Raw genomic sequence first — 110,249 nt, 5'->3', positions numbered from 1 at the left:
CGTTGGTCGGCTCGTCGAGGAGGAGGACGTTGGCGCCCGACTTCAGCATCTTGGCCAGATGCACCCGGTTGCGCTGGCCGCCGGAGAGCGAGCCCACCTTCTGCTGCTGGTCGCCGCCCTTGAAGTTGAACGACGAGCAATAGGCCCGGCTGTTCACGTCCTTCTTGCCGAGGGTGATGACGTCGAGCCCGCCGGAGATCTCCTCCCACACGGTCTTGTTCGGGTCGAGCGAGTCGCGGCTCTGGTCCACGTAGCCGAGCTGCACCGTCTCGCCGAGGCGGAAGGCGCCGGCGTCGGGCGTCTCCTGGCCGGTGATCATGCGGAAGAGCGTGGTCTTGCCCGCGCCGTTCGGCCCGATGATGCCGACGATGCCGCCGGGCGGCAGCTTGAACGAGAGATCGTCGATGAGGAGCCGGTCGCCATAGCCCTTGGAGAGGTGCTCCACCTCCAGCACCACGTCGCCGAGACGCGGACCGGGCGGCACGATGATCTGCGCGGTGCCGAGGGTCTGGCGCTCCTCGTTGCGCTTCAGAAGCTCGTCGTAGGACTTGATGCGCGCCTTGGACTTGGCCTGCCGGGCCTTGGGGCTCGCCCCGATCCACTCGCGCTCGCGCTCCAGCGCCCGCTGGCGGGCGGCCTCCTCGCGGCCCTCCTGGGCGAGGCGCTTGGCCTTCTTCTCCAGATAGGCCGAGTAGTTGCCCTCGTAGGGAATCCCGCGGCCGCGGTCGAGCTCGAGGATCCAGCCGGTGACGTTGTCGAGGAAGTAGCGATCGTGGGTGATGATCAGCACGGCGCCGGGAAACTCGCGCAGATGCTTCTCCAGCCAGGCGACCGATTCCGCGTCCAGATGGTTGGTCGGCTCGTCGAGGAGGATGAGGTCGGGCGCCTCCAGGAGCAGCTTGCAGAGCGCCACCCGGCGCTTCTCGCCGCCGGAGAGCAGGTTGACGTCCGCGTCGCCCGGCGGGCAGCGGAGGGCGTCCATGGCCATCTCGACCTTGCTGTCCAGGTCCCAGAGGTTCTTGGAGTCGATGATGTCCTGCAGCTTGGCGGCCTTCTCGGCGTTCTCGTCCGAGTAGTCCATCATCAGCTCATTGTACTGGTCGATCAGCGCCTTGTCCTTGGCGACGCCGAGCATGACGTTGTCGAGGACGTTCTTTGACGGATCGAGCTGCGGCTCCTGCGGCAGGTAGCCCACCGTCGCGCCCTTGGCGAGCCAGGCCTCGCCGGTGAACTCCTTGTCCATCCCGGCCATGATGCGCAGCAGCGTCGACTTGCCCGAGCCGTTCGGGCCGAGCACGCCGATCTTGGCGTCCGGGTAGAACTGCAGGTGGATGGTGTCGAGCACCTTCTTGCCACCACCGTAGGACTTGGTGAGGCCGTGCATGTAGTAGATGAATTCGCGCGCCATGGTGGGTCCGTCGGCCGGGTCTGATCAGGGGAAAGGTGTGGCGGGCTTTCTATCCCGCGCGCGGGCTCGATGAAAGGGAAAAGGCTGCGCAGCCACGCCGGCGGCGTCCGGTGCGACCGCCGCCAAGCACCGTCCGGACAGTGGGGATGGGGTGACGCCCCGGCCTTCGGATCACGCCGCGGCGAGTTCGGCGACGAAGGCTTTCAGGCTGTCCTCCAGGGTGCGGGCGTGCGCGGAGAGGTCGGCGGAGAGGGCGGTGACGGTGGTGGCGGCGAGGACCGTGTCGTCAGAGCCGGTGCTGACCTTGGCGAGCGTCGACGACACGTGGTCGGTGTTGCGGGCAGCGGCCTGGACGCTGGTGGCGATCTCGCGGGTGGCGGCGCCCTGCTCCTCCACGGCGGCGGCAATGGCGGCGCCGATGGTCTGGATGTCGTCGATGGTGCGCGAGATGGCGGCGATGTCGCCCACGGACTGGCGGGTCGCCTCCTGGATGGCGGAGATCTGGCTGGTGATGTCGGAGGTGGCGCGGGTGGTCTGGGATGCGAGCGTCTTCACCTCGGCGGCGACCACCGCGAAGCCCCGCCCCGCCTCCCCGGCCCTGGCCGCCTCGATGGTGGCGTTGAGGGCAAGGAGGTTGGTCTGGTCAGCGATCTCGGAGATGAGCTGGATCACCGAGCCGATCCGCTCGGCGGCGGCGGTGAGCCGGGTGACGGATTCGTGCGTGCGGCGGGCGCCCGCCACGGCGTCGTCGGCGACCGCGCGGCTGGTCTCGGCCTGACGGCCGATCTCCCCGATGGAGGCGTGCAGTTCCTCCGTGGCCGAGGCGGAGGTGGTGATCCCCCGGGCGGTCTCCTGCTGCAGCCGGGTCATTCCGGCCACCTGCTCGGTGGTGGAGGCCGCCTGCCGGCTCATCCGCACGGCGGTCTCCTCCAGGCGGCGGCTCGCCTCGCCGAGGGAGGCCGCCATGGCGTGAGCGCTGGCGTTGAAGGTCTTGACGGCGGCATCGACCCGCACCTGACGATTGCGGACCTGGGTGATCAGCGCGTCCTGGTAGACCGAGATCGCGATATCCATGTCGAGCATCAGCGCCCGGGTCACCGCGGCGGTGCGGCGGGCGGCGATCGGGCCGTTCCATCGCGTCTTCCGGCCGAGCACGAGCGTCAGTTCGCAGAGCACCTCGTTGTAGCCGGCAATGTACCAGTGCGGCTCCAGGCCCATCCGCACGTGCGCGGCGCCGACTTTGCGGACGCTGTCCCGGTAGGCGGCGTCGAAGCGGGCCGAGAACAGATGCTCCCAGTGGCGCATCTGCGCCGCCATCAGGTGGTCGCGGCGACCCTCGATCATGGGGGCGAGCCGCGGCACCTGCAGCCACTTGTCATAGAAGCCCTTGAGGATGCGCGGCAGATCCGGCTTCACCAACTGCCAGGCGGCCACGACATCCGCACGCGCCTCGGCGGTCAGCCCGTAGGCGGCCGGATAGGCCGAGAAATCCGTCTCTTCCATGCTCCACCCCATCCGCGCGCTGACGGTTCGATATGGGCGGATCTTGGGACGGGCTGCGTTAACGAGCCCTTCAAATGACAGCGCCGCGGCATTCAGAAATGTAATTTTTATGCCCGAAATTACATACGTAAAGCGTGCCTTCCACCCGCGCTATTTTCCGGCCCGTGGTGCAGAGGGTGAGAGCCTAAAACCGGCTGAAAATATTCGCGCGTGAATTGCACCGCAGCACAGCGGCGCAGACAACGGAACCTGCCGCGCTCAAGCTCGTGTCTGGCGGAATCGGTGCCCAGACGGCCCGCAATAAACAGCTTTCTCCCGTAACCATTCCCACAATGGGCGGCAAGTCCTGTTGCGATGCAATCTTCCACGCGACCAGGACATCATCTGTTCTGGCTAAGTTTTGTCGCAATGCGATAAAGTTGCCGTTCGTGGTCACCCTAGTCACGGGGGTTCAAATACGGATAAAAATCGTCTCGAATGCCATCATGCCGCACCTTGCAGCGGTGACAGCATAGAAAGTCTTCTCCATAGTCACGGCGTCACGGGTCGGTTTCGAAGGGTAAAGACCGGGGGGTCTCGGCGCCACCGTGGACTGCGGAGCATCGGCCCGCAGCTGTCGGCGCCGGCCGGGCATCAACCTCCCGTGGCATCTTGAGGGAGGAAAAATCATGAATCTTGTGCTTGCTCTGGCGGTGGTCATCGGTGCTCTGGGCGCCGTGGCGACTTATCTGTTCCTCAGCCCGCTCGGCCCGTTCGGCCTGTTGATCTGGGCGGCCTTCGTGGCCTGGGCCGCCTTCTTCCACTCCGGTGGCGGCGAAGGCGCGCTGAAGAGCAACATCCCGGCCCACATCTGGGGCGCGCTGATGGCGACGATCGCCTTCCTGCTGATCACCAACGTGGCGATCGGCGACCTCGCCATGACGGCGGCGATCTGGGTGGGCGTCACCGTGGCCATCATGATCGCGGCCGCCCAGGTTCCGCTGCTCGGCCAGATCCCGTCGGCGGTCTACGGGTACGCCTGCACCGCCGCCTACTGCATCCATCGCGGCGTCGACCTGCAGGACGGCCTCGGCTCCCTGGCCGCCGGCGGCCTCGGCGTCAATCCGTTCCTGACGGTGTCGGCCTCGATGATCATCGGCGCGCTGTTCGGTTACGTCTCCGGCAAGATCGCCGGTGCCCTCGCCAAGGGCTGAGCCCACCCTCCGGCCGGCCGCTGCACCTGCTGGCGGCCGGTTCGGCACTCGCCTGCGTGAGCCGTAGGCAATTCGCGTCGAAGCTGCCTAAATCGTAGGCTTTCGGAGGGACTTTTTCCCGATCGGAGTTTTGTGCGCCGCACAAAACTCTTGCGCTCTCCATCACCCGCCTGATGGAGAAAAAACCGCGTAAAACCGTTTAAGTCGGCACACCCCCGACGGTTGGCCCTTCTTGTGCATCGCGACATCCGGTCCGACGCCAAGGAGCGCTGCCATGATCGAACTGGTTCTCACCGTCTGCCTGATGTCTTCGCCGGAGGAATGCCGCCAGGAGCGCATGCCGTTCGAAGGTCCGATGATGGCCTGCGCGCTCCAGGGTCAGTTCGCGGCTGTGGAGTGGCTGGCCACCCATCCCAAGTGGCTGCTGTCCCGCTGGAAGTGCGGCACCCCGGAACTCCCGACCTGATCGACGCCTCTGCCGCCTCGCGGATGGGCGGACCTTGTGCCCGGTGCTGGGCGCCGTAGCGGAGATATGCCCTCTTTTCCTCCGCGCCGCCGGGGCGTGGCCGACCGGCCATCGGCTCTCGATAAGACGTCTCGACGCGTATCCGCTCCGCTTTCTGCGCCAGACCCAAGCCTGCGGTTCGGTCGCTGCTCACATCATATTTGACCTGCGAGCCCCCTGCTGCACCGCATCGATGCTTGACTCCGGAGAGAGCACGGCGCATATGCGAATGAACGTTCGCTCCACGCCGGAGCCTCTCCTGGATCGAGACTGCCATGCCCGATGCCTCCCGACCGCGCGCTGTTGCGGATGATCCGGCCGACGTCGTCCCGCCGGTCACCCTGCAGGACGAACGCCGCGCGCAAATCCTCGAAGCTGCCCGGACCTGCTTCAGTCGGTCCGGTTTCCATGGGGCCAGCATGGGCCAGATCTGCGCGGAGGCCCGCATGAGCCCCGGCGCGGTCTACCGCTACTTCCCGTCCAAGGACGCCATCATCGAGGCGATTGCCGAAGACCAGCGGGAGATGGCCAAGGCCACCATGTCGGGCTTCTTCGAGGGCGGTAGCCTGATCGATCGGATCACCCGTGTCGGTATGGCCTATCTGCGGTCCAGCAAGATCAGCCACTGTGGCGCACTCATGGTGGAGGTCTGCTCGGAGACCATCCGCAACTCCTCCGTCGCAAGTCGCTTCCATCAGATCGAGGAGGAGGTGCGCACCACCTTCATCGGCGCGTTGAAAGAGAGCCAGGCGACCGGCGAGATCGACCCGGATCTCGACCCCGAGTACGCCACCCTGGCGCTCTTTGCCATCGGCGACGGTCTGATGCTCCGGCTCGAGCTCGAGCCCGGAACGGACATCGAGCGGCTCGAACCCTACCTCCGACGCCTCGTGGAGGGCCTGCTGCTGGCACGGCCCGACAGGAGCACCCTCTAGACAACCAGAAGAACCGTACCGGACCACGTCCAAGGCGTGACCTTGTCCGTAGATCCGCCACATCGAACAGCATCACCCGGCGCTCACCGCGTCCCATCCGATCGAAAGCCTCACGCCATGCGCGTCCCGCTCTTCCTGGCGCTTCTCACCACCACGGTCCTGGCCGCCGCGCCGCCGCCGGCCGCCGCCGCGGACCCCGTACCGGCCGCCGCCGCAACCACACCCGCCGCGCCCGCCATCTCGGTCGTCGCAGCCGTCCGCCGCGAGATCGCGGCCGAGACCGTCGTCACCGGCACGCTGATCGCCCGCGAGGAGGTCCGCGTCGGCGTCGACCTCGACGGGCTGCGCATCGAATCCGTGCTGGTCGACGAAGGCGACACGGTCGCGGCCGGCGACGTGGTCGCCCGCCTCGCCACGGACACCATCGAAATCCAGCTCGCCCAGAACACCTCGCAGATCGCCCGCGCCGAGGCGGCCATCGCCCAGGCGCGCAGCCAAATCGCGGAGGCGGAGGCTGCGGCCGACGAGGCGGCGACCGCGCTCACCCGCGCCCGCGCCCTCAACGAGAAGGGCTTCACCAGCACCGAGGTGCTGGACCAGCGGCAGGCCGCCGCCACCAGCGCCGCCGCCCGCCTGAACAGCGCCCGGCAGGGCCTGGCCGTCGCCGAGGCGGATCTGGCGCTCGTCCGCGCCCAGCGGTCGGAACTGGAACTTCGCCAGTCCAAGTCGGACATCAAGGCCCCGGCCGCCGGCCTCGTCCTCACCCGCGAGGCGCGCGTGGGCGCGATCGCGTCGCCGGGCGGCGGGCCGCTCTTCACCATCGCGCGCGACGGCCTGATCGAGCTCGACGCCGAGGTCTCCGAGACGGCGCTCGGCCGGCTTTCCGTCGGCCTCGTCACCCGAGTGACGCCGGCGGGCTACACCGAGCCGGTCGCGGGCCGGATCCGGCTCATCTCGCCGGTGGTCGACCAGATGTCCCGGCTCGGCCGGGTGCGCATCGAACTGCCGATGGATCCGGGGCTGCGCAGCGGCGCCTTCGCGCGCGGCGTGGTGGAGATCGCCAAATCCACGGGCGTCGTGGTGCCGGTGTCGGCCGTGCTGATCGACAACGACGGCACCGCCACCATCCAGGTGGTGAAGGACGGCAAGATCGAGACCCGGACCGTGACCCTCGGGCTCACCGGCACGGGCGTGCTTGAAATCCGTGACGGCGTCGCGGAAGGCGAGAGCGTCGTCGCCCGCGCCGGGACATTCGTGCGCGACGGCGATCTCGTCACGCCGGTGGTGGCGACCAGCGAAGGGGCGAAGGGATGAACTGGAACATTTCCGCCTGGGCGATCCGCAATCCGGTCTTCCCGATCCTGATGTTCGTGGTCCTGATGGCGCTCGGCTACGTGTCCTTCATGGGCCTGCCGATCACCCGCTTCCCGAACATCGACGTGCCCGTGGTGGCCGTCACCATCACGGACAACGGCTCGGCTCCGGCCGAGCTGGAAACGCAGATCACCAAGCGCGTCGAGGACACGGTTGCCGGCATCACCGGCGTCAAGAACGTGACCTCCACCATCACCGACGGCCAGTCCACCACGGCGATCGAGTTCCGCCTGGAGGTCGACACGGACCGGGCGGTCAACGACGTGAAGGACGCCATCGCCAAGGTCCGGGGCGACCTGCCGCGCACCATCGACGAGCCCATCATCCAGCGGATCGACGTGGAGAACCAGGCGATCGTCACCTACGGCGTCGCCTCTCCGGGCAAGACCCTGGAGGAGCTGTCCTGGTACGTGGACGACACGGCGGTGCGGGCCATCCAGGGCCTGAAGGGCGTCGGGCGCGTGGAGCGCATCGGCGGCGTAGAACGCGAGATCCACGTGTCGCTCGATCCGGACCGGCTGATGGCGCTCGGCATCACCGCCGCCGCCGTCAACGAACAGCTGCGCGCCACCAACGTGGACCTCTCCGGCGGTCGCGGCGAGGTGGGCGGCCAGGAGCAGGCCATCCGCACGCTCGCGGGTGCCCGCTCGGTGGCGGATCTCGCCGACACCCGCATCACCCTGCCGGGCGGCCGGGAGGTGCGGCTCCATGAACTCGGCACCGTCAGCGACGCCTGGGAGGAGCCACGCTCGTTCGCCCGCCTCAACGGCGAGCCGGTGGTGTCCTTCTCGGTTTATCGGGCCAAGGGCGCCAGCGACGCCACCGTGGCGGACCTCGTCGCCGCCAAGGTCGCCGAACTCGGCGCGGCCGATCCGAACGTCGACTTCAGCCTGATCGACAACTCGGTCGCCTACACCTACGGCAACTACGAAAGCGCCATGCACACCCTCATCGAGGGTGCGCTTCTCGCCGTCATCGTGGTGTTCATCTTCCTGCGCGATTTCCGGGCCACCATCATCGCGGCGGTCGCCATGCCGCTGGCCGCCATCCCCACCTTCTGGGCGATGAGCATGATGGGCTTCTCGCTGAACCTCGTCAGCCTTCTCGCCATCACGCTCGTCACCGGCATCCTGGTGGACGACGCGATCGTGGAGATCGAGAACATCGTCCGCCACATCCGCATGGGCAAGAAGCCCTACAAGGCGGCCATCGAGGCGGCGGACGAGATCGGCCTCGCGGTCATCGCCATCACGCTCACCATCATGGCGGTGTTCGCGCCGGTGAGCTTCATGGGCGGCGTCGCCGGCCAGTACTTCAAGCAGTTCGGCCTCACCGTGGCGGTGGCGGTCTTCTTCTCGCTCCTCGTCGCACGCCTCATCACACCGATGATGGCCGCCTACTTCCTGCGCGACCACGGCCACGCGGAGGAGAAAGACGGGCTCATCATGCGCGGCTACACCGGGTTCCTGCGCGGCACCTTGCGGTTCCGCTGGATCACCCTGGTGGCCGGCATCGGGCTCTTCGCCACCTCCATCTGGAGCATGCAGTTCCTGCCCACCGGCTTCATTCCGGCGGAGGATGCCTCGCGCATCGTCGCCTCGGTGGAACTGCCGCCGGGCGCCAGTCTGGACGACACGGTGAAGACCACCGACGACATCAAGGCGACGATCGCCGACCTGCCGGAGGTGGCGAGCGTGTTCGTGATGGGCGGCACCTCGCCGACCGGCACGCTGGAGGTGCGCCGCGCCGCCGTGATCATCAACCTCACCCGCAAGGGCGAGCGCGAACGCAGCCAGCAGGTGATGGAGGACGTGATCGCGGCGCGCTTTGCCGCCATCCCGGACATCCGCTGGTCCTACGTCAACGACCGCGGCGAACGGGAACTCTCCGTCGGCCTGATGAGCCGCGACGGCGAGGCGCTCTCCGACGCGGTGGCGGCGCTGGAATCCGACATGCGGCGCGATCCGATGTTCTCCAACCCGTCCGCCGCCGCCGCCCTCGACCGGCCGGAGATCCGCGTGATCCCCGACCTCGACAAGGCGGCCGACCTCGGCGTTTCGCCGGAGGCCATCTCGCAGACCGTCTCGGTCGCTACCGTGGGCGCCCAGGGCTCCAGCCTCGCCAAGTTCACTGTCGGCGACCGTCAGATCCCGATCCGGGTGGAACTGGAACGCATGCACCGGGCCGACCTCGCGGTGATCGAGAACCTGCGCGTGCCGACCGACCGGGGCACCACGGTGCCGCTCGCCTCGGTGGCCGAGGTGCGGTTCGGCCAGGGACCGTCGTCCATCAACCGCTTCAACCGGGAACGCCGGGTGGTGGTCGGCTCCGACATGGCGCCGGGCTTCGAGATCGGCCAGGGCCTGGAGCGCATCAAGGAACTGCCGGCGGCCGTGAACCTGCCGGCGGGGGTGCGGATCCAGGAGGCCGGCGACGCGGAGATCATGGGCGAGGTGTTCGCCGGTTTCGCGGCCGCCATGGGCGCCGGCATCATGATGGTGCTGGTGGTGCTGATCCTGCTGTTCGCCAGCGTGTTCCAGCCGCTCACCATCCTGGCGTCCCTGCCCCTCTCGGTCGGCGGCGTGGTGGTGGCTCTCCTCGTCACGCAGAACGCGGTGTCCATGCCGGTGGTCATCGGCATCCTGATGCTGATGGGCATCGTGACGAAGAACGCCATCATGCTCGTCGACTTCGCGGTCGAGGAGGAGCGCAAGGGCGTGCCCCAGTTCGACGCCATCGTGGACGCGGGGCGCAAGCGCGCCCGGCCGATCATCATGACCACGCTCGCCATGACGGCCGGCATGGTGCCGGCGGCGCTCGCCACCGGCGAGGGCGGCGAGTTCCGCGCGCCGATGGCGATCGCGGTGATCGGCGGCCTTCTGGTCTCCACGGTGCTGTCGCTGATCTTCATCCCGACCGTCTACACCCTGATGGACGACCTCGGGCGGCTGGTGGCGCGCATCTTCGCCTGGGCCTTCCGGCCGAACGCCCCGGAGGAGGAGGAGCCGGTGACCGCCTCGGTCCACGGCGGCGCGGTGGCGGTGCACGACCCGCGCGTCACCCATCTGCCGGTCCGCCCGGCCGTGGTGACGCCGCCGGCCCCGATGCGGGAGGCGGCAGAATAGGCGCGGCTGAAAGCATCCGAAACACGAGACACGGGGGCGGCGACGCCCCCGTTTTCGTTTGACCGTCTCGGCTGGTCGACGGGCTCAGAACCCGGCCGTCGGCCGCAGACCCGCTCCGGCAAGCGGTTCGGCGGGTTGCGCGGACGGCTGGGCCTTCGCCGCCGGCGCGGATGCTCCCGGCGCCGGACCCTTGGCCGGAGCGGAAGGCTTTGCCGGAACGCTGGGCGGCGACGGGGCGGCGGGCTGAACGGCCGGTGGGGCCGTCGCCGCTGGCTGCGTGGCGGCACCCTCAGGGATCGAACCGGTCGCGACAGCGTCGGCCGCAACCGGAACGGTGCGGCCTGGGCGGAAGCGTTGGGCGTAGGTGATGCAGTCGTCGATCACCGGCGTGCAGAGGGAGTCTCGCCCGCGCGGCCCGTCGTTGTCGCCCGCATAGGCCACCCGGTCGACGCGGCCGTCCTTGAAGCGGACCTGCACGCGGCAAGAACCGCCGGACGACATGTTGACCGCCGTGTTGGCGGCCCCGAACAGCACGGGCGTGGAGACCGTGAGGCCATTGCCTTTGGTCTCCTGCTCGTAGCTCCACACGGTGACCCCGTCCTCGGTGGACGTACGGTCCGGGAACCCGGCGCACATGCGCACGTCCTGGCCGGAGAGGCCGACCATGGCGGTGCGGGCCACTTCCACGGTGCTGAAGTCGTAGCGGGCGGTACATCCGGTGATGGGCAGGAGCGCCCCCAGAAGGAGGGCGCCGAGAGCGAGCCCCCCGGGGGCGGTCGGTCGAGCCATGAAAAGCGGTCCGTCTCGTCGTCCGGTCACGGTCCCGTCGGGATCGGCGACCGTTTGGCACGGGCGGCCGGCTGTCGGCCGACCGCGCAGGGCGAACCGATGGCCATGACGTCGAAACGCCGGTCAGGCGGTGCGGAAGCCGCCTTCGACGAGACGGTACGCCCCGAACAGGACCATCGGGATCAGGGCCACCAGAGCCATGCTCTGATGAAGGGTCAGAAAGACCGGGGCCGACGTGGCGGCATAGGCGGCAAGCACCGTGAGGCTTCCCACGACAACCATTGCGATCCACCACAGCATAAGTGTGGCGACAGCAAGGGCGCCGCGAATGGCCACCGGCACGACCGCGTCCTTGACGGTGTCGATCATGGTGTCCTCGAAAAGAGCATTGGGTCGCGTTCACGCCACAGCGATTGTGCAGCGCATCCAAGCCTTGAAAACGCATCGGACCGCATCCGGTTCCGTGGCGGATTTCGGCGGAAATGCGGCTTCTTCAAGCCTCCTCGCCTTCCTTTGCCTCAAGCGGAACCGAGCCCCTTCAACCTCGTTACCGGACCGGGCGGGCGGCGAACGATGGAGGCAACCACATGCGTCGCCTGGAAGCGCTTGATGGCCTCAGAGGCTACTTTCTCGTCTTCATGGTGCTCAACCATCTGGTGTTCACCGGCGGCTATCTGCTCGTCAAGGTGAACCACCAGGAACTCGGCTTCGTGCAGGACGCGCAAGGCTTCGTCTTCCTGTCCGGCCTGCTCGTCGGCATGGTCTACGCCGGCCAGATGAAGAAGCGCGGCTATGAGGTCGGCGCCGCCAAGGTGCGCGGCCGGGCGCGCGAACTCTACGGATGGGAGCTGTTCTGCCTCGTCGCCATCCTGGGTCTCGGCCTCCTGATGGCCGAGAGCAGCACCTTCTGGGAGCCGTGGCTCTGGCAGCTCGCCGACAACAACCTGTCGTTCGTGCTCGCCACCGCGACCCTCCTCTACCAGCCCACCTACATGGACATCCTGCCCCAGTACATCGTCTACATGATGGTGGCGCCGCCGCTGGTCTGGCTCTGCGTCACCGGTCGCTGGCATGTGGTGGCGGTCGGCTCCTTCCTCTCCTGGATGGCCGTGCAGTTCGGTGCCCACCTGCCGCTCGCCGACGCGGTGGACCGGGGCATGAAGATGATCGATCCGGACCTTGCGCTCCGCGCCCACTTCAACGTGTTCGCCTGGCAGGCGGTGTTCATGAGCGGCCTCGTGCTCGGCGCCCTCACCACCACCCGCCAGATCGACTGGGACAAGGTGATGAACCCGCGGGCCACCGGCCTCCTCTGGTGCGCCGTCGGCATCGTGGTGTTCTTCATGGCCTGGCGCCTCGGCCGCAGCTTCGACGTGCTGCCGCAGAGCGTGGTGGAGCGCATCGCCGCCACCGAGATCCGCGGCGAGTTCAGCCTCCTCTTCCTCCTCAACTTCGCCGGCGCCGCCTACCTGGTCGGCTGGCTGATGATCGCCGGACCGCGTTCGGAGCACCCGGCGACGCGATGGATCGGCGAGGCGCTGCACTGGCTCTTCACGCTCTCCTTCCTCCGCCTGATCGGCCGCCATTCGCTGCACGTCTACGTCTTCCACGTGATCCTGATCTATCTCCTGAAGGGCTTCGACCACCACTACGGCGCCTTCAACGAAGCGACCAAGACCCTGATCGCCCTCCTCGCGGTCGCCTCGCTCGCGCTGCCGGCGCTCTGGCGGGAATGGCGGACGAACCGGGATCGCACCGCCGTCGCCGGTCAGGCCCGCACCGCCTGACGGACCCGGCGCCCCGGCCATCCTTGGCCGGGCGCCTCACCTCATCTCGGAGATGATGACGTCCAGGCCCGCGGCCCCCGCCGCGGGCCGCATGCGTTCGTGACCGATCCGGCTTTCCTTTCGGTTCAGACGCTTAGCCTCAGCTGCCCATCAGAACCACCTGTGGACGACGCGACTTTCGCCTAAATCGAGTTATGTTTCGCTTGACGTTCGTTTTGTTTCGCTTAGTCTCCCGCTCAAGCAGCCAACAGAAACCAAGATGCTGCACTGCAACAGGGGGCCGGCGGCGATGGCCGACGTGGACGTTCTCATCATCGGTGGCGGCATCAACGGCTGCGGCATCGCCCGCGACGCGGTGGGCCGGGGCTATTCGGTGATGCTGGCCGAGAAGGACGATCTGGCGTCCGGCACGTCCTCGTGGTCGACCAAGCTCATCCACGGCGGGCTGCGATACCTGGAGCACTATGAGTTCCGCCTCGTGCGGGAGGCGCTGCAGGAGCGCGAGGTGCTGTGGCGCATGGCGCCGCACATCATCTGGCCGCTCCGCTTCGTGCTGCCGCACGCCAAGGGCCTGCGCCCGGCCTGGCTTCTGCGCACCGGCCTCTTCCTCTACGACCACCTGGGCGGCCGCAAGCTGCTGCCGCCGACGCGCACCCTCAATCTCGCCACCGACCGCACCGGCGCCCCGCTGAAGGGCGGCTTCCGCCGGGGGTTCGAGTATTCGGACTGCTGGGTAGAGGACAGCCGCCTCGTCGCCCTCAACGCCCGCGACGCTGCCGACCGCGGCGCGACCGTGCTGACCCGCACCCGCGTCACCGGCCTCGCCCGCACCGGGGACGGTTGGCGCGCGACGCTCCAGAGCCCGGAGGGGATCCGCACCGTGACGGCGCGCCTCGTCGTCAACGCGGCCGGGCCGTGGGTGGACGACGTGCTGCGCACCGCGGCCGGCCGGAACGACACCCGCAACGTGCGCCTCGTCCAGGGCTCGCACATCGTCGTGCGCAAGGTGTTCGACCACGACCGGGCCTACATCTTCCAGAACGCCGACGGGCGCATCATCTTCGCCATCCCGTACGAGACCGACTTCACCCTGATCGGCACAACCGACCGGGACTACACGGGCGATCCTGGCAAGGTGGCCATCACCGAGGAGGAGACGGCCTATCTCCTCGCCGCCGCGAGCGAGTATTTCGTCAAGGAGATCCGCCGCGAGGACATCGTCTGGACCTATTCGGGCGTGCGCCCGCTCTATGACGACGGCGCCTCCAAGGCCCAGGAGGCGACCCGCGACTATGTGCTGAAGCTCGACGGGGGCGAGAGCGAGGCCAAGCTCGTCAACATCTTCGGCGGCAAGATCACCACCTATCGCCGGCTCGCCGAAAGCGTCCTTGAGAAGATCGAGGGCATTCTGGGTGCCAAGGGCAAGCCCTGGACCGGCTCCGTTCCGCTGCCGGGCGGCGACTTTCCGGTGGAGGGGTTCGAAGGGCTCGTGGCCGCGCTCCAGGCATCCCATCCGGGCGTGACGCCCGCCGTGGTGCGGCGGCTCGCCCGCGCCTACGGGACGAAGGCCCGCGACATCCTCGGCACCGCCCGCACCGACGCCGACCTCGGCCGCCCGTTCGGCGCCGGGTTGAGCGAGGCGGAGGTGCGCTATCTGGTCGACCGCGAGTTCGCGACGTCGGCCGACGATATCCTGTGGCGGCGGTCGAAGCTTGGTCTGAGGTTTGATCGAAGCGGGCTGGAGGCCCTGGAGAGCTACCTGTCCGGACGGGCAACGGGTCACGCGGCGCACGCCGCCCAGTAGAGAACCGGGCGCGGCTCCGGATCCCGGATCCCCGCGCCCAACGCATGCAGTTCATGTATCTTCGGGGCAACGATCCCCGAGGATCGAAGAACAAGACCGGACCCGCGCCTCGAGGAGGAGGCCGATGTCCGGACAAGGGGAGGACAATGCTGGAACTCGTCGACGTCACCAAGGTGGTGGGCGCTGACACCCATATCGAGGGCGTCTCCATGACGCTGTCGAAGGGGTCGATCAACGTGCTGCTCGGCCCGACGCTGTCGGGCAAGACGAGCCTCATGCGGCTGATTGCCGGGCTCGACCGGCCGACGCGCGGCGACATCCGGATCGACGGGGCGTCGGTGGTGGGCGTGCCGGTGCAGAAGCGCAACGTCGCCATGGTGTACCAGCAGTTCATCAACTACCCGACCCTCAGCGTCTACGAGAACATCGCCTCCCCGATGCGGGTGAAGGGCGCCGACAAGGCGACGGTGGACCGGGAGGTGCGCAAGGCCGCCGAACTCCTGCGGCTCACCGACCACCTGAAGAAGACGCCGCTGGAGCTTTCCGGCGGGCAGCAGCAGCGCACCGCGCTCGCCCGCGCCATCGTCAAGGGCGCCGGCCTCGTGCTCCTCGACGAGCCGCTCGCCAACCTCGACTACAAGCTCCGCGAAGAATTGCGCGCCGAACTGCCGAAGATCTTCGCCGCCACCGGGGCGATCTTCGTCTACGCCACTACCGAACCGACCGAGGCCCTCCTCCTCGGCGGCAACACGGCAACCCTGTCGCTCGGCCGCGTCACCCAGTTCGGCCGCACCATCGACGTGTTCAACCGGCCGGTGGACCTCATCACCGCCGAGACCTTCTCCGACCCGCCGCTGAACACCCTGGCGGTGGAAAAGCGCGGCGCCCTGTTCGGCCATGCGCACGGGCTCACCGTCCCGGTGCCGGCGGACGACCTCGGCCTGCCGGACGGGCGCTACACCATCGGCTTCCGGCCGCACCACCTCTTCCTCGACGCGCCGGGCGGGGCGGCGGTCAGCCTGCCCGCCCGGGTGGCGGTGACCGAGATCACCGGCTCGGAGAGCTTCGTCCATGTGGACGTCGCCGACGCCCGCTGGGTGGCGCTCGCCCACGGGGTGCGCAACTTCGACGTGGATGACCGCATCACCGTGCACGTGGACCCGGACCGCCTGTTCGTGTTCGACGCCGCCGGCCGGCTTGCCGCCGCGCCGCGCGCCCTCCAGGCCGCGTGAGGTTCTGAAAAAGCCATGGCCCGCATCGACCTCGACCACATCGCCCACGCCTACCGGCCGAACCCGACCAAGCCGTCGGACTTCGCCCTGAAGGAGGTGCACCACACCTGGGACGACGGCGGCGCCTACGCGCTGCTCGGCCCTTCCGGTTGCGGCAAGACAACCCTTCTCAACGTGATCTCAGGACTTCTGGTGCCGTCCAAGGGCCGCATCCTGTTCGGCGGCACGGACGTGACGCGGATGCCGACCGAGGCGCGCAACATCGCCCAGGTGTTCCAGTTCCCGGTCATCTACGACACCATGACCGTCTACGACAATCTCGCCTTCCCGCTCCGCAACCGCCATGTTCCGGAGGCGCGGGTGGACGCGGCGGTGCGCGAGACGGCCGAGATGATCGGCCTTACCGACAAGCTGACCCAGCGCGCCCGCGGCCTCACCGCCGACCAGAAGCAGAAGATCTCGCTCGGCCGCGGCCTCGTCCGCCAGGACGTCAACGCCATCCTCTTCGACGAGCCGCTGACGGTGATCGACCCGCACATGAAGTGGCAGCTGCGTTCGCAGCTGAAGCTGCTGCACAAGCGGTTCGGCTTCACCATGATCTACGTGACCCACGACCAGACCGAGGCGCTGACCTTCGCCGACAAGGTGGTGGTGATGTACGACGGCGAGGTGGTGCAGATCGGCACGCCGGGCGAGCTGTTCGAGCGGCCGCGCCACACCTTCGTCGGCTATTTTATCGGATCGCCGGGCATGAACGTGCTGCCGGCCGAGGTGGCCGGCCGCGAGGCCCGGGTCGGCGGCCACGCGGTGCCGCTGCCGCGCGCCTACCGCCGCCCCGCCGGCAAGGTGGAGCTCGGCGTCCGGCCGGAGTTCGTGCGCCTCGTCGACGGCCGGGAGGGCGTGCCCATCGTCGTCACTGGCATCGAGGACGTCGGCCGCTACCGCATCGTCCGGGCGCAGCTCGGCGACCTGGAGCTCAACGCCGTCGTCAAGGAGGGCGTCGCCATTCCGAGCGCGCCCCGGGCGGTGTTCGAGCCCGCCGGCGTCAACATCTACGCCGACAGCCACATCGTCGAGCCGGAGGCCTGAGCCATGGACAAGACCTGGAACAACAAGGCCTGGTTCATGGTGCTGCCGGTTCTGGTGCTGGTCGCCTTCTCGGCGGTCATCCCGCTGATGACCGTGGTCAACTATTCGGTGCAGGACACGTTCGGCAACAACGAGTTCTTCTGGGCCGGCACCGAGTGGTTCAAGGAGACCCTGACCTCCGACCGCTTCCACCAGGCGCTCTGGCGCAACCTGATGTTCTCGGCCATCATCCTGGCCATCGAGATCCCGCTCGGCATCGCCATCGCGCTCACCATGCCCAAGAAGGGCATCGGCGTGCCGGTCTGCCTCGTCCTGATGGCGCTGCCGCTGCTCATTCCGTGGAACGTGGTCGGCACCATCTGGCAGGTGTTCGGCCGGGTGGACATCGGTCTCCTCGGCCGCTCGGTCACCGCGCTCGGGATCGACTACAACTACACCCAGGACCCGATCGACGCCTGGGTGACCGTGATCCTGATGGACGTCTGGCACTGGACGAGCCTCGTCGTGCTCCTCTGCTATGCCGGCCTCGTCTCCATCCCGGACGCCTACTATCAGGCGGCGCGCATCGACGGCGCGTCCAAGTGGTCGGTGTTCCGCCACATCCAGCTGCCGAAGATGCAGCGGGTACTGCTGATCGCCGTGCTCCTGCGCTTCATGGACAGCTTCATGATCTACACCGAGCCCTTCGTGGTCACCGGTGGCGGTCCGGGCAATTCCACGACCTTCCTCTCCATCGATCTCGTCAAGATGGCGGTCGGCCAGTTCGACCTCGGACCCGCGGCCGCCATGTCGATCATCTACTTCCTGATCATCCTCCTCCTCTCCTGGGTCTTCTACACCGTGATGACCCAGGCGGGCGAAGAGCGGCGCTGAGGGCCACCTCCATGACCACCGACGCCTCCACCCTGCCGCGCACCGGCGCCGAGACGAAGACCCGCCCGGTCACCATCGGGGCGGTCCGCAGCAGCCAGCGCAGCCGCTATACCTGGCTGGTGCCGACGCTCTACATCATCTTCCTGCTGTTGCCGATCTACTGGCTCGTCAACATGAGCTTCAAGACCACGCAGGAGATCCTGTCGGTCTTCTCGCTCTGGCCGCAGAACTTCACCGTCCAGAACTATGTCGTGATCCTGACGGATCCGTCCTGGTACAACGGCTACATCAACTCCATGACCTACGTGGCGCTGAACACGGTGATATCCGTGTCGGTGGCGCTGCCGGCCGCCTACGCCTTCTCGCGCTATCGCTTCCTCGGCGACAAGCACCTGTTCTTCTGGCTGCTCACCAACCGTATGGCGCCGCCGGCGGTGTTCGTGCTGCCTTTCTTCCAGCTCTACTCGGGCTTCGGCCTGATCGACACCCACATCGCCGTCGCCATCGCGCACTGCCTCTTCAACGTGCCGCTCGCGGTGTGGATCCTGGAAGGCTTCATGTCCGGCGTGCCGAAGGAGATCGACGAGACCGCCTACATCGACGGCTATTCCTTCCCGAAGTTCTTCGTGAAGATCTTCATGCCGCTGATCGCCTCCGGCATCGGTGTCGCCGCCTTCTTCTGCTTCATGTTCTCGTGGGTCGAGCTCCTCATCGCCCGCACGCTCACCACCACCGACGCCAAGCCCATCGCCGCCACCATGACCCGCACCGTCTCCGCCTCCGGCCTCGACTGGGGCGTGCTCGCGGCGGCCGGCGTGCTCACCATCATCCCCGGCGCGCTCGTGATCTGGTTCGTCCGCAACTACATCGCCAAGGGCTTTGCCCTGGGGAGGGTGTGATGGCGGGCGGGGATTGCGCCGAAGGGCGGAGATTCGCTTTTCTTCTGGGGAGGAGGTTCACCCCTCTCCCCAACCCTCTCCCTCAAGGGGAGAGGGAGTCGGTTGGCGGCAAGCGTAGCGCGGGTGTCCGCGATTGCACCCGAACCTTTGCGGTGCCCCCTCTCCCCTTGAGGGAGAGGGTTGGGGTGAGGGGTGGAACCGCCAGCGCCCACCGACACCTCACCGCCCCCACCCCACTCCACCCAACCGGAGCACGATGATGGACCTCTCCTGGATGGCCTGGACTTGGCCGACCGCGCTCTTCTTCATCGCCATCTTCACGATGATCGCCGGCATGGGCGTGTGGGAATACGCGGTGCCGGGCGGCAGCCCGCGGGTGGGCGTCCTGCGCTTCGAGACAACGCGCGGCGACCGGCTGTTCATCTCGCTGCTCGGCGCCGCCTTCATCCATCTCGCCTGGCTCGGCTTCACCGACATGGAGCTCTGGTGGGCGACGGTGATCTCGGTCGTCTACGCGGTCGCGGTGTTCCGGTTCGTCTGAGCCGGGGCCGCCGATCGCAGGATTTTCGCCGGATTTCAATCCGGCCAGACATTTCAGGCCGCCGCGGCGGCCGTCCGGCGGGAGGTGCCGGTCACGACGCGGCGCTTGGGACATGCGGGACCGGATCCTTCAACGGAACGCGCCCCGCGGTGTGGAAGGCCCGAGATCAATCGGGCACAACTGGGAGGACAGTGCATGCGCAACTTTCTCATGACCACGGCAGCCGCCGCGGTCGTCATGTCTTTCGCGTCCCCCGCCTTTGCGGACGTGGAAGCGGCCAAGCGGTGGATCGACAGCGAGTTCCAGCCCTCCGCCCTCTCCAAGGAGGAGCAGCTGGCCGAGATGGAGTGGTTCATCAAGGCCGCCGAGCCCTTCAAGGGCATGGACATCAAGGTGGTGTCGGAGACGATCACCACCCACGAGTACGAGGCCAAGACCCTCGCCAAGGCTTTCGCCGAGATCACCGGGATCAACATCACCCATGATCTCATCGGCGAAGGCGACGTCGTGGAGAAGCTGCAGACGCAGATGCAGTCGGGCGAGAACGTCTACGACGCCTACATCAACGACTCGGACCTGATCGGCACCCACTGGCGCTACCAGCAGGCCCGCAACCTGACCGACTGGATGGCGGGCGAAGGCGCCGACGTCACCAATCCGGGCCTCGACATCGACGACTTCGTCGGCAAGTCCTTCACCACCGCGCCGGACGGCAAGCTCTACCAGCTGCCCGACCAGCAGTTCGCGAACCTCTACTGGTTCCGGTATGACTGGTTCAACGACGAGAAGAACAAGGCGGACTTCAAGGCCAAGTATGGCTACGACCTCGGCGTGCCGGTGAACTGGTCGGCCTACGAGGACATCGCCGAGTTCTTCACCGGCCGCGAGATCGACGGCAAGAAGGTCTACGGCCATATGGACTATGGCAAGAAGGACCCGTCGCTCGGCTGGCGCTTCACCGACGCCTGGCTCTCCATGGCGGGCAACGGCGACAAGGGCCTGCCGAACGGCCTGCCGGTCGACGAGTGGGGCATCCGCGTCAACGAGAAGTCCCAGCCGGTCGGCTCGTGCGTCGCCCGCGGCGGCGACACCAACGGCCCGGCGGCCGTCTACTCGATCACCAAGTACCTGGACTGGCTCGGCAAGTATGCCCCGCCGGAAGCCCAGGGCATGACCTTCTCCGAATCCGGCCCGGTGCCGGCGCAGGGGGCGGTGGCCCAGCAGATGTTCTGGTACACGGCCTTCACCGCCGACATGGTCAAGGAAGGCCTGCCGGTGATGAACGACGACGGCACGCCGCGCTGGCGCATGGCTCCCTCGCCGAAGGGCGCCTACTGGCAGGACGGCATGAAGCTCGGCTATCAGGACGCCGGCTCCTGGACGCTCCTGAAGTCGACCCCGGCCGATCGGGCCAAGGCCGCCTGGCTTTACGCCCAGTTCGTGACGTCGAAGACAGTGGACGTGAAGAAGAGCCACGTCGGCCTCACCTTCATCCGCGAGTCGACCATCCGCCACGAGAGCTTCACCGAGCGCGCGCCGAAGCTCGGCGGCCTCGTGGAGTTCTACCGCTCGCCGGCCCGCGTGCAGTGGTCGCCGACCGGCACCAACGTGCCGGACTACCCGAAGCTCGCGCAGCTGTGGTGGCAGGCGATCGGTGACGCGTCCTCGGGCGCCAAGTCCGCCCAGGAAGCCATGGACAGCCTCTGCGAGGAGCAGGAGAAGGTGCTCGCCCGTCTGGAACGCGCTGGCGTCCAGGGCGACATCGGCCCCAAGCTCAACGAAGAGCAGAGCCTGGAGTACTGGGTCGAGCAGGCCAAGGCGAACGGCACCCTGGCGCCGCAGCCCAAGCTGGAGAACGAGAAGCCCCAGCCGATGACCGTCAACTACGACGAGCTCGTCAAGAGCTGGGCCGACGCGAAGTCCAACTGACCTGACGGTCCGTTCGAACCCTTGACTGAGGACGGCCGGCTTCGAAAGAAGCCGGCCGTTTCGCATTTCCGCGGCGCGGTCGAGCCGCCCCCTCCGCCACGACCGCGCAGCCCCCAACCTCCACCGTCCACCCACCAACTGTCATCCCGGCGAACGCCGGGATCCAACCGTCCGGCGCGTCATCCTCGCCGGTGCGGGAGATATCACCGTCGGCTGGACCCCGGCGTTCGCCGGGGTGACGGTTCGCGAGCGAGCGTGAAGGCAATCGGCCACGTTTCCGAGCGGCGAACAATCAAGCCAGCCGAGATGTCGCCCCTCCGCCAACACCCCCCGCCGGAACATCGCCTCCCCGGATCCGTTCACCCACCAAGCCGCCGCGGCGGCACGGGAGCGGGAGGACGTCATGGAAATGCTGGCGCGCGGGGGCTATGCGGCCCGGGGCGTGGTCTACGCCATCGTGGGCTATTTCGCCGTGCTGGCCGCCATCGGCAGCGGCGCGACCAAAGACACGGACGACGCGCTTTCGGTCGTGTTCGGCGGTCCGTTCGGCACCATCCTCATCGGCGTGCTGGCGCTCGGCCTGATCGGCTACGCCATCTGGCGCTTCATCCAGGCGACCGCCGATCCGGATCACTTCGGCACCGGCGCGAAGGGCCTCGCCATCCGGGCGGGCTTCCTCGTCACCGCCGTCACCTACACCGGTCTGGCGCTCACTGCCGCAGGCGCCGCACTCGGCATGGCGTTGGCCGGCGGTGGCGGTGGGGACGGCGGAACCGCGGCGGACCTGCAGCGGCAGGCGGTCGGCTTCCTCGGCGGCCGGGTCGTGGCCGGGCTGCTCGCCGCAGTCTTCATCGGCGTCGCCGTCGCGCATGGGGTGAAGGCGGTCCGCTGCACCTACGAGCGCTACCTGAAGGCCGACGCGGACACGCGCGACCGGATCCGGCCGATCGCCCGGGCAGGCCTTATCGCGCGCGGCGTCGTCTTCTTCATCATCGGCGGGCTGATGGCGATCCGGGCTTGGACGGCGAGCGACACAGGCGAGCAGCCGCCCACCCTGAAGGAGGTGCTGGACATCGTGCGCACCATGCCGGCCGGCACCTGGATCCTCCTCGTGATCGGCCTCGGCCTGATCGCCTTCGCGGTCTACAGCTTCATCGAGGCGGCGTACCGGCGGATCGACGTGGATACGCAGGACATCCCCGGCGCCACGCGCCTGAAGAATGCCGCCCGCATAGGCTGACCGCAGATCTCTCAACCTCAGCCAAGCTCGAACGTGGTGATGCCGTAGATGCGGGAGAGGTCGAGAGATGGCGGCGGTCCCTTGTACATGCGCGCCGTCTCGAACACCGGCTGAAGGCCGAGCCCCGCCGCGAGCGCCAGAGCCGCGGCGTTCGGCTCCGGCGGATCCAGGAAGACCGGCCCGCCGGCCGCGACCCCGGCGAGACCAGAGGCGAGCGCCGCCGCAATGGCGGGCGTGTCGGCGAAGAGCGGCCCGATCTTGGCGCCCTCCCGGCACGAGCGGATCACCCCGTAGCCCCTGACCGCGCCACCCTCCACATAGGCGAGCGCCCGCCGCGACGGGCCGGCCACCCAACTGCGCACGAACTCCGCCCGCGGGCCAGGAAAGAGCGCCGCGTCATAGGCCACCACCGCGTCGACGAGCGCGCCTTCCGGCGCCATCACGGCCGGATGGCGCGGACCGGCGACCGGCAGCGGCCCCCCGAACCGCACATTGCGGTGGGCAAAGACGAAGCCGGAGCGGCGGTAGGCGTCCTGCTGGGCGACGACCCCGTCGAGGCCGACGGTGCGCTCACCGAGGTGCGCCATGCCGGCCTGCCAGAGCCGCCAGCCGTAGCCGCGGCCCCGAAGGTCCGGCCGCACGATGTAGAAGCCGAGGAAGCCGAACCGGTCGCCGTAGCGCACCACCGAGATCGAGGCGGCGAGGCTGTCGTCCGGCAGGAACACTCCGAGGAAACCGTCCGGGTCCGCGGCCCGGAAGACCGGCGCGTCGGCAAGGCCGGGGTTCCACCCCTCCGCCGCCGCCCACGCGACCGCCTGGTCCAGGTCGTCCGCCGTTAGCGGGCGGATCAGGGCATCCGGCATGGCAGGTCTCCGGTTCAGCCCGGCGCGAAGCCGGCGAGCAGCCCTTGATAGACCTTTGGCGGCGGCGGCGCATAGGTGCCGGTCTTCGATGTGGTGAGGCCGAGGCCGATGAGCGCCTCCGCCTGCTTCACGGCGGCCGCCACCCCGTCCACCACCGGCAGGCCGTAGTGGCGCGTGAGGTCGCGGGCAAGATCCGCCATGCCGGCGCAGCCGAGCACGATCGCCTCCGCCCGGTCCTCCGCGATGGCCCGTTCGATCTCGGCGGTGAGCTTGGCTCTCGCACCCGAGGCCGGATCGTCGAGCGCGAGCACCGGCACGTCGGACGCCCGCACGCGCACGCGGGCCGCGTAGCCGTATCGACTGACGAGATCCTCGATCGGCACGATGGAGCGCGACAGCGTGGTGACGATGCTGATCCGCTTGGCGATCTGGCCGGCGACGAGCAGCGCCGCCTCGCAGATGCCCACCACCGGGATGGTGGCGAAGGCCCGGGCGGCGTCGAGGCCGGTGTCGTCGAAGCAGGCCACGATGGCGGCGTCGGCGCCCTCCGCCTCCCCTGTCCGGATGGCGGCGATCAGGCCGGGCACCGCGAACGCCTCGTCATAATAGCCCTCCACGGACGCCGGGCCGTGGGCAGCGGTCACCGGCACGATGACGGTGCCGGCGGCGGCGACCGAGCGCGCGGCGCCGGCCGCCGTCTCGGTCATGGCGGCGGTCGTGTTCGGATTGACGACGAGGATCTTCATGGGGATTCCGATGCGCAAGCGCTTCCCGTCAGTGGCCGGACGCCAGGGGTCAGGCGCCGGAGGCCGTGAGCCGGCGACGGTTGATGATCGTGATGGCGATCAGCGCCGTCAGGATGATGGCGAAGGAGAAAGCCGTGGTGACGGTGCCGAGGGCGTAGAGCACCGGCGTCGTCACATTGGTGGTCATGCCGTAGATCTCCAGCGGCAGAGTGTTGAAGCTGCCGGAGGTCATCAGCGTGCGGGCGAACTCGTCATAGGAGAGCGTGAAGCCGAAGAGGCCGACGCCGACCAGCGGCGGCGTGATCATCGGCAGCACCACGTGGGCGAAGGTCTGCCAGGGCGTCGCGCCGAGGTCGCGCGCCGCCTCCTCGTAGGCGGGCGAGAAACGGTTGAACACGGCGAACATGATGAGGAGGCCGAACGGCAGCGTCCAGGTGAGGTGGGCGCCGAAGCCGGACGAGTACCAGGCCGGCCGGAAGCCCGTGACCTGGAAGAGGAGGCCGATGCCGAGCGACACCAGGATGGACGGCACCACGAGGCTCGCGATCGTCACGTAGAAGAGCACCGTGGAGCCGACGAAGCGCCGCCGGAAGGCGAGCCCGCCGAGGAGCGAGACCACCACGGTCGTCGCCATCACCATCAGGCCGAGCAGGAAGGAGCGGGTGAAGGAGCCGCCGAAGTCGCCGACCGCCTGGGTCTCGAAGAGGTTCGCGAACCAGCGGGTGGAGACCCCGTTCATCGGGAAGGTCAGCCCGCCGTCCGGCCCTTGGAAGGAGAGGATCAGGATGGTGGAGAGCGGCCCGTAGAGGAAGAGCACGAAGAGGACGAAGAAGGCCGCCAGCACGTAGAAGCCGAAGCCGCGGGTTTCGGAGGGCATGGGCGTCAGAGCTCCTTGCGGATGTCGACGACGCGCACGATGGCGGCGACGATCATCAGGACGACGACGAGCAGAACCACCGCGTTCGCCGCCGCGGCCGGGTATTGCAGCAGCGAGATCTGGTTGGCCATCATCAGCCCGACCGAGGCCGACTGGCCGCCGGACATGAAGCGCACGGTGATGAAGTCGCCCATCACGAGGGTCACCACGAAGATGGACCCGATGGCGATGCCCGGCTTGGCGAGCGGCAGGATGACGTTGGTGAGGATCTGGAAGCCGCTGGCGCCCGCGTCCCGCGCCGCCTCGATCAGGGCGCGGTCGATGCGCATCAGCGTGTTGAAGATCGGCGTCACCATGAAGAGCGTGTAGAGGTGCACCATGGCGAGCACCACGGCGAACTCGGAAAAGAGCAGGAATTCCAACGGCGCCGGCACGATCCCGGCATCCACCAGGGCGGTGTTGAGGAGCCCGTTGCGACCGAGGAACGGGATCCAGGAGATCATGCGGATGATGTTGGAGGTGAGGAAAGGCACGGTGCAGACGAGGAAGAGCACCGTCTGCATGGTGGCCGTCCGCACATGGAAGGCGAGGAAATAGGCCACCCAGAACCCGACGAACAGCGTGATCGCCCACACGATGAAGGTGAACTTCAAGGTGTTGAGATAGGTCTTCCAGGTGACGAAGGAGAACAGCGTCTCCTCGTAGTTGAACGTCACGAAGTCCGGGTAGATGCGGATGGAATCATAGTCCCAGAAGGACACCATGACGATCACGGCGATCGGCACCACTAGGAAGACGCCGAGGATCAGCGTCAGCGGCAGGGCCTGCAGGTAGGGCGCGACGCGGTGGGCGAAGGTCATGGGGCGGGAGTCCGGGCTGGGGCTTGGGTGTGGGCGGAGGGTCACCCCCACCCCGGCCCTCCCCCTCGAGGGGGGAGGGAGTCTCGCAAGCTTGGACGGGGCAGCGCCTGAACCGCCGGCCGTCCCCTCCCCCCTTGAGGGGGAGGGTCAGGGTGGGGGGAGGAACCGCCACGATCGACGACCGCCCCCCACCGCCATCACGCCGCGATGAACTCGTTCCACTTGCGGACCATGTAGCGGTCCTCGTCCATCACCGAGTTCCAGCAGGCGACCTTGCCCATGCGCTCGTAGAACGAGCCGCCGTCGCGCACGGAGCCGGCCTTCTCCATCACCTTGCCCTCCGGCGAGAGGATGTCCTTCTCGGCCGGCTTGCCTTCCATCCAGAAGGCCCACTCGTAAGGCTCCATGAAGGCTTTGGCGGTGTCGAGGCAGGCCGAATAGTAGCCCTGGCGGTTGAGGTAGGCGCCGACCCAGCCGGACATGTACCAGTTGATGTACTCGTAGGCGGCATCAAGTTCGAGGCCCGACAGGCCCTTGGCGATGCCGAGACCGCCGCCCCACGAACGGTAGCCTTCCTCGAGCGGCTGGTAGACGCACGGGATGCCCTTGGAGCGCACGGCGGCGACGGCCGGCGACCACATGGACTGGATGATGACCTCGCCGGAGGCCATCAGGTTCACGCTCTCGTCGAAGGACTTCCAGAAGGCGCGGAACTGGCCCGCCTTCTTGGTCTCGATCAGGAAGTTGATCGTGGTGTCGATCTCTTCCTTGGTCATGTTGCCCTTGTCGGCATACTTGGCGATCCCGGCGCTCTCGCAGATCATCGCGGCATCCATGATGCCGATCGACGGAATGTTGAGGATCGAGGTCTTGCCCTTGAAGGCCGGGTCGAGGATGTCGGCCCACTTGGTGATCGGCCGGCCGACGAGGTCCGGGCGGATACCGAGGGTGTCGGCGTTGTAGATGGTCGGGATCATGGTGAGCCAGTTGGTCGGCTCCTTGGCGAACTCCACCGAGTCCTGACCCGTCACGAAGCCCACCGTGTGCGGGGCCGTGCCCTGGGCGATGGCGCTCTCCGGCGTCAGCTTGCCGGTGACGAACAGCGGCACGAGCTTGTCGAAATACTTCATCTTGGAGACGTCGAGCGGCTGCATCACGCCGGCCGGGAAGACCTTCTTGCAGATCCAGTACTCGATGTCGGCGATGTCGTAGCTGTCCGGCTGCGTCACGGCGCGCTGGGTGACGGCGTCGCTGTCGAGCGCCGTCATCTGCAAGGTGAAGCCGAGGTCTTCCTTGCACTTCTCCGCGATGGCGTTGATGTTCGACACGCCGGTGCCCATCTGGCGCAGCGTCACGTCCTTGATGTTCTGCGCCCAGATGGTCGGGAAGCCCGTGATCGCGCCCGAACCGGCGGCGAGGCCGACGGCGGCGGCGCCGCCCTTCAGCAGGCTGCGGCGGGAGACGCCCGCGGCGGTGTCAGTCTTGATGCTCTCGGTCATTTCTGTCCCCAATTCTCATTGAACCCGGTCACGCGCCCGGTCGGGCGACAGACCCCCTCACCACGTCCGTCGGGGCAGGAGACCCGCGCCGGACAGTCCCACGGCGGCCGAGCGGCCACCGCCACGCTTCACGCATGTCCGAGCACGTGCACGTGCTCCGGCGCCCAGACCAGCGGCACGGCATCGCCAAGGGCGAGCGGCGCGCGGTAGAAGTCCGCCTCGTCGAGGGAGACGGCGAAGTCGTCGATGCCCGGCACGGCGAAGGCCACCTGCACGGTGGATCCGCGATACTCCACGTTGGAGACGAGGCCGGTGAAGCCGAGCCCGTCCGGCGCGGCGCCGAGGCGGATCTTGTCCGTCCGCACGGCGACGGCGATCGGCGCGCCCGCCTCCGTGCCGGCGATCGCCGGGGCCGTGAGCGTCGGGCCGCCCGGCACCTCGAAGCGCACCAGGCCGTCCGCGACCGCGGCCACCCGGCCCTCGATCACGTTGTGGTCGCCGAGGAAGCGCGCCACGAAGGGCGTCGCCGGCCGATTGAAGAGGTCGCGCGGGTGGGCGGCCTGCTCGATGCGCCCGCCGTTCATCACCACGGCGAGGTCGGCAAGCGCCATCGCCTCCTCCTGGCTGTGGGTGACGTGGATGAAGGTGATGCCGAGACTCGCCTGCAGCCGCTTCAACTCGGCCCGCATGCGGATCTTCAGGAAGGGATCGAGCGCCGACAGCGGTTCGTCGAGGAGCAGCGCCTGCGGGTCGGTGATGAGCGCGCGGGCGAGCGCCACCCGCTGCTGCTGCCCGCCGGAAAGCTGCGCCGGCCGGCGCGAAGCGTAGGGCGTCATCTCCATCAAACCCAGCATGGCGAGCGCCTTCTCGCGCCGCTCCTCGCGCGCCACGCCCTTCATCTTCAGCGAGAAGGCCACGTTGTCGACGAGGTCGAGGTGCGGGAAGAGCGCGTAGGACTGGAACATCATGGCTGTGCCGCGCCGGGCGGGCGGCAGGTCGTTCACCACCGTGTCGCCAAGCCGGATGTCGCCGTCCGACACGGTCTCGTGGCCGGCGATCATCCGCAGGGTCGAGGTCTTGCCGCAGCCGGAGGGACCGAGCAGGCAACAATAGGTGCCGGCCTTGATCTTCAGGCTGATCCGGTCGACCGCGACCGAGGTCCCATAGCGCTTGGTGACGGCGGCAAGTTCGACGGCGGCGGCCTTGGACATGGGCGATCCTCGTTGCTGCTCCCCGTTCAGCAACCGCCGTGCCAAATCCCCCGTCCTCGAAGATCGGCCGGTTTCGCGGCGTTTTCCGTGTGGCGTGCGGCCACCTCCCAAAGGGGCTACCAACCAGGGCGCCTTAATTTTCAGCTAACCGAGTTCAATTTGACGCCAGATTGTATACAAACAGCGGCCGCATGGTGCCTTTGGAATGGGCTTGGCCCTTGCCCGGCCCCGCGCTATCCATGAAAGGATGCGGTGGCGGGGGCGCCTGGCGTGGCGATGGACGATATCCAGGACGACGGAGTGTCTCAGAAGGTCGGCGACCGCGCGGCCGTCATTCGCGAAGCGCTGCACGACGCCATCGTGGACCACCGTCTCGCCCCCGGCACCAAGCTGGTGGAGGACGAGGTCGGCACTCTCTTCAAGGCGAGCCGGACCGTGGTGCGCGCGGCCCTCCAGGGCCTTGCCTTCGACGGCGTGGTTACGCTGGAGCGCAACCGCGGCGCCTACGTGTCCCGGCCGACGCCCGAGGAAGCCCGGCAGGTGTTCCACGCACGCCGCCTGGTGGAGCCCGGCCTTGCCGCCGCCGCCGCCACCCGGGCGACCGCCGCCGACCTCGCGCTCCTCGACGCGCACCTTCGCGACGAGGCGACGCTGGGCGCGGCGCGCGGGCCGAGTGCCCGGCGGGCCGAGATCCGCGCGTCGGGCGATCTCCACCTGAAGATCGCCACGGTCGCCGGCAACGACCTCCTCACCCGCTTCCTGAAGGAACTGATCTCCCGGTCGTCGCTGGTGATCGCCCTTTATGGCCGCACCACCGTGTCGAGTTGCGGGCGCGACGAGCACCGCTCCATCGTCGACGCCCTCCGCCGCCGCGACGGCGTCACCGCCGCCGACCTGATGCACCATCACATCGACCACATCGAGGCGGACCTCGACTACCGGGCCGGCGAGGAAGCGAGCCTCAAGGACATCGTGTTCGACACCGACGGCTGATCGCGACGTCCGGCCCCCGACCGACTTTCACGGGAACGCGTGCAGGCTCCCGCTCATTTCCTTCCAAGGGATGGGGTGAGCCAAGGAGACACGCGCATGACGACACCTCTTCTCGTTCCGGCATTGCTGGCCCTCGGCCTTCTGTCGTCCGCCGGCGTGGCTGCCGCCCAGACGCCGGACGCGGCGCCTCCGGCTCTCGACGACCCCAACACCATCCCGGCTCCGCCCGAACAGGCGTGCGCCGACGAGGCCACCGGCGAGCCGCAGACGTGCGACACCCTCAGCGAACAGTTGGGTGCCACCGGCGGCGTGATCAGCCCGCCGACCGGCATCGATCCCGACATCACGGCACCCGCTCCGGATCCGACGCCTGGCACCACGCCGGTGATCCCGCCGTCCGCCGTGCCGCAAGATCCCCAGGCTGAACCGCCGGTGATCGAGCAGTAATCGATATCATCGAGGATATTCGGCAAGGGGAATACTTGTATTGGTGTTTCCACCTTGATTCATGCCAAAGCTGACAGATATAAGTATGGCATAACGGCTCGCTTATGACGGTCCTCCCCGGAGAACCGTGGGCGGAGGACAGAGCCATGAACATCACGCGGGACGACATCGTCGGGTTCTCCGACCTCACCGAGGAAGAGATCGCCGCGATCGCCGAGCATGAGAATGCCACCGAGATCGCCGCCGCGGTACTTGGCCAGTACCTGCTCGACGAGGCGAACGGCTACGAGGCGATCCGCACCATGATTAAGGACGACATCCGCGCCGCCCTTGATGCGGGTGACCGCGAACACGTGGCGAAGTTGTTCTTGGCGCTTCATCATTTCGTTGCCGTCCACCACACGGCACCGAGGTGATGGCACGCCGGTCCGGTCCCCGACCGGGCCGGCGTGTCTTCAATCCGCAGCGGGCGTCTTGCGCAGATGGCGCAGCAGCAACCGCGCGAGCGGCACCACGAGGTGCGGCAGCACGCTGTCGAGCGCCTCCTGGACAGAACCGGCGGGCCGCTGGCGGAACAGCCGCACGCTGTCCGCCAATCCGCCCACGTCGGCCATCAGGGCGCGCGCGTCGGCCTCCACTTTGGCAAGCGCCGCGTCGCGCATCTCTGTCGCCAGCATCTCGCCCTCCGGAGGCCGGGAGCGTGCCGCCATCCCGGCGAGGAGCGCCGAGACGGCGAGCGTCGCCGCGCCGACCGCCGCCGCAGCCCCATCGGCTCCGAGAACCGGGGCGAGGCGCAGATAAGCCGCCATCAGCATGAGGCCGCATCCGGCGACGCCGGCTATCGCCGCCGCTCCGGCCAGCATCAGACGCCGCCCGGAGCGCCGCAGTTGCACGGCCGCGACGACGGACTCGGCCCGGGCAAGAAGCCGCAGGCTGGCGACCAGATCTTCCCTCATCAGACCCTCCCTGGAATGCATCTTCCAATCTTCATGGGTTGAGCGCCGACCGCCTTGTGCTGGATCAAGCAAAGGTCGCGCTAACGCTGTCCAGCCCGCTCTTTTCTCTGCCCGGCACCCAGCCACGGCCGCGCTCTTGAAAGGCTCGGCACCGGCGCCGATTTATAGTGCGGGGATGTCGCGAAAGCGCCATGGGGCACCGGAGAGCGCGCGCGGCGGTCACCGGACGTATCTGCCGCGCACGGTGGAAGCCGCTCCAAGACGTGATGACAGTCCAGATCGCCTCTTCGATTCGACATGAGCCCGCCTATGCCCTGCCGCCGCGCCTTCGCAAGGCCGACGGCACCCCGCGCCGCGTGGGCGTCGAGGTGGAGTTCGGCCGCCTGTCGGCTGCCGCCGCGGCTGACGCCCTGGTGGCCGCGCTCGGTGGCACGGTGACCGCGGAGGATCCGCACGCCTTCCACATTGTCGGGAGCGACATCGGCGACCTTGTCGTGGAGCTCGACCTGAGGCTTTCCCATCCTGCCCGGCATCCCGGCACCCCGCAGGGGCGGCTCTCGCCCGGAATCGGCGCGCTCCTCGGCCACGCGGCAAGCCGGATCGTCCCGCGCGAACTCGTCACCCGCCCGCTCGACCTCGACCGGCTGGCCGACGTGGACCGTGCCGTCCGGGCCCTTGCGGCCGCCGGTGCCCGCCCGGTCGGACCGGCCTCGTACGGCCTCCACTTCAACGTCGACCCGCCGCAGACGGACGCCACCACCATCCTGGCCTATCTGAGGGCCTATCTGATCCTCGCCGAGCCTTTGCGGGCAAGCGCCGGACCGGCCGGCTGGTTCGACCCCCGCCCGCCGTTTCCGCCCGCCTACGAGGCCCTCGTGCTCGACCCGGCCTACCGGCCGGATGCCGCGACGCTTCTAGCCGACTATGTGCGCCACAACCCCACCCGCCGGCGCGACCTCGACCTCCTCCCGCTCCTCCTCCACCTGGACCCGGAGCGGGTCCGCGCGGCCCTTCCCACCGAGAAGATCGGCCGCCGTCCCGTGCTTCACTACCGGCTGCCGGCCGCGGCCGTCGGCGAACCCGGCTGGTCGCCGGCCGCCGCCTGGAACCGGTGGGTGGCCGTGGAGCGGCTGGCCGCCGATCCGGACATGCTCGCGCAGGCGCTCGGCGACCCGGCCGTTCGCCGGCGTCTCGCCGCCGCCTTGGCCTGATTCTGTCGCCGCCGCCGGTGGTCAGCGGGGACGACGGGCGCGGGAGCCTTCATTCGGCACGGCCGATCCACTAGTGTCTTCTCATGCGCTTCCCACCCAGCATCCTCGACGACATCCGCAACCGCCTGCCCATCTCGGAGGTGGTCGCCCGCAAGGTCACCTGGGACAAGCGGAAGAGCCAGCCGGCCAAGGGCGACTTCTGGGCCTGCTGCCCCTTCCACAACGAGAAGAGCCCGTCCTTCCACTGCGACGACCGCCGCGGCATCTACCACTGCTTCGGCTGCGGCGCCTCCGGCGACCATTTCAAGTTCCTCACCGAGACCGAGGGCCTGAGTTTTCCCGAAGCGGTGGAGCGCCTGGCCGAGACCGCCGGCGTCGCCCTCCCCCGGCCCGACCCGCGCGACCGGGAGCGCGAGGCGGTGCGGGTGGACCTGATCGGCGCGGTCGAGATCGCCGCCAAATTCTTCGAGGCGCGGCTGCGCGCGCCGGAAGGCCGCCCCGCACGCGACTATCTCACCCGGCGCAGCCTCACCCCGAAAACGGTCGCCGACTTCCGCATCGGCTGGGCGCCGGACGAGCGCGACGCCCTGAAGCGCCACCTCGTCCAGAACGGCGTCAGCGAGGAGGTCGCGCTCGCCGCCGGGCTCCTGCGCAAGCCGGAGGACGGCCGGCCCACCTACGACTGGTTCCGCGGCCGGGTGATGATTCCCATCCACGACGAGCGCGGCCGCGTGGTGGCCTTCGGCGGCCGCGTACTCGACGCGGACCAGCAGCCGAAATACCTGAATTCGCCGGAGACGCCCGTCTTCAGCAAGGGCACCATGCTCTTCAACGCCCACCGGGGGCGGGAGGCGGCGCACAAGTCCGGCACCATCACGGTGACGGAAGGCTACATGGACGTGATCGCCGTCTGGCAGGCCGGCATCCGCAACGTGGTGGCCGCCCTCGGCACCGCCTTCACGGAGGATCACGTCCAGCGGCTCTGGCGCTTCGCCCCAGAACCGGTGATCTGCTTCGACGGCGACAAGGCGGGCGTTTCGGCCGCGCACCGGGCGATCGACCGCATCCTGCCGCTTCTGAAATCCGGCCTCTCGTTCAACTTCTGTTTCCTGCCCGACGGCAAGGACCCGGACGACCTCGTCCGCGGCCAGGGTGCCGACGGTTTCCTTGCCGAACTCGCCCGTGCCCGTCCCCTGTCGGAGGTGCTCTGGGACCGGGAGGTGGCCGGCGCCCGCATCGACACGCCCGAACGCAAGGCCGCCCTGGAAGCCCGGATGGAGGACCTCGTCCGGCAGATCCGCGACGACCGGGTGGCGCGCCGCTACCGGCTGGCGCTCCGGGTCAAGCTTTCCGAACTCTTCTGGGCCCATGATCGGCAAGGCCGGGGCGGCGATGGCCGGTTCGGCAAAGGCACCGGCGCCCCAGGCACCGCCCTTGCGGGCCCGACCGCGGCAGACATCCGACCACCGGACGACCCGGAACTTGCCACCGTGGAGCGCGTCCTGCTCGGGCTCTGCGTGGAGTACCCGGACCTCTACGAGGCCCACATCGAGCGGTTGGCCGTCACCGAGTTTCGCGTCCAGGCGCTGGAGGACTTCAAGCGCGCGCTCTACCGGATCGCCGTCGACCTTGACGGCACCTCGGTGGCGAGCTTCTACGAGGGGCTCGACGGGCGCTTCTACTTCGTCCTCAACGAGGTCCACGGCGACGAGACCCGCACCGACTTCGGCGCCGTGCTGCCGCGCGGCCATCGGCTCAGGGAGCGGTTGCCCATCCTGAAGTTCCACCCGGGCCAGACCTTCGTGGAATGCTGTTTCGAGCAGATGCTGGAGCGCCTGTCGCTGAGGGCGCTTGCGGCCGACATCGAGCACGACATGGCCAACGTCGGTGCCGAAACCGGCGAGGACGCCGTGGCGCGGCTGATGGAATTGTCCCGCGAATTGAACCGGCGGCGCGAGGAACTCGCCCGCCGCGAACAGGAACTCGCCGAGGAGGCAAAGGCCATCCGGCGGGCCACCACCGGCGGAAACGCAGCCGCGCCGGTGCTCTTCCAATGAGGCGGGCGCGCACCATATGGAAAGTCAGATCAGGCCGGGATTGAGCACCGGCGCCCGACTCCTTCCGGCAGCGCGGAAACGGGATCGGTTCCAGGCGCCGTCGCGAATCGCCCTTGCACATTCGTCCGCGGTCGCTACATACAGCAGTCCGGTCCCGGCAACTTGGTTTTCCGGCATCGAACGACCGTGTCCAGACCGACCTCGGCAAGGTCGGCCCGTTTGTCGGACGAGCAGCGATCGACGCCTTGAGGCGTTGTCGCGCTTCCTACCGACGAGGGCCGCCCAGGAGGCCCGACGGGTTGGTCCGGAAGGGTTAAGCGCGATTTAAGGGCTTGATCCCTAATATTGATGGGCATGCCGGAACTGACCCGGCCGGATAACTATTCGGCAGGCGTCGAATGACGACAGACATGTCGGGCGAGCGGAAGGGCCGTGGTGCCCGGCCAACCCGACCACAGCGGCGCTGAAGGCCAGAAGGCTTGCGGCAGACGGCGGAGAACACCATGGCGACCAAGGCAACCGAATCGGAAGAGGCGCAGGACACCGGCACCGAGAGCCAGGACAGCCCGCTTCTCGACCTCTCGGATGCGGCCGTCAAGCGCATGATCAAGCTCGCCAAGAAGCGCGGGTACGTGACCTATGACGAGCTGAACGAGGTGCTGCCCTCCGAGGAGGTCACCTCCGAGCAGATCGAGGACACCATGTCGATGCTGTCCGACATGGGCATCAACGTGGTCGACAACGAGGAGGCGGAAGCCGAGGAGGAGCCGGCCGGCGCCGACGAGAGCGACGAGCTCACCGAGAGCCCCGGCACCGCCGTCGCCCGCACCACCACCGCCCGCGAACCCGCCGACCGCACCGACGACCCGGTGCGCATGTACCTGCGCGAGATGGGTTCGGTGGAACTCCTCTCCCGCGAGGGCGAGATCGCCATCGCCAAGCGCATCGAGGCCGGCCGCGAGGCGATGATCGCCGGTCTCTGCGAAAGCCCCCTCACCTTCCAGGCCATCATCGTCTGGCGGGACGAGCTCAACGAGGGCAAGATCCTCCTTCGCGACATCATCGACCTGGAAGCCACCTACGCCGGTCCGGACGGACGCGGCGCGCCGGTGCCGGGCCTCGGCGAGGGCGAGACCGAGGAAGAGCCCGAGCCGGCCGCTCCGCGCGCCGAAGGCGAGGACGCGCCCGAGCTTGGCGACGAGGAGGACCTGGAGAACAACATCTCGCTGTCGGCCATGGAGGCCGAGCTGAAGCCGAAGGTGCTGGAGACCTTCGACCGCATCGCCGAGAACTACAAGAAGCTGCGTCGGCTGCAGGACCAGCACGTGGAGAACCGGCTGAAGAACTCCACGCTCTCGCCCAGCCAGGAGCGCCGCTACAAGAAGCTCGAAGAAGAGATCCAGGACGACGTGAAGTCGCTCTCCCTCAACGCGGCCCGCATCGAAAGCCTCGTGGAGCAGCTCTACGACATCAACAAGAAGCTGATGGGCCTCGAGGGCAAGCTGCTGCGCCTGTCGGAATCCTACGGCGTCAGCCGCGAGGACTTCCTGCGCCAGTACCAGGGCTCCGAGCTCGACCCGAACTGGATCCGGCGCGTGGCGTCACTCTCCTCGCGCGGCTGGAAGGACTTCGTCGCCCGCGAGAAGGAGGACATCCGCGACCTCCGGCAGACCATCCAGAATCTGGCCACCGAGACGGGTCTGGAGATCACCGAGTTCCGCAAGATCGTCCACCTCGTCCAGAAGGGCGAGAAGGAGGCACGGCAGGCCAAGAAGGAGATGGTGGAGGCGAACCTTCGGCTCGTCATCTCCATCGCCAAGAAGTACACCAACCGCGGCCTGCAGTTCCTGGACCTGATCCAGGAGGGCAACATCGGCCTGATGAAGGCGGTGGACAAGTTCGAGTACCGGCGCGGCTACAAGTTCTCCACCTATGCCACCTGGTGGATCCGGCAGGCGATCACCCGCTCGATCGCCGACCAGGCGCGCACGATCCGCATCCCGGTGCACATGATCGAGACGATCAACAAGATCGTCCGCACCTCGCGCCAGATGCTGCACGAGATCGGCCGCGAGCCGACCCCGGAGGAGCTGGCCGAGAAGCTGGCGATGCCGCTCGAAAAGGTCCGCAAGGTCCTCAAGATCGCCAAGGAGCCGATCTCCCTCGAAACGCCCATCGGCGACGAGGAGGACAGCCACCTCGGCGACTTCATCGAGGACAAGAACGCCATCCTGCCGATCGACGCGGCGATCCAGTCGAACTTGCGCGAAACCACCACGCGCGTTCTCGCCTCGCTCACCCCGCGCGAGGAGCGTGTGCTCCGCATGCGCTTCGGCATTGGCATGAACACCGACCACACCCTCGAAGAGGTCGGCCAGCAGTTCTCGGTGACGCGCGAGCGCATCCGCCAGATCGAGGCGAAGGCGCTGAGGAAGCTCAAGCACCCGAGCCGCAGCCGCAAGCTCCGGAGCTTCCTCGACAATTGAGCGGACCGCGAGGTACGGTCATCGGCGGGCGGTCGATCCTTCTGGACGACCGCCCGTTGCGTTTAAAGGGTCGGCCAGGCCGCTGGTTGGCGCCGAAGTGGCGGTGGGCCGGACGGCGCCGGCCTCTTGTTCGCCCACAAAGGCCTCAGCCCGGTCGAGATCAACCTCCGCCGTTTTGCGATGGGACGGGAGAGACCGGGACCTGCCGGGCGCCTGATCCCTCTCGTCTTCGCGCCGCCTGTGCCCTAAGGTCCGCCGGATGGCGTCCGAACGGGAGACGATGCGCATGTCCTTCTGGAAGAAGCTTTTCGGCGGCGGCGGGGCGGCGGCGCCCGCGGAGCCGGCGCCGACCCAGGAGCACAAGGGCTTCACCATCACGGCGACGCCCGCCAACGAGGGCGGCCAGTGGCGCGTCTGCGGCGTGATCACCAAGACCATCGACGGCGAGGCGCGCGAGCACGTGTTCAACCGCGCCGATCGCTCGGCCTTGAAGGACGAGGTCCTCGACATGACCTTCCGCAAGGGCCGCCAGATGATCGACGAGCAGGGCGACCGTCTCTTCACCTGACCCATGCACCCGACGGCCAGACCGTCTTCGCGAGGCTCGGGAAGGGTGCTAGGATGCACCCATGAACCAGCGCATCGTCATCGCCGCAGACGGACTTCCCCGCCGCGCCTTCACGGTCGCGGATGTGGAGCGCATGGTCGACTGCGGCCTGATCGATCCGGACGAACGGCTGGAGATCGTCGACGGTGAGATCCTGCCGATGTCGCCCAAGGGCCCGCTGCACGAGACGTTAAAACAGCACCTCAACATCCATCTGGCCCGCTCGATCCCGGCGGCGTTCACCTTCATGCCGGAAGCCGGCTGGCGGCTCGGGGAGATGCTCTACCTGGAACCGGACTTCCTGGTCTTTCCCGCCGGCATGGGCATCGGCGCTGTCACCGGGTCCGACGCCATGCTGGTGATCGAGATCGCCGACACCAGCCTGCGGTTCGACAGCGTGCAGAAGGCCGCCCTCTACGCCTCCGTCGGCGTGCGCGAATACTGGGTGATCGAGGCGGACACCCGCGTCACCCGCGTCCACCGCCGTCCGGGCGCCCGCCGCTTCGAGGAGATCACCACGGTGCCGGCCGAGGACACCCTCCGGCCCGCTTTCGTGCCGGGCTATACGGTGCGGCTGGCCGACCTGCCGGGTGCCTGAAACCGGCTCGGCGGCCCGGTCCCCGTGCGAACGGCGATGACCGGAGCGGCATCCGTGCTATCCTCCTTCTCCATGAACCACCCGCGCCATCCCCTTTCCGACATCCACCCCCCGCGCCTCACGCAGGCGGCGGACGGCATGCCGCGCCGCGCCTTCACGGTGAAGGAGGTGGAGGCCATGGCGGCAGCGGGCATCATCTTGGAGGACGAGCGGTTCGAGATGGTGGGCGGAGAGATCGTGCCGATGGCAGCGAAGGGGGCGAGAAACGAGTGGGTCAAGATGGAGCTGAACGCGCACTTCCAACGCGTCAAGCCGGACAATCTCCACGTCGCACCGGAGACCACCCTTCGGCTCGACGAGTACAGCTTCCTGGAGCCGGATTTCTGTGTGTTCGACCGCACAGGCGGGCCGCCCCAGATCGACCCGACCCGGGTGCGGCTCTGCGTGGAGGTGGCGGATTCGTCCCTGGCCTACGACCTCGGCCGGAAGATCGGCATCTATGCGGCCTACGGGATCCGGGAGGTGTGGGTCGTCAGTGCGCTGACGCTCGTCACCCGAGTCCACCGACGTCTCGGCGCCGTCGGCTACATGGACGTGGCGGAGATCGGGCCGGATGGGCGGCTGGAGCCGGCGTTCGCGCCGGAGCTTGCCGTCACGCTCGCCGACCTCGGCCTGACTCCGTCCGGCGATGACACCGGAACGGCCTGAGACTCCCATCCCCCTTGATCGCCAGACGAACGGCCCATGCCCGACAGCCCTGCACAAGCCCTCGACCAGCCGCGCGGCGACCTCACGGTCCGCACCATCGCCATGCCGGCGGACACCAACGCCAACGGCGACATCTTCGGCGGCTGGGTGATGAGCCAGATGGACCAGGCCGGCGGCATCGCCGGGGTGGAGCGGGCCGAGGGCCGCGTGGTCACCATCGCGGTGGACGGCATGACCTTCTTCCGGCCGGTCAAGGTCGGCGACGTGCTCTGCGTCTATACCACCATCGAATCCGTCGGCCGTACCTCCATGAAAATCCACATCGAGGCCTGGGCCCGCCGGTTCCGCACCAATATCCGCGAGAAGGTGACGGCCGCGACCTTCACCTTCGTGGCGATCGACGACGAGGGCCGGCCGCGTCCGGTTCCACCTTTGCGGACCACCGCAGAAGCCCTTCCCTGAGCAGATCTGCGATCTCGCCAGGGCGGCGGTTTGTGGCATGCTCTGCGGCGGCGCGAACAGACCGCTGGCTCGGCGCCGGCCCGCCATCGGGCGCCGGGCCCGGCGAGGAGAAAACCCATGGATGACGACGCCATTCGGTCCCTGGTCCATCGCTACATGGACGCGTTCAAGGCCGGCTCCATAAGCGGCATGCTCGACTGCGTCGCCGACGAACTGGTGCACGATGTCAACGCCGGCGGCCGGCGGATCGGCCGCGAGCGCTTCGAGACCTACCTGATCCACATGGCGCGCTGCTACCGGGAGTCCGCGGCCGACCTCGTCGTGCTGACCGCCGGCGATGGCCTCCACGCGGCGGCCGAATACACGGTCCACGGCACCTACCTGCAGACCGACGACGGCCAGCCGCCTGCCTCCGGGCAGACCTACGCGATTCGCGCCGGCAGCTTCTTCGACGTGGAGGACGGCCGCATCAGCCGACTCACCACCTACTACGACCTGGAGGACTGGATCGCACAGGTCAGCCGAAAGACGTGATCCGCCGCCAGAGCGGGACGCAGGGAGGCGCAGCAGAGACCATGCCAGGGAGAGCACCGATGAGACGCTACAAGGTCGCGGCCGCCCAGTATCCGATCGACCGCCTGCCCAGTCTCGACGCCTACGAGGCCAAGCTCGCCGACTGGGTCGACCGGGCCGCGTCCGAGGGCGCCAAGCTGCTGGTCTTCCCCGAATACGGCTCCATCGAGCTTACCGCCCTCTCCGGCGAAGCGGCCGCCGATCTGCGCCTCAGCATCGAGGCGCTGGACCGGCTGATCCCGGAGATCGACGCCCTGCACCAGACGCTCGCCCGCCGCCACGACGTGCATATCCTCGCCGCCAGCGCCCCCATCCAGGGCGGCGACGGCCTCTTCCGCAACGTGGCGCGCCTGTTCGCGCCCTGCGGCAAGGTTGGCCGGCAGGAGAAGATCATGATGACGCGCTTCGAGCGCGACACCTGGGGCATCGTCGCCGGTGGCCCCATAGCGGTGTTCCGCACCACGCTCGGGCTGATCGGCGTCAACATCTGCTACGACGTGGAATTCCCGCTGATCGCCCGCGCCCAGGCCGAAGCGGGGGCGGAGGTCATCCTGGCGCCATCGTGCACGGAGACGCGCAAGGGCTACTGGCGCGTCCGCAACGGCGCCGCCGCCCGGGCGGTGGAGAACCAGTGCTACGTGGTGCACGCCCCCACGGTCGGCGCCGCCGCCTGGTCGCCCGCCGTCACCGACAACCACGGCGCCGCCGCCATCTACGCCCCGCCCGACCGGGGCTTTCCGGACGACGGCGTGGTGGAGATCGGCACCTTCGACAAGGCCGCCTGGGTGATGGGCGACCTCGACCTCGACAAGGTCGCCGCCGTCCGCGCCGACGGCGACGTCCTCAACCACCGCCACTGGCCCGAACAGGGCATCGTCACCGCGCCCCTGGCGGAAGTGGTGGACCTGACGCCAGACGCGGGGATGGGACGGCCGATGCTGGCGTCGTGAGGATGGCCGGGGCGAGCCTTCGCGGCAGCCCCACCCACTATTCCCTGATCTCGAACGTCACCGACACGCTCGCCTGGATCTCCTGTTCGCCCGGCGCGAGCGGGACGCTGTCAGCTTCCTTGGCCGCCATGGCGACGCGCGCGTAGGGGGCCGGTTGGGGCATGTAGCCGCCGCCTTCCGAAACGCTGAGGATGCGGCCGACCTGGAAGCCGCCGGCCTCCGCGTAGAGGCTCGCCCGCCGCCGAGCCTCCTTCATGGCCGCCGCGCGGGCGGCGTCCAGCCGGCTGTCCCGGTCGTCCACCGTGAAGCTGATGCCGTGGATGCTGTTGGCACCGATCCGGACCACGGCGTCGAGCAGGTCTCCCGCCTTGGCGATGTCGCGGATCTTCACGGTCACGAGGTTGCTCACCCGGTAGCCGGTGATGCGCGGCGGGTCCTGGGTGCCGTCGCTCTTCGGCTGCGGATAGACCGTCACCGGCTCGATGGAGAAGCCCGACGTGCCGATGTCCTTCTCGGCGACGCCCGCCGCGGCGACGGCGGCGATCAGGTCGCGCATGGCGGCGTTGTTCTCGCCAAGCGCCGCGGATGCCTCGGTCGCCTCGGTCACCACCCCGGCGGTGACGATGGCCGTGTCCGGCGTCGCACGGACGATGCCGTCCGCCGTCACGGTGAGGGTGGCCGGCGGCGGCGCATCTGCGGCCTGGGCGGCCGGCGCGGCGAGGAGAAGGGTAATGAGGACGGCGCGGGAGAGGAACGGCATGGCATCAGGGTCCGGATCAGGGGGGACGCGACGACCTGAGCCCTCGCATGCGATTGGGGCGCTTATGCGGAACGGCCCCGCTCACGCCTGACGAGAAGTACGGTGAGCAGCCCGGCGGCGAAGAGCAGCGACACGGTCGCGCCCGCCATGAACATGCCCTTGAGGCCGATCGCGTCCGCCACCGGCTGCGAGGCCACCGGCGACAGGAACTGGCCCATGAACACCGCCGTCGTCATGGCCCCCGTCGCCCGCCCCCGATAACGGGCCGGCACGCTGCCCATCAGCCAGGTGGAGAGCGCAGGAAACATCAATCCAAGCCCCGGCCCGCAGAAGACGAGCCCGACCACCGCCGTCGCCAGCGACGTGGACACCGCTACCACCATGAAGCCGGCGGCGATCAGCACGAAGGCCGCGACCAGGATGGTCTCCGAGCCGAACCGGGCCCGCACCCGGCGGAAGTTGAGCGAGGCCACGGCCGAGAGCGCGGTGTTGACCGCAAGGCCGGCGCCGGCAAGCCATGGGCTCGGCTCGCCAAGCTCCCGAAGGAGGAAGGGCAGTTGCACCGGCAGGGTGTAGAAGAGCGCCATGCCGACGAAGGCGACGGTGGAGACGCCCGCCGTCAGCGCCGTCGGGAAGGGTCCGGCGTCCAGCGCCGCGTCCTGCGACGGCGCGTTCCGCGGCGCGTCGCGGAGGACGGCGATCGCCAGCGGGATGAGCACCACCGGCAGCACGTAGACGAAGAACGGACCGCGCCAGCTGAATTCTGCCAGGAACCCGCCGAGCGGCAGGAAGACCACGCCGCCGCCCGCCATGAAGGCCGCCTGGATGCCGAACGCCCGGTCGCGGGCGGGGCCGTGCCAGAAATCGGCGATCAGCGCCGTCGCGGTCGGCAAGAGGCCGGCGACGGCCAGTCCCAGCACCAGACGCGACAAGATCAGCGCGCCGAGGCTGTCGAGCACCAGCCCGGCGCCGCCTGCCAGCACGTAGAGGAAGATCGACGCGATGATGATCCGCTTGCGGCCGAACCGGTCGGCGATCCAGCCGGCGAACGGCGCCGCCACCGCGATGGCAAGGCCCGGAATGGTCAGCACCAGCCGCACCAGCGTGTCCACCCCCGGCACGTCGCGGTAGTGGTCGACGAGGCCCGGCAGCGACGGCGCGATGGTGGCGCTCGCCATGACCGTGAGGCTGGAGACGAGCAGGATCACCGGCAGGAGCAGGCGAGACAGCGCCGGCTCGGCTGGCGCGGGATCGACGTCTGCGGCGGCGGGAAGCGTCATGGAAACCTCGTCGACGGGGCATGGTCACGCGGCGCCGCCCGAGCGGGGCACCGCGACGGCACCGGCCGGCCACAGCCGAACCCTGGATGCGCCCCCCCTTCTAGGCCGACACGCCCCGCCCCGCCAGCCGAACGTTTCCAGGCCGCCGGATCCGTCTCCCCTTGCCCTACGGCGCGGAACCGTCAAGCCTTTCCCTGCCCTGTCGAACGTCTCCGAGCCGTCTAAGCGCGCACCATCCCGCCGCCCTGCCGGCTACCCCGCGGACCGCTCCCTCCCGACCCCACCACCCTGGCGTTCGTTCAGCCCACGTGTGTCTTGAACCACGGCCTAAGTGAGCTATAGGTGAAGATCATGCCTTCCCCTCACCGGGGAATCGGTGGGCCTGTAGCTCAATGGTTAGAGCCGACCGCTCATAACGGTCTGGTTGCAGGTTCGAGTCCTGCCGGGCCCACCAACACGCACTTCGTGCAGAAATGCCGGAAAATGCGCGCGATAACCGTAGCCGCTCGTTCACCTCCGCACGGCTCTGCCCGTCCCGCCGCAGCCTCGTTTCCGACCAAGGCGTTGATTTCCGCGGTTTCGCGCGGTTTATCTTTCACGACTTCGACGCTTGTTCCAGTCGCGCGATCGCTTGGGGGGCGGACGCCTGCTTGTGGAGCGCGGCCCAATCGTCCGGTGGATCGCCGGCATTCAGCATTCCCTTGAAGACCCTGTAGGCGTCCGTTCTGGAGCCGTAGGTCCGCAAGCTGTTTTGGTCGTTCACCCAGGCAAAGATGATCACCTTGCTCGTACTGCTGTACCGGAAGAAGAGCCGGAAACGGCCGTTGCCGAACTTGGCGCGATACCAATGCCTTCGATCGTCGCCGAGTGTCGAGCCTTGGCGAAAGATCGCCGCCGTCGGGTCTGACGGCACCGTCACGGTGACGATGTTGACCAAGGCCGCGAGCAGCTTCGCGTCGGCGGACTTTTGATAGTCGTCCGGCCTCTTCAACTTGAGCGCGTCAACCGCCTCAACCAGCTTCTCCCACTGGTCGAGAAAAAGGGGATGCGCGAGGACGCTCCAGCCATTGATCGTCAGCATGTCAGATCGAGACGTCCCCCTCGATCTCGGCATCAAGATCGACCGTCATGCTCGCCGTGAGGGCAACAGCCCGGTCGATCAGGGATTGCGGGAACGGAAGAATTGACGTCTCGGGGTGCTTGGCCATGTCCCGTGCCAGAAATTCGAGAAAGCCGTCGATCACGGGATCGGCGCTTTCTTCGGGTTCGGCCTTCTGCACATAGACACGGCGCTGCTCATCGACCACAAAGGCGATCCGCCCGCCGTAATCGACACCCAGCGCCTGCCGAACGGACTTCGGCACGGTGGTCTGTCCCTTGGCCGTGATGGTGCTTTCTTCCTTCAGCCAAGCTGCCATGTAGGCCCCCTCATCGATGCGTCTAGGGCCAGGGTAAGGAATACTCATTACCATGTCAAGGAATGGCTGGAGTGTTGCTCTGCCAGGAGCGTTTGCGCAAGCTCCGATAACGCCCGGAAAGCGTGGTTCCAAAATTCCAGGCGTGGTTCCGCGACTCAACACCCCTCGCCCCGCCCCTCATCCCCTGCTCACCCCATCCGCCCCTTTCAGCCTTTGCGTAACAGCGCCATACCGGCTATGTGCGGAACCGGGGAGGATCCGGTTCCGATGCGTCCCGATCTGGTGATCTTCGACTGCGACGGCGTTCTGATCGACAGCGAGGTGCTGAGCGCCGACGTTCTCATCGAACTGGCCGGCGAGCATGGCCTGTCGCTCACCCGCGACCATGTGTGGGAGCACTATCTCGGGCGCAGCTTCCCGACCGTGGCGGCGAGCGTGCGGGAGACGTTCGGCGTCGATCTGGTGCCGACCTTCGAGGCCGAGTACCGCGCCCGGTTGCTGACGCGCTTCGACAGCAATCTGCGCATCACCGACGGCCTTCTCGCCATGCTGGCGCATCTCGCCGTCCCGTCCTGCGTGGCGACCTCCTCGTCGCCGGAACGCGTCCGCCGGTCGCTCGCCATCACGGGCCTCACCGACCGTTTCCCGCCGCCCTTCACGGCGAGCGAGGTTCCGCGCGGCAAGCCCGCGCCGGATCTCTTCCTGCATGCGGCGGCCCGGATGGGCGTCGATCCCGCCCGCTGCCTCGTCATCGAGGACAGTCTTCCCGGCCTTGCGGCGGCAGCCGCGGCCGGCATGCCTTGCCTCCACTATACCGGCGCCAGCCACATGGGCGCCCGCGCGGCGTCCGTCCCGGGCGCCCCGGTGCTCGCCCACTGGCGCGACTTCCCGTTGCATTACCCCGACCTCTTCGGAACCCGCCCCGCATGACCGGCGTCCGCTCCGCCACCGAGACGACCCGGATCGACGATGCCGCGCGGGCGGGCTGGCTCTACTATGTGGCCGGCAACACCCAGGACGAGATCGCCCGCAAACTCGGGGTTTCCCGCCAGACCGCCCAGCGGCTGGTGGCGATGGCGGTGGCCGAGCGGCTCGTCAAGGTGCGCATCGACCATCCGATCGGCCGGTGCATGGATCTGGCCGCAGCGCTCCGCGACCGCCTCAACCTCACCGTGTGCGAGGTGGTGCCATCCGATCCCGCCGCGCCCGACCTTCTCGCCGGCGTCGCCATCGCGGCAGCGGCCGAGCTGGAGAAGGTGTTGCGCAGCGAGGAGCCCCGCATCATCGCGCTCGGCACCGGCCGCACCCTGAAGGCGACGGTCGACCAGGTGTCGTCCATGACCTGCCCGCAGCACCGCATCGTGTCGCTGGTCGGCAACATGACGTCGGACGGCTCGGCCACCCCGTTCAATGTCACCATCCGGATCGCCGACCGGGTCGGCGCCAGGCATTACCCCTATCCGCTGCCGGTGCTCGCCCAGAGCCCGGACGAATTGCACGTGCTCCACGCCCAGGAGCCGGTGCGCAACACGCTCGCGCTCTGCGCGGCAGCCGACTTCACCCTCGTCGGCGTCGGCCAGATCGGCGCGCGCGCGCCGCTGGTTGTGGACGGCTTCCTCAGCCTCGCCGAACTCGACGATCTCCTGGCCCGCGACGCGGCGGGGGAGATCACCAGCTGGGTCTACGACGGCGAGGGCCGGCTGCTCGACTGCCCGTTCAACCGCCTCGTCGCCTCCGCGCCGCTGCCTCAGCCGGGCGACAAGCCCGTGGTGGCCGTCGCCGTCGGCGAGGCCAAGGTGCCGGCCCTGAAGGCAGCGCTCCGCGGCCGACTGGTGAACGGCCTCATCACCAACGAGTTGACCGCCGAGCGGCTGCTCGACTGAAGCGCCGTCGCGCTTGATCCCTGTTCTGACAAGCGGATTCCGTTCAAACGCCGTCGCGCTGCTGCAGTGCGGCGACGATTGCACATTGACTTATCGTTCGCGCCGATCAAACATTTGCCCGCTCACTTAGCAAATGCCCAAACGGGCACATGGGAGGAACCATGACCGTCTCCATTCGCGCCCTTCTGGGCGCCACGGCCGTGTGCGCGCTGACCGCCGCCGCCTCGGCCGAAACCGTCACGATCGCCACCGTCAACAACGGCGACATGATCCGCATGCAGGCCCTCACGGACGACTTCAAGGCCAAGCACCCGGGCATCGACCTGGAGTGGGTGACCCTGGAGGAGAACGTTCTTCGCGAGCGCGTCACCACCGACATCGCCACCGGCGGCGGCCAGTACGACGTGCTGACCATCGGCACCTACGAGGTGCCGATCTGGGGCGCCGCCGGCTGGCTGGTCGCCCTCGACGACCTGCCGGCGGACTATGACGCCGACGACCTGCTGCCGGCGATCCGCAACGGCCTCACCGTCGACGGCAAGCTGCTCGCCGCCCCGTTCTACGGGGAATCCTCCATGGTCATGTACCGCAAGGACCTGATGGAGAAGGCCGGCCTCACCATGCCGGATGCGCCCACCTGGGACTTCATCAAGCAGGCGGCCGCCGCCATGACGGACAAGGCCGGCGAGGTCTACGGCGTGTGCCTGCGCGGCAAGGCCGGCTGGGGCGAGAACATGGCCTTCCTCACCGCCATGTCGAACTCCTACGGCGCCCGCTGGTTCGACGAGGCCTGGAAGCCGCAGTTCGACAGCGAGGCCTGGAAGAAGACCCTCACCGACTACCTGGAGCTCATGAACGCCTACGGCCCGCCGGGCGCGTCCTCGAACGGCTTCAACGAAAACCTCGCCCTCTTCCAGCAGGGCAAGTGCGGCATGTGGATCGACGCCACCGTGGCGGCCTCCTTCGTCACCAACCCGAAGGACTCGACCGTCGCCGACAAGGTCGGTTTCGCGCTCGCCCCGGACAACGGCCTCGGCAAGCGCGGCAACTGGCTGTGGGCGTGGTCGCTCGCCATCCCGTCCTCGTCGGACGCGCCGGACGCCGCCAAGGCCTTCGTCGCCTGGGCAACCTCGAAGGACTACCTGGCGCTCGTCGCCGAGAAGGAAGGCTGGGCCAACGTGCCGCCGGGCACCCGCACCTCGCTCTACGAGAACCCCGAGTACGCCAAGGTGCCCTTCGCCAAGATGACGCTCGACAGCATCAACGCCGCCGACCCGATCAAGCCGACGGTCGATCCGGTGCCCTACGTGGGCGTGCAGTTCGTCGCCATCCCGGAGTTCCAGGGCATCGGCACCCAGGTGGGCCAGATCTTCTCCGCGGCGCTCGCCGGGCAGATGTCGGCCGAGGAGGCGCTGTCGCAGGCGCAAGCCCTCACCACCCGCGAGATGCAGGCGGCCGGCTACGTCCAGTAAGGGCGACGGCGCTCCGTCTCCGGCCGGGTCGAACATCCGGTCGGAGCGGGACACTCCGCACCCTTCCTTTCGGAGCGATGTCCTCCCGACCTGACGATGGCGTCGGGCGGGACGGGCGCTCCCAGCCGGGGCGGCCTTCCTCCGCCGCCCCGGCTCCGTCCCGGCGCGCCGACCGGCGCTGTCCTCTGGTCCCCGACGTCCGCGGCCCCTTCGTTCCAAGGATCATCCCATGTCGACCCAGGCCTCCCGCGCGGCGGCGCGCCTGATGCTCTCGCCGGCCGTCATCCTGCTCCTGATGTGGATGATCGTGCCGCTGGCGATGACGCTCTGGTTCTCCACCTTGCGCTACCGGCTGCTGCAGCCGGGCGCCCACCCCTTCGTGGGCCTGCGCAACTACGTGTTCTTCGTCACCGACCCGGCCTTCTCCACAGCGATCGTCAACACGCTCATCCTCGTCGGCGGCGTGCTCGTCATCACGGTGGTCCTCGGCATCCTGCTGGCGCTCCTCCTCGACCAGCCCATGTGGGGCCAGGGCGTGGTGCGCCTCCTCGTCATCGCGCCCTTCTTCGTGATGCCGACGGTCTCCGCGCTTGTCTGGAAGAACATGTTCATGAGCCCGACGTCCGGGCTCTTCGCCGAACTCTCCAAGGCGGTCGGCCTCGTCCCGTTCGACTTCTTCGGCCAGGCGCCGCTCGCCTCGGTGATCGCCATCGTGGCCTGGCAGTGGCTGCCCTTCGCCACGCTCATCCTGCTCACCGCCCTCCAGAGCCTCGACCGGGAGCAGTTGGAAGCCGCCGAGATGGACGGCGCGCCGCCGCTGAAGCGCTTCTGGTTCATCATCCTCCCCCATCTCGCCCGCGGCGTGACGGTGGTGATCCTGATCCAGACCATCTTCCTCCTGTCGGTCTTCGCCGAGATCCGCGTCACCACCAACGGCGGACCCGGCGTCGCCTCCACCAACCTGCCCTTCCTGGTCTACGCCCGGTCCCTCCTGCAGTTCGACGTGGGAGCCGGCGCCGCCGGGGGCGTCGTCGCCATCATCCTCGCCAACATCGTCGCCATCTTCCTGATGCGCGCGGTCGGCAAGAACCTGGACGCCTGAGCCATGGCCCGCGCCGTCACCAACCGCCGCAAGCTCGTCTTCACCCTCGTCGCCTGGACGCTGGCGCTCCTGATCTTCTTTCCCATCCTCTGGACGGTCCTCACCAGCTTCAAGAGCGAGGCGGACGCCATCGCGTCGCCGCCGAAGTTCCTCTTCTTCGACTGGACGCTGGAGAACTACACGACCGTCCAGGAGCGCTCCGACTACGCCCGCCACTTCTGGAACTCGGTGGTGATCTCGCTCGGCTCCACCTTCCTCGGGCTCCTCATCGCGACGCCCGCCGCCTGGTCCATGGCCTTCGTGCCCGGCAAGCGCACCCGCGACCTCCTGATGTGGATGCTCTCCACCAAGATGATGCCGGCCGTCGGCGTGCTGGTGCCGATCTACCTCATCTGCCGCGACCTCGGCCTCCTCGACAGCCGCACCGCCCTCGTCGTCATCCTGACGCTCATCAACCTGCCGATCATCGTCTGGATGCTCTACTCCTACTTCAAGGAGATCCCCGGCGAGATCCTGGAGGCGGCGCGCATGGACGGCGCCAGCCTGCGCTCGGAAATTCTCTATGTGCTCGCCCCCATGGCGGTGCCGGGCATCGCCTCCACGCTCCTCCTCAACATCATCCTCGCCTGGAACGAGGCCTTCTGGACCCTCGCGCTCACGGCCGCAAAGGCCGCGCCGCTGACCGCCTTCATCGCCAGCTACTCGTCGCCCGAAGGGCTCTTCTACGCCAAGCTCTCCGCCGCCTCGACCATGGCCATCGCGCCCATCCTCGTCATGGGGTGGTTCTCCCAGAAGCAACTCGTCCGCGGGCTCACCTTCGGCGCCGTGAAATAGGAATCCGACCGATGGGCATGATCGAACTCTCCAAGGTCACCAAGCGCTTCGGCTACGTGGAGGTGGTGCCGCCGCTCGACCTCACCATCGAGGACGGCGAATTCTGCGTCTTCGTCGGGCCGTCCGGCTGCGGCAAGTCCACCCTCCTCCGGCTGATCGCCGGCCTGGAGGACGTCTCCGGAGGGCGCATCGTCATCGACGGCGCCGACGCCACCGCGGCCCCGCCGGCCAAGCGCCGGCTCGCCATGGTGTTCCAGTCCTACGCGCTCTACCCGCACATGACCGTGCGCAAGAACATCGCCTTCCCGCTGCGGATGGCCGGCATGCCGCCCGAGGAGCAGGCCCGACGCGTGGACGCCGCCGCCAAGGTGCTGAACCTCACGCCCTACCTCGACCGCCGACCCGGCCAGCTCTCCGGCGGCCAGCGCCAGCGCGTCGCCATCGGCCGGGCGATCGTGCGCGAGCCGGAGGCCTTCCTCTTCGACGAGCCGCTCTCCAATCTCGACGCGGCGCTGCGCGTCGGCATGCGGCTGGAGATCTCCGAACTGCACGAGCGGCTGCGCACCACCATGGTCTACGTCACCCACGACCAGGTCGAGGCCATGACCATGGCCGACAAGATCGTGGTGCTGAACGCCGGCCGCATCGAGCAGGTCGGCAGCCCGCTCGACCTCTACAAGGCGCCGAAGAACGTCTTCGTCGCCGGCTTCATCGGCAGCCCGAAGATGAACCTCGTTTCCGGCGAGGGCGCCCGGCGCTTCGGCGCCGAGACCATCGGCATCCGGCCCGAGCACGTGCGGGTGTCCACCACCGAAGGCACCTGGACCGGCACCGTCGGCGTCGCCGAACACCTCGGCTCCGACACCTTCCTCCACGTGCACGGCACCGGCCTTGCCGAGACCGTCACCGTGCGCGTCGGCGGCGAGATCGACCTCCGCCACGGGTCGAGGGTCCACCTCACCCCCGACCCGGACAAGATCCACCGCTTCGACGCCAACGGCCTGCGTCTGCCGTGACGGGACCCGTCGCCCCACCGTCGTCCCACAGTCCCCATGCCGAGGGTGCCGCCATGGCCATTCGTCTCTCCCGGTCCGTCCTCGCCGCGCCGCCCGCCGGCGTCGCCGTCCCGGCCTACCGCCGGGCGGATCTGACGCCCGGCATCCTCCACGTGGGGGTCGGCAACTTCCACCGCGCCCACATGGCCGTCTACCTGGACCGTCTGTTCGACACCGGGCGCGACCACGACTGGGCCATCGTCGGGGCCGGCGTCCGCCCGGGCGACGCGGCCATGCGCGACCGGCTCGCCGCCCAGGACCATCTCACCACCGTGGTGGAGCTCGATCCGGACGGGCTCTCGGCCCGCGTGGTCGGCGCCATGATCGACTTCGTCCCCGTCGATCCGGCCGCCATCGTCGCCGCCATGGCGGATCCGGCGATCCGCATCGTCTCCCTCACCGTCACCGAGGGCGGCTATTTCGTCGACCCCTTCACCGGCGGGTTTGACGCCGCCCACCCGGACATCGCCGCAGACGCCGCCGATCCGGCGCACCCGCGGACCGTGTTCGGCATGATCGTCGCCGCTCTTTCGGCGCGCCGGCAGGCCGGCCTGCCACCCTTCGCCGTCATGTCCTGCGACAACCTTCCGGGCAACGGCCACGTGACGGCCGCCGCCGTGGTCGGGCTCGCGCGTCTCGCCGATCCGGCCCTTGCCGACTGGATCGACGCCGCCGTCGCCTTCCCCAACTCCATGGTCGACTGCATCACGCCCGCCACGTCCGACCTGGAGCGCGCCCGGGTGGCCAGCCTCTTCGGCATCGAGGACGCGGCGCCCGTCGTCTGCGAACCCTTCCGCCAGTGGGTGATGGAAGACCGTTTCCCGCAAGGCCGGCCGGCCCTTGAAGCCGTCGGGGTGACCTTCGTCGACGACGTGGTGCCCTACGAACTCATGAAGCTGCGCATCCTCAACGGCGGGCACGCGGCCATCGCCTATCCGAGCGCCCTCCTCGGCCACCATTTCGTCCACGAGGCCATGGCGGACCCGCGTATCGCCGGCTGGCTGGAGCGGCTGACCCGGGCCGAGATCCAGCCGACCCTGGCGCCCATCCCGGGCGAGAACTACGACGTTTACCGGCAGACCGTCGCCCGGCGCTTCGCCAACCCGGAGGTCGGCGACACCATCCGCCGCCTCTGCCTCGACGGCTCCAACCGCCAGCCGAAATTCATCCTCCCCACCGTCCGCGACCGTCTCGCCGCCGGCGTCTCCATCGAGGGTCTCGCCCTCGAGGTCGCCCTCTGGTGCCGCTACTGCGCCGGCACCGACGAGGCGGGCCGGACGATCGCGCCGAACGACGAGGCCTGGGACGACCTGCAAGCCCGCGCGCTGGCGGCCCGAACCGACCCGGCGGCCTTCCTGTCGAACACCGCGGTCTTCGCCGACCTCGGCACCGCCCAACCCTTCTCCGATGCCTTCGCCCGCCATCTGGACGCGCTCTGGACGGTCGGCACGGCGGCGGTCCTGGACCACTATCAGCCTGGATCACCCTGAGACCGTCTTCCCGAAACAGGAGCAAGCCAACCTCTCGGCGTCGTCATGCCAGCCGACGCAGATCCTGGGAGCGAGACCACGGGCCATAAGAGATCGCAATACCGCCGCTTGATTTTGTCATGTTATGCAAATTTAAGCATGTTATACCCTGCGGTGCCTGCGCCAGAGTGCCCGGAACGGGACATCTGTGCGCATCACATGCGGGGGGAGAAGACCATGGGATTGTTGGATAGCCTGGGTGGAATCGTGTCCGACGTGCTCGCGGGCAAGTCGGTGGACATCATGTCGATCGCCAACCAGGCGCTCGCGGACCACGGCGGGATCCAGGGCCTCATCGCCCAGTTGCAGTCCGGCGGGCTCGGCCAGGAGGTCGCGTCCTGGATCGGCACCGGCGAGAACCTGCCGGTCTCCGCCGAGCAGATCCAGTCCGCGCTCGGCAACGAGACCCTCGCCCGGTTCGCGTCGTCCTTCGGCCTCGACACGGATGCGGTTGCGACCTTCCTCGCGGACAAGCTGCCGCAGGCGGTGGACGCCGCGAGCCCGGAAGGCCGCCTGGAGGTTTGACCGCCTGCTGCCGGTTGGACCCGAAGCCCCGAAACAGATCCGGCCGGCTTTCGCCGGCCGTTTTCGTTGCTCTCATACCCGCCATTCGTGTGGCGGGTGACTCAGCTGAACCAGCCGGTGACCTTCGCCCAGACCGACGTCGGGGGAGCAGGCTCCTCCTCGGCCTGGGTCGGAGCCGCTTCGGCCGCAGCCGCGCCCTGCGCGGCCGGCGCCGGCTCCGCAGCGGCCATGTCGGCAGAGGCGGGAGCCGCCGAAGGGGGCGTCTCAACGGCCGGAGCCGCCGCCGGGGCGACGGTCGGGGCCGCGTCGACCGACGGTGCCTTGGAGCGCTCGATCACCGCTTCCGTCACCGTCTCGGCAAAACCCGTGACCTTGGCCAGCGTGGCCGGACCGGCCATGCCATCCGCCGTCAGGCCGTTGGCCTCCTGGAAGGCGGCCACCGCCTTCTTGGTGCCAGGACCGAACCGGCCGTCCGCTTCGATCCCGAGCGCCGCCTGCAGCTTCTTCACGGTCTCGCCACGGGTGCCGACGCGCAGCAGCACCAGTTCGGGCATCTGAAGGGCCATGAACGTGTCCGGACCGGCGATGCCGTCCGCCGCGATCCCGTGCGCGCCTTGCGCATCCTTGAGGGCCTTCTCGGTGCCCGGCCCGAAGGCGCCGTCAGCCTTGACGCCCAGCTTTTCCTGCAACAGCCGGACTGGTTCGCCCGTCATCCCGCGCTTCAACACCGACATCGGCCATCTCCCTTGCATGCGCCAGCCGGGACGGCCTTCACTGGATCCGTCCCCGATTCCGGCACAGCACGTTGTATGCGCCTATTGCGACATATGTGTAGGGAAACCGGTTCCAAGTCGCACTCCTGGATGCGCCCCCTTGGGACCGCGTCGCCAAGGGTCGGCGGCTTGAAGGCGGTCGTCCTGCCCTGTCTGGATCCGCCGGCTCAAGCGTCAGCCATGCACGGGCAGCCTCGTGGAGCCGCCGATGGCGCGGAACGCTCCCCCGTCTTCATGGGTTGGACTGGCACCGGACGAACCGTTCGGCATCCTGCCAAACCGACGGAGCTTCCCATGGGTATGTTCAGCAAGGACATCAAGACGATGGACGATCTCTTCGTCCACCAGCTCAAGGACATCTACTACGCCGAGCAGCGCATCACCAAGTCGCTGCCGAAGATGATCGACAAGGCGACTTCGCCTGAGCTGAAGCAGGGCTTCCAGATGCATCTCACCGAGACGGAGAACCAGATCCGTCGTCTGGAGCGCGTGTTCGAGATGCATGGCGTGAAGCCCGACGCGGTGACCTGCCCGGCCATCGACGGCATCCTGAAGGAAGCCGACGAGGTCGCCAGCGACGTGGCCGACAAGGACGTGCTCGACGCCGCCCTGGCCGCCGCCGCGCAGGCCGTGGAGCACTACGAGATCACCCGCTACGGCACCCTGATCGCCTGGGCCAAGGAACTCGGCCGTCCCGACTGCGCCGCCGTCCTGGAAGAGACCCTTCAGGAGGAGAAGGCCACCGACGCCAAGCTCACGCAGCTCGCCGAGTCCCGCATCAACCGCAAGGCCGCCTGACCCAGGTCGGCCTCGCGCGAGGCGCCCTCGCGTTCGCGAGGGCGCTTGAGGGCTGTCGAGGGCCCATGCGGGCGCGCCACCGCCCTCGCCGACCCTCGACAATCTTCGACGACCCTCGACGACCCTTGACGACCGTCGCCCGTCATGGTCCGCGAAGGCGGACCACCCACGCATTGTCCAGCCCATCGGCAGTATGCGTGATTGGTCCGGCTGAACCGGACCATGACGACGGCGGCGGTTCAGGGATAGTATCAGTAACATGCACAGTAGTTACAGGCGCTATCCACTGTAATCACGAGCGACAGCGACGGGTCTACTCGCAATGATCTTGCCCGTGCCCGCCATCGTCATGGTCCGCGCAGGCGGACCACCCACGCTTTTCTCCGCGCATCGGCAGTATGCGTGGCTAGCCCGCGCAGGCGGACCACGACGATCCCGGCCGGTGAACGCGCATTCCGCCCACCGGCGACGCCCCTCCCGCCCGCGCCCACACGCCTTGCTCCTTCTCCCTCGACCTCCCCCTTTTCCCGCCCCCTCACCGCCCCATCTTCCGCGCGACTGTCTCCTCGCACCGGAACACCCGCCACTCCCATGCGCCTTCTCCTGCCCATCCTCGCCTTCCTCCTCGCTCTCGGCGCGCCTGCCGCCCGCGCAGCGCCGGAGGTCTGGGCGGCCCTGAAGGCGCCGGGCACACACGCCCTTCTCCGCCACGCCCGGGCACCCGGCACCGGGGATCCTGCTGGCTACACGCTCGACGACTGCGCAACCCAGCGCAATCTGGACGACCGGGGCCGCGCGCAGGCGCGCCGGATCGGCGCGGAGATCCGGCAGAACGGCGTTGCGGTGGACATCGTGCTGACGAGCGCCTGGTGCCGCGCCCGCGACACCGCCCGCCTCCTCGGGGTCGGCCCGGTGAGCGACGAGCCCGCGCTCAACTCCTTCTTCGGAAACCGCGGGCAAGCCGACGCGGCCACCGCCGCCCTGAAGACGCGGCTCGCCGATCTCGATGGCCGGAAGGCCGTGCTCGTCACCCATCAGGTGAACATCACGGCGCTCACCGGGGTTTATCCGGCGTCCGGTGAACTGATCGTGATTTCGCTGGACCCGTCCGGAACGGTCAAGCTGCACGGACGGGTGCTGATCGACGAAGACTAGCCGCGCCAGGCGCGGCCCCCACGAACAGGAGCCCCATGATGCGACCCATCCTGAAGCCCGCGGCGGCCCGGCGCCTCGCCCTGCCGCTCGCCCTCGTCCTTGCCGGCGTCGCCGCCGGTCCGGTCGCCGCCCACCACGGCTGGCGCTGGGCGGAGGACGGCAACTTCGAGCTCACCGGCACCATCGAGGAGGCACGCCTCGGCAACCCGCACGGCCTCCTGCAGGTGTCGGCAGACGGCGAGATGTGGACCGTGGAGGTCGGCCAGCCCTGGCGGAACGCGCAGGCCGGCCTCACCGACGAGAAGCTCCGCCCCGGCGTGGAGCTGACCGCCAGCGGCCACCGGGCGAGCGACCCGGCCGAGCGGCTGATGAAGGCGGAGCGCATCATCATCGACGGCGAGACGCACAACCTCTACCCCGACCGGGACTGAGCGGCTTGGAGGCGCTGTCCGCGCTCCTTGACGGCCCGCTGACGGCGCTGGAGGCGACCGGCGTCGCGACGGCGCTCCGGGTGTCCCGTTGGGCCTACCCGATCGTCAACGTGGCCCACGTGCTCGGGCTCGCCGCTCTCTTCGGCGCCATCCTGGTGCTCGACCTCCGCCTGCTCGGCGCCTGGCGGAGCGTCGCGGCCGAAACGCTGGCGCGCCCGGCCGTCACCGTGGCCGCCGTCGGCCTTCTGGTGGCGGCCGTCTCGGGTGCCCTCCTCTTCAGCGTCCAGGCGCTCGACTACGCGGCGATGGGCGTGTTCCAGGTGAAGATCGCCGCGGTGGCGGTCGGCGCCGCCAACGCCGCCGGCATGCGCGCCACCGGCCTTGCCGACCGCCTGCCACGAACGACGGCGCTCGTCTCCCTCGCCGCCTGGACGACCGCCATCGTGGCCGGCCGGCTGATCGGCTACTGGCAGGGCTGAGGGCGCGCCCTCGGGCGGCAACCCTCAGTCCAGACCGGCGCGGCGAAGGGCGGCGTGCTCTTGCTTTCATCCACCGCTGGATTCCACCGACCCGATGCCCTTCAATGCGGTCCTGGGCGCGGGGGCGCCGGACCGCCGCGCAGCGCGCCCGAGCCCCGATGGGAGGCCGCTGATGGACACCGATCGCACCGTAAGGCCGAACACCCTGCCCTGGCCGCCGATGATCCTCGCCGGCTCCCTTGCCGCCGCGCTCGTCCTGGAATGGCTCGTCCCCACCGGCCTGCCCCTGCCGCCGCTGCTCGGCTGGGTGACGATGGCCGCGGCCCTCGGGCTCGACGTCTGGGCCATGCTCACCATGGCGCGGGCGCGCACCAACATCCTGCCGCACCGGGCCGCCGATCAGCTCGTCACCACCGGGCCGTTCGGCCTCAGTCGAAACCCCATCTACGTCGGCAACGTCCTCCTCCTCCTCGGCCTTGCCGTCGGCCTCGGCTCCCTCTGGATGCTCGCCGCCGCCGCGGTCGACGCCCTCGCCACCCACCGCCTGGCGATCCTCCGCGAGGAGCGCCACCTCGCCGCCAAGTTCGGCGACGCCTGGACCGCCTACGCCGCCCGCACCCCCCGCTGGATCGGCCTGCCGTCCCGCTGATCCTCCGCTCCGATCGCCGGTTGACCGGCAGTCCCCCTTCCCCTATGGTCCGCCCCCGCGACGAACCGCCGGTCCGCCGCGCCCTTGCCCGCATCCGGACCCTGCCGGATGGCGGTGCCTCGGTGGCTGGCGCGAGCCGCACCGTTTTCGCCTGATCGCGGATCCGAAACCGACACGCCCGACGGCCGACCCGCCGCCGGGCTCTGTCGCGCGCGGGGTCCGCCGCTGCTGATGAAGGATCACCCGATGCAGGACGCCACCAACGCCTGGGCCGAGCCCGTCCCGACCGCCGTCCTGGTGCTCGCCGACGGCACCGTGATCGAAGGCTTCGGCGTCGGCGCCCGAGGGGCGGCGGTGGGCGAGGTCTGCTTCAACACCGCCATGACCGGCTACCAGGAGATCCTGACGGACCCGTCCTACGCGGGCCAGATCATCACCTTCACCTTCCCGCACATCGGCAACGTGGGCGTTAACGACGAGGACATCGAGACGGTGAACCTCTCCGCCGCGTCCGGCGTGCGCGGCGTGGTGCTGAAGGCCGACGTCACCGACAGCTCCAACTGGCGCGCCGCCCGGCGGTTCGACGCCTGGCTCGGCGCCCGCGGCATCATCGGCATCGGCGGCATCGACACCCGCGCCCTCACCGCTCTCATCCGGGAGAAGGGCATGCCGAACGCCGTCATCGCCCACGACCCGGACGGCCGCTTCGACCTCGACGACCTGAAGCGGCAGGCTTCGGCCTGGAGCGGCCTGGAAGGCCTCGATCTCGCCAAGGAGGTCTCCTCCACCCAGTCCTACGGCTGGGACGAGAAGACCTGGGCCTGGGGCGAGGGCTACGCCAAGGTGGAGGCGCCCAAGTATCACGTGGTCGCCATCGACTTCGGCGTGAAGCGCAACATCCTGCGCCTTCTCGCCGACCAGGGCTGCCGCGTCACCGTGCTGCCGGCCACCGCCACGGCGGAGGACGTGCTCGCCCTGGAGCCCGACGGCGTCTTCCTCTCCAACGGCCCGGGCGACCCGGCCGCCACCGGCGAATACGCCGTGCCGACCATCCAGGCGGTGATCGAGAAGGGCATCCCCACCTTCGGCATCTGCCTCGGCCACCAGATGCTCGGTCTTGCCGTCGGCGCGCGGACGTCGAAGATGCACCAGGGCCACCACGGGGCGAACCACCCGGTGATGGACCACACCACCGGCAAGGTGGAGATCACCTCCATGAACCACGGCTTCGCGGTGGAGACGGCGACGCTGCCGGACACCGTGGAGGAGACCCACGTCTCCCTGTTCGACGGCTCCAACGCCGGCCTGCGCCTCAAGGACAAGCCCGCCTTCTCGGTGCAGTACCACCCGGAGGCGAGCCCAGGCCCGCAGGACAGCCACTATCTCTTCCGCCGCTTCGTCAACCTGATCCGCGTCCAGAAGGGCGAGGCCGAGGTCCCCGAGCGCGGCTGACGGACAGCCCGCCGCGCCGCTGCCTGATCGCGGCGGCGGGCCCCCTACCCCGCCCGGCCGCCGAGCGCGACGTCGCGTGCGCCCACCCGCGCCGCCACCACGGCCACGCCCACGGCGAGCAGCAACGCCGCCGCCAGGAAAGGCGCGCCGGGGAAGTGCACCGGCGCGTCGGCGCCGGTGAAGGCGGCGAACAGGCGCGTCATCAGGATCGGCGAGAGCACCATGGTCAGCGCCTTCACACTGGCGATGGCGCCCTGCAGTTCGCCCTGCCCGTCCGGCCCCACCTCCGCCACCGCCAAGGATCGGATCGACGGTTCGATCAGCCCGATGAAGGCGAAGAAGGGGATGAAGGCGAGCATCACCAGACCGTTCGGCGCGAAGGCGAAGCCCGTGAAACCGACCGCCGCGAGCGCGCAGCCGATCTGCGCCGCGCGCGCCTCGCCGAACCGGCGCACCACCGGCCCCACCAGCCCGCCCATCACCACCGCCATGCCGATCCCGACGGCGGCAAGACTGAGCCCGATGTCCGCCTCGCTCCAGCCGAAGCGCAGCTTGGTCGAATAGGTCCACACCGCCGGGTTGGCGTCGTGGGCCAACTGATAGATCACGATCACCGAGACGAGCGCGAGCAGCGCCGGATACCGCATCAGGTGGCGAAAGGCGCCGAACGGATTGGCGCGGCGGATGTCGAAAGCCCGCCGCCGCGCCCGCGGCAGCGTCTCCTGAAGGAAGAACCAGCCGAACACGAAGTTGGCGAGGGACAGGGCCGCCGCCGCGAAGAAGGGCACCCGCGGCCCGATCTCGCCGAGAAGGCCGCCGATGGCCGGCCCGAACACGAACCCCACGCCGAAGGCGATGCCGATGAAGCCGTAGTTCCGCGCCCGCGTCTCCGGCGTGGAGACGTCGGCGATCACCGCGCCGGCCGTGGTGTAGCTGCCGCCGGAGATGCCCGCGAGGATGCGGCCGGCGAACAGCCACGGCAGCGTCGGGGCCAGCGCGCAGATCAGGTTGTCGAGGCCGAACGTGGCGACCGACGCCAAGAGCACCGGCCGCCGCCCGAACCGGTCGGAAAGGTTGCCGATCACCGGCGCGAACAGGAACTGCATCCCCGAATAGGCGAAGATCAGCCACCCCCCGTCGATCGCCGCCGCCTCCACGCCGTCCCCGGTCAGTTCCATCAGGAGCGCCGGCAGGATCGGGATCACCATGGCGATGGCGATCACGTCGAGCGCGATGGTGATGTAGACGAAGACGAGGGTCCTGGCCGTCGAAGTCATGGAAGCGGGCGGTCCGTCGAGGCGCGGGCTGGATGGGCGGACGAACGCCATCCATGACCGCCGGACCGGCCGCTGTCAAAAACCATCACACCCGCTGCGACGCCAGACCTCATGAAAGGCCGGAAGCCCCTACCCTCAAAGCTGCGTCGCCTTGAAGGTGTCGCAGCCCTGCCAGTCGCCGCTGCGGTAACCGGTGTTGAACCAGCGTTGGCGCTGCTCGGAGGTGCCGTGGTTGAAGCTCTCCGGCACCACATAGCCCTGCATGCGCTTCTGGATCGCGTCGTCGCCGATCTGGGCGGCGGCATTCATCGCCTCCTGGATGTCGCCTTCCTCCAGAAGACCCTTTTGCGCCGCGTCGTGGGCCCACACGCCGGCAAAGCAGTCCGCCTGGAGTTCCACCCGGACCGACATGGCGTTCGCCTCCTGCTCGCTCATCTGCGCGCGCAGGCGGTTGAACTCGGGCAGGATGCCGAGCACGTTCTGCACGTGGTGGCCCACCTCGTGGGCGATCACATAGGCCTGAGCGAAATCGCCGGGCGCCTGGAAGCGCCGGCGCAGTTCGTCATAGAACGCAAGGTCGATGTAGACCTTCTGGTCCGCCGGGCAGTAGAACGGTCCGCTCGCCGCCGACGCGAAGCCGCAGCCGCTCTGGAAGGTGTCGCGGAAGAGGGTGAGCCGCGGCTGGGGATAGGTCTCCCCCTCGGCCTGGAAGATGGTCGCCCAGGTGTCCTCCGTCTCAGCCAGCACCACCCGCACGAAGCTGCTCATCTCGTCGTCGGCGCCGGTGCGGGGCCGATCCTCCTCGATGCTGGTCATCTGGGACGATCCGCCCAGCACGCCGCCGAGATCGCCGCCGGTCAGCAGCGCCAGGGGGTTCATCCCGAGCAGCCACAGGACGATCATGGCGACGATGATGAAGCCGATGCCCGGCCCGCCCGCCCGGCGCAGACCCCCGCCGCCCGTCGGCAGCCGGAATCCGCCGCCGCGCCCGCCGAATCCGCCCCGGCCGAGGCCGCCGCCCCCGCTGTCGCCGCGCCGGTCCTCGACGTTGTTGCTCTCCCGCCGTCCACGCCATCGCATCGATCGGATCCTCCCCACCGGCAAACACTGCGACGGCCTGTCGGTTACCGCAAGCCGCATGTGTGAAGCCAGAACGGGCGAAGCGCCGGATGGATCCACACACACCGTCTGTCGGACGGCGCGCCGGAACCGCACCCTGTGCATCGCCCGCCGTCCCGGTTAGCATCCAAGGCCTGACCCACGCCGACAGCCGAACCCAAGGTTTCGCCCCATGACGGAGGGCCCCATGACGGAGGGATCGTCCCGCCAGCCTTCCGACCCGGTGATGACGCCGGAAGCCTTCCGCCATTGGCGAAAGAGCCTCGGCCTGCGCCAGAAGGACGCCGCCGAGCGGCTCGGCCTGAAGAAGCGGATGATCCAGTACTACGAAAGCGGCGGTCGCGACGGCAAGCTGGTGGAGATCCCCCGCGCCGTCCGCCTTGCCTGCTGGGCGCTCAGCCGCGGCGTGGAGGACTTCGACGGCACGCGGGAATCCCGCGTCGATCCGCCCCGCCGCGCCACCTCGGACGAGCGCGACGGCGCCCGCGGCTGACCGCCGGAGCGAGAGCCTCAGCGACACCGCGCCCCGCCATGGACCGCGCGGGGGTCTCGGCCCCCAGAAACTTGGGCCCGCGAGGGTTTGCGGATGCCCCCTTTTCGACTATAAGCCCGCCGGTCGATCGTCATCACCAAGTCATGACAGCCGGGCCCGACCGACGGCGCGCGATGAGCGCGGCCGCCGTCGGCCTCGGCCGAACGCGAGCGCACAATGCCCAAGAGAACCGATATCGACGCCATCCTGATCATTGGCGCAGGCCCGATCGTGATCGGACAGGCCTGCGAGTTCGATTATTCCGGAACCCAGGCCTGCAAGGCGCTCCGCGCCGAGGGCTACCGCATCGTGCTCGTCAATTCCAATCCCGCCACCATCATGACGGACCCGGACCTGGCGGACGCCACCTACATCGAGCCGATCACGCCCGACATCGTGGCGAAGATCATCGAGAAGGAGCGTGCCGAACATCCGGAAGAGCGTCTGGTGCTGCTGCCCACCATGGGCGGCCAGACGGCGCTCAACACCGCGCTCAGCCTGAAGAAGATGGGCGTACTCGACCAGCACGGCATCGAGATGATCGGCGCCACCGCCGAGGCGATCGACAAGGCCGAGGACCGCGAGCTCTTCCGCGAGGCCATGGCCCGGATCGGGCTTGCAACGCCCAAGGCCGCCTTCGTCAACACGTCCGAGCTGAAGGCCGCGTTCCGCGCGGAATACGCCGCCCGGGTGTCGGCCATCAAGGAGGCCAACCCCGCCGGCGAGGCGCGGCAAAAGGCGCTCGCCGCGTTCGAGAACGCGTGGGCGCTCGGCGAGCGGGCCCGGCGCGAGGAGCAGGTGCTGAAGTGCCAGCTTCAGGCGCTGGAGGCCTCCAAGGTTACCAACCTGCCGGCCATCGTGCGCCCGTCCTTCACCCTCGGCGGCACCGGCGGCGGCATCGCCTATACGCTGGAGGAGCTCTACGAACTGGTTCTCTCCGGCGTGGAGGCCTCCCCCACCTCCGAGGTGCTGGTGGAGGAGAGCGTGCTCGGCTGGAAGGAGTTCGAGATGGAGGTCGTCCGCGATCGGGACGACAACTGCATCATCGTCTGCTCCATCGAGAACATCGACCCCATGGGCGTCCACACGGGCGACAGCATCACCGTGGCGCCGGCGCTGACCCTGACCGACAAGGAATACCAGCTGATGCGAGACGCCTCCCTGGCGGTGCTGCGCGAGATCGGCGTGGAGACCGGCGGGTCCAACGTGCAGTTCGCCGTCAACCCGGCGGACGGGCGTCTGGTGGTCATCGAGATGAACCCGCGGGTGTCCCGCTCGTCGGCGCTCGCCTCCAAGGCGACCGGTTTCCCGATCGCCAAGGTCGCCGCGCGGCTCGCCGTCGGCTACACGCTCGACGAACTCGCCAACGACATTACAGGCGGGGCTACACCGGCTGCTTTCGAGCCTACAATCGACTACGTAGTCACCAAGATTCCCCGCTTCGCCTTCGAGAAGTTCCCGGGCGCGGAGCCGACGCTGACCACCGCCATGAAGTCGGTCGGCGAGGTCATGGCCATCGGCCGGACCTTCCAGGAGTCGCTGCAGAAGGCCCTCCGCGGCCTGGAGACCGGCCTCACGGGCCTCAACGACATCGAAATTCCCTCGCTCGGCCAAGGGGATGACAAGAACGCCATCCGGGCGGCGCTCGGCACGCCGACGCCCGACCGGCTGCGCTACGTGGCCCAGGCGCTCCGCCTCGGCTTCACCGTGGAGGACGTCCACGCCCTCTCCAAGATCGACCCCTGGTTCCTGCGCGAGATCGCCGGCATCGTGGAGACCGAGGAAAAGGTGCGCCGCCACGGCTTGCCGCCCACCGCCGGCGCCTTCAGGCGTTTGAAAGCACAGGGCTTTTCCGACGCGCGCCTTGGCGAGATCGCCGGCCTGGCCGAGGAGGAGGTCAAGGCCCGGCGCCTCGCGCTCGACGTCAAGCCGGTGTTCAAGCGCATCGACACCTGCGCCGCCGAGTTCGCCTCGCCGACCGCCTACATGTACTCCACCTACGAAATCCCCTTCGCCGGTGCACTCGCCGACGAGGCGGCGCCGTCGGATCGGCGCAAGGTGGTCATCCTCGGCGGCGGCCCGAACCGCATCGGCCAGGGCATCGAGTTCGACTACTGCTGCTGCCACGCCTGCTTCGCCCTCGCCGACGCCGGCTACGAGACCATCATGGTCAACTGCAATCCGGAGACCGTCTCCACCGACTACGACACCTCCGACCGGCTCTATTTCGAGCCGCTGACCGCCGAGGATGTGCTTGAAATCCTTAGGGTCGAGCAGGAGAAGGGCACGCTGCACGGCGTCATCGTCCAGTTCGGCGGCCAGACCCCGCTGAAGCTTGCCGACGCGCTGGAGAAGGCCGGGATCCCCATCCTCGGCACCTCGCCGGACGCCATCGACCTTGCCGAGGACCGCGACCGCTTCAAGCGCCTCCTCGACAAACTCGGCCTCAAGCAGCCGAAGAACGGCATCGCCTATTCGATCGAGCAGAGCCGCATCATCGCCGCCGAACTCGGCTTCCCGCTGGTCGTTCGCCCGTCCTACGTGCTCGGCGGCCGGGCCATGCAGATCATCCGCGACGACGAGAGCTTCGACGCCTATCTGCTCGGCACCTTGCCGGCGCTGGTGCCGGCGGACGTAAAGGCCAAGTATCCGAACGACAAGACCGGCCAGATCAACATGGTGCTCGGCAAGAGCCCGCTCCTCTTCGATCGTTATCTTTCCGACGCCATCGAAGTGGACGTGGATGCGTTGTCGGACGGTAAGGATGTCTACATTGCCGGCGTGATGGAACACATCGAGGAAGCCGGCATCCACTCCGGCGACAGCGCCTGCACCTTGCCGACCTACTCGCTCTCCAAGGAGATCGTCGACGAGTTGAAGCGGCAGACGACGGCGCTCGCCCTCGCTCTCGACGTGGTCGGCCTGATGAACGTGCAGTTCGCCATCAAGGACGGCACGGTGTTCGTGCTGGAAGTCAATCCGCGCGCCAGCCGCACCGTGCCCTTCGTCGCCAAGACGATCGGCGAGCCGGTGGCCAAGATCGCCGCCCGGATCATGGCGGGAGAAAAGCTGGCGAGCTTCGGCCTCAAGGAAAAGACGCTGAAGCACATCGCCATCAAGGAAGCGGTGTTCCCCTTTGCGCGCTTCCCCGGCGTCGACACCTTGCTCGGCCCGGAGATGCGCTCCACCGGCGAGGTGATGGGTCTCGACCTCGACTTCGCGGACGCCTTCGCCAAGGCGCAGCTCGGCTCCGGCACCCGCGTGCCGACCGCCGGCACCGTGTTCGTCTCCGTCAAGGACGGCGACAAGGACCGCATCCTCGACGCGATCCGCCGGCTCGTCGGCATCGGCTTCAAGGTGATGGCAACCGGCGGTACCCAGCGCTACCTGGAGGAAAAAGGCATTCCGGCCATCAAGATCAACAAGGTCCTGGAGGGTCGGCCGCACATCGTCGACGCCATCAAGAACGGCGAAGTCCAGCTCGTCTTCAACACGACGGGCGGCGCCAAGGCCCATTCGGACAGCCGCTCCCTCCGGCGCGCGGCCCTCTTGCAGAAAGTCCCGTATTATACGACGCTTGCCGGTGCCGTGGCAGCGGCGCGAGGAATCGAGGCTTGGTCCAAGGGCGTGCCCCAGGTCCGCCCGCTGCAGGCCTATTTCGACGCGGCGGAGTGAGAGACGCCGCGCCACTGGAGAGGTCGGTCGGGAACGCGGGGCTGTTCGCGTTCGTTCGGACGGCCATCCGTGGGGAACGGCGCGTCCTCCGTCCCGGTGGGCGCACGCCATCCATCCCGACGAGAGAGTGAACGACCTGTCGGCCGGCGCCGGTCGAGAAGGACAACAAAAGACACGAAGTGCCCGGCGCTCGACGCGTCGGGCGCGTTGATTTTAGGGAAAGGTTGAACGACCGATGGAAAAGATCCCGATGACCGCTGGGGGCTACGCCGCTCTCGAGCGCGAGCTTCAGCGGCGCAGATCCGAGGAACGGCCCCGGATCATCGCGGCCATTTCGGAGGCGCGGGCACACGGTGACCTTTCGGAAAACGCTGAATACCACGCCGCCAAGGAAGCCCAGAGCCACAACGAGGGCCGGATCTCCGATCTTGAGGACATGCTGTCGCGCGCCGAGGTGATCGACGTCTCCAAGCTCTCCGGCACCACCATCAAGTTCGGCGCCACGGTGACCCTCGTGGACGAGGACACCGAGGAGGAGAAGACCTACCAGATCGTCGGCGACGCCGAAGCCGACGTGAAGGAGGGACGCATCTCGATCTCCTCGCCCATCGCGCGCGCGCTGATCGGCAAGTCCGTGGGCGACAGCGTGGAAGTGACCGCCCCGGGCGGCGCTCGCGCCTACGAGGTTCTGCAGGTCGCGTTCCGCTGACGGACCGATGCGCCGGACCGGAGCGGCCCCGTCCGCCCGGCCGGCGCACCCGCGGCCCTGACGTCTCCCCTCCTCCGCTCCCAGCCTGTCGGACCGATGCCTCCGGCCCCCGCCGTTCGCTCCGTCCGCGCCCCATCGAGGACCGCCCGATGCCGCGCGTGGACTTTGCCGAGGTGGAGGTGGTGGCCGCAAACCTCAACCGCCGATACTCCGGCGTCACCTCCACGGTGATCGCGCTGCTTCCGGCCCAGGCGCGGAGCCTTGCCATCGCCGGGCTCGGACCGAACCTGCCGGATCATCTGCCGACGGTACGCTGGCGCGATGTGCTGACCGGCGGCTGGCACCCACCGAAGGGCCGCCGTCATCGGATCTGGCACGCCCGCCGGAACATCGAAATGGTGGCCGGCCTGCTGCTCGCGCGCCTCCTCCGCCAGCGCTGGCGGCTCGTCTTCACCTCCGCCGCCCAGCGCCGCCACACCCGCTTCACCAAGGCGCTGATCCACCGGATGGACGCGGTGATCGCGACCTCGCCGGAGTCCGCGGCCTTCCTCGACCGGTCCGCGACCGTCAGCCTCCACGGCGTCGACACCGCCGTCTACCGGCCGGCCGAAGACCGCGCCGCCGCCTTCGCCGCCACGGGTCTGCCCGGACGACACGGCGTCGGCATCTTCGGGCGCGTGCGGCACCAGAAAGGCACGGACCTCTTCGTTGACGCGCTGCTCGCCACCCTTCCCGCTCGGCCGGACTGGACGGCGGTGGTGATCGGGCTCGAAAAGCCCGAGGACCGCGCGTTCGCGGACACCTGCCGGGAAAAGCTCGCGAAGGCTGGCCTCGCCGACAGGGTGCGCTTTCTTGGCGAGCAGCCGGTGGCGACCATCCCCGTGTTCATGCCCGCCTTGTCGCTGGTGGTGGCGCCACCACGACACGAAGGCTTCGGCCTGTTGCCGCTGGAGGCCATGGCGAGCGGCACGCCGGTGATCGCCAGCCGGGCCGGTGCCCACGCGCACCTGATCGAGGACGGCGTCACCGGCTGGCTGGTGCCGGCCGGCGATGCGGATGCGCTCGCCGCCGCCATGGGCCGGGCAATGGACCTTCCGGCCGCCACGCGCGATACGATCGGCCGTGCCGGCCGGGCGCGGGTGGAGGCCCATTTCTCAGTGGAGCGAGAAGCGGCGCGGATTGCGGAGGTCTACGCGGCGCTCACGGTGTAAGGGCGAAGTCGGCGAGCATCTCCGACAGGATGCGCCGAAGCACGGGCTGCGGGTCGGGCGCGATGCCGGTGGACGTCAGCACGGCGGCGAGGTGCCCAACGTCCGCCGACAGGGGGACGACGGAGAGGCCGCCGGCAACCACCCAGCTGGCGATCACCTCGTTGGCGGAGGAGGAGGCGACGAGTCGCGGCTTCAGCGCCACCACAGGCCGACCGGCGGCCAGTCCCTCGGCGATCATCGACTGGCTATCCTCGGCCACCACGAGGGCATCGGCCGCAAAGAGAGGTCCGGCGGTTCCCGGCCCGCTGACGCGCGGGTCGATGAAGTGCGCCACGACGCCCTCGGCGGCGAGGCGCGCCAGGCGCGCCGCCGCGACCGCCGGCGTGCGACGGGACGCGGTGGCCTGCCAGCGAACGCCAAGGGCGGCAAGGCCACGGACAAGACGCTCCAGGTCGTGCCAATCCGCATCCTCGAACACATGGCCGTGGGCGGGACCGCCGACCAGGAGGCCAAGCGTGGCGCCCGAAAGATCGGCTGGCGCGAGCAGGCGACGGGGAAGCGGCAGGTCGTCGCGACGGACGAGGCTCGGCAGCGGGGAGAGCACGCAGCCCCGGTCATGCGCCTCGCGCGGGTTCTGGACGAGTTGGCGGTCCACGTGGGCGGTCCGGTAGCCGGAGATCCGCCCGATGTAGACGAAGCGAGCCCCGGTGACCTGTTTCAGGAACACACCGGCCGCGATGGTGGGCCGGCCGGATCCGACGACGAGATCCGGCCCCTGGAGCCGATCGGGATCGAGCCGGTAGAGCCTTTCCAGGAGGCCCCGCGGCGAGATCGGCAACCGATTGACCGCGAGCTTCAGAATGTCGCCATGTCCGAACCAGACAGGACGGATGTCGACCCGGTCCACCGCGGCGCCCATGCCGGCGAGCATGCGTCCAACCGCCTCGACCTGATGATAGTGGCCGGGCTTCTTGTCTCTGAGAAGCAGGACGCGCATCGGCGACGGTCAGTCCACAGGATGGAGGCCGACCTTGGCGGCGACCCTGCGGGCCCGGACCACGGCCTGGAACCATCCGCGCACGGCCGCCGCCCGTAGCGGCGGAAGCTCCGCGTCGAACGTCTTGAAGGCCACCCGGTTGCGCCGGCCGATCGGGATCTGGCGGAGCGTGGGAAAGCTCGGTCGCAAGCGCTGAAGCCACCAGGGGCCGTCATGCAGGGAGACATGGGCGTTGCTGCCGTCGGACAGGCGCGCCTTGGCGGGCGCCGTATCGATGACGAGATAAGCGTGGGCCGCCAGCCCGGCCATTTCGCGCGCAACGGCGTCGATCTCGCCGTCCGGGATGTGTTCGAGCACGTCGATCGAGATGAGGAGGTCGAAGCGCCGCACCGGCAGGGCGGAAAGGGCCGGGATCGCCGGATCGTAGCGCGCCACGTCGTCAACTCCGAGGACCGCGCCGAGCGCCGGGCCGAGCCTGCTCTGTCCGCAGCCGTAGTCGATCAGCGAACGCGGCGCGAGCGCGATGGCATGCGGCGCCACATGGGGCAGAACCTTGATGCCGGTCGTGCCGTAGCGACTCTCCCGGTGCTTGGTGGCGTATTCGCCGATCAGACTGCGTTCCATGGGTCCGGCATCCTCCTGCCGACCCGGTTACCATCGCGATCTGAAAATTGTCAAAAATAACTAGAAAACAATATTCTACCCGAGCGGCACGACCGGCTCGTTCTTCACCTGCCGGAGTGTCAGGCTCGTGCGCACGCCGCCAACGTTCGGCGCCGCGGTGAGGTCCTCGATGACGAAGGTCTGGAAGGTCTTCAGATCCGGGGCGACGCACTTCAGGAGGAAATCCACCTCGCCGGAGAGCATCCAGCACTCCCGCACGATCGGCCAGGCTTTCACCCGGTCCTCGAAGCGCACCAGGTCGGCTTCCGCCTGGCTGGCGAGGCTGACCATGGCGAACATGGTGATGTCGTAGCCGAGGCTCTTCTCGTCGAGGAGAGCGCGATAGCCGAGGATCACGCCATCCTCCTCCAGAGCGCGCACCCGGCGCAGGCATGGCGGCGCCGAAATTCCGACCCGCTTGGCGAGCTCGACATTGGTCATGCGGCCATCGGCCTGCAGTTCCTTCAGGATCTTCCAGTCGATAGCGTCGAGGCGGACTTTCAAGGCAATTCTCCGTGTACCGGCCCCAGCCGGCACCGCCCGGCAGCGGCAGGGCGGCCGGCGCAGTTGGACACGATCCAATCCATTTTGAAAAGATCCTTTCGGCAACGCGCACGATTCATTCGTTCAACCACCCCTGATAACCTGAACCATGACCGTGAGCGTGACGAGACGGGGATTGGCTTGCGGATCCGGACCGGCTGGACCCCATGTGGACAGCGGGCGGGCGGTCGCACGGAGCCGCCCCTCTCCCTTGAAAGGCCTCCTGCGGCTCCTTACCATGTCCGTGTCGTGTCCGACGGCGTGCCTGGAGCGCATGTCCGGGCCGGTTTTTTCGACACGCTGGTTTCCTCGATACAAGGCGTCCACCCTCCGATGGCCCACCACCACACCAAGCTCCTCGTCCTGGGCTCCGGCCCGGCGGGCTACACCACGGCCATCTATGCGGCGCGCGCCATGCTCGAGCCCATGCTGGTGGCGGGCATCCAGCCGGGTGGCCAGCTCACCATCACCACCGACGTGGAGAATTATCCGGGCTTCGCGGACGTGATCCAGGGACCGTGGCTGATGGAGCAGATGCGCCATCAGGCCGAGCACATGGGCACCCGCCTGGTGTCGGACCACATCACGTCCGCCGACCTCACCCGCCGGCCCTTCCACCTGGTCGGCGACAGCGGCGACACCTATTCGGCGGACGCTCTGGTGATCGCCACCGGCGCCCAGGCGCGCTGGTTGGGACTGCCGTCCGAGGAGACCTTCAAGGGCTTCGGCGTGTCCGCCTGCGCCACTTGCGACGGCTTCTTCTATCGCGGCAAGCACGTCATCGTGGTTGGCGGCGGCAACACGGCCGTGGAGGAGGCGCTCTACCTCACCCACCACGCCGAGAAGGTGACGGTCGTCCACCGGCGCGATCACTTCCGCGCCGAGCGCATCCTCCAGAACCGCCTGTTCAACCACCCGAAAATCGAGGTGATCTGGAACACGGTGCTCGACGAGGTGCTGGGCACCACCGGCTTCCCGCCGTCCGTGAACGGAGCCCGGCTGAAGAACATCGTGACCGGCGAGACGCGCGACATGGGCATCGACGGCATCTTCGTGGCCATCGGCCACGCACCGGCCGTCAGCCTGTTCGAGGGTCAGCTGAAGCTGAAGTCGTCCGGCTACATCTGGACCGCGCCGGACAGCACCGCCACGTCCGTGCCGGGCGTGTTCGCGGCCGGCGACGTGGCGGACGACGTGTTCCGCCAGGCGGTGACGGCCGCCGGCATGGGCTGCATGGCCGCGCTGGAGGCCGAGAAATATCTGTCCGCCGCGGCCTTCGAGGCGGCTGCCGAGTGAAGTTTCCTGCGTGAAGCTTCTCAACACGCGGGAATTCGGGCAAGGAAGGCGCCATGGCCGCGGATCGGCCGGCGCCGGCCCGCAAGGGCGGGCCGCGCGACGCCCGGGGGCGAACTCGGCTGGGGGATTTCATGGATTGGGACAAACTGAGGATCTTCCACGCCGCGGCGCGCGCGGGGAGCTTCACCCATGCGGGCGACGCCCTGGCCATGAGCCAATCCGCCGTCAGCCGTCAGGTGAGCGCCCTGGAGCAGGACCTGGGCGTTCCGCTGTTCCACCGCCACGCCCGCGGCCTGATCCTCACCGAACAGGGCGAACTTCTGTTCCGCACCGCCCATGACGTGCTGATGAAGCTGGAGGACGTGCAGAGCCGGCTGACCGACAGCCGGGAGCGCCCGTCGGGGTCGCTGCGCGTCACCACCACGGTCGGGCTCGGCTCCACGTGGCTGACGGCCCGCGTGCACGAGTTCATCGACCTCTATCCGGACGTCCAGCTCCAGCTCATCCTCGACGACGTGGAACTCGACCTTGCCATGCGGCAGGCCGACGTGGCCATTCGCCTGCGCCAGCCGACCCAGCCGGACCTGATCCAGCGCAAACTCTTCACCGTGCACTTCCACCTCTACGCGGCGCCCGCCTATGTGAAGCGCTTCGGCAGCCCGCGTACGATCGAGGATCTGGAGAACCACCGCATCGTCACCTTCGGCGCGGCCGCTCCGGTCTATCTGCGCGACATGAACTGGCTGGAGAGCGCCGGCCGGCCCTACGACAACCCGCGCATTCCGGTCCTCCGGGTGAACAACATCGTGGCCATCAAGCGCGCCGTGCAGCGGGGCATCGGCATCGCGCTCCTGCCCGACTACCTGATCGAGAATGACAGCGGCCTCGTGCAGCTCATCCCCGAGGTGGACCTGCCGTCGTTCGACACCTACTTCGTCTATCCGGACGAACTCAGGAACTCCGCGCGCGTCCATGCCTTCCGCGACTTCCTCGTCTCCAAGGCCCAGCGCTGGTCCTACTGACACCCCGCGCGCCTGCGACATTCCGGCACCTGCGTCCGACGGCGCAGACCGTCGCGGGATCGACTGTGCCTTGGTATCGCCAGACGTGGCGATCGTCTCCACGTTGCTGGGCGGCGGTAAAACCTGAAATGCTTCAGTCGCTTATCGATGCACAATACGACGGCAGCGGGCGTATGCAACGCGCGCGGAGTGCTCAGGTTTCATGCATTTCCGCCCTAACCTGCATAGCAGATATGCAAGCCCCTCGCTTGTCGCTTACCCGGGTGGAGCGCATATAGCCGTCAGCTGATGAGTTTTCGTTCCTCCCGCTACTCCTCCCGGCGGCAGAACGTATCAGCTGTTCCCCTCTGGAAGGCGTGCGCGACGTCCCTGCGAAGCGCACCCGAAACTTTTCAAGCCGGGCTTCGTGCCCGGCTTTTTTTTGCGCGGATCGCAGGAAAAAGGCCGGCACGTGGAACGCACCGGCCTTGAAAGAACCCACGGGCGACGGACGACCGCTCTCACATGTAGAGCGCTTCGCCCTCCAGGCCCGTGTAGAGGCCGGCGACCTCCTCCGCATAGCCGTTGAAGAGCAGCGTCGGCACCTGCTCGCCCGTATGCAGAATCTTCTCGCTCGCCTGGCTCCAGCGCGGATGCGGCACCTCCGGGTTGACGTTGGCCCAGAAGCCGTACTCGGCCGGCAGGATCTTCTCCCAGAAGGACTGGGGGCGCTGATCCGTGAAGGTCACCCGGACGATCGACTTGATCGACTTGAAGCCGTACTTCCAAGGCGTCGCAAGACGGAGCGGCGCGCCGAACTGGTTGTGCAAAGTCTTGCCGTAGGCGCCCATCACCATGAACGAGAGATCGTTGGTCGCCTCCGCCATGGTCAGGCCCTCCACATAGGGCCACGGATACCAAACCTGACGCAGGCCCGGCGCCATGGCGGCGTCGCCAAAGGTCTCCAGGCGCACATAGGTGGCGCCGGACAGCGGCCGGGCGTAGTCGACCAGCGCCTTCAACGGAAAGCCGGTCCACGGGATGGTCATCGACCAGGCTTCCACGCAGCGGTGCCGGTAAAGTCGCTCCTCGATCGGCATGGCGCGGATCAGCGTATCGATGTCGACGGTCTTTTCCGCCTCCACCATGCCGTCGATCGTCACCGACCAGGGCCGCGGCTTCAGGTATTCCTCGGCGGTCGGATAGATGGTCTTCTGCGACCCGAATTCGTAGAAATTGTTGTAGCGGCTGTTCACCTCTTCGGGAGTGAGGTCCCGATCGAGGGTGAAGCCCTCGTTGCGCTTTGCCGGAAACAGGTCGGCGATCGGCGAGCCATCCTGCGCGCGCGCCGCGTCACCCATCCCACCCGAAAGGATCAACCCGGCCCCAATGCCGGAGGCGGCCAGCAACTGCCGCCTGTTGAAAAAAGCGGATTCCGGCGTCGCCGCGCTCTCCGGCAGTGTCCACCGCTTCGGTCGTCTGATCAGCATTTGGGTCTCCCACCGCCTTCGAATGGAGCGCCTTTGAAGCGAAGGGTCCACGGACACCATGGACCGTTCCGCGAGGATACGCGCGGCAACCTGATGACCATGAGGGTAGGCGCGAGGCCGACACGTTCAAGACACGATCCTGTCACCCCTGGTCGATTGCCAGTCCCGCCAATCGACAGCGCCTCCGTGCGCGCCCTATACTGCACGAACGTGAAATTTTGGATGCATGAACGTGGAATCCAGTCTCCCCCCGGCTGAACGCCGCAACCGGATCGAAGCTTTGGCGCGTGAGCGCGCGCGCCTGCCGGTGACCGGGCTCGCGGCGCGTTTCGGAACCTCGGAGGACAGCATCCGCCGGGATCTTCGGCTGCTGGCCGCCGCAGGACGGATCCGCCGGCAGCACGGCGTCGTCCTGCCCGCCGACCCGCCCGCTCCGTTCGACGAGCGGCGCGAGCAGCGGGCGGCCGAAAAGGCGGCCATCGGCCGGGCTCTGGTGCCGATGCTGGTTCCGGGCAGCACCGTGTTCTTCGACGGCGGCACGACGACGCTCGCGGCAGCGCGCGCCCTTCCGGCGGACCTCCGCCTGACGGTGGTGACGACGAGCCCACCCGTCGCGCTCGCGCTGGTCGACCACGCCGGCATCGAAGTCATCCTGGTCGGCGGGAGCTTCGATCGGAAGACCCGGACCGTGGTGGGCGCAGGGGCGCTCGACGCCGTCAGGGCCGTTCACGCCGATCTTGCCGTCCTTGGCCTCTGCAGCCTGGATGTCGGTGGCGTCAGCGCCGCCGGGATCGAGGAGGCCGCCATCAAGCGCGCGATGGCGGACGCCAGCGACCGCACCGTGGCGCTCGCCACCGCCGACAAGCTCGGCACCATCTCGCCCCACCGGGTGATGGCCGCCGAGCGCCTGCAAAGCCTCATCAGTTGCGAGCCTCCGGCCGTCTTCGTCGACGCCTTCGGGCGGATCGGCGTCACCGTGATCGACGCGCCGCGCTGAGCCAACCCGTTTGCCCTCGTGAGAGTGTCCACCGCATGATTGCCATCGACCGCCGCGCCCGCATTGCCGTGGCGACCGTCTTTCTCGTCAACGGCGCACTCCTGGGAAGCTGGGCGCCGCAGATCCCACTGGCCAAGGAGCGGCTGGACCTTTCCGCGGCGGAACTCGGCGGCGCGTTGCTGGCCATGGCGGCCGGCGCGGTGATCGCGATGCCGGCCACCGGTCCCCTCGCCGGACGCTTCGGCAGCGGACCGGTGACCCGGGTGGCGATCCTGGCGCAGGTGCTCGCCCTCCCGCTGCTTGCCATCGCGCCGACGGCGGCAATGCTCGTCTTCGCCCTCTTCCTGTTCGGCGCCGCCAACGGCGTCTGCGACGTGGCCATGAACAGTCATGCGGTCGCCGTGGAGCGACGGCTCGGCCGCCCCGTGCTCTCCTCCTTCCACGCCATGTTCTCCATCGGCGGCTTCATCGGCGCCGCGGCGGGCGGAGCAGCCCTTTCGGCGATCGACCCGGTCACCCACTTCGCCCTGGTGGTCGCTCTCTCGCTCGGGGTGCTCGCCGTCGTCCTCGGCAGCCTGCTGCCGGCCTCGGTCGACCGGGGCATCGGCGGCGAGGGCCTCGCCCTTCCCGATCGAAACCTCCTCGCGATTGGAGCCCTCGTTCTTGGGGTGATGATGATCGAGGGCGCCATGCTGGACTGGGCGGCCGTCTATCTCAGCACCGAGCGCGAGGCCTCGCCGGCCGTGGCGGGCGCCGGCTACGCAGCCTTCTCCTTCGGCATGGCCGCCGGGCGGCTGGCTGGCGACGCCATACGTCAGCGCCTGACGTCCGTGCGGCTGATCCGCTACGGCGGGCTGGCGGCCGGGGCGCTCTTGGCGCTGGCGGTGTTCGGGCCGCTGCAATCGACCGTCCTGGCCTTCGCGGCGATCGGACTGGCGGTTTCCAACCTGGTGCCGGTTCTCTTCGCCGCCGCCGGCCATGCGCCTGGCCATTCGCCGGCGTCCGGTGTCGCCGCCGCGGCGACCTGCGGATACCTCGGCTTCCTGGCCGGCCCGCCGCTGATCGGCTTCGTGGCCGATCAAAGCAGCCTCGGCGCCGCCTTCCTCATGCTCGCCGTGGGAGCGCTTGCCATCGGGGCTTTCGCGCGCGCCGCCGCCAGCGCCGACATGCCGCGAAAAAGCTGAGACGACTTCCATCCGGGCGCCCCCGGCAAGCGGCGGGCGACCGCCGCGCGGCGCGCGTCCGATCCGCCGGAATCCACCTTGCGAAGGCGCGTGCGCCGCAATACGGTCCGGCCACCTCGCTATCGGCGCAACCTGGCGGTCGGAGTGCTGCCCCCATGAGCTTTCTCGCCCACTCGCTTTCCCGCGTGAAGCCTTCGGCCACCATCGCGGTCACCAACAAGGCCCGCGAACTGAAGGCGGCCGGCCGCGACGTGATCGGCCTCGGTGCCGGCGAGCCGGACTTCGATACGCCGGACAACATCAAGGACGCGGCGATCCGCGCCATCCGCGAGGGCAAGACCAAGTACACGGCCGTCGACGGCATTCCGGAGCTGAAGGCCGCGATCGTCGCCAAGTTCCAGCGCGAGAACAACCTCGCCTACACGCCGGCCCAGATCTCCGTCGGGACCGGCGGCAAGCAGGTGCTCTACAACGCCCTGATGGCGACCCTGAACCCGGGCGACGAGGTGCTGATCCCGGCGCCCTACTGGGTCAGCTATCCGGACATGGTGCTTCTCGCCGGCGCCGAGCCGAAGTTCATCGACGCCTCCATGGCGACCGGCTTCAAGGTTCTGCCCGACGCCCTCGATGCCGCCATCACGCCGGCCACCAAGTGGCTGATCTTCAACTCGCCGTCCAACCCGTCCGGCGCCGCCTACACCCGGGCGGAACTGCGCGCCATCGCCGACGTGCTGATGAAGCACCCGCACGTGTGGGTGATGACGGACGACATGTACGAGCACCTCGTCTACGACGACTTCGTGTTCACCACCCTCGCAGAGGTGGAGCCGGCCCTGATGGACCGGACTTTGACAGTGAATGGCGTCTCCAAGGCCTATTGCATGACCGGATGGCGCATCGGCTACGCGGGCGGGCCAGCCCACCTGATCAAGGCGATGGCCAACATCCAGTCGCAGTCCACCTCCAACCCGTCGACGATCTCGCAATGGGCGGCGGTGGAGGCCCTCAACGGGCCGCAGGACTTCATCGCGGCCAACAACGTGGTGTTCAAGGAGCGACGCGACCTCGTCGTCTCCATGCTCAACCAGGCGCGCGGCCTCTCCTGCCCGACGCCGGAGGGCGCCTTCTATGTGTATCCGTCCTGCGAAGGGCTGATCGGCCGCACGGCCCCGACCGGCAAGGTGATCGCCACGGACGAGGACTTCGTGAGCGAGCTCCTGGAGGCCGAGGGCGTCGCGGTGGTGCAGGGCTCGGCGTTCGGGCTCGGCCCCAACTTCCGTATTTCCTACGCAACCGCCACGTCGGACCTGGAAGAGGCCTGCATCCGCATCCAGCGCTTCTGCGGCTCCCTCGCCTGAGACCCGACGCCTCGAACCGATCGCCGGCTCACGATCCGGCGACCGGCACCTCGTCCAGGATCGCGCATCCGGCAAGCACGGTGCGCGAGACCGTGATGCGCGTCGCGGGCCGTGCGCGCTCGCCGATGCCGCCGTCGTCTGACCGATCGGAGGCCCGACGACGGTCGGGGCCGAAATAGTCCGGCGTCCGGAAGAAGGGTGCGGGCGACACCAGCGTGCGGTTCAAACGCTCGATCAGCGTGCCCGGATGGGTGGGCAGGACCAGCACATCGTCGAAGGCGCAGCGGATCAGGAGGCCGAGGTCGGCGGGACGGATCGCCTTGCCGATCGCCACCAGAGGCGCGAGCGCCACATTGGGATCCCGGTGATGCCGGATCCGCCTGACCCAGTCGAGGGTCCTTTCATCCGCTGTGGAATCCACCGCCGCCACCACGATGTTGACCCGCCCCGGAGAGAACTGATCGGCCAGCGACCCGGTCGGTGCCGCCGGCACCACATGGAAGAGCCCCGCCGCCGCAAGCGCCCGGCGGACGTCAGGGTTCGTCGGTCCGGAACTCGACACCAGGAACATGCGGCATTGACGAAGCGACTGCGGAACCAAAATACCGTCCCAAAACAAGGGGATGAAGAGGCGCCCCCAGTCTAGGCGGAGGGCCGCGGGTTTACCATCGACGGTCCCGGCACGAAACTGCCCGAACCGACATTTCGACCCGCCTCCACCGATGACCTAACCGCGTCGGCATCGCGCGCGACCCTTGGCCGGCGCCGGCCACCGCCTCGTCCGACCGCCGCCACGCCTCCGTCTCGCCGTCCCGGACAGCCCTCATTGCCCGAGGGGTATGATCCCGCTCTGACCCGGGTCCTTCACGAAACATTCATAAAGGTGAACACGTCTCGACTTTGCCATGATTTCTCCGGCGCACGAGCGCAATCTCGGCTTTGGCGGGCCGAAATCGGCTGGCCAAATCACCCTCAAGCCGACGGGGGTCGGGGTGATTTGACCAGAGAGGGAAGCCATGACCTGCTTGACGTTCGACGACAGCATCACGCCGCTGAACGACACCGCCGACGAGAGGGCCGACGATCTGTCGCTCTCCACCGGCGCCTCCATCGTCGTGGCGGTCGCGGCGGCGATCGCGGTGACGCTGACCATCATCGTGGCGACGCTCTCGGTCGGGCAGTTCTGAGGCGGGGCGGCCGACACGCAACCGGCAGGTCCCGTTGCGCCGCGCCGGAAGAGGGTCTATCTGGAGAGCGGGTCCGATGCGCCGAACCGAGGGGCGATCGCGTGTTGGATCGAGCGCTCGTGACCGGCGGTCTGTCGCCAGGGCGGTCTCCGAGGCCCGCGTGGCCGCCTGACGCTTCCATGGGGACAGGGTGCGGCGACATCCTTCGGCGAGCGGCTGCAGGATCGCCCATCCAGGGTTCGGGACCGGTCCGGTGTCCGTCTCCCTTTGCACGTGCGCCCTATCGCGTTCCGCCTCTTGTCGCCCCCCATGTCGCACCCCCGATGAGTTCCTGATGAGTTCGCTGAAGTTCCTGGTCCTTCTTCTCGTCTCGGTGGCTTTCGTCGCAGGCCTAGCCGCGGCCGGTGCCGTGGCCTACGGGCGGGAAGCCCTCTGGGAGGACCTGTTCGGACCGCCGGACCTCGGAGCCTATTCGTTCGACAAGCCCACCCGCACCGGAAAACCGAACGACGCCCTCGCCTGTCCGGCCGGTACCTGCCTCGATGTCGGAACCGTCATGGAGACTCATCTGTTCGCGGTCGACGCGCCCGTGCTCTACGCCGCGGTGCGCGAGGAGATGGCCGACGCGTTCCGGATCCGGATGGTGGAGGAGGATCCTCAGCGCGGCCACATGCGGGCTGTGGTCTTCACACCGCTGGTACGGCTTCCCGACACGCTGACGGCGGAAGTGCGAAGCGCGGGACCGGGACGCTCCAGTCTCTATCTCTACTCGCGCAGCAAGATCGGCTACGCCGACCTCGGCACCAACGAGGCACGTCTGAAGACGCTGCTCCGCCACCTGCGCTGGACGCTGCCGCGCGTCGCGCCAGACGGTTCCATGGTCCCTGCCCGCAAGGACGTTCAGCCGGAGCCCCCTGTGGCAGCGCCGGGGCTCGATGCACCGCAGGCCGATACCCCGGCAGCGGCCGCGCCGCTCCCCGATCCGTCCGCGCCGAAGACCTGATTCCAGATGGATCGATCGGTCGGCTATCGACGATCCGGTTCACCCGGACCGTGCCTGTGCCGTCCCGTGATGGTGACATTCTTACGTGGCTGATCGTATCATCGGGCGAGGCCACTGTTCCTGCCCGCTCTCGGGTCGAGACAGGCGCGCTTGGAGGCGACGCCTGCCCGACGTTCACCCGGATCGAGGATCGGTCGCCGATCAGCCTTCGATCCGAAGATCGACAGCCTTCGGCCCTTTGCCGCGCTTGTCCGGCTCGGTGCCGAAGGAGACGCGCGCGCCGTTGTCCAGAATGGAAAGTCCGGAACGCTGCACCGCGCTCACGTGGACGAACACGTCGTTGCCACCCTGATCGGGAACGATAAAGCCGTACCCCTTGGCTTCGTTGAAGAACTTCACCGTACCGGTCTGCCGATCATCCTGCGTCATCGTCATTGCATGCCCCATGCGTAAGTCGTCGACGGACCTGTCTGACAACCGGCGGAACCCCGATTCCGCGGCCATCTTCAGACCCGAGAGATCATCATGGTCAGTTTTTACGATGATGAAAGAGCTTTTTTCAGACACTTTTTGACGCATTTTTGTGCCGAATAACCACTTGAACAGCGTTTTGTCCGTACGCCGCGACGTCTCAATATGCAGCGTGCCGATGACAGGCTCTCGCGGGCCGCGGTGCGGACGAGACCGGCTCCCGGCGGCAGGCGCCACGCCGGGCTTGCCGGACGGCCGGCGGCCACGTAGACGGGAGGGATGAACTACCGCCATGCCTTCCATGCGGGCAATTTCGCCGATGTCCTGAAGCACGCCGTGCTGGCGCGCGTTCTCGTCCACCTGACACAAAAGGACGCCGCGTTCCGGGTGCTCGACACGCACGCCGGTCTTGGCCGCTATGACCTTGCGTCGGACGAGGCACTGCGCACCGGCGAATGGCGCGGCGGCATCGGGCGCCTTGCCCGCGCCGAGCTCGGTCCGGCGCTGGCGTCCTTCCTGGAGCCGCTGCTGGGCGTGATCAGGACGCTCAACGGCGGGCCGGATCCGCTCGTCTATCCCGGCTCGCCGGCGATCGCCACGGTGATCGGTCGGCGCCAGGACCGGTTCGTCTTCAATGAACTGCACCCGCTAGACGCCGACACCCTGGAGGCGGACTTCGGGCCGGACCGGCGCGTGAAGGTGACGCGACAGGACGGCTACACCAGCGTGAAAAGCATGCTACCGCCGTTGGAACGACGCGGGCTCACCATCATCGACCCGCCGTTCGAGGAGCCTGGCGAGTTCGACCGCCTGCTGGGCGCCTTGTCAGACGCCCACCGCCGCTTTGCAACCGGCACGCTGATCGCCTGGTACCCCCTGAAGCACATGGATGCCGTGGCGGCCTTTCATGGGCGGGTGGCGGAAAGCGGCATCCAGAAGGTCGCGCGCATCGACCAGTGGATCCGTCGTCCCGGCGGCCTTGGCCCTTTGGCCGGCGCGGGCGTTCTGATCGTCAATCCACCCTGGACACTTCTCGACGAGGCCCGCGAGGCGCTGCCGGAGCTGACGGACCGGCTGGCGGATGGCCTGGGCGCCGGCTTCAGGGCCGAATGGCTGGTGCCGGAATCCCACAGCGACTGACTTCCCGGCCGACGGTAACCAATCGGGAAGGTCGCATGCCGCAAGGATGCTTGACCGCAATCCGCCGGCTGCCCCATCGTGGCCGGCAGCTTATCCGGAGTGTCTCCATGCGTGCCGCGATTCTGGCCCTTGTCGTTCTCGCTCCCATGACGGCGCCTGGATCGGCGGCCGATTACGCCGCCGGCTCGCCGCCCGCGTCCAGCAACCTCCCGGTCTGCGACAACCCTTCGGTGCTGTCGTCGGTCATCGAGCGCCAGCACTGGGCGGAAGCCAACACCTGGCGCGACGGCAAGCGCATCGAGGCGCTCGCCGACATCCGGCAGGTCTACAACACCACGCGCTTCGCCAGCATGATCGAACATCGCCACTGCACCGGCAAGGCGGACCTCGGCGACGGCCGGTCGGGACGGGTCTACTGGGTGATCTCCGCGTCGTCGGGCTTCGCCGGGGTCGGCTACGGCGTCGAGGTGTGCATGCCGGGCCAGGACTACTGGTACGTCTGGGGCGCCGCGTGCCGCTCGCTGCGGTGAGCCTCCTTCGTCGCTCCGTCGGATACGCGGCGGCCGTAGCCGCCGCGGTGGCCTTCCTTGCGCTGCCCGCCGTGCCGCCGGCATTGGCGGACGACGTTGCCGGCGACTTCGACTACTTCGTCCTGTCGCTCTCCTGGTCGCCCAGCTGGTGCGAGGCGGAGGGCGAGGCGGATGATCCCCAGTGCGACGGCCGTCGCCCCTTCGCCTTCACGGTCCACGGCCTCTGGCCCCAGTACGAGGACGGGTGGCCGGAGTTCTGCCGCGCCGACCGTGGGCCGAGCCGCGCCGACATCGACAGCGTACTCGACATCATGCCGAGCGCCGGTCTTGCCCGCTACCAGTGGCGCAAACACGGCGCCTGCGCCGGTCTGGAGCCGACGGCCTACTTCGAGACGCTGCGCCGGGCGCGGGCGCGCGTGGCCATCCCGGATCCCTACAAGCGCCTCCGGCAGTGGACGACCGTCGATCCGAACCGGGTGGAAGCGGCCTTCCGGGCCGCAAACCCCGGCCTTGCCGCCGATGCGGTGGCGGTGACCTGCGACGGGCGGCGGCTGCGAGAGGTGAGGATCTGCCTCACCCGGGACGACCTGGCCTTCCGCCCCTGCCCGGACGTGGATCGCCGCGACTGCCGGCGATCGTCGGTCGCCATGCCGCCTGTCCGGTGACTGCAGGGCCCATCCGCCCCATATGCTCATCATGGAACACCGAACAGCCGACCAGCCGGCCGAGACCCCGGCGACGGCGCAACGGCCGGACCACCCTCCTGCGAGGGCAGCCGCCGACCGGGAGGATGCATGACCGCCACCACACTCGACCACGCCCCGACGCGGTTTTCAGGCCTCCGGGGCTTCACCGTCCGCGCGGCCGTCTGGTTCGCGACCGCCTTCCTGCTGACGGTGCCGCCGGCCGCCGCCCAGGCGAACAGCGCGCGGTTCGGCTCGGCGGAGGTCGCCTGCGCGGAGGATCTCACCTGCGTCGCCGCCGTCCGGTCGCTCGACAGCGACGGCACGGTGCGCAGCGTGCTGCAGATCCAACGGGCCCAGGGAAGCCGTTCGCGCTGGACCGTCGCGGTCTCCACGCTGGCGGACCTTGCCGATCGGGAACGGTCCGTCTCCATGGCGGTCGACGGCGGCGTGGCGCTGACGCTGAGGCCGCGTGCGGATTTCGCGCCCTTCGTCCAGCCGGGCACCTTCTACGTGGTTTCAACCTATGCGCTCGACCGGCTGATGCGCGACATCCAGGTCGGGTTCGAACTGCGCTTCTCCTACATCGACATCGCCGGCGAGCCGCACATGGACCGCTTCCGGCTCGACGGCATGCGGGACGCCCTGACGGAGATCGACCGTCGGCAGGCGCGCATCGTCGGGGACCGGCGCGCCGGGCCGCCGACCGACCTGCCGCCGGCGCCAGAGGTCGACCGTCAGGCGCTGGTGGCGCTCCAGGGCCTGCCGCCGCGGCTCGTGGAATGGCACATGGCCTCCGCCTGCGAGGCACCGGACGGGCCGTCGCTTGCCGAAACGGCGCCTGTGATCGGCCCGCTGTCGCCGACCGCCATGCTCTACGCCATCCCGTGCTACCGCAGCGAAGGCCGCATCGGCTATCGGCTCTACATGGTGGAGAGCGGTGAGATCGGCGGCATGCACCTCCTCACCTTCGCCACCTGGTCGTCGCGCTTCGGCTGGATGGGCACCGACACGCTGGAGACCGTCGCGTTCGACCCGCAGACCGCCACCCTGACGGCGGTCACCACGGGAGCTGCCGCCGATTGCGGCACTGCCGGGGAATGGCGCTGGGACGAGTACGCGTTCAAGCTCGTCGCCTTCCGGGCCAACGAACGCTGCGGCGGCGGGCTCGCGCCCGACGCCTGGACCCAGGTCTACCCAGGCCCCGGCAGCCAGTGACCGGTGGACATCCGGCGTCGCCGCGCTATCGTGTCGCCGACCCGCGGCCTATCCCCATCCCCTGCGGGACCGTGCCCCTTGGGCCGCCCGACCGAACCGTTTCGAGGAGCCCACGCCCGTGCCCGACTTCCATCTCCGGTCCTCGCCGACGTCCCCGTTCGGCCGCAAGGTCAAGCTCGCGGCCGCCACGCTCGGTCTTCTGGACCGCATCGAGGTCATCAAGACCGACACGCTCGATCCGGCCGACGACATCCGGCTGCAGAACCCGCTCGGCAAGATCCCGGCGCTCGTGACGCCGGACGGCACGGTCGTCTACGACAGCCGGGTGATCCTGGAGTACATGGACTATCTGGCCGGCGGCGGCCGCATCCTGCCGAAGGATCCGGCGGACCGGTTCCCGGCGCTCACCCTCCAGGCGCTTGCCGACGGCATCATGGACGCCGCCATCCTGCGCCGCTACGAGATCGCCATGCGCGAGCCGGCCGAGCGGAGCGCCCGGTGGGACGACCACCAGCGCGGCAAGGTGGAGCGCGGCCTGGCGGCCCTTGAGGCAAACCCGCCCGAGGTCGACGAGGTCGACGTCGGCACCATCGCGGTCGCCTGCGCCCTCGGTTACCTGGACTTCCGCTTCGACGGCTCGTGGCGCGAGGGCCACCCGCGTCTCGTCGCCTGGCTCGACCGGTTCACCGCCGACCTGCCCTACTGGACCGAGACGATCCCGTCCTGATCCGTCGCGAGGCTGCCCGATGGCCGGCACCGTCTATGTGGACGCCGACGCCTGCCCGGTGAAGCGGGAGGTGTACAGGGTGGCCGAACGGCACCGCTGGCCGGTGGTCCTTGTCGCCAACAGTTGGATGGCCATTCCGCGCGACCAGGACGTGCGGCTTCAGGTGGTGCCGGACGGGCCCGACGAGGCGGACAAGTGGATCGCCGCTACAGCGACGGCGGGCGACGTGGTGGTGACCGCCGACGTGCCGCTCGCCGACCGCTGCGTGAAGGCCGGCGCCGTGGTGCTCTCGCCGACCGGCAAGCCGTTCTCGCCCGACAGCATCGGCATGGCTCTCGCCGTCCGCGACCTGATGAGCGACCTCCGGTCCGCCGGCGAGATCACCGGCGGGCCGCCGCCCTTCTCGGACAAGGACCGCTCGCGCTTCCTGTCCGCCCTGCACGACGCCATCGTGCGGATCGGGCGGCGCTGAGGAGCGCCGGCGGGCGCAAAGGGCCGTCACCGGCTTCACGCCAATGGGCTGCGGCCGCGGCCGTGGCCACCGGGACCCGCCGCGAAGGCGGGTCCAATCCGAGGGGAGAAAGCATCATGGTCTGGGGAAGCGTTCCGCCCGTGCCCGCCGTTCGCCACACGCGCACCGGGGCGGCCGACGACATCGACTTTGAGATCCGCGGTTCGGAGATGCAGTTCGTCGAGATCGAGCTCGATCCCGGCGAAAGCGCCGTGGCCGAGGCCGGTTCGCTGATGTTCAAGGCGCCGACCGTCACCATGACGACGGTGTTCGGCGACGGCTCGGCCCAACAGAGCGGCTTCGTCGGCAAGCTGCTCGGCGCCGGCAAGCGCCTGATCACGGGCGAGAGCCTCTTCACCACCGTGTTCACCCACGAAGGCACCGGCAAGGCGCACGTGGCCTTCGCCGCGCCCTTTCCCGGCCACATCCTGGCGATCAAGCTCGACGCCGTCGGCGGCCGGCTGGTCTGCCAGAAGGACAGCTTTCTCGCCGCGGCCAAGGGCGTCTCGATCGGCATCGCCTTCCAGCGCCGGATCATGACCGGCCTCTTCGGCGGCGAGGGCTTCATCATGCAGACCCTCGACGGCGACGGCTGGGTGTTCGTCCATATGGGTGGCACGCTGGTGGAGAAGGAACTCGCGCCCGGCGAGGAGATCCACGTGGACACCGGCTGCGTCGCCGCCTACACGGCCGGCGTCGACTTCGACCTCGTCCGGGCTGGCTCCATCAAGTCCATGGTGTTCGGCGGCGAGGGCGTCTTCTTCGCCCGGCTGATCGGGCCCGGCAAGGTCTGGATGCAGTCCCTCCCCTTCTCGCGCTTCGCCGGACGCATGTGGGCGGCGGCGCCGCAGACCGGCGGCGGCGGACAGGGCGAGGGCTCCCTCCTCGGCGGCATCGGCCGCATCCTCGACGGCGACAACCGCTAAGGCTGGAGCCGCCCACGAAAAAGGCCCGGGTCTCTCCGGGCCTTTCCGTTGTCCGTCGATCGGGTCGGGGCGAGGCCCCGGTCCGGATCAGAACTTGTAGCCGACGCCGACCTTCACCAGGTGGCCGTCGAGGTCCGCATCAACCGACGAGCCGCCGGCGGTGTAGGATTCCTCGCTGGTGTCGACGTAGAGGTATTCGGCGCGCGCGGTGATGTTCTCCGTCAGCGCCGCTTCCACGCCGCCACCGACCACGTAGCCGATGTGGGTGTTGCTGTCGCTGCCGCCGTTGAACTCCGCTTCGCCCCAGCCGAGGGCGAGACCGCCGGTGCCGTAGACCATGAAGCTGTCGAAGGCGTAGCCGACGCGGCCGCGGAGCGTGCCGAACACGGCCGTCTCGGTCTCGACCGAGGTGCCGCCGACGGTGAAGTTCTCCGACGGGCCGGCGAAGATGTCGGCTTCGACACCCGCGATCCAGTTCGGCGTCAGGGCCATGTTGTAGCCGACGAACGCGCCACCGGTGAAACCTTCCACGTCGGCATCGCCGGCGTCACCGCCGTATTCGCCGAACGCGTAGCCGGCCGCGGCACCCACGTAGACGCCGGTCCAGTCGAACGCGGTGGACTGGGCCACCGGCTCGTAGGCCGGCGCGGCCGGGATCGGCTCGGGCAGGTCGGCGGCGAAGGCCGGGGCGGCCACGAGCGCGGCCGAGCTGACCAGAAGAGCTGCGATCACTCGGGTCATTGTCTTACTCCTATCCTGTACATGGACGGGGTCCGGGGAGGCGTTGGCGGACCCAGTCATCCCTCTCACGATCGCGCTGCAGCCAAGTCGACAACGGCGCCCCCGTGGAATGGGTGGAAGCTGAACCGTGAATGTGGCTGCGATCGTCACGTCCCATGGCAGGAATGCGGCATCGTGCGGTTCGTTTCATGGTTCGGAGCCTTATGGTGAAGGCGCGGTTAACCTTGCGCTGCGGTTGCGCAACACCGTTCATTTTTAATGAGCAGGACGGAACTGAACCGACCGGCCCATTGTTTCGTATGCCCCTCGACGGCAAGCGTGACCGCGTGCATGGCGGCACGCAGGCCGATTCGGAACGGCGGTTTTCGCTGGTCCAGCCGTCTGCCGGAGGGGTCTCATGTATCTTCACGAACGCGGCGTGGCGGTGGTGACGGGCGCGGCCCGGCGGATCGGTCGGGCGATCGCCCTCGACCTTTCGGCCGAAGGCTACGCGGTGGCGCTGCACTGCAACCGATCCCGCGAGGAGGCCGACGAGGTGGCGGACGAGATCCGGGCGCGCCAGGGCCGCGTCGCCGTGATCACGGCCGATCTCTCCGACATGGACGCCGTCGCGCGGATCATCCCGGAGGCGGAGCGGGCGCTCGGCCCGGTGGACGTCCTCGTCAACAACGCCTCGCTGTTCGAGCGCGACGAGGCGCAGACCGTGGAGCCGGTGCTCTTCGCCAAGCACATGAACGTGAACCTCGCCGCGCCGATCTTCCTGGCCCGCGACCTCGCAAACCGTCTGCCGGACGACCGCCAGGGGGTGATCATCAACCTGATCGACCAGCGCGTCTGGCGGCCCAATCCGCTCTTTTTCTCCTACACGCTGTCGAAGTCGGCGCTCTGGGATGCCACCCGCACGCTCGCCCAGGCGCTCGCCCCGCGGATCCGCGTCGCCGGCATCGGCCCCGGACCGACGCTCGCCAACCAGCGCCAGGCGCCGGAGGACTTCCTGCGCCAAACCGAGGCGGTGCTTCTGAAGCGCGGGCCGAGCCTCGACGAGGTGACCGCCGCGGTGCGCTTCATCCTGGAGAGCCGCTCCTTCACCGGGCAGATGATCGCTCTCGACGGCGGCCAGCATCTCGCCTGGGAGACGCCGGACGTGGTCGGGATCGTCGAGTAGGACCGAAGGCGGGAGCGGCGCGACGGCCGACCGGCCGCAACGCTGCTTGACGGCGGCGGCGCGCTGGCCCAAACAGCCGGCCAGATCCCGTTCTATCCGAAAGACGTCATCGCCATGGGCTTCAAGTGCGGCATCGTCGGGCTTCCGAACGTCGGCAAGTCCACGCTCTTCAACGCGCTCACCAAGACCGCGGCCGCCCAGGCGGCGAACTATCCGTTCTGCACCATCGAGCCGAACACCGGCGAGGTGGCGGTGCCCGATCCGCGGATGGCGAAGATCGCCGCCCAGGCGAAGTCGGCCCAGCTCGTGCCGACCCGGCTGACCTTCGTGGACATCGCCGGTCTCGTGCGCGGCGCCTCCAAGGGCGAGGGCCTCGGCAACCAGTTCCTCGCCAACATCCGCGAGGTGGACGCCATCGCCCACGTGCTCCGCTGCTTCGAGGACGGCGACATCACCCACGTGGAAGGCCGCGTCGACCCGGTGGCGGACGCCGACACCGTGGAGACCGAGCTGATGCTCGCCGATCTCGACAGCCTGGAGCGACGCGTGGTGCCGCTGCGCAAGCGCGCCCAGAACGACAAGGAAGCCCGCGAGCAGGTCGAGCTCATGGACCTTGCCCTGGAGGCGCTGCGCGAAGGCCGGCCGGCCCGCACCGTGGCGGTGCCGAAGGACGCGCAGGCCGCCTTCCAGATGCTGAACCTCCTCACCGCCAAGCCGGTGCTCTACGTCTGCAACGTCGAGGAGGCGTCGGCCGCCACCGGCAACCGCTTCTCCGAGGCGGTGTTCGCGAAGGCCAAGGCCGAGGGGGCCAAGGCGGTGGTCATTTCCGCCGCCATCGAGTCGGAGATCGCCCAGCTGTCGGATGCCGAGCAGGCCGAGTTCCTGGAGACCATCGGCCTGGAGGAGCCCGGCCTCGACCGGCTGATCCGCGCCGGCTACGACCTTCTCGGCCTGATCACCTATTTCACGGCAGGCCCCAAGGAGACCCGCGCCTGGACCATCACCAAGGGCACCAAGGCGCCGCAGGCGGCCGGCGTGATCCACACCGACTTCGAACGCGGCTTCATCCGTGCCCAGACCATCGCCTACGAGGACTTCGTGACCCTCGGCGAAGTGAAGGCCAAGGAGCAGGGCAAGGCCCGCGACGAAGGCAAGGAGTATGTGGTCCAGGACGGCGACGTGATGCTGTTCAAGTTCAACACGTGATCGGGTGTGCGCAGAGCGCTTGCCGCACGGAGCACGGCGGCCTACGTTACGCGTAACGGAGGCCACCATGAGTTCGGCAGCGGAACGCGCACGGCGATACAGATCGCGGCGGCGCCAGGAAGGTTGGCGCGAGGTCCGGCTCTGGCTGCCCGACACCACGTCTCCGGCGTTCCAGGCGGAGTGTCGGCGTCAGGCGCGCCTGCTTCGCGAGGATCCACTGGAGGCCCGGAACGCAGCGTGGGCCGAAGCCGCGGCATCGTCCTTGGATCTGGACGCGTGAGACGCGGGGACGTTGTAACGGTGGCGCTGCAGGGCGATTTCGGCAAACCACAGCCGGCGGTCATCGTGCAGTCGGACCTGTTCGAGGACATCCCTACCGTGACTCTCGTGGCGTTTACATCGCATCTCCAGGATGCCGAGTTGCTACGCCACACCGTGGCGCCCTCCGCGGAAAACGGGTTGAAGCTCGTCAGCCAGGCCATGGTCGACAAGCTGTCCACCTTGCCGCGTGAAAAGGTTGGCCCGGTCGTCGGTCGGCTCGATCCCGTCGACATGGAGGCGATCAACCAGCGTCTGGCCGTCTTCCTCGGCTTTGCCGACCCACCGTCCCTCCGCTCCGGAAAGTCCTGACCATGCCCGCCTCCCCCGCTCCCGCCGTCCGCATCGCCATGTGGTCGGGGCCGCGCAACGTCTCCACCGCCATGATGCGGGCGTTCGAGAATCGGCCGGATTGCGCCGTCTGGGACGAGCCCTACTATGCGGCCTACCTCGCGGCGACCGGGCTCGACCATCCGATGCGCGCGGCGATCCTCGCGGCCGACGAGACGGATCCGGAGCAAGTCGCCGCGCGGGTGACCGGGCCGGCACCGGATGGGCAGCCGGTGTTCTACCAGAAGCACATGACCCACCACATGCTGCCGGCCTTCGACAGAGGCTTCCTCTTTGCCGTCACCAACGCCTTCCTGATCCGTCGGCCGGAGAGCGTGCTGGCGTCCTATGTGCAGAAGCGCGAAGAAGTGACGCTGGACGACATCGGCTTCCGCCAGCAGGCGGAAATCTTCGATCAGGTCGCGGACCGGTTCGGCGCCGCGCCGCCGGTGGTGGAGGGCAACGACGTGCTCGCCGACCCGCGCGGCACGCTGACCCGCCTCTGCGAAGCGCTCGGCATCGGCTTTCGCGACGAGATGCTGGCCTGGCCGGCCGGACGTCGGGCCAGCGACGGCGTGTGGGCGCCGCACTGGTATCACGCGGTGGAGGCCTCCACCGGCTTCGGCCCGCCGCGACCGGACGTGGAGCGGAGCGCCCTGCCGGTCCACCTGGCGCGCATCGCCGAAGCGGCGACCCCGCACTACGAGCATCTCGCCGCGCACCGTCTCTGAAGCCGCCCCCGAAGACGGCGGCTCGCGTCTCGTCACCATCCAGAAGAGGTTGTCCCGATGCCGCTCCGTTCCCTGAAGCCCCTCGTTCTCGTCGGTGCCGGCAAGATGGGGGGTGCCATGCTGGCGGGGTGGCTGGATCATGGACTGGCCGGCCCCGACACGGTGATCGTCGACCCGGGCATCCAGGGCGACATGGCGGACCTCATCGCCCGCCACGGCGTGCGGCACGCATCGACGGCGGCCGACGTGGACGTGACCCCGGCCGTCCTGGTGCTCGCCGTCAAGCCGCAGTCGATGGCGACGGTGCTGCCGGCCGTGAAGCCGCTTGTCGGTCCGCGCACGATCGTGGTGTCGGTCGCCGCCGGCACCACGATCGCCACGCTTGCGGCCGGGCTCGGGGACGGGCCGATCGTGCGCGTGATGCCGAACACGCCGGCTCAGGTGGGCCAGGGCATGGCGGTGGCGGTCGGCAACGCGGCCGTCACCGCGGCGGACCGGACGGTGGTGACCGCCCTCACCGACGCGGTCGGGCGCACCGCCTGGATCGACGACGAGAGCCTGATGGACGCGGTGACCGCCGTTTCCGGATCGGGTCCTGCCTATGTGTTCCTGCTCGCCGAGTATCTGGCCAAGGCCGGCGAGGCGGCGGGTCTGCCGCCGGACGTGGCGGCGCTCGCCGCGCGCCAGACCGTGGCCGGCGCCGGGGCGCTTCTCGCCGCCTCCCCGCTCGACGCCGCGACCCTCCGCCAGAACGTGACGTCCCCCGGCGGAACGACCGCCGCCGCCCTTGCCGTACTGATGGCCGACGACGGCCTGCTGCCAATCCTCACCGACGCGGTCGCGGCGGCGGCCAGACGCGGCCGCGAACTCGGCTGATCCTGCTGGCACGCATCGGAGCCGCTGGCCTGCGGCCTCCGATCGGAAGTCGACGCCTTTTCGGCAGGCGGACCGCACCCTATGTTGATCGCAGACAAGGTGCCGCGCGCACCGACAAAGGACATGCCATGGCGACCAAGGCCGAAACCCAACGCAACCGGATCGTCGACGCCTTGATGGGACGGCTGGCCACCCAGCCCTTCTCGGAGATCGAGCTTGCGGACGTGTCTTCAGACGCGGGTGTGACGCTCGCCGACATGCGCCAGCATTTCGATGGTCGCTTCGCCATTCTGAAGGCCTTCGTGCAACGCATCGACACCACCGTCCTTGCGAGCGAGGATCCGGAGATGGGCGACGAACCGGCCCGCGAACGCCTGTTCGACGTGCTGATGCGCCGTCTCGACGCTCTGGCGCCCTACAAGGAGGCGATCCGCTCGCTCATCCGATCGGCCCGCGCGGAGCCCGGCACGGCCCTGGCGCTCAATGGTCTGGCGGTCCGGTCCATGGGCTTCATGCTGGCTTCGGCCCGGATCGGCACGGCGGGCGGGTTCGGCCGGCTGAAGGTGCAGGGCGTTGCGATCGCCTGGGCGCGCACGCTCGACACCTGGATCGACGACACCGATCCAGGGCTCGCCAAGACCATGATGACGCTCGACAAGGAACTCTCTCGCGGGGAGCGCTACCTGGACACCGCCGACCGGGTCTGGGCCGGCCTTCGCAGCCTGGACGATCGCCTGTCGGCCTTCCGGCGTCGCGACCGTCGCGAAAAGGGAACGACCCGTCCCGCCGGGTCGGACGCCGGAGACGTAGCGACGGCTGGCGAAGGCATCTGATCGAAGGCCGACAGACTGGCGCGTGCTCTGCTGTTCAGGAACCGACCTGACATGAAGGAACCGGGATCCGTGACGAGACACGGATCCCGGCCTCCGGAGGTCGAATGCCGAGCTTGCGCCCGTTCTCTCGGAGCCACCCATGAAACACGCGGGCACTCCGACGAGTCGTGAAATCAACGGCCTTGCAATGGGTTGGAGAATGCCAGCAGGATATTCCTGCTGCATCCACCAATTGGATGAACCGCTCTGCGTATTCTGCAAACCTCGCCTGCCGGATCGGCACGGCTCGCACGACCATCCATTTTTTCCGGGAGTATCGCATGGACAACGCCGGGCCGACTGCGCCTATCCAGTTCGACGATTTCATGAAGGTCGACATCCGGGTCGGGCGCATCCTCGAGGCCGAGGTCTTCAAGGAGGCGCGCAAGCCCGCCTACAAGCTGAAGATCGACTTCGGGCCCGAGATCGGCGTGAAGCGCTCGTCCGCCCAGATCACGGTCCACTACGCGCCGGAGGCCCTCGTCGGCCGGCAGGTGCTGGCGGTCGTGAACTTTCCGCCGCGCCAGATCGGCCCCATGATGTCGGAAGTGCTGACCCTCGGCGTCCCGGACGAGGCCGGCGCCGTGGTGCTGATCGGCCCGGGCCACGAGGTCCCGCTCGGCGGCCGGCTGTTCTGACGCGGGGACCGGAGGAGCGGGTCGCACCCGCGGCTACTCTCCCTCACCCCGGGATCCGCACCAGGGCCCGGAGGCCACCGGCCGGGCTCGTCTCCAGGCGCACCATGCCGCCGTGGCCGCGGGCGATATCCCGGGCGATCGCAAGTCCGAGGCCGGTGCCGGCGGTGTCCTGGTTGCGGGCGCTGTCGAGGCGGTAGAAGGGCCGGAACACCTGCTCCCGCTGGTCCTCCGGAATGCCCGGACCGTTGTCGTCGACCCGGATGGTCAGCCAACCGTCCCGGTGTTCCGCGTCGACCGAAACCGATCCACCATAGCGAACCGCATTGCCGACGAGATTGCCGACGAGGCGGCGGAAGGCGCCGGGCTTGACGGTGACGACCGGCGGGCCGGCAAAGGCCACCGGGATGGGCTCGGCGGCGGCCCGGGCGGCGACGTCGCGCAACGTCGCCTCCACGTCGGTCGGTTGGGCGGCCTCGTCGGCGTCGCCCTTGGCGAAGGCCATGTAGGCCTCCAGCATGGCCTCCATCTCGTCCACGTCCCGGCGCAGCGCCTCTGTGTCCTCGTCCTCCGGCAGGAAGGCGAGTTCCAGGCGGAAGCGGGTGAGAATGGTCCGAAGGTCGTGGCTGACGCCCGCCAGCATGGTGGTGCGCTGTTCCATCTGGCGCTCGATGCGGCGGCGCATTTCGATGAAGGCGTGGGCGGCCCGGCGCACCTCGCGGGCGCCTTGGGGCGAGAAATTGCCCACCGGCCGCCCCTTGCCGAAGGCGGTCGCGGCGTTGGCGAGCCGCTGGATGGGCTTGATCTGGTTGCGGATGAAGATGATCGACACGAGGATCAGCACGAGCGCCGTGCCGACCATCCAGACGATGAAGATGTGGGAGTTGGACGCGTAGGCGTCGCCCCGGTCGAGGATCACCTTCAGCACCCCTTGCGGGATGACGAGGCGGATCTCCACGAAGTCGGACTGGCCGACCGTGTCGATCCAATAGGGCACGTTCAGCTGCGCTTCGATCTGGCGCGACAGCGTCTGGTCGAGGAGGTTGAAGAGCAGTTGCTCGCGCGGTGGCGGCGGCAGCGATTCGGGCGCCAACAGTTCCATGTCGAGGTTCATGCGCCGGCCGGCGATCTCGAGCAGGCCGGCGATGTCCGTGCCGGGCGGTGCCCGGTCGATCAGGTCCACCATGGCGGCGATGTCGCGCACCACGGCGGCGGAGAGGCGGCCGGTGACGAGTTCCCAGTGCCGATCCATGAACACGTAGGCGACCACCGACTGCAGGATCACCATCGGCACCACGATGATGAGCAAAGACCGGCCGAGCAGCCCCTTCGGCATGGCTCGGTTGACCGCGCGGCCGAGCCACTGCCAGGCGGCGATCAGCGGCGTCGGGGTGATGCGCCGCAGGCCCTCGCGCACCCGCCGCATGCCGTCGTCGCTGGCGGTCAGCACCCGCCCGACGACACCCTGCTCGGCCGTCGCCTCGGCCGGATCTCCATCCGTCGCCGCTGGTGCGGTCTCGCCGAACGCCGGATCGCCGTCTGCCGGGTCGAGTGGGTCGTCGACGGGCGGCGGACGGGGATGATCGGCGCGGTCGCGCAGCGGCGGCATGGCGGGCTCCGATCAGTCGAACCGCAGCCGGTATCCGATCCCGCGCACCGTCTGCAGGTGGATGGGATTGGCCGGGTCGTCCTCGATCTTGCGCCGGAGGCGGTTGATCTGCACGTCGACGCTGCGCTCGCCGACCCCCGCCTCCGGTCCGGCCAGCGCCTCGCGCGAGACGGTGCCTTCCGGGGATGTGGCAAATAGGGTGAGGAGCTGGCGCTCCCGGTCGGTCAGCCGGACCACCTCGTCGCCGTCGCGCAATTCCTCCCGCTTCACGTCGAACACGAAGCGGCCGAAGCCGATGCGTTCCACGGCTCCCGGCCGCGCGTCGGCGCCGGCCCGCCGCCGCAGCAGATTGTTGAGGCGAAGCAGCAGTTCGCGGGGCTCGAACGGCTTGGTCAGATAGTCGTCCGCCCCGGTTTCCAGGCCCCGTACCCGGTCGCTCGCCTCGGCCCGGGCTGTGAGGAGCAGGATGGGCACATCGGAGGTGCGCTTCAGCGATCCGGCAAGCGACAGGCCGTCCTCGCCCGGCATCATCACGTCGAGCACCAGGAGGTCGAAGTCGATGGCGGACAGCTTCTGCCGCGCCTCGCTGGCGTCGGCGGCGCCCGTTACGCGGAAGCCGTTCGTGCCGAGATACTTGGCGAGCAGCTGGCGGATCCGGCTGTCGTCGTCGACCACCAGCACGTGGGCCGCGTCATCGGACGGGATCGCCTTGGCGGGCGCCGGGGCCATGGGTCAGCTCTCCTCTGCGGGGTCGAGGGCGACCAGACCGGCCCGGGGCGCCGGGTCGATCATCCGGCTGAGGAAGCCGCGCACGTGGTCGCGCCCCTCCGCCGGCAAGTCGGCGAGCGCCGCCTCCAGACGCGCATGCTGGCGCCCGGCGAGATCGAGGGCAAGCCGGCGACCCTTCTCGGTGGGGGCGAGCAGGCGCTCGCGGCGGTCCACCGCGCCGGGCGTCTGCTCCACATAGCCGTCGTCGATCAGCTGCTTCAGCACCCGGCCGAGGCTCTGCTTGGTGATGCGCAGCGTCTCCAGAAGGTCGGTGACCCGAAGACCGGGCTGGCGGTTGACGAAATGCAGCACCCGGTGGTGCGCCCGCCCGAAGCCGATGGCCGCCAGGGTCTGGTCCGGCTCCGCCACGAAATCCCGGTAGGCGAAGAACATCAGCTCGATCAGCTCGAAGTCGAGATCCGGAAGCGGCGCCGCGGAGTCCGCCGGGCCGACCCGGGCGGCCGCGGGGGCGACCACCGGCCGCGGCACGAAATTTACGTCAGCCATATTGACTTATCTGGGTTCGATTGTTACTGATCTGGCCGTTCGGACGACAGGATATATCGCACCGCACCAACGGGCGATGCCATCGTATACGAATCTTACAGTCTCGCCTCGCCGGACGCAAAGCTAGGTCACCAGCGCTGTCCTTTACAGGGCCGCCGACCGCGCCGACCATCCGCCCGGGGCCTTCCGCCCGCCGCCCTTCTCGACGGGCGCTACCCCTTTGGAGACCATCATGGCCAGCGTTCCCTTCGACAGCCGCGACGGCGTCATCTGGTTCGACGGTGAATTCGTCGACTGGAAGGACGCCAAGGTGCACGTGCTCACTCACGGCCTGCACTATGCGAGCGCCGTATTCGAGGGCGAGCGCGCCTACGGCGGCACCATCTTCAAGTCGCGCCAGCATTCCGAGCGCCTCCTGGAGTCCGGCCGCATCCTCGGCTTCACCATCCCCTGGACGGTGGAGCAGATCGAGGCCGCCAAGGCCGAGACCCTCCGGCGCATGGGCTTCAAGGACGCCTACGTGCGCCCGATCGCCTGGCGCGGCTCGGAGATGATGGGTGTTTCGGCCCAGCACAACACCATCCACCTCGCCATCGCGGTGTGGGAATGGCCGAGCTACTTCAAGCCGGAAGAGCGGCTGAAGGGCATCCGCCTCGACATGGCCGAGTACCGCCGGCCGGACCCGAAGACGGCGCCCTCGCGCTCCAAGGCCGCCGGCCTCTACATGATCTGCACCATCTCCAAGCATGCCGCCGAGGCCAAGGGCTATGCGGACGCCATGATGCTGGACTACCGCGGCTACGTGGCCGAGGCGACCGGCGCCAACATGTTCTTCGTCAAGGACGGCGCCCTCCACACGCCGACGCCCGACTGCTTCCTCAACGGCATCACCCGGCAGACCGTGATCGAACTCGCCAAGCGCCACGGCATCGCGGTGATCGAGCGCCACATCATGCCGGAGGAGCTCTCCACCTTCACCGAATGCTTCATCTGCGGCACCGCCGCCGAGGTCACCCCGGTCTCCGAAATCGGCCCCCACCGCTTCACGCCGGCGACCATCAGCGAGACGCTGATGAACGCGTACATGGCCGAGGTGCAGCCGAAAGAAGCGGCGGCCGCGGCGGAGTGATCAGGAGCGGAGCCGGACGCCCACGGGCGGCCGACTCCATCCGTCCGGCCTCGTTCCCGCCATGACACCCTGGACCCCGCCTCAGAGCCTGCGAGTCAAAGTGCTCGGCCTCGCCCGCCGCGGCAACCGCTATCTCGTCGCCGACGTGCTGCGCAACGACGGTACACCGAAGGGCGTCCGGCCGCTCGGCGGCAGCGTGGAGTTCGGCGAGACGCGTGAGACGGCCCTCCTCCGCGAATTCACTGAGGAACTGGGAGCGATCACCACCCTCCAGGGTGGCTGGGCCGTGATCGAGAACATCTTCGACCACGAGGGCGCGATCGGTCACGAGATCGTTTTCGTGGCCTGCGTTGACCTCGTCGGCCTGCCACCGCCAGGGCCGGACGGGGCGATTCCCTTTCTGGAAGGCGACGTACCGGGCCGGGCCCGATGGATGAGCCTCGCCGAAGTGGCCGGCGCCGGCCTCGAGTTCTATCCGACCGGCCTAGCCGCGCTTGTCGAAAGCGGCAAGTTCCCGACTATCGACGAGGCGTGACCGTGCCGAGAGGGATGACACAGTCTGTGGCCTCTTCGCCGTCCCCCTAAGCGACGGCGTCATCCCGGCGAAAGCCGGGATCCAACCGTCAGGCGGATCATCCGCGCCCACATCCCCGTTCTCGCGTCGGCTGAATCCCGGCTTGCGCCGGGACGACGTGGAGCGTGGTGGGGCGGGGCCAGTGGGGGCGCAGGCGCAAACACCGGCCCTATCGCCAGCGGTCCGCCTTCGCGTCGTCGGTGTCCTTGGCGGCGACCCAGGCGCCTTCGGTGCCGTCCAGGCGGTGTTCCTTCTTCCAGAAGGGAGCGCGGGTCTTCAGGAAGTCCATGAGAAACTCGGCGGCCTCGAAAGCGGCGGTGCGGTGGGGCGAGGCGGCCGCGACGAGGACGATGCGGTCGCCGGGCGGGATGCGGCCGTGGCGGTGGATGGCGGTGACGGCGGTCAGCATCGGCCAGCGGGCGAGCGCCGCCTCGGCCACGCGGCGGATCTCCATCTCGGCCATGCCGGGGTAGTGTTCCAGCTCCAGCGCGGCCAGCGTGCCGCCCTCGTCGCGGCAGAGGCCGACGAAGCTCGCCACCGCGCCGACGTCGGTCCGGCCGGCATGGAGGCGGGCGATCTCGGCGCCGACGTCGAAATCGGCGGCCTGGACGCGCACGTCGAGTTGGGCGGGCACCGGCGCCGGCTCGTCGACCGCCATGACGGCTAGCCCCCCGTCATGGGCGGGAAGAGCGCGACCTCGCGGGCGGGCCCGAGCGGGGCGTCCTGCGGCACGTGCTCCTGGTCGACCGCCACACGGATCTGCGCCGCCGCCTCGAAGGCGTGGGCGTAGGCGTCGCCGCGGCCGGCGAGCCAGCGGATGAGGTCGCCGGCGGTCACCACATGGTCCGGGACATCCACCGTCTCTTCCGAAAGCCCGATGCGCTCGCGCACCCAGGCGAAATAGACGAGCTTCACCGGTCGTCCTCCATCAGGTAGCCGACCCCCGCCCGGAAATAATCATAGCCGGTGTAGAGCGTCACCAGCGCGGCCGTCCAGAGCAGGATGAGGCCCGTGTCGTTGATGCCCGGCACCAGCTTGTCGCCGGCGGGACCGGCCAGAAGGAAGCCGATCGCGACGAGCTGGATGGTCGTCTTCCACTTGGCGAGCCGCGTCACCGGCACGCTGACCTTCAGCTCCGCCAGGAATTCGCGCAGGCCCGACACGAAGATCTCCCGCATCAGGATGATGACGGCGGCCCACAGCGACCAGCCGCCGATGGTGCCGTCGCCGGTCAGCACCAGCAGCGACACGGAGACGAGCAGCTTGTCGGCGATCGGGTCGAGCATGCGGCCGAGCGCCGACTGCTGCTTCCAGGCGCGCGCCAGATAGCCGTCGAAATAATCGGTGATGGAGGCCCCGAGAAAGACCCCGACCGCCAGCCAGCGCCCGGCATCCCCCTCCACATAGAAGGAGGCAGCCACCAGCGGCACCGCCAGGATGCGCAGGTAGGTCAGGATGTTGGGGAGCGAGAGAGCGGTTTGCATCACGCTGTTGTGGGCGACGGACATCGACGTTCCATGGCATGCCGAAGGGTTGCAGGGCAAGACCGACCCCTGTCGGGGGAGGCATGGCCGACACTGACCCGATCCGGCAGCATCGACCAGAACCGAGACGGTGTGATGACCGAGGGGGGCGATGCGGCGGTCGGCCGCGGAGGGATTCGGCAGTCGGCAGTCGGCAGTCGGCAGTCGGCAGTCGGCAGTCGGCAGTCAGAGGGTGGCGGGTGAAGTGGGTGGGGAGCAAGGGCGTGGGGGTGATGATCGTCGGGCGTGGGTAGTTCCCCCTCACCCCAACTCATTCCCTCAAGGGGAGAGGGGGATCGGAGGTGGTTCGGGAGAAGGAACGTCCGACCAGTTAGGCGCGTCGGCTCTCATTCCCTCGACGCGCCCCCTCTCGCCTTGAGGGAGAGGGCTGGGGTGAGGGGTGAGCCGCCGTCGCCGGACGACCCTCCCTCAAGCGTTGCCGTCGCCCTCGCGGAAGTAGTCGTAGATCGCCTTCGCGGTGGCGGTGCTGAGGCCGGGGACGGCTTCCAGGTCGCTGAGGGCGGCGCGTTGGATCGCCTTGAGGGTGCCGAAGTGGTTGAGGAGGGCGCGCTTGCGGGTGGGACCGACGCCCGGGATCTCCTGCAGGCCGCCCTGTGCGATCTGCTTCGTTCGCCGCGCCCGATGGCTGCCGATGGCGAAGCGGTGCGCCTCGTCGCGCATGCGCTGGATGAAGTAGAGCACCGGGTCGCGGGTCGGCAGCATGAAGTCGGGCCGGCCGGGGATGAAGAAGCGCTCCCGGCCGGCGTCCCGGTCGGGGCCCTTGGCGACGCCCACCATCGGGATGTCGGCAAGGCCGATCTCGGTGAGGATCGTCTTGGCGGCGTTGAGCTGGCCCTGGCCGCCGTCGATGAGGACGAGGTCCGGCCACGGGCCGAAGCCCTCCTCGTCGCGCGGGGCGGCGTCGCGGCTGCCGTGCTCCTTGAGGAGACGGGAGAAGCGGCGGGTCATCACCTCGCGCATCATGCCGAAGTCGTCGCCCGGCGTGATCTCCTCGGAGCGGATGTTGAACTTGCGGTACTGCGTCTTCACGAAGCCGCCCGGGCCGGCGACGATCATGGCGCCGACCGGGTTGGTGCCCATGATGTGCGAGTTGTCGTAGACCTCGATGCGCTTCGGAATGCCGTCGAGCCCGAACACCTTGCCGAGGCCTTCCAGGAGCTTGGCCTGGGAGGAGGTGTCGGCGAGCTTGCGAGCGAGCGCCTCGCGGGCATTCTGCACCGCGTGGTCGACGAGCTCCTTCTTCTCGCCGCGCCGGGGCACCGCCACCTCCACCTTGTGCTCGGCCTTCTCGGAAAGGGCGCGGGCGAGGAGCTCGATCTCCGGCAGGTCATGGCTGACTAGGATCAGGCGCGGAACCGGCTTGTCGTCGTAGAACTGGGCGAGGAAGCTCGTCAGCACCTCCGCCGGGCTGGTGCCGGCGGCCGCCTTCGGGAAGAAGGCGTGGTTGCCCCAGTTCTGCCCGGTGCGGAAGAAGAAGACCTGCACGCAGTGCTGGCCGCCGTCCTGGTGGAGCGCAAACACGTCCGCCTCCTCCACGCTCTGCGGGTTGATGCCCTGGTGGCCCTGCACGTGGCTGAGCGCTGCCAGCCGGTCGCGGTAGACGGCGGCGCGCTCGTAGTCCATGGCCTCGGCGGCGTCGCTCATGGCGGCGGCGAGGTCGGTCTTCACGGCGCTGCTCTTGCCGGAGAGGAAGGTCTCGGCCGCGTCCACCAGCCGGCGGTAGTCGGCAAGGTGGATCTCGCCAGTGCACGGCGCGGCGCAGCGCTTGATCTGGTGCAGCATGCACGGCCGGGTGCGGCTGGCGTAGACCGAATCCGAACAGGTGCGGATCAGGAAGGCCTTCTGCATGGCGTTAATGGTGCGCCCCACCGCCCCGGCCGAGGCGAACGGGCCGAAGTAGCGGCCCTTGCGGCTGCGCGCACCCCGGTGCTTGACCAGCTGCGGCGCGTCGTGGTCCTCGGCGATGAGGATGTAGGGAAAGCTCTTGTCGTCGCGCAGCAGCACGTTGTAGCGCGGCCGGAGCTGCTTGATGAGGTTGGCCTCGAGGAGCAGCGCCTCGGTCTCGGTGCCGGTGCGCACGAACTCCATGGTGGCGGTGAGCTGCACCATGCGGACGATGCGCGTGGGAAGCTGGCCGAGCCGCGCGTAGTTGGCCACGCGCTTCTTCAGCGAGCGGGCCTTGCCCACGTAGAGCACGTCGCCGGCCGCGTTCAGCATGCGGTAGACGCCGGGCGCGTTCGGCAGCAGCTTCACCATGGCGGCGATGACGGCGACGCCCTTGCGGCCCTCGTTGCCGTCGAGGTCGAGATCGGAGCCCTCCGCCTCGATGGCCGCCACCTCCTCGTCGGACAGCTCTACAACGGCCGCCTCCTCCGTCTCCAGAGGCGCGAGCGCGTCGTCGTTGCCGCCGGCGATGGGCGCGAGCGCCGCGCCGGCCTCGGCGGCGGCCTCGGCCGTCTCCGGGTCGAGCCGGATTGCGTTCGGGGCGATGGATTGAGTCATGCCTCACCGGTCCGGGGCGTTCCGCCCTCTTCTTGCAGTCGATTCGCGTCAGTCGGCGTCAGGGGAATATAGGGCGACGCGATGGGGATTGCGCGGGGGGATGGGGTGGGGTGGGGTGGGTGGGTGAAGGGGGAGGTTCACCCCTCTCCCCAACCCTCTCCCGCGAGGGGAGAGGGGGACCGGCGGAGGTTCGGGTGATAACCGTTGGCGGCGGATGCGATGTCCGTCGCCCCTTCCGGGACGCGCCCCCTCTCCCCTTGAGGGAGAGGGTTGGGGTGAGGGGTGTCGGCGCGACGCCGGCCATTGTTTCCAGACGAAAAGCCGCCGCCCGCCCGCTCCCCTGCCGACCGACGCCAGTGGGACGGTGCGACGCCGGTGACGCGCAGGAATTCGCGGTTGAAGTTGCTCTTGGTGTTGAAGCCGCTCGCCAGCATGGCCGCCGTCACGCTGTCTCCGGCGTCGAGCCTGACGCAGGCGTGCCGGATCCGGTGACCGTTGATGTGGCGGGACACGTTCTCGCCCGTCGCCCGGTTGACGGCCGCGGAAACCGTCTTGGCCGGCAGGCGGAGCCGCCGCGCCAGCCGGGCGAGCGATAGATCGGGGTCGAGGAAAAGGCTTTCGCGGAGGAGAAGGTCGTCGAGCGCGGCGACGAGCGCCGCGTCGGCCTCCGATGGGCCGGCCTGCGGCGCCGGCTCCTCCGCGTCGTCCGCCGGATCGGGGGAAACGCCGGCAAGCGTCGTCGACAGGCTGAGAATCCCGATCACGACGAGATTGCCGGACGTCATCACGACGATGATCCACGGCTTCATCTCTTCGAGGCCCGTCATCATCGCGGCCCCGATCAGAAGGTCCCCGATCCCGGAGAGGATCAGCGCCGCCGCGATCAGCCGCCAGATCAGGCCCGGCTGCTCGCCGTTCACGAGCGCGATGCGGGGAAGGTCGTCCGCGCCGGGCCGCAGACGGATCAGCAGCGCCGCGCCGTATGCAAAGAAGACCGCCGGGATGAGGACATCGAGCAGTTCGGGCGCTGTGACCCGCACGAAGCCGGTGAAAGCGGGGACCGCGAGATGCCAGAGGTCGCGCCCGGGGTCCAGAGCCCGGACGGCAGTGACCTGGAACACCAGAAAGGCGAGCGGCGGCAGGGCGGTCGCGGTCACCGGGCGGATCGGGGCGAACACGTGGTAGGAAAGCAGGGTCGCCTGCAGCGCGACAGCGGCGAGCAGGAGCGCGAAGGGACGCGGCCGGTCGCCAAGGACGAGGGTGCGCAGAGCGAGAAAGGCAAAGACGATGGCCGCAACCATCGGGACGGGAAGGGTTGGCATCGGCGGCGATCCGGACTGAACGGACGGCACCGTGGACCGAAGACCGGTTTCGGTCGACCTCTTTCCGGTTCTAGGACGCGCGTGTGTGGGGTGGCGGGGCATCCGGATGGCGGTCGTCCCGACCTGGACCTGGAGGTCATCCCATGCTCGTATTCGACATCGCCGTCCCCACGCTTCGCCTGCTGCCGTCCCTTCTCGCCGCCGGGCTCGCCGCTGTCTTGCCGCTTCCGGCGGGAGCAGCGGAGGACCTTGCGGGCTACGACCGGTTCACGGTCACGGCCGCCCATCGGCCGACGCCGGTCGCCGCTTCGGTGTGGTATCCGGCGGCCGCGTCCACCTACCCCGTGCCGATCGGTGACAATCCGGTGTTCCAGGGCACGCCGGCTTTCGTCGGCGCGGCCATCGCGCCGGGACGTCATCCTCTGGTTCTCCTGTCGCACGGGTCCGGCGGCAACATGGATGGCCTGGGGTGGCTGTCGTCGGGTCTCGCCCAGGCGGGCTTCGTCGTCCTCGCCGTGAACCACCAGGGCACGACGAGCGGCGACAGCTCGCCGCGCCGGACGCTCGATCTCTGGGAGCGGACCGCGGATCTCTCGGCCGCCCTCGACCAGGTGCTCGAGCATCCCGTGTTCTCGGCCTCCATCGATCCCTCGCGGATCACCGCGCTGGGGTTCTCGCTCGGCGGCGCGACCGCCCTCCAACTGGCCGGGATCAGGATCGAGCGCGACCTGTTCGGCGGGTTTTGCGAGGCGGGCAGCGCGGACGAGCCGACGTGCGCCTTCTTCAGGAAGGGCGGCGTGCGGTTCTCGGCGCTGCCGGAGGCGATCGAGTCGGACGAGACGGACATCCGCGTCGGGGCCGTCGTCGCGGTCGATCCAGCCGTTCCGTTCGCCTACGCGGGCGAAAGTGTCGCCGCCTTCGACAAGCCGGCCCTCATCGTCAACCTCGGCGCGCGCGAGACCCGCTGGAAGGCGGTCGACGCGGGTCCGTCCGGTGCCGACCTCGCCGGCCGGATGAAGGGCGCCGAGTACGCCGAGTTCGCGCCCGCCAGCCACTTCACCGTCCTGCCGGTCTGCAAGCCCGGCGCGGCCGAACTGCTGATCCAAGAAGGCGAGGATCCGATCTGCGACGATCCGGAGGGGACCGACCGGGCGGCCGTGCACGCGGCGATCCTGGAGCGGATGGGGGGGGGGGGGGGGGGGGGGGGGGGGGGGGGGGGAATCGAAAGCGGCCGGCGGGGGAGGTTCACCCCTCTCCCCGACCCTCTCCCTCAAGGGGAGAGGGCGCGCAGGGCGGTGGGGGAGAGCGGAGGGTGCGCAAGCCGGCCGGCCGGCTTGCGCTCGAACCGCCGACGCGCGCCCTCTCCCCCTGAGGGAGAGGGTTGGGGTGAGGGGTGTCGGCGCGAAGCCGGCCGAACGGGGCTGGCAAACGCAAGACGTTGGCTGGACCCCTGGCGGCACGCACCCGACACCGGCCGACCCTTTCGTTCGAGCGCGCAACGCCGGCCCGCCCTCCCGAACCCGGATCCGCCCCCTACCGCCTTGGCCGGACCGGGCGGGTCTTGCCGGCGAGGAGGCCCTTGAGCCTGCTGGCCATGGCGTTCTTCTCGGCTGGAGCGGCCTCGGAGGGACCTGCCCCGCCCTCGGACGGCGCGGGGCTTCCCGCCCCACCCGCAGCCGCCGTCTTGGCGCCCGGACCCACCCCGGCACCCGCCGCCCTCTCCGGCTTCGGCCCACGCTCCTTCTTCGGCTCCAGCAGCAGGTGGATGCGGTTTGCGAAGGTCTGGTCGTCGCCCTTCACCACGTCGTCGATGTGGTCGGTCACCGCGTCGAGGAAAGCCTCCAGCCAGGCCTGATCCGCCTTGTGGAAGTCGGAGAGCACGTGGCCGTGCACCAGCTCCTTTTGGCCCGGATGGCCGATGCCGAGGCGCATGCGGCGATAGCCGTCGGTGATCTGGCTGGTGATCGAGCGCAGCCCGTTGTGGCCGCCATGGCCGCCGCCGAGCTTCATGCGCAGCTTGCCGGGTGGCAGGTCCAGTTCGTCGTGGAGCACCACCACGTCGGTCGGGGCGAGCTTCAGGAAGCGCACCGCTTCGCCGACCGCCCGGCCGCTCTCGTTCATGAAGGTCAGCGGCTTCATCAGGAGCACCCGCTCGCCGGCGATCGTGCCCTCCGCCACCTCCGCCTGGAAGTTCTTCCGCCAGGCCGGAAAACGATAGCGCGCGTGGATGCGGTCCACCGCCATGAAGCCGATGTTGTGACGGTTGCCGGCGTATTTCGGGCCGGGATTGCCGAGACCGGCAAGGAGGATCATGGGCAGCATCCGCGGGACAAGAAACGGACGGCGGTTCGTTCGGGAACGCGCCGCAACGAAAAGGGGTCCCGACCCTATGGCCGGAACCCCTTCGTCAGGCAAGCCCGGGAACGCCATGCGGCCGGACAGGATCGTTCAGGATCGCTCCAGCCGGACCCGGATCGCGCCCCGACCGGCGACCGATCAGCCCTCGGTGGCCGCTTCGGACTGCGAGGCGGCGGAGCCGGCGATGGTCGCGATGGTGAAGTCGCGGTCCTTGATCACCGGAACGGCGCCGGCCGGCAGGGTGACGGCCGAGATGTGGATGGAATCGCCGATGTCGGCGGTGGCCAGATCCACCTCGATGAACTCCGGAATGGCGTCCGGCGACACTTCCAGCTCCACCTCGTGGCGGACGATGTTGAGCACGCCGCCGCGCTTCAGGCCGACCGAGGTCTCCTGGTTGAGGAAGTGGACCGGCACGTCCACCGTGACCTTGCTCGACGCGGAGACGCGCAGGAAGTCCACGTGGAGGAGGAAGTCCTTCACCGGATCAAGCTGGTAGTCGCGCGGCAGCACGCGGATGGCTTCGCCGTCCACGCTGACGGTGGCGACGTGGGTCAGAAAGCCGCCCCCGTGGAGCTTCTTCGTGACCTCGTTGGCGTCGAGCGCGATCGACAGGGGGGCCTGCTTGTCGCCGTAGATCACGGCCGGAATCAATCCCTCGCGGCGCAGCTGTCGGGCGGACCCCTTTCCCACCCGGGCGCGCGCGGAGGCCTTGAGCTCGTAGGTCTGAGCCATGGTGGCTATCCTCGCATATGGAACCTTGAAAACGCGACGGCGGCCCACCGGCCGCCGCACGATCCACGCTCCCTCCAGGGGGGTCGGCGCGGACGCGCGGTGGATAGCCGGAAAAGCGCGGAAATGCAAGCGCGCCGGATCTTGCACGCGCAAGGCGCTGGAGCGGCGGACAGCGGACGGGCAAGCTGAAATCGCCCATTGCGGTTCGCACGCCAATAAGAAATACTGAAGCTCGATGATATCAATAATACTGTTTTATACGATTATAGTATTAGATACAGACTATGCTTCGAAATGCACTTAGTAACATATATATATGTAAATATGTGTTTGACTCTCACTGACGTATCAGCGAGAAAGTGACGGAAATTGCCTCTCCTCTGTTAACGAAGGTATTTGACCATGAAGAAGCTTCTTGCGCAGACCGCCCTCGCCGGCATGATGACCATGGCCGTCACTTCAACCGCGTCGGCCACCTGCGTGCTCGACTCGGGCGCCTATCTCGGCTGCACCCTGTCGGAGTTCACCACCACCTTCTTCCCGGCCAACTTCTCCAGCTTCGCGCCGGGCATCTCCTCGGCGATCGGCTACTACTACGTGGACGACACGTATTTCGGCGATTGGGGCGCGGTGATTTTCAAGTCGACCTCGGTGGCGACCAGCCTGGTGACTGGCATCGAGCACAACTGGGCGGCCGGCACGCCGTCCGTCGTGACCGTGCCGTTCGAAAGCGCCGGCGCCGGCCTCCCGGTGCTGGCGGCGCTCGCCGGCTACCTGGCTTGGCGCCGGAACCGTTCGGTTTCCGCCGCCGCCTGATCGCGTCGGAGACGTCGACGGATCCGACGATCCGGCTTTGAGGAACGGCCGCCCGTGTGGCCGTTCCTCACGCCCCTCAGCGGGGCAGAGGCGACCGGCCAAGCCTCGGTCGTCCCGCATAGGCCTTGAAGCCCTCCCACACGCAGGCTGATCACGGAGCACCGACACAGCGCCCCCCACACACAGAAATGTGATGTCATAGTGAACAGGCAGTTTTCCGCGGCTTCGCGGGAAAACCTGCCTGCATGTTATTATTTACACGATAAATGATGTTTTTGACGCGATGCGGCACTCGCGTTATCCCATGTCCAGCATACCTCTTATCTGTGATTGCAAGTGAGGACTGGCCATGAAGAAGTTCCTGATCGGCGCCGCTGTCGCCGCCGCCACCACCCTGTCCGCCGGCAACGCCTCGGCCTGCACACTGGGCGCCACGCCGTTCACCGTCGGCGGTTGCACGCTCACGACCTTCGTCGAGACCTACGTTCCGGCGAACATCGCGAGCTTTTCCACCGGCTCCAGCACCTGGGCGGGTCTCTACGCCGTGAGCGGCGTCTTCCATAAGTGGAGCACCACGATCACGAAGACGTCGAACACGGTCTTTGAAGCGACGGGTTCCGGCACCGCGACGGTCTTTGCCACCAAGGTGACCACGCCGACCTCCGCCAGCATCAGCGTCCCGTTCGGCGACGCGGCCACCGGCCTTGCCGGCCTCGCGGTCCTGGGGGCGTTCCTGGCCACCCGCCGCCGGGTCGCCAAGACCGCCTGAACGGCCCGCCAGCCTCTCGCCTGTTGATATCTTGCCACCATCGGTCCGTTGGTTCGGACCGGTGGTGGTTCTGTATCGACAGTCCAGCGATCTCGGCCGCCAGCAAGGTAGGGCGGCGATCCCGTGAAGCCGCTTGCCGGTTGACACGTCGACCGGTTGGCCGGGCCGACCATGGAGCCGCACAGGCAGCGATCCCTAGGCTCCGGTCCATGGGCTTCGGTCCATGGGCTGCCGGCGATCGCGACCGGACTGAGCGACCCGCGGCGGGTCAGCCAACCGCGCCAAAGAGGGTTGGCCGTCCGGCGGACGGCTCGATCAAAGCGGTCGACCGTGAGAACCGGTGGAACCGAGGCGTCGGACACGCGGCAACATGCCTGGTCCTTTCGCGATGTGTTGTCATACAAAATACCGTAAATACGCCCTACCGATCTGTTTTTGTATGTATAAATTTCTTTTTGAAAGCCACTTATAGCATCTTCTCTATGTCTTTACCGTTGACTCTTCTTGCTGCATGCGCGAAGAAATGATGCTGTTGCAGCATTTATCTTTCGAAAAAGGTCTCACTCATGAAGAAGTTTCTCCTTCAGACCGCCATTGTCGGCGCCATGATGGTCTCGGCGTCCGCTGCCTCCGCGGCGTGCGTCAAGTCCAACACCTACCTGTTCGGTGGGTGCACCTTGACCGAGTTCGCGACGTCGTACTTCACGACCAACTTCACGGACTACAAGCACAAGGACAACGTCGTCGGCTTCTTCACCGGCCACTACTGGCTGGCGAAGGTTCTGGTGGTCGGTCCGAACTACATCATCGGCGGCGACACCTTCGACTTCGCCGACAACAAGGTCACCGACCTCACCGCGCCGATCGCCGTGCCGTTCGAGTCCGCCGGCGCCGGTCTTCCGGTGCTCGCCGCCATGGCCGGCTACCTGGCCTGGCGTCGCCGGTCGGCCGCGTCGGTCTGAGCCCTTCGGGGATTGGCGGCTGCGGTGACCTCCCGGCTCGCCGCCGACCCTCCACAAGTCCGGACATCGGCGGTCATGGCCGCCGGTATCCCTTTTGTTTCGGCCCTTTTGCCTGAGCCCTTGTGCCTGAGCCCTTGTGCCTGAGCCTTTGCGTCTTGGCCCCCGCTTCTGGGCCCTTGTGTCACGGCCCCCGTGTCTTGGCCCTGATGTCTTGGCCATGATGTCTTGGCCCTCGTGGTTGGGCTTTTGTCTCCGGGCCCTCGGTTCGGCCGGTGCCGACCCCTCTCCGGACGGTCGATCGGTGCCCTGCCATCGGTCGTCGCAGCCGTTCCAGCACTGCCGGACGCGCGCGCTTTCGGTCCCCGGTCCGCCCTTCCCCTTTGACACACCCGTCTGCCGTCGCCACCATCCGCGCCGTCACGACGAGGTGCTTCGCGATGATGGTGCGGTCCCCTACCCTGTCGGCCCTGGCCGGCGTCCGGCACGGCTGGTTCACCCGCGAGGGCGGCGTGTCGGACGGCATCTACGCCGGGCTCAACACGGGGCTCGGCTCGACCGACGACCCGGCCAAGGTGCGGGAGAACCGCGCCCGAATCGCCGCCGCCATGGGCGTTTCGCCCGATCGGCTGGTGAGCTGCTACCAGGTGCACTCGCCCGACGTGGTGGTGGCCGAGCACCCCTGGGCGCCCGCCGACAACCCCAAGGCCGACGCCCTCGTCACCCGCGTGCCGGATCTCGCCATCGCGGTCTCCTCCGCCGACTGCGGCCCCGTGCTCTTTGCCGACGGCGAGGCCGGCGTGGTCGGCGCCGCCCATTCGGGCTGGAAGGGCGCCTTCACGGGCGTGCTGGAGGCGACGGTGGACGCCATGGTGGGGCTCGGCGCCCGGCGCGATCGGATCCACGCCGTCGTCGGCCCGATGATCTCCGGCCGTGCCTACGAGGTCGGGCCGGAGTTCGTCGCCCGCTTCCGCGACGCCGGCGAGGATCTCGCCCGCTGGTTCCGCCCGTCCGAGACACCCGGCCACGCCTTCTTCGACCTGCCGGCCTATGTGGTGCATCGGCTGGCGCGGGCGGGCGTCGGCACGGCGGAGAACCTCGGCCTCTGCACCTATGCGGACGAAGCCCGCTTCTATTCCTACCGGCGGATGACGCACAGGGGCGAGGCCGACTACGGCCGCCACCTGTCGGCCATCGCGCTCGATCCCCGCTGAAGGCATACCCTGATGGCACTCCATTTCGACCGCGCCGAGTTCAACCGCCGCCGCGTGGCGGTGAATGCCGCCCTGGAGGCGCGCGGGCTCGACGCCATCCTGCTGTTCGCCCAGGAGAGCATGTACTGGCTGACCGGCTACGACACCTTCGGCTTCTGCTTCTTCCAGGCCATGCTGGTGACCCGCGACGACCGGCTCGCCCTCCTCACCCGCTCGGCGGACCTTCGGCAGGCGCAGCACACGTCCATCGTGGACGACATCCGGATCTGGGAGGACCGCGCCGACGCCGGCCCGGCCGACCAGCTGAAGGACATGCTGGCCGAATTCGCGCTGCGCGGCGCACGCCTCGGCGTGGAGTACGACACCCATGGGCTCACCGCGAAGAACGGCAAGGCGCTCGACACCGCCCTCTGGGGCTTCGCCGAGACCGTGGACGCGTCCGACATCGTCTCCGGCCTCCGGGCCGTGAAGTCGGAGGCGGAGATCGCCCATGTGCGCGAGGCGGCGCGGATCGGCGACCTCGCCTTCACCCGCGCGCTCGACGTGATCGGCCCCGGCGCCGACGAGGCGCGCATCCTCGCCGTGCTGCAGGGCACCGTCTTTGAGGAAGGCGGCGACTATCCGGCCAACGAATTCATCATCGGGTCGGGTCGGGACGCGCTTCTCTGCCGCTACAAGGCCGGCCGGCGGGTGCTGGACGCCGACGACCAGCTGACGCTGGAATTCTCCGGCGTGTTCCGCCACTACCACGCGCCGCTGATGCGCACGGTGGTGGCCGGCCAGCCGTCCGCCCGCCACCAGGTGCTGTTCGAGGCCGCCGCCGAGGCGCTCTCCGCCGTCGAGGCGGCGCTGACGCCCGGCCGCACCTTCGGCGACGTGTTCGACGCGCATGCGCGGGTGTTCGACGGCCGTGGCCTCTCGGCCCACCGGCTTGCCGCCTGCGGCTATTCGGTCGGCGCCCGCTTCACGCCGAGCTGGATGGACCGGCAGATGTTCTACCGCGACAACCCGGAGCCGATCGTGCCGGGCATGACGCTCTTCGCGCACATGATCCTGATGGACAGCGAGACCGGCACCGCCATGACGCTCGGCCGCACCAGCCTCGTCACCGCCACCGGCCCGGAGGTGCTCTCCACCCTGCCGCTCGACCTGCCGGTCCGCCCGTGAGGCGGTCGACACAGCGCACAGGCGGGCCTCGACACGCGCCGACCGGAGGTCAGGCTTGAACACGGGCGCCGCCTCGTCCACAGATAGGCCGTCGACAGCGACAAGAAGCCAGGGGAAGGACACGATGATCGACATCGCCCGCCAGAGGCGCCGGATGGCCGTCTCGCTCGCCACGGCAAGCCTTGCGACCCTTCTCCTCGCCGGGTGCCAGAACGGCGGCGCCAGCGCGGCCCGGCCGGGCACGGCGACGCCGGTGGCCCGCACGCTCGCCACGCCGCCGGAGGCCGTCACCCCGACCGTGCCGCCGGTACCGGCCTCGCAGGCCACCTTCCGCTTCGACCAGGTGCTGGGCGTGCCGACCAACAAGGCCGACAGCCTCGCCACCGATCTCGGCCGCTACGCCCGCGGCCGCAACCTGACGCTGGTGCGCCGGGGCGACCCGACGGCGAGTTACCGCATCCTCGGCTACCTTTCGGCGGTCGGCGGCGACGAGGCCACCAACGTCACCTACGTGTGGGACATCCTCGATTCCAGCGGCCGGCGGCTGCACCGCATCACCGGCATCGAGATCGCCGGCGAGGCGGACGCCGACCCCTGGTCCGGCGTCAACGACCAGGTGCTGCAGGCCGTCGCCGCCCGCACGGTGGAGCAGATCTACGCCTGGCTGAACCAGGTGCCGGCCGGCCCGGGCGCCCCCGCGGCGCCGGCGGCGGCGGCCCAATTGCCCGGCACCAGCATCTAGGCAGCGGTCAAGGTCGACAAAACCTCCGGCCGCACCTCGGCCGGGCGCATGCGACACAATCGTGACGGAAGTCGCATGCAATCCATCGGCATGTTTACGCGCCGGTGCGCCACTGCTAAAAGGCGCGCGACAGCGGGGGCGGCCGCCCTTCGGGCTCGACGCATCGATCGTCCTCTCGACCCCGCCGCTTCCTTCGCAAGGGCCGATCGCACATGAAGCTGGTTTCCGGGAACTCGAACCGCACCCTCTCCGAGGCGATCGCGGACTACCTCGATTTGGAGTTGACC

111 protein-coding genes and 1 tRNA gene (2 of these 112 cut by a window edge) are annotated in these 110,249 nt (G+C 68.7%); 77 read left to right on the top strand and 35 right to left on the bottom strand.

The genetic code is table 11. From position 1 onward, the window contains the following. Together ettA and BUQ68_RS08050 are read right to left on the bottom strand one after the other, a co-directional pair. Window positions 1-1,408, bottom strand: partial view of an energy-dependent translational throttle protein EttA gene (ettA, locus tag BUQ68_RS08055; RefSeq protein WP_075215411.1) — the 5' portion only. Its footprint begins 248 nt before the window's first position; only the first 1,408 of its 1,656 coding nucleotides appear in the window; its start codon is at window positions 1,406-1,408; the stop codon falls past the left edge of the window. 171 nt (window positions 1,409-1,579) lie between these two features. Beyond that, window positions 1,580-2,911 carry a globin-coupled sensor protein gene (locus tag BUQ68_RS08050; RefSeq protein WP_175577763.1) on the bottom strand — a complete coding sequence of 444 codons (1,332 nt, stop codon included), beginning with the start codon at window positions 2,909-2,911 and terminating at the stop codon, window positions 1,580-1,582. 668 nt (window positions 2,912-3,579) lie between these two features. Here BUQ68_RS08050 and BUQ68_RS08045 point away from each other — a divergent pair. The 5 genes from BUQ68_RS08045 to BUQ68_RS08025 all read left to right on the top strand — a co-directional run bounded on the left by BUQ68_RS08045 (window position 3,580) and on the right by BUQ68_RS08025 (window position 10,043). Then, window positions 3,580-4,104 carry a DUF1097 domain-containing protein gene (locus BUQ68_RS08045; RefSeq protein ID WP_075215409.1) on the top strand — a complete coding sequence of 175 codons (525 nt, stop codon included), beginning with the start codon at window positions 3,580-3,582 and terminating at the stop codon, window positions 4,102-4,104. A 274-nt stretch (window positions 4,105-4,378) separates the two neighbouring features. After that, entirely contained in the window at window positions 4,379-4,570 is a 192-nt protein-coding gene (locus BUQ68_RS08040) for a hypothetical protein (RefSeq protein ID WP_075215408.1), read from the top strand. A 314-nt stretch (window positions 4,571-4,884) separates the two neighbouring features. Next, window positions 4,885-5,544, top strand: a complete 660-nt coding sequence (locus tag BUQ68_RS08035; protein ID WP_075215407.1) for a TetR/AcrR family transcriptional regulator — start codon at window positions 4,885-4,887, stop codon at window positions 5,542-5,544. Between the two features lie 117 nt (window positions 5,545-5,661). Then, window positions 5,662-6,858: an efflux RND transporter periplasmic adaptor subunit gene (locus tag BUQ68_RS08030; RefSeq protein WP_075215406.1), complete on the top strand. Its 1,197-nt coding sequence runs from the start codon at window positions 5,662-5,664 to the stop codon at window positions 6,856-6,858. After that, window positions 6,855-10,043 (top strand): efflux RND transporter permease subunit, encoded by a 3,189-nt coding sequence (locus BUQ68_RS08025; protein WP_075215405.1) that lies wholly within the window; start codon window positions 6,855-6,857, stop codon window positions 10,041-10,043. The genes BUQ68_RS08030 and BUQ68_RS08025 overlap by 4 nt, the downstream gene beginning before the upstream one ends. A gap of 84 nt (window positions 10,044-10,127) precedes the next feature. Here the strand turns inward: BUQ68_RS08025 and BUQ68_RS08020 are convergent, their stop codons facing one another. After that, window positions 10,128-10,832: a hypothetical protein gene (locus tag BUQ68_RS08020; protein WP_075215404.1), complete on the bottom strand. Its 705-nt coding sequence runs from the start codon at window positions 10,830-10,832 to the stop codon at window positions 10,128-10,130. A 123-nt stretch (window positions 10,833-10,955) separates the two neighbouring features. Next, a complete protein-coding gene (locus BUQ68_RS08015; RefSeq protein WP_075215403.1) occupies window positions 10,956-11,201 on the bottom strand; it encodes a hypothetical protein in 246 nt (81 codons plus the stop codon). Window positions 11,202-11,419: 218 nt separating this feature from the next. Here BUQ68_RS08015 and BUQ68_RS08010 point away from each other — a divergent pair, with 218 nt between their 5' ends. From BUQ68_RS08010 to BUQ68_RS07970, 9 genes are all read left to right on the top strand, one after another. Next, on the top strand, window positions 11,420-12,619 hold the full coding sequence (locus tag BUQ68_RS08010) for an OpgC family protein (RefSeq protein ID WP_075215402.1): 1,200 nt from the start codon (window positions 11,420-11,422) through the stop codon (window positions 12,617-12,619). Between the two features lie 289 nt (window positions 12,620-12,908). Continuing rightward, window positions 12,909-14,423, top strand: coding sequence for a glycerol-3-phosphate dehydrogenase (glpD, locus tag BUQ68_RS08005; protein WP_075215401.1), 1,515 nt, complete (start codon window positions 12,909-12,911; stop codon window positions 14,421-14,423). Between the two features lie 146 nt (window positions 14,424-14,569). Beyond that, entirely contained in the window at window positions 14,570-15,655 is a 1,086-nt protein-coding gene (locus BUQ68_RS08000) for an ABC transporter ATP-binding protein (RefSeq protein ID WP_075215400.1), read from the top strand. A gap of 15 nt (window positions 15,656-15,670) precedes the next feature. Next, complete coding sequence (locus tag BUQ68_RS07995; protein ID WP_075215399.1) at window positions 15,671-16,744, top strand: ABC transporter ATP-binding protein; 1,074 nt, start codon at window positions 15,671-15,673, stop codon at window positions 16,742-16,744. 3 nt (window positions 16,745-16,747) lie between these two features. Then, entirely contained in the window at window positions 16,748-17,617 is an 870-nt protein-coding gene (locus BUQ68_RS07990) for a carbohydrate ABC transporter permease (protein ID WP_075215398.1), read from the top strand. 11 nt (window positions 17,618-17,628) lie between these two features. Continuing rightward, window positions 17,629-18,516: a carbohydrate ABC transporter permease gene (locus BUQ68_RS07985; protein ID WP_245293196.1), complete on the top strand. Its 888-nt coding sequence runs from the start codon at window positions 17,629-17,631 to the stop codon at window positions 18,514-18,516. 259 nt (window positions 18,517-18,775) lie between these two features. Next, complete coding sequence (locus BUQ68_RS07980; RefSeq protein WP_075215397.1) at window positions 18,776-19,057, top strand: DUF2160 domain-containing protein; 282 nt, start codon at window positions 18,776-18,778, stop codon at window positions 19,055-19,057. Window positions 19,058-19,252: 195 nt separating this feature from the next. Next, window positions 19,253-20,986, top strand: coding sequence for an ABC transporter substrate-binding protein (locus BUQ68_RS07975; RefSeq protein WP_075215396.1), 1,734 nt, complete (start codon window positions 19,253-19,255; stop codon window positions 20,984-20,986). Between the two features lie 403 nt (window positions 20,987-21,389). Beyond that, a complete protein-coding gene (locus BUQ68_RS07970) occupies window positions 21,390-22,226 on the top strand; it encodes a DUF1206 domain-containing protein (RefSeq protein WP_075215395.1) in 837 nt (278 codons plus the stop codon). Window positions 22,227-22,243: 17 nt separating this feature from the next. Here the strand turns inward: BUQ68_RS07970 and BUQ68_RS07965 are convergent, their stop codons facing one another. The 6 genes from BUQ68_RS07965 to BUQ68_RS07940 form a co-directional block, all read right to left on the bottom strand. After that, window positions 22,244-23,089, bottom strand: coding sequence for a GNAT family N-acetyltransferase (locus BUQ68_RS07965; protein ID WP_075215394.1), 846 nt, complete (start codon window positions 23,087-23,089; stop codon window positions 22,244-22,246). A gap of 14 nt (window positions 23,090-23,103) precedes the next feature. Next, window positions 23,104-23,835 carry an aspartate/glutamate racemase family protein gene (locus tag BUQ68_RS07960; RefSeq protein WP_175577762.1) on the bottom strand — a complete coding sequence of 244 codons (732 nt, stop codon included), beginning with the start codon at window positions 23,833-23,835 and terminating at the stop codon, window positions 23,104-23,106. Between the two features lie 49 nt (window positions 23,836-23,884). After that, window positions 23,885-24,712, bottom strand: coding sequence for an ABC transporter permease (locus tag BUQ68_RS07955; RefSeq protein ID WP_075215393.1), 828 nt, complete (start codon window positions 24,710-24,712; stop codon window positions 23,885-23,887). A 5-nt stretch (window positions 24,713-24,717) separates the two neighbouring features. After that, window positions 24,718-25,572: an ABC transporter permease gene (locus tag BUQ68_RS07950; RefSeq protein ID WP_075215392.1), complete on the bottom strand. Its 855-nt coding sequence runs from the start codon at window positions 25,570-25,572 to the stop codon at window positions 24,718-24,720. Between the two features lie 197 nt (window positions 25,573-25,769). Continuing rightward, the gene (locus BUQ68_RS07945; RefSeq protein WP_075215391.1) at window positions 25,770-27,071 is read right to left on the bottom strand and encodes an ABC transporter substrate-binding protein; all 1,302 of its coding nucleotides are present in this window, start codon (window positions 27,069-27,071) and stop codon (window positions 25,770-25,772) included. 128 nt (window positions 27,072-27,199) lie between these two features. After that, complete coding sequence (locus tag BUQ68_RS07940; protein WP_075215390.1) at window positions 27,200-28,282, bottom strand: ABC transporter ATP-binding protein; 1,083 nt, start codon at window positions 28,280-28,282, stop codon at window positions 27,200-27,202. Between the two features lie 276 nt (window positions 28,283-28,558). Between BUQ68_RS07940 and BUQ68_RS07935 the strand changes: the two genes are divergently transcribed. The 3 genes from BUQ68_RS07935 (at window position 28,559) to BUQ68_RS07925 (ending at window position 30,138) form a co-directional block, all read left to right on the top strand. Next, window positions 28,559-29,275 (top strand): GntR family transcriptional regulator, encoded by a 717-nt coding sequence (locus BUQ68_RS07935; RefSeq protein WP_075215389.1) that lies wholly within the window; start codon window positions 28,559-28,561, stop codon window positions 29,273-29,275. Between the two features lie 96 nt (window positions 29,276-29,371). After that, window positions 29,372-29,722, top strand: coding sequence for a hypothetical protein (locus BUQ68_RS07930; RefSeq protein WP_075215388.1), 351 nt, complete (start codon window positions 29,372-29,374; stop codon window positions 29,720-29,722). A 146-nt stretch (window positions 29,723-29,868) separates the two neighbouring features. Beyond that, window positions 29,869-30,138, top strand: coding sequence for a hypothetical protein (locus BUQ68_RS07925; protein WP_075215387.1), 270 nt, complete (start codon window positions 29,869-29,871; stop codon window positions 30,136-30,138). A gap of 39 nt (window positions 30,139-30,177) precedes the next feature. Here the strand turns inward: BUQ68_RS07925 and BUQ68_RS07920 are convergent, their stop codons facing one another. Continuing rightward, a complete protein-coding gene (locus tag BUQ68_RS07920; protein ID WP_139315177.1) occupies window positions 30,178-30,678 on the bottom strand; it encodes a hypothetical protein in 501 nt (166 codons plus the stop codon). 266 nt (window positions 30,679-30,944) lie between these two features. Between BUQ68_RS07920 and BUQ68_RS07915 the strand changes: the two genes are divergently transcribed. From BUQ68_RS07915 to BUQ68_RS07875, 9 genes are all read left to right on the top strand, one after another. After that, window positions 30,945-31,889, top strand: a complete 945-nt coding sequence (locus BUQ68_RS07915; RefSeq protein ID WP_083656384.1) for an amidoligase family protein — start codon at window positions 30,945-30,947, stop codon at window positions 31,887-31,889. A gap of 83 nt (window positions 31,890-31,972) precedes the next feature. Next, a complete protein-coding gene (gene dnaG / locus BUQ68_RS07910) occupies window positions 31,973-33,946 on the top strand; it encodes a DNA primase (protein ID WP_075215385.1) in 1,974 nt (657 codons plus the stop codon). 503 nt (window positions 33,947-34,449) lie between these two features. Beyond that, window positions 34,450-36,432: an RNA polymerase sigma factor RpoD gene (gene rpoD, locus BUQ68_RS07905; protein ID WP_075215507.1), complete on the top strand. Its 1,983-nt coding sequence runs from the start codon at window positions 34,450-34,452 to the stop codon at window positions 36,430-36,432. 286 nt (window positions 36,433-36,718) lie between these two features. After that, on the top strand, window positions 36,719-37,000 hold the full coding sequence (locus BUQ68_RS07900; RefSeq protein WP_075215506.1) for an HlyU family transcriptional regulator: 282 nt from the start codon (window positions 36,719-36,721) through the stop codon (window positions 36,998-37,000). A gap of 61 nt (window positions 37,001-37,061) precedes the next feature. Beyond that, complete coding sequence (locus BUQ68_RS07895; RefSeq protein WP_075215384.1) at window positions 37,062-37,637, top strand: Uma2 family endonuclease; 576 nt, start codon at window positions 37,062-37,064, stop codon at window positions 37,635-37,637. 54 nt (window positions 37,638-37,691) lie between these two features. Further along, window positions 37,692-38,345: a Uma2 family endonuclease gene (locus BUQ68_RS07890; RefSeq protein WP_245293195.1), complete on the top strand. Its 654-nt coding sequence runs from the start codon at window positions 37,692-37,694 to the stop codon at window positions 38,343-38,345. Window positions 38,346-38,381: 36 nt separating this feature from the next. After that, window positions 38,382-38,807 (top strand): acyl-CoA thioesterase, encoded by a 426-nt coding sequence (locus tag BUQ68_RS07885; RefSeq protein WP_075215382.1) that lies wholly within the window; start codon window positions 38,382-38,384, stop codon window positions 38,805-38,807. Window positions 38,808-38,924: 117 nt separating this feature from the next. Beyond that, complete coding sequence (locus BUQ68_RS07880; RefSeq protein ID WP_075215381.1) at window positions 38,925-39,341, top strand: ketosteroid isomerase-related protein; 417 nt, start codon at window positions 38,925-38,927, stop codon at window positions 39,339-39,341. Between the two features lie 59 nt (window positions 39,342-39,400). Next, a complete protein-coding gene (locus tag BUQ68_RS07875; RefSeq protein ID WP_075215380.1) occupies window positions 39,401-40,330 on the top strand; it encodes a carbon-nitrogen hydrolase family protein in 930 nt (309 codons plus the stop codon). Window positions 40,331-40,367: 37 nt separating this feature from the next. On the opposite strand, the gene BUQ68_RS07870 is transcribed toward BUQ68_RS07875, so the two are convergent. Together BUQ68_RS07870 and BUQ68_RS07865 are read right to left on the bottom strand one after the other, a co-directional pair. Then, on the bottom strand, window positions 40,368-41,090 hold the full coding sequence (locus BUQ68_RS07870) for an SIMPL domain-containing protein (protein ID WP_075215379.1): 723 nt from the start codon (window positions 41,088-41,090) through the stop codon (window positions 40,368-40,370). A gap of 62 nt (window positions 41,091-41,152) precedes the next feature. After that, on the bottom strand, window positions 41,153-42,370 hold the full coding sequence (locus BUQ68_RS07865) for an MFS transporter (RefSeq protein ID WP_083656383.1): 1,218 nt from the start codon (window positions 42,368-42,370) through the stop codon (window positions 41,153-41,155). Between the two features lie 378 nt (window positions 42,371-42,748). On the opposite strand from BUQ68_RS07865, the gene BUQ68_RS07860 reads away from it, so the two are divergent. Then, window positions 42,749-42,824 (top strand) — tRNA-Ile (locus BUQ68_RS07860). 141 nt (window positions 42,825-42,965) lie between these two features. Here the strand turns inward: BUQ68_RS07860 and BUQ68_RS07855 are convergent. Together BUQ68_RS07855 and BUQ68_RS07850 are read right to left on the bottom strand one after the other, a co-directional pair. Continuing rightward, window positions 42,966-43,451, bottom strand: coding sequence for a type II toxin-antitoxin system YhaV family toxin (locus BUQ68_RS07855; protein WP_075215378.1), 486 nt, complete (start codon window positions 43,449-43,451; stop codon window positions 42,966-42,968). A gap of 1 nt (window position 43,452) precedes the next feature. Further along, window positions 43,453-43,788 carry a type II toxin-antitoxin system PrlF family antitoxin gene (locus BUQ68_RS07850; RefSeq protein ID WP_075215377.1) on the bottom strand — a complete coding sequence of 112 codons (336 nt, stop codon included), beginning with the start codon at window positions 43,786-43,788 and terminating at the stop codon, window positions 43,453-43,455. 267 nt (window positions 43,789-44,055) lie between these two features. Here BUQ68_RS07850 and BUQ68_RS07845 point away from each other — a divergent pair, with 267 nt between their 5' ends. The 8 genes from BUQ68_RS07845 (at window position 44,056) to BUQ68_RS07810 (ending at window position 52,188) form a co-directional block, all read left to right on the top strand. Further along, window positions 44,056-44,718, top strand: coding sequence for an HAD family hydrolase (locus BUQ68_RS07845; RefSeq protein WP_075215376.1), 663 nt, complete (start codon window positions 44,056-44,058; stop codon window positions 44,716-44,718). Continuing rightward, window positions 44,715-45,671, top strand: coding sequence for a sugar-binding transcriptional regulator (locus BUQ68_RS07840; protein WP_075215375.1), 957 nt, complete (start codon window positions 44,715-44,717; stop codon window positions 45,669-45,671). Before BUQ68_RS07845 ends, BUQ68_RS07840 begins: the two co-directional genes overlap by 4 nt. Before the next feature lie 161 nt (window positions 45,672-45,832). Continuing rightward, the gene (locus BUQ68_RS07835; protein WP_075215374.1) at window positions 45,833-47,143 is read left to right on the top strand and encodes an ABC transporter substrate-binding protein; all 1,311 of its coding nucleotides are present in this window, start codon (window positions 45,833-45,835) and stop codon (window positions 47,141-47,143) included. Window positions 47,144-47,372: 229 nt separating this feature from the next. Beyond that, complete coding sequence (locus BUQ68_RS07830) at window positions 47,373-48,245, top strand: carbohydrate ABC transporter permease (RefSeq protein ID WP_075215373.1); 873 nt, start codon at window positions 47,373-47,375, stop codon at window positions 48,243-48,245. A gap of 3 nt (window positions 48,246-48,248) precedes the next feature. Continuing rightward, on the top strand, window positions 48,249-49,079 hold the full coding sequence (locus BUQ68_RS07825) for a carbohydrate ABC transporter permease (RefSeq protein WP_075215372.1): 831 nt from the start codon (window positions 48,249-48,251) through the stop codon (window positions 49,077-49,079). Between the two features lie 11 nt (window positions 49,080-49,090). After that, entirely contained in the window at window positions 49,091-50,095 is a 1,005-nt protein-coding gene (locus BUQ68_RS07820; RefSeq protein WP_075215371.1) for an ABC transporter ATP-binding protein, read from the top strand. Between the two features lie 53 nt (window positions 50,096-50,148). Then, the gene (locus tag BUQ68_RS07815) at window positions 50,149-51,624 is read left to right on the top strand and encodes a mannitol dehydrogenase family protein (RefSeq protein WP_075215370.1); all 1,476 of its coding nucleotides are present in this window, start codon (window positions 50,149-50,151) and stop codon (window positions 51,622-51,624) included. A 198-nt stretch (window positions 51,625-51,822) separates the two neighbouring features. Further along, complete coding sequence (locus tag BUQ68_RS07810) at window positions 51,823-52,188, top strand: YidB family protein (protein WP_342586994.1); 366 nt, start codon at window positions 51,823-51,825, stop codon at window positions 52,186-52,188. A 101-nt stretch (window positions 52,189-52,289) separates the two neighbouring features. On the opposite strand, the gene BUQ68_RS07805 is transcribed toward BUQ68_RS07810, so the two are convergent. Beyond that, window positions 52,290-52,922 (bottom strand): peptidoglycan-binding domain-containing protein, encoded by a 633-nt coding sequence (locus BUQ68_RS07805; RefSeq protein WP_075215369.1) that lies wholly within the window; start codon window positions 52,920-52,922, stop codon window positions 52,290-52,292. 333 nt (window positions 52,923-53,255) lie between these two features. On the opposite strand from BUQ68_RS07805, the gene BUQ68_RS07800 reads away from it, so the two are divergent. From BUQ68_RS07800 to carA, 6 genes are all read left to right on the top strand, one after another. Then, on the top strand, window positions 53,256-53,759 hold the full coding sequence (locus BUQ68_RS07800) for a YciE/YciF ferroxidase family protein (protein WP_075215368.1): 504 nt from the start codon (window positions 53,256-53,258) through the stop codon (window positions 53,757-53,759). Window positions 53,760-54,350: 591 nt separating this feature from the next. Beyond that, a complete protein-coding gene (locus BUQ68_RS07795; protein ID WP_075215367.1) occupies window positions 54,351-54,914 on the top strand; it encodes a histidine phosphatase family protein in 564 nt (187 codons plus the stop codon). Between the two features lie 35 nt (window positions 54,915-54,949). Next, complete coding sequence (locus BUQ68_RS07790) at window positions 54,950-55,345, top strand: DUF6152 family protein (protein WP_245293193.1); 396 nt, start codon at window positions 54,950-54,952, stop codon at window positions 55,343-55,345. Window positions 55,346-55,350: 5 nt separating this feature from the next. Next, window positions 55,351-55,824: a DUF2214 domain-containing protein gene (locus BUQ68_RS07785; RefSeq protein WP_210215600.1), complete on the top strand. Its 474-nt coding sequence runs from the start codon at window positions 55,351-55,353 to the stop codon at window positions 55,822-55,824. 172 nt (window positions 55,825-55,996) lie between these two features. Further along, window positions 55,997-56,473 (top strand): methyltransferase family protein, encoded by a 477-nt coding sequence (locus BUQ68_RS07780; protein ID WP_075215366.1) that lies wholly within the window; start codon window positions 55,997-55,999, stop codon window positions 56,471-56,473. 246 nt (window positions 56,474-56,719) lie between these two features. Continuing rightward, entirely contained in the window at window positions 56,720-57,925 is a 1,206-nt protein-coding gene (gene carA / locus BUQ68_RS07775) for a glutamine-hydrolyzing carbamoyl-phosphate synthase small subunit (RefSeq protein WP_075215365.1), read from the top strand. Between the two features lie 44 nt (window positions 57,926-57,969). Here carA and BUQ68_RS07770 read toward each other — a convergent pair whose 3' ends face one another. Together BUQ68_RS07770 and ypfJ are read right to left on the bottom strand one after the other, a co-directional pair. Further along, entirely contained in the window at window positions 57,970-59,202 is a 1,233-nt protein-coding gene (locus BUQ68_RS07770) for a TCR/Tet family MFS transporter (protein ID WP_075215364.1), read from the bottom strand. 135 nt (window positions 59,203-59,337) lie between these two features. Then, window positions 59,338-60,282, bottom strand: a complete 945-nt coding sequence (gene ypfJ / locus BUQ68_RS07765) for a KPN_02809 family neutral zinc metallopeptidase (RefSeq protein WP_075215363.1) — start codon at window positions 60,280-60,282, stop codon at window positions 59,338-59,340. A 226-nt stretch (window positions 60,283-60,508) separates the two neighbouring features. Between ypfJ and BUQ68_RS07760 the strand changes: the two genes are divergently transcribed. From BUQ68_RS07760 to BUQ68_RS07745, 4 genes are all read left to right on the top strand, one after another. After that, window positions 60,509-60,814, top strand: a complete 306-nt coding sequence (locus BUQ68_RS07760) for a helix-turn-helix transcriptional regulator (protein ID WP_210215599.1) — start codon at window positions 60,509-60,511, stop codon at window positions 60,812-60,814. Between the two features lie 216 nt (window positions 60,815-61,030). Continuing rightward, window positions 61,031-64,528, top strand: a complete 3,498-nt coding sequence (carB, locus tag BUQ68_RS07755; protein ID WP_075215362.1) for a carbamoyl-phosphate synthase large subunit — start codon at window positions 61,031-61,033, stop codon at window positions 64,526-64,528. A 235-nt stretch (window positions 64,529-64,763) separates the two neighbouring features. Continuing rightward, window positions 64,764-65,237 carry a transcription elongation factor GreA gene (greA, locus tag BUQ68_RS07750; protein ID WP_075215361.1) on the top strand — a complete coding sequence of 158 codons (474 nt, stop codon included), beginning with the start codon at window positions 64,764-64,766 and terminating at the stop codon, window positions 65,235-65,237. Between the two features lie 149 nt (window positions 65,238-65,386). Continuing rightward, window positions 65,387-66,448: a glycosyltransferase family 4 protein gene (locus BUQ68_RS07745; protein ID WP_075215360.1), complete on the top strand. Its 1,062-nt coding sequence runs from the start codon at window positions 65,387-65,389 to the stop codon at window positions 66,446-66,448. On the opposite strand, the gene BUQ68_RS07740 is transcribed toward BUQ68_RS07745, so the two are convergent. From BUQ68_RS07740 to BUQ68_RS07730, 3 genes are all read right to left on the bottom strand, one after another. Next, window positions 66,438-67,445 (bottom strand): ELM1/GtrOC1 family putative glycosyltransferase, encoded by a 1,008-nt coding sequence (locus BUQ68_RS07740; RefSeq protein WP_075215359.1) that lies wholly within the window; start codon window positions 67,443-67,445, stop codon window positions 66,438-66,440. The genes BUQ68_RS07745 and BUQ68_RS07740 overlap by 11 nt on opposite strands. A 9-nt stretch (window positions 67,446-67,454) precedes the next feature. Beyond that, window positions 67,455-68,069, bottom strand: coding sequence for a class I SAM-dependent methyltransferase (locus BUQ68_RS07735; RefSeq protein ID WP_075215358.1), 615 nt, complete (start codon window positions 68,067-68,069; stop codon window positions 67,455-67,457). Between the two features lie 75 nt (window positions 68,070-68,144). Further along, window positions 68,145-68,612 carry an Lrp/AsnC family transcriptional regulator gene (locus BUQ68_RS07730; RefSeq protein ID WP_075215357.1) on the bottom strand — a complete coding sequence of 156 codons (468 nt, stop codon included), beginning with the start codon at window positions 68,610-68,612 and terminating at the stop codon, window positions 68,145-68,147. 372 nt (window positions 68,613-68,984) lie between these two features. Here BUQ68_RS07730 and trxB point away from each other — a divergent pair, with 372 nt between their 5' ends. Next, entirely contained in the window at window positions 68,985-69,947 is a 963-nt protein-coding gene (gene trxB, locus BUQ68_RS07725) for a thioredoxin-disulfide reductase (RefSeq protein ID WP_075215356.1), read from the top strand. 131 nt (window positions 69,948-70,078) lie between these two features. Next, window positions 70,079-70,969: a LysR family transcriptional regulator gene (locus BUQ68_RS07720; protein ID WP_075215500.1), complete on the top strand. Its 891-nt coding sequence runs from the start codon at window positions 70,079-70,081 to the stop codon at window positions 70,967-70,969. A 500-nt stretch (window positions 70,970-71,469) separates the two neighbouring features. Here the strand turns inward: BUQ68_RS07720 and msrP are convergent, their stop codons facing one another. Continuing rightward, window positions 71,470-72,438, bottom strand: a complete 969-nt coding sequence (gene msrP, locus BUQ68_RS07715; protein ID WP_075215355.1) for a protein-methionine-sulfoxide reductase catalytic subunit MsrP — start codon at window positions 72,436-72,438, stop codon at window positions 71,470-71,472. A gap of 226 nt (window positions 72,439-72,664) precedes the next feature. Here msrP and BUQ68_RS07710 point away from each other — a divergent pair, with 226 nt between their 5' ends. The 3 genes from BUQ68_RS07710 (at window position 72,665) to BUQ68_RS07700 (ending at window position 75,977) form a co-directional block, all read left to right on the top strand. Beyond that, window positions 72,665-73,435 (top strand): DeoR/GlpR family DNA-binding transcription regulator, encoded by a 771-nt coding sequence (locus BUQ68_RS07710; RefSeq protein WP_075215354.1) that lies wholly within the window; start codon window positions 72,665-72,667, stop codon window positions 73,433-73,435. A gap of 35 nt (window positions 73,436-73,470) precedes the next feature. Beyond that, a complete protein-coding gene (locus tag BUQ68_RS07705) occupies window positions 73,471-74,619 on the top strand; it encodes an MFS transporter (RefSeq protein WP_075215353.1) in 1,149 nt (382 codons plus the stop codon). Between the two features lie 155 nt (window positions 74,620-74,774). Further along, a complete protein-coding gene (locus BUQ68_RS07700) occupies window positions 74,775-75,977 on the top strand; it encodes a pyridoxal phosphate-dependent aminotransferase (protein ID WP_075215352.1) in 1,203 nt (400 codons plus the stop codon). Window positions 75,978-76,005: 28 nt separating this feature from the next. On the opposite strand, the gene BUQ68_RS07695 is transcribed toward BUQ68_RS07700, so the two are convergent. After that, window positions 76,006-76,548 (bottom strand): hypothetical protein, encoded by a 543-nt coding sequence (locus BUQ68_RS07695; RefSeq protein ID WP_075215351.1) that lies wholly within the window; start codon window positions 76,546-76,548, stop codon window positions 76,006-76,008. A 445-nt stretch (window positions 76,549-76,993) separates the two neighbouring features. Between BUQ68_RS07695 and BUQ68_RS23630 the strand changes: the two genes are divergently transcribed. Continuing rightward, entirely contained in the window at window positions 76,994-77,164 is a 171-nt protein-coding gene (locus BUQ68_RS23630) for a hypothetical protein (RefSeq protein WP_175577760.1), read from the top strand. Between the two features lie 334 nt (window positions 77,165-77,498). Beyond that, window positions 77,499-78,167, top strand: a complete 669-nt coding sequence (locus tag BUQ68_RS07690; protein WP_075215350.1) for a DUF1499 domain-containing protein — start codon at window positions 77,499-77,501, stop codon at window positions 78,165-78,167. Window positions 78,168-78,368: 201 nt separating this feature from the next. On the opposite strand, the gene BUQ68_RS07685 is transcribed toward BUQ68_RS07690, so the two are convergent. Next, window positions 78,369-78,596, bottom strand: coding sequence for a cold-shock protein (locus tag BUQ68_RS07685; RefSeq protein ID WP_075215499.1), 228 nt, complete (start codon window positions 78,594-78,596; stop codon window positions 78,369-78,371). A 429-nt stretch (window positions 78,597-79,025) separates the two neighbouring features. Between BUQ68_RS07685 and BUQ68_RS07680 the strand changes: the two genes are divergently transcribed. The 7 genes from BUQ68_RS07680 (at window position 79,026) to BUQ68_RS07650 (ending at window position 84,373) form a co-directional block, all read left to right on the top strand. Beyond that, the gene (locus tag BUQ68_RS07680; RefSeq protein WP_245293192.1) at window positions 79,026-79,778 is read left to right on the top strand and encodes a 23S rRNA (adenine(2030)-N(6))-methyltransferase RlmJ; all 753 of its coding nucleotides are present in this window, start codon (window positions 79,026-79,028) and stop codon (window positions 79,776-79,778) included. Window positions 79,779-79,885: 107 nt separating this feature from the next. Further along, window positions 79,886-80,308, top strand: coding sequence for a hypothetical protein (locus BUQ68_RS24200; protein WP_075215348.1), 423 nt, complete (start codon window positions 79,886-79,888; stop codon window positions 80,306-80,308). Beyond that, on the top strand, window positions 80,290-80,973 hold the full coding sequence (locus tag BUQ68_RS24195) for a ribonuclease T2 family protein (protein ID WP_245293191.1): 684 nt from the start codon (window positions 80,290-80,292) through the stop codon (window positions 80,971-80,973). The genes BUQ68_RS24200 and BUQ68_RS24195 overlap by 19 nt, the downstream gene beginning before the upstream one ends. 129 nt (window positions 80,974-81,102) lie before the next feature. Beyond that, window positions 81,103-82,209, top strand: a complete 1,107-nt coding sequence (locus BUQ68_RS07665; protein WP_075215347.1) for a DUF1176 domain-containing protein — start codon at window positions 81,103-81,105, stop codon at window positions 82,207-82,209. A 118-nt stretch (window positions 82,210-82,327) separates the two neighbouring features. Beyond that, a complete protein-coding gene (locus BUQ68_RS07660) occupies window positions 82,328-82,936 on the top strand; it encodes a glutathione S-transferase family protein (RefSeq protein WP_075215346.1) in 609 nt (202 codons plus the stop codon). 19 nt (window positions 82,937-82,955) lie between these two features. Continuing rightward, window positions 82,956-83,408 (top strand): YaiI/YqxD family protein, encoded by a 453-nt coding sequence (locus tag BUQ68_RS07655; RefSeq protein ID WP_075215345.1) that lies wholly within the window; start codon window positions 82,956-82,958, stop codon window positions 83,406-83,408. A 116-nt stretch (window positions 83,409-83,524) separates the two neighbouring features. Continuing rightward, window positions 83,525-84,373, top strand: coding sequence for an AIM24 family protein (locus BUQ68_RS07650; RefSeq protein WP_075215344.1), 849 nt, complete (start codon window positions 83,525-83,527; stop codon window positions 84,371-84,373). 87 nt (window positions 84,374-84,460) lie between these two features. On the opposite strand, the gene BUQ68_RS07645 is transcribed toward BUQ68_RS07650, so the two are convergent. Then, window positions 84,461-85,114 (bottom strand): outer membrane protein, encoded by a 654-nt coding sequence (locus tag BUQ68_RS07645; protein WP_075215343.1) that lies wholly within the window; start codon window positions 85,112-85,114, stop codon window positions 84,461-84,463. Between the two features lie 397 nt (window positions 85,115-85,511). Here BUQ68_RS07645 and BUQ68_RS07640 point away from each other — a divergent pair, with 397 nt between their 5' ends. The 8 genes from BUQ68_RS07640 (at window position 85,512) to BUQ68_RS07605 (ending at window position 91,250) form a co-directional block, all read left to right on the top strand. Beyond that, window positions 85,512-86,279 carry an SDR family oxidoreductase gene (locus BUQ68_RS07640; RefSeq protein ID WP_075215342.1) on the top strand — a complete coding sequence of 256 codons (768 nt, stop codon included), beginning with the start codon at window positions 85,512-85,514 and terminating at the stop codon, window positions 86,277-86,279. 114 nt (window positions 86,280-86,393) lie between these two features. Then, window positions 86,394-87,485, top strand: a complete 1,092-nt coding sequence (gene ychF / locus BUQ68_RS07635; protein WP_075215341.1) for a redox-regulated ATPase YchF — start codon at window positions 86,394-86,396, stop codon at window positions 87,483-87,485. Window positions 87,486-87,552: 67 nt separating this feature from the next. Then, window positions 87,553-87,765 carry an antitoxin MazE-like protein gene (locus BUQ68_RS07630; RefSeq protein ID WP_075215340.1) on the top strand — a complete coding sequence of 71 codons (213 nt, stop codon included), beginning with the start codon at window positions 87,553-87,555 and terminating at the stop codon, window positions 87,763-87,765. Beyond that, window positions 87,723-88,115 (top strand): type II toxin-antitoxin system PemK/MazF family toxin, encoded by a 393-nt coding sequence (locus BUQ68_RS07625; RefSeq protein ID WP_342586991.1) that lies wholly within the window; start codon window positions 87,723-87,725, stop codon window positions 88,113-88,115. The genes BUQ68_RS07630 and BUQ68_RS07625 overlap by 43 nt, the downstream gene beginning before the upstream one ends. Before the next feature lie 2 nt (window positions 88,116-88,117). Next, window positions 88,118-88,864 (top strand): sulfotransferase-like domain-containing protein, encoded by a 747-nt coding sequence (locus BUQ68_RS07620; RefSeq protein WP_210215598.1) that lies wholly within the window; start codon window positions 88,118-88,120, stop codon window positions 88,862-88,864. Window positions 88,865-88,921: 57 nt separating this feature from the next. Then, on the top strand, window positions 88,922-89,740 hold the full coding sequence (gene proC, locus BUQ68_RS07615; protein WP_075215338.1) for a pyrroline-5-carboxylate reductase: 819 nt from the start codon (window positions 88,922-88,924) through the stop codon (window positions 89,738-89,740). Between the two features lie 128 nt (window positions 89,741-89,868). Continuing rightward, window positions 89,869-90,573, top strand: a complete 705-nt coding sequence (locus BUQ68_RS07610) for a hypothetical protein (protein ID WP_083656380.1) — start codon at window positions 89,869-89,871, stop codon at window positions 90,571-90,573. A 320-nt stretch (window positions 90,574-90,893) separates the two neighbouring features. Further along, on the top strand, window positions 90,894-91,250 hold the full coding sequence (locus tag BUQ68_RS07605; protein WP_075215496.1) for a tRNA-binding protein: 357 nt from the start codon (window positions 90,894-90,896) through the stop codon (window positions 91,248-91,250). Window positions 91,251-91,293: 43 nt separating this feature from the next. Here BUQ68_RS07605 and BUQ68_RS07600 read toward each other — a convergent pair whose 3' ends face one another. The 3 genes from BUQ68_RS07600 to BUQ68_RS07590 form a co-directional block, all read right to left on the bottom strand. Next, window positions 91,294-92,694 (bottom strand): ATP-binding protein, encoded by a 1,401-nt coding sequence (locus BUQ68_RS07600; RefSeq protein ID WP_075215495.1) that lies wholly within the window; start codon window positions 92,692-92,694, stop codon window positions 91,294-91,296. A 174-nt stretch (window positions 92,695-92,868) separates the two neighbouring features. Then, on the bottom strand, window positions 92,869-93,585 hold the full coding sequence (locus BUQ68_RS07595; protein WP_075215337.1) for a response regulator: 717 nt from the start codon (window positions 93,583-93,585) through the stop codon (window positions 92,869-92,871). 3 nt (window positions 93,586-93,588) lie between these two features. After that, window positions 93,589-94,131: a MarR family winged helix-turn-helix transcriptional regulator gene (locus tag BUQ68_RS07590; protein WP_075215336.1), complete on the bottom strand. Its 543-nt coding sequence runs from the start codon at window positions 94,129-94,131 to the stop codon at window positions 93,589-93,591. 232 nt (window positions 94,132-94,363) lie between these two features. On the opposite strand from BUQ68_RS07590, the gene BUQ68_RS07585 reads away from it, so the two are divergent. Continuing rightward, the gene (locus BUQ68_RS07585; RefSeq protein WP_075215494.1) at window positions 94,364-95,260 is read left to right on the top strand and encodes a branched-chain amino acid aminotransferase; all 897 of its coding nucleotides are present in this window, start codon (window positions 94,364-94,366) and stop codon (window positions 95,258-95,260) included. Window positions 95,261-95,321: 61 nt separating this feature from the next. Further along, window positions 95,322-95,795, top strand: a complete 474-nt coding sequence (locus BUQ68_RS07580; RefSeq protein ID WP_075215335.1) for an NUDIX hydrolase — start codon at window positions 95,322-95,324, stop codon at window positions 95,793-95,795. A gap of 208 nt (window positions 95,796-96,003) precedes the next feature. Here the strand turns inward: BUQ68_RS07580 and BUQ68_RS07575 are convergent, their stop codons facing one another. The 5 genes from BUQ68_RS07575 to BUQ68_RS07555 all read right to left on the bottom strand — a co-directional run bounded on the left by BUQ68_RS07575 (window position 96,004) and on the right by BUQ68_RS07555 (window position 101,202). Beyond that, window positions 96,004-96,492: a molybdenum cofactor biosynthesis protein MoaE gene (locus BUQ68_RS07575; protein ID WP_075215334.1), complete on the bottom strand. Its 489-nt coding sequence runs from the start codon at window positions 96,490-96,492 to the stop codon at window positions 96,004-96,006. Window positions 96,493-96,497: 5 nt separating this feature from the next. Beyond that, window positions 96,498-96,749, bottom strand: a complete 252-nt coding sequence (gene moaD, locus BUQ68_RS07570) for a molybdopterin converting factor subunit 1 (RefSeq protein ID WP_075215333.1) — start codon at window positions 96,747-96,749, stop codon at window positions 96,498-96,500. After that, window positions 96,746-97,318, bottom strand: coding sequence for a CDP-diacylglycerol--glycerol-3-phosphate 3-phosphatidyltransferase (gene pgsA, locus BUQ68_RS07565; protein ID WP_075215493.1), 573 nt, complete (start codon window positions 97,316-97,318; stop codon window positions 96,746-96,748). The genes moaD and pgsA overlap by 4 nt, the downstream gene beginning before the upstream one ends. A 468-nt stretch (window positions 97,319-97,786) precedes the next feature. Beyond that, the gene (uvrC, locus tag BUQ68_RS07560) at window positions 97,787-99,880 is read right to left on the bottom strand and encodes an excinuclease ABC subunit UvrC (RefSeq protein ID WP_083656379.1); all 2,094 of its coding nucleotides are present in this window, start codon (window positions 99,878-99,880) and stop codon (window positions 97,787-97,789) included. A gap of 137 nt (window positions 99,881-100,017) precedes the next feature. After that, entirely contained in the window at window positions 100,018-101,202 is a 1,185-nt protein-coding gene (locus BUQ68_RS07555) for an AraC family transcriptional regulator (RefSeq protein ID WP_083656378.1), read from the bottom strand. A 143-nt stretch (window positions 101,203-101,345) separates the two neighbouring features. Here BUQ68_RS07555 and BUQ68_RS07550 point away from each other — a divergent pair, with 143 nt between their 5' ends. Then, complete coding sequence (locus BUQ68_RS07550) at window positions 101,346-102,785, top strand: alpha/beta hydrolase family protein (RefSeq protein ID WP_075215331.1); 1,440 nt, start codon at window positions 101,346-101,348, stop codon at window positions 102,783-102,785. On the opposite strand, the gene pth is transcribed toward BUQ68_RS07550, so the two are convergent. Both pth and BUQ68_RS07540 read right to left on the bottom strand, forming a co-directional pair. Then, window positions 102,736-103,515: an aminoacyl-tRNA hydrolase gene (gene pth / locus BUQ68_RS07545; RefSeq protein ID WP_075215491.1), complete on the bottom strand. Its 780-nt coding sequence runs from the start codon at window positions 103,513-103,515 to the stop codon at window positions 102,736-102,738. The two genes, BUQ68_RS07550 and pth, sit on opposite strands and share 50 nt — an antisense overlap. Window positions 103,516-103,698: 183 nt before the next feature. Beyond that, a complete protein-coding gene (locus tag BUQ68_RS07540) occupies window positions 103,699-104,295 on the bottom strand; it encodes a 50S ribosomal protein L25/general stress protein Ctc (protein WP_075215330.1) in 597 nt (198 codons plus the stop codon). 402 nt (window positions 104,296-104,697) lie between these two features. On the opposite strand from BUQ68_RS07540, the gene BUQ68_RS07535 reads away from it, so the two are divergent. The 7 genes from BUQ68_RS07535 to BUQ68_RS07505 all read left to right on the top strand — a co-directional run. Continuing rightward, window positions 104,698-105,111, top strand: coding sequence for a hypothetical protein (locus BUQ68_RS07535; protein WP_075215329.1), 414 nt, complete (start codon window positions 104,698-104,700; stop codon window positions 105,109-105,111). Window positions 105,112-105,460: 349 nt separating this feature from the next. Then, window positions 105,461-105,880, top strand: a complete 420-nt coding sequence (locus BUQ68_RS07530) for a hypothetical protein (RefSeq protein ID WP_075215328.1) — start codon at window positions 105,461-105,463, stop codon at window positions 105,878-105,880. A gap of 566 nt (window positions 105,881-106,446) precedes the next feature. Continuing rightward, on the top strand, window positions 106,447-106,842 hold the full coding sequence (locus BUQ68_RS07525) for a hypothetical protein (protein WP_075215327.1): 396 nt from the start codon (window positions 106,447-106,449) through the stop codon (window positions 106,840-106,842). Between the two features lie 437 nt (window positions 106,843-107,279). Then, the gene (pgeF, locus tag BUQ68_RS07520; RefSeq protein WP_075215326.1) at window positions 107,280-108,053 is read left to right on the top strand and encodes a peptidoglycan editing factor PgeF; all 774 of its coding nucleotides are present in this window, start codon (window positions 107,280-107,282) and stop codon (window positions 108,051-108,053) included. Window positions 108,054-108,065: 12 nt separating this feature from the next. Further along, window positions 108,066-109,220: a M24 family metallopeptidase gene (locus BUQ68_RS07515; RefSeq protein WP_075215325.1), complete on the top strand. Its 1,155-nt coding sequence runs from the start codon at window positions 108,066-108,068 to the stop codon at window positions 109,218-109,220. A gap of 124 nt (window positions 109,221-109,344) precedes the next feature. After that, window positions 109,345-109,962, top strand: coding sequence for a hypothetical protein (locus BUQ68_RS07510; protein WP_075215324.1), 618 nt, complete (start codon window positions 109,345-109,347; stop codon window positions 109,960-109,962). Between the two features lie 212 nt (window positions 109,963-110,174). Next, on the top strand, window positions 110,175-110,249 hold the 5' end (the start) of the coding sequence (locus tag BUQ68_RS07505; protein ID WP_075215323.1) for a ribose-phosphate pyrophosphokinase. The gene runs 858 nt beyond the window's last position; only the first 75 of its 933 coding nucleotides appear in the window; its start codon is at window positions 110,175-110,177; its stop codon lies beyond the right edge, outside the window.

This window comes from Mongoliimonas terrestris, from assembly GCF_001927285.1.
In the GTDB taxonomy this organism is placed as follows: domain Bacteria; phylum Pseudomonadota; class Alphaproteobacteria; order Rhizobiales; family Pleomorphomonadaceae; genus Chthonobacter; species Chthonobacter terrestris.
Note: the sequence above shows the minus strand (reverse complement) of the source record. Positions and strands in the feature narration are given on the sequence as shown.

What these genes read in the sequence shown, in the direction of transcription:
- BUQ68_RS07630 (WP_075215340.1), top strand. Translation starts at nt 87,553, where the DNA reads ATGAGTTCGGCAGCGGAACGCGCACGGCGATACAGATCGCGGCGGCGC.
- BUQ68_RS07850 (WP_075215377.1), bottom strand. Translation starts at nt 43,788, where the DNA reads ATGGCAGCTTGGCTGAAGGAAGAAAGCACCATCACGGCCAAGGGACAG.
- BUQ68_RS07935 (WP_075215389.1), top strand. Translation starts at nt 28,559, where the DNA reads ATGGACGATATCCAGGACGACGGAGTGTCTCAGAAGGTCGGCGACCGC.
- greA (WP_075215361.1), top strand. Translation starts at nt 64,764, where the DNA reads ATGGAAAAGATCCCGATGACCGCTGGGGGCTACGCCGCTCTCGAGCGC.
- BUQ68_RS07915 (WP_083656384.1), top strand. Translation starts at nt 30,945, where the DNA reads ATGACAGTCCAGATCGCCTCTTCGATTCGACATGAGCCCGCCTATGCC.
- BUQ68_RS07870 (WP_075215379.1), bottom strand. Translation starts at nt 41,090, where the DNA reads ATGCCGTTCCTCTCCCGCGCCGTCCTCATTACCCTTCTCCTCGCCGCG.
- BUQ68_RS07705 (WP_075215353.1), top strand. Translation starts at nt 73,471, where the DNA reads ATGATTGCCATCGACCGCCGCGCCCGCATTGCCGTGGCGACCGTCTTT.
- BUQ68_RS07945 (WP_075215391.1), bottom strand. Translation starts at nt 27,071, where the DNA reads ATGACCGAGAGCATCAAGACTGACACCGCCGCGGGCGTCTCCCGCCGC.
- BUQ68_RS07955 (WP_075215393.1), bottom strand. Translation starts at nt 24,712, where the DNA reads ATGCCCTCCGAAACCCGCGGCTTCGGCTTCTACGTGCTGGCGGCCTTC.
- BUQ68_RS07685 (WP_075215499.1), bottom strand. Translation starts at nt 78,596, where the DNA reads ATGACGCAGGATGATCGGCAGACCGGTACGGTGAAGTTCTTCAACGAA.
- BUQ68_RS07770 (WP_075215364.1), bottom strand. Translation starts at nt 59,202, where the DNA reads ATGACTTCGACGGCCAGGACCCTCGTCTTCGTCTACATCACCATCGCG.
- dnaG (WP_075215385.1), top strand. Translation starts at nt 31,973, where the DNA reads ATGCGCTTCCCACCCAGCATCCTCGACGACATCCGCAACCGCCTGCCC.
- BUQ68_RS07710 (WP_075215354.1), top strand. Translation starts at nt 72,665, where the DNA reads ATGAACGTGGAATCCAGTCTCCCCCCGGCTGAACGCCGCAACCGGATC.
- BUQ68_RS07795 (WP_075215367.1), top strand. Translation starts at nt 54,351, where the DNA reads ATGCGCCTTCTCCTGCCCATCCTCGCCTTCCTCCTCGCTCTCGGCGCG.
- BUQ68_RS07885 (WP_075215382.1), top strand. Translation starts at nt 38,382, where the DNA reads ATGCCCGACAGCCCTGCACAAGCCCTCGACCAGCCGCGCGGCGACCTC.
- BUQ68_RS07830 (WP_075215373.1), top strand. Translation starts at nt 47,373, where the DNA reads ATGTCGACCCAGGCCTCCCGCGCGGCGGCGCGCCTGATGCTCTCGCCG.
- BUQ68_RS07605 (WP_075215496.1), top strand. Translation starts at nt 90,894, where the DNA reads ATGGACAACGCCGGGCCGACTGCGCCTATCCAGTTCGACGATTTCATG.
- BUQ68_RS07740 (WP_075215359.1), bottom strand. Translation starts at nt 67,445, where the DNA reads ATGCGCGTCCTGCTTCTCAGAGACAAGAAGCCCGGCCACTATCATCAG.
- BUQ68_RS07990 (WP_075215398.1), top strand. Translation starts at nt 16,748, where the DNA reads ATGGACAAGACCTGGAACAACAAGGCCTGGTTCATGGTGCTGCCGGTT.
- BUQ68_RS07700 (WP_075215352.1), top strand. Translation starts at nt 74,775, where the DNA reads ATGAGCTTTCTCGCCCACTCGCTTTCCCGCGTGAAGCCTTCGGCCACC.
- ychF (WP_075215341.1), top strand. Translation starts at nt 86,394, where the DNA reads ATGGGCTTCAAGTGCGGCATCGTCGGGCTTCCGAACGTCGGCAAGTCC.
- BUQ68_RS07610 (WP_083656380.1), top strand. Translation starts at nt 89,869, where the DNA reads ATGGCGACCAAGGCCGAAACCCAACGCAACCGGATCGTCGACGCCTTG.
- BUQ68_RS07980 (WP_075215397.1), top strand. Translation starts at nt 18,776, where the DNA reads ATGGACCTCTCCTGGATGGCCTGGACTTGGCCGACCGCGCTCTTCTTC.
- BUQ68_RS07650 (WP_075215344.1), top strand. Translation starts at nt 83,525, where the DNA reads ATGGTCTGGGGAAGCGTTCCGCCCGTGCCCGCCGTTCGCCACACGCGC.
- rpoD (WP_075215507.1), top strand. Translation starts at nt 34,450, where the DNA reads ATGGCGACCAAGGCAACCGAATCGGAAGAGGCGCAGGACACCGGCACC.
- BUQ68_RS07815 (WP_075215370.1), top strand. Translation starts at nt 50,149, where the DNA reads ATGGCCATTCGTCTCTCCCGGTCCGTCCTCGCCGCGCCGCCCGCCGGC.
- BUQ68_RS07970 (WP_075215395.1), top strand. Translation starts at nt 21,390, where the DNA reads ATGGAAATGCTGGCGCGCGGGGGCTATGCGGCCCGGGGCGTGGTCTAC.
- BUQ68_RS07790 (WP_245293193.1), top strand. Translation starts at nt 54,950, where the DNA reads ATGATGCGACCCATCCTGAAGCCCGCGGCGGCCCGGCGCCTCGCCCTG.
- BUQ68_RS07575 (WP_075215334.1), bottom strand. Translation starts at nt 96,492, where the DNA reads ATGGCGGTCGACGAGCCGGCGCCGGTGCCCGCCCAACTCGACGTGCGC.
- BUQ68_RS07950 (WP_075215392.1), bottom strand. Translation starts at nt 25,572, where the DNA reads ATGACCTTCGCCCACCGCGTCGCGCCCTACCTGCAGGCCCTGCCGCTG.
- glpD (WP_075215401.1), top strand. Translation starts at nt 12,909, where the DNA reads ATGGCCGACGTGGACGTTCTCATCATCGGTGGCGGCATCAACGGCTGC.
- BUQ68_RS07865 (WP_083656383.1), bottom strand. Translation starts at nt 42,370, where the DNA reads ATGACGCTTCCCGCCGCCGCAGACGTCGATCCCGCGCCAGCCGAGCCG.
- BUQ68_RS07940 (WP_075215390.1), bottom strand. Translation starts at nt 28,282, where the DNA reads ATGTCCAAGGCCGCCGCCGTCGAACTTGCCGCCGTCACCAAGCGCTAT.
- BUQ68_RS07960 (WP_175577762.1), bottom strand. Translation starts at nt 23,835, where the DNA reads ATGAAGATCCTCGTCGTCAATCCGAACACGACCGCCGCCATGACCGAG.
- BUQ68_RS08035 (WP_075215407.1), top strand. Translation starts at nt 4,885, where the DNA reads ATGCCCGATGCCTCCCGACCGCGCGCTGTTGCGGATGATCCGGCCGAC.
- carA (WP_075215365.1), top strand. Translation starts at nt 56,720, where the DNA reads ATGCAGGACGCCACCAACGCCTGGGCCGAGCCCGTCCCGACCGCCGTC.
- BUQ68_RS07690 (WP_075215350.1), top strand. Translation starts at nt 77,499, where the DNA reads ATGAGTTCGCTGAAGTTCCTGGTCCTTCTTCTCGTCTCGGTGGCTTTC.
- BUQ68_RS07810 (WP_342586994.1), top strand. Translation starts at nt 51,823, where the DNA reads ATGCGGGGGGAGAAGACCATGGGATTGTTGGATAGCCTGGGTGGAATC.
- uvrC (WP_083656379.1), bottom strand. Translation starts at nt 99,880, where the DNA reads ATGACTCAATCCATCGCCCCGAACGCAATCCGGCTCGACCCGGAGACG.
- BUQ68_RS07580 (WP_075215335.1), top strand. Translation starts at nt 95,322, where the DNA reads ATGACACCCTGGACCCCGCCTCAGAGCCTGCGAGTCAAAGTGCTCGGC.
- BUQ68_RS07655 (WP_075215345.1), top strand. Translation starts at nt 82,956, where the DNA reads ATGGCCGGCACCGTCTATGTGGACGCCGACGCCTGCCCGGTGAAGCGG.
- BUQ68_RS07855 (WP_075215378.1), bottom strand. Translation starts at nt 43,451, where the DNA reads ATGCTGACGATCAATGGCTGGAGCGTCCTCGCGCATCCCCTTTTTCTC.
- BUQ68_RS07895 (WP_075215384.1), top strand. Translation starts at nt 37,062, where the DNA reads ATGAACCAGCGCATCGTCATCGCCGCAGACGGACTTCCCCGCCGCGCC.
- BUQ68_RS23630 (WP_175577760.1), top strand. Translation starts at nt 76,994, where the DNA reads ATGACCTGCTTGACGTTCGACGACAGCATCACGCCGCTGAACGACACC.
- BUQ68_RS07585 (WP_075215494.1), top strand. Translation starts at nt 94,364, where the DNA reads ATGGCCAGCGTTCCCTTCGACAGCCGCGACGGCGTCATCTGGTTCGAC.
- trxB (WP_075215356.1), top strand. Translation starts at nt 68,985, where the DNA reads ATGGCCCACCACCACACCAAGCTCCTCGTCCTGGGCTCCGGCCCGGCG.
- BUQ68_RS07515 (WP_075215325.1), top strand. Translation starts at nt 108,066, where the DNA reads ATGGCACTCCATTTCGACCGCGCCGAGTTCAACCGCCGCCGCGTGGCG.
- BUQ68_RS07840 (WP_075215375.1), top strand. Translation starts at nt 44,715, where the DNA reads ATGACCGGCGTCCGCTCCGCCACCGAGACGACCCGGATCGACGATGCC.
- pgeF (WP_075215326.1), top strand. Translation starts at nt 107,280, where the DNA reads ATGATGGTGCGGTCCCCTACCCTGTCGGCCCTGGCCGGCGTCCGGCAC.
- BUQ68_RS07825 (WP_075215372.1), top strand. Translation starts at nt 48,249, where the DNA reads ATGGCCCGCGCCGTCACCAACCGCCGCAAGCTCGTCTTCACCCTCGTC.
- BUQ68_RS07820 (WP_075215371.1), top strand. Translation starts at nt 49,091, where the DNA reads ATGGGCATGATCGAACTCTCCAAGGTCACCAAGCGCTTCGGCTACGTG.
- BUQ68_RS07530 (WP_075215328.1), top strand. Translation starts at nt 105,461, where the DNA reads ATGAAGAAGTTCCTGATCGGCGCCGCTGTCGCCGCCGCCACCACCCTG.
- BUQ68_RS07620 (WP_210215598.1), top strand. Translation starts at nt 88,118, where the DNA reads ATGCCCGCCTCCCCCGCTCCCGCCGTCCGCATCGCCATGTGGTCGGGG.
- BUQ68_RS07595 (WP_075215337.1), bottom strand. Translation starts at nt 93,585, where the DNA reads ATGGCCCCGGCGCCCGCCAAGGCGATCCCGTCCGATGACGCGGCCCAC.
- BUQ68_RS07665 (WP_075215347.1), top strand. Translation starts at nt 81,103, where the DNA reads ATGACCGCCACCACACTCGACCACGCCCCGACGCGGTTTTCAGGCCTC.
- BUQ68_RS07975 (WP_075215396.1), top strand. Translation starts at nt 19,253, where the DNA reads ATGCGCAACTTTCTCATGACCACGGCAGCCGCCGCGGTCGTCATGTCT.
- BUQ68_RS07510 (WP_075215324.1), top strand. Translation starts at nt 109,345, where the DNA reads ATGATCGACATCGCCCGCCAGAGGCGCCGGATGGCCGTCTCGCTCGCC.
- BUQ68_RS08045 (WP_075215409.1), top strand. Translation starts at nt 3,580, where the DNA reads ATGAATCTTGTGCTTGCTCTGGCGGTGGTCATCGGTGCTCTGGGCGCC.
- carB (WP_075215362.1), top strand. Translation starts at nt 61,031, where the DNA reads ATGCCCAAGAGAACCGATATCGACGCCATCCTGATCATTGGCGCAGGC.
- BUQ68_RS07640 (WP_075215342.1), top strand. Translation starts at nt 85,512, where the DNA reads ATGTATCTTCACGAACGCGGCGTGGCGGTGGTGACGGGCGCGGCCCGG.
- BUQ68_RS07800 (WP_075215368.1), top strand. Translation starts at nt 53,256, where the DNA reads ATGGGTATGTTCAGCAAGGACATCAAGACGATGGACGATCTCTTCGTC.
- BUQ68_RS07535 (WP_075215329.1), top strand. Translation starts at nt 104,698, where the DNA reads ATGAAGAAGCTTCTTGCGCAGACCGCCCTCGCCGGCATGATGACCATG.
- BUQ68_RS07760 (WP_210215599.1), top strand. Translation starts at nt 60,509, where the DNA reads ATGACGGAGGGATCGTCCCGCCAGCCTTCCGACCCGGTGATGACGCCG.
- BUQ68_RS08050 (WP_175577763.1), bottom strand. Translation starts at nt 2,911, where the DNA reads ATGGAAGAGACGGATTTCTCGGCCTATCCGGCCGCCTACGGGCTGACC.
- BUQ68_RS07880 (WP_075215381.1), top strand. Translation starts at nt 38,925, where the DNA reads ATGGATGACGACGCCATTCGGTCCCTGGTCCATCGCTACATGGACGCG.
- BUQ68_RS07805 (WP_075215369.1), bottom strand. Translation starts at nt 52,922, where the DNA reads ATGTCGGTGTTGAAGCGCGGGATGACGGGCGAACCAGTCCGGCTGTTG.
- BUQ68_RS07875 (WP_075215380.1), top strand. Translation starts at nt 39,401, where the DNA reads ATGAGACGCTACAAGGTCGCGGCCGCCCAGTATCCGATCGACCGCCTG.
- BUQ68_RS08030 (WP_075215406.1), top strand. Translation starts at nt 5,662, where the DNA reads ATGCGCGTCCCGCTCTTCCTGGCGCTTCTCACCACCACGGTCCTGGCC.
- BUQ68_RS07920 (WP_139315177.1), bottom strand. Translation starts at nt 30,678, where the DNA reads ATGAGGGAAGATCTGGTCGCCAGCCTGCGGCTTCTTGCCCGGGCCGAG.
- BUQ68_RS24200 (WP_075215348.1), top strand. Translation starts at nt 79,886, where the DNA reads ATGCGTGCCGCGATTCTGGCCCTTGTCGTTCTCGCTCCCATGACGGCG.
- BUQ68_RS07900 (WP_075215506.1), top strand. Translation starts at nt 36,719, where the DNA reads ATGTCCTTCTGGAAGAAGCTTTTCGGCGGCGGCGGGGCGGCGGCGCCC.
- ypfJ (WP_075215363.1), bottom strand. Translation starts at nt 60,282, where the DNA reads ATGCGATGGCGTGGACGGCGGGAGAGCAACAACGTCGAGGACCGGCGC.
- BUQ68_RS07985 (WP_245293196.1), top strand. Translation starts at nt 17,629, where the DNA reads ATGACCACCGACGCCTCCACCCTGCCGCGCACCGGCGCCGAGACGAAG.
- BUQ68_RS08010 (WP_075215402.1), top strand. Translation starts at nt 11,420, where the DNA reads ATGCGTCGCCTGGAAGCGCTTGATGGCCTCAGAGGCTACTTTCTCGTC.
- BUQ68_RS07645 (WP_075215343.1), bottom strand. Translation starts at nt 85,114, where the DNA reads ATGACCCGAGTGATCGCAGCTCTTCTGGTCAGCTCGGCCGCGCTCGTG.
- BUQ68_RS08025 (WP_075215405.1), top strand. Translation starts at nt 6,855, where the DNA reads ATGAACTGGAACATTTCCGCCTGGGCGATCCGCAATCCGGTCTTCCCG.
- BUQ68_RS07540 (WP_075215330.1), bottom strand. Translation starts at nt 104,295, where the DNA reads ATGGCTCAGACCTACGAGCTCAAGGCCTCCGCGCGCGCCCGGGTGGGA.
- BUQ68_RS07835 (WP_075215374.1), top strand. Translation starts at nt 45,833, where the DNA reads ATGACCGTCTCCATTCGCGCCCTTCTGGGCGCCACGGCCGTGTGCGCG.
- BUQ68_RS07845 (WP_075215376.1), top strand. Translation starts at nt 44,056, where the DNA reads ATGCGTCCCGATCTGGTGATCTTCGACTGCGACGGCGTTCTGATCGAC.
- BUQ68_RS07925 (WP_075215387.1), top strand. Translation starts at nt 29,869, where the DNA reads ATGAACATCACGCGGGACGACATCGTCGGGTTCTCCGACCTCACCGAG.
- BUQ68_RS08040 (WP_075215408.1), top strand. Translation starts at nt 4,379, where the DNA reads ATGATCGAACTGGTTCTCACCGTCTGCCTGATGTCTTCGCCGGAGGAA.
- pgsA (WP_075215493.1), bottom strand. Translation starts at nt 97,318, where the DNA reads ATGCAAACCGCTCTCTCGCTCCCCAACATCCTGACCTACCTGCGCATC.
- BUQ68_RS07590 (WP_075215336.1), bottom strand. Translation starts at nt 94,131, where the DNA reads ATGGCTGACGTAAATTTCGTGCCGCGGCCGGTGGTCGCCCCCGCGGCC.
- pth (WP_075215491.1), bottom strand. Translation starts at nt 103,515, where the DNA reads ATGATCCTCCTTGCCGGTCTCGGCAATCCCGGCCCGAAATACGCCGGC.
- BUQ68_RS07720 (WP_075215500.1), top strand. Translation starts at nt 70,079, where the DNA reads ATGGATTGGGACAAACTGAGGATCTTCCACGCCGCGGCGCGCGCGGGG.
- BUQ68_RS08000 (WP_075215400.1), top strand. Translation starts at nt 14,570, where the DNA reads ATGCTGGAACTCGTCGACGTCACCAAGGTGGTGGGCGCTGACACCCAT.
- proC (WP_075215338.1), top strand. Translation starts at nt 88,922, where the DNA reads ATGCCGCTCCGTTCCCTGAAGCCCCTCGTTCTCGTCGGTGCCGGCAAG.
- BUQ68_RS08020 (WP_075215404.1), bottom strand. Translation starts at nt 10,832, where the DNA reads ATGGCTCGACCGACCGCCCCCGGGGGGCTCGCTCTCGGCGCCCTCCTT.
- BUQ68_RS07780 (WP_075215366.1), top strand. Translation starts at nt 55,997, where the DNA reads ATGGACACCGATCGCACCGTAAGGCCGAACACCCTGCCCTGGCCGCCG.
- msrP (WP_075215355.1), bottom strand. Translation starts at nt 72,438, where the DNA reads ATGCTGATCAGACGACCGAAGCGGTGGACACTGCCGGAGAGCGCGGCG.
- BUQ68_RS07695 (WP_075215351.1), bottom strand. Translation starts at nt 76,548, where the DNA reads ATGTTCCTGGTGTCGAGTTCCGGACCGACGAACCCTGACGTCCGCCGG.
- BUQ68_RS07525 (WP_075215327.1), top strand. Translation starts at nt 106,447, where the DNA reads ATGAAGAAGTTTCTCCTTCAGACCGCCATTGTCGGCGCCATGATGGTC.
- BUQ68_RS07735 (WP_075215358.1), bottom strand. Translation starts at nt 68,069, where the DNA reads ATGGAACGCAGTCTGATCGGCGAATACGCCACCAAGCACCGGGAGAGT.
- BUQ68_RS08015 (WP_075215403.1), bottom strand. Translation starts at nt 11,201, where the DNA reads ATGATCGACACCGTCAAGGACGCGGTCGTGCCGGTGGCCATTCGCGGC.
- BUQ68_RS07965 (WP_075215394.1), bottom strand. Translation starts at nt 23,089, where the DNA reads ATGCCGGATGCCCTGATCCGCCCGCTAACGGCGGACGACCTGGACCAG.
- BUQ68_RS07995 (WP_075215399.1), top strand. Translation starts at nt 15,671, where the DNA reads ATGGCCCGCATCGACCTCGACCACATCGCCCACGCCTACCGGCCGAAC.
- BUQ68_RS07550 (WP_075215331.1), top strand. Translation starts at nt 101,346, where the DNA reads ATGCTCGTATTCGACATCGCCGTCCCCACGCTTCGCCTGCTGCCGTCC.
- BUQ68_RS07930 (WP_075215388.1), top strand. Translation starts at nt 29,372, where the DNA reads ATGACGACACCTCTTCTCGTTCCGGCATTGCTGGCCCTCGGCCTTCTG.
- BUQ68_RS07745 (WP_075215360.1), top strand. Translation starts at nt 65,387, where the DNA reads ATGCCGCGCGTGGACTTTGCCGAGGTGGAGGTGGTGGCCGCAAACCTC.
- BUQ68_RS07555 (WP_083656378.1), bottom strand. Translation starts at nt 101,202, where the DNA reads ATGCCAACCCTTCCCGTCCCGATGGTTGCGGCCATCGTCTTTGCCTTT.